Genomic DNA, 115,343 nt, shown 5'->3' on the forward strand with positions numbered 1-115,343 from the left:
ATTTGATTTTATATTCTCCGCCTTCTTCTTCTTCTTCAAAAGGTTTATTTGAAAATAAAACATCTGCTCCCCAATTTAGAAAAAATATTTACACCAAAGAAGTTATTGACTTTATTTTGGAACAGATTTCTACAGAAGAAATGACCAAAAATCAGGTCATAGAACGTTACCGAATCCCCAAAACAACCTTATACAAATGGATCAGCAAATACGGAAACTCAAAAACTTAGTAGATAAATATCTACATAAGACAAGAAAACACGTGGTTAAAGATTGGAAAAATCCACTAAAGGAATCAGATAACGATATTTTGTTTTTTAGAAAACATTGGCGGGTTCTGTTTTGGGATGAAATTGCTTTTATTTTCGAAGAGGATAAAGTTACAGATATCGTGATTACCGAATATCTATTGGGTATAGAGCTAAGGTGTATCTACTTTTATGAGCACCAATTACCAGAATACAAAGTTGTTAATTCATTTTAAATAAACTTAGTTATGAGTGGGACTTCACCCAATTACAAGCAGATTTATATCGATATTCTCGATAAAAAATTTCCTCATAAAAAAGAGGCGTGTAATAAAATCTTGTCAAAAACACGCGTTTCTACAATAGATGTTATTGTATTGAATAAAATAATCTTCGGTACAGCAAAAGAAACAAATTCCTTCAACCAAAAACACCGTTCCTATAGTAAAACCGATATTCTACACATATTGGATTATCAGAAAAAGAACCAACTAAATAATTCTCAATTAGCAAATCATTTTGGTTTAAGTAGAAATACTGTTGCGAAATGGAAAAAACTATTAGTAGTATAACCACAATATCTATATATACAGAAAATACAAATAATTTTTTTGACAGCAAAGCGCTCTTTTCATTATTACAATAATGTCCGTCTTCTAAAAAATTATTTTTTTTCATCATTTGTTGTACTGGCTCATATGAGCCAGTATTTTTTTTATAAATATCAAATCATAAAACAAAAAAATGACATTCATTGTTTTTAGTTACAACTGTTTTTTGTTATATACTCTTTTATTTTAAAGGTAGAGAAGTATCATTTTGAATTAAAACAAAAAAATATTTTCAAGAATTGTTACAGTATTAGCTTTTTTATAATGGAACTGTTTTCAGTTTGTTCTTTTCTGTAATTTTGCAAACACCATTATTTGCTTCTTTTTGAGTAAGTAAAATTGTAAAATGTCTCTTTAGGCAAAAAAGAGCTATTAATAAAGATAAAACAGTATGGCGAAGCATCTTCCTGAAAACTTAATTGAACAGATAGAAAAAGAGTATAAGAATATCACAGGAATTGTGGTGCAGAGAAATAACGAAATCACACACGAAAGCTATTTTCAGGGATATGCCCAGAACGACACAATTCATATAGCATCTGTTACTAAGAGCATTATATCTATCCTTATTGGGATTGCTATAGATAAAGGATTAATACAGAGTGTGGAGCAAAATGTTTTAGACTTCTTTCCGGAATATCAAATAAAAAGAGGAGAAAAATCAATACAGAATATAAAAATAGAACATTTGCTCACAATGACTGCTCCTTATAAATTTAAAAGTGAGCCATATACCAAAGTCTATTCGAGTGAAAACTGGACAAAAAGCGTATTGGATTTATTGGGTGGAAAATCTATCGAAACAGAATTCAAATACACAACAATAGGATTGCAGGTATTGTCTGGAATTATTGCAAAGGCAACCAGGCAATCCGTTCTTGATTTTGCTACAGAAAACCTATTTATTCCGTTGGCTATACAAAAACCTGATAGTTTACAGCTTCATAACAAAGAACAACACATAGATTTTATTAAAGGAAAAAACAAAAACAGCTGGGTAATAAGTCCTGAAGGAATAAACACAGCAGGTTGGGGCCTGACTTTAACAGCAAGAGATATGACTAAAATTGGGCAGTTATATCTAAACAAAGGTAAATGGGAAAATCAACAGATTTTATCCTCTAAATGGATTGAAGAAAGCACTAAAAAACACAGCAGTTTTGGTAGTTTATCTTATGGTTATCTCTGGTGGATAATTGATGATATGGAAAACAATTGCTTTGCCGCAATAGGCGATAGCGGAAATATAATTTATGTAAATCCAAAAGATACAATGGTAATTTCAATTAGTTCTACCTTTTTCCCAAGAGCAAAAAACAGGGTGGAATTTATACGGAATATCTTAATTCCTTCTATTGGAATAATATAAAATTCAACGAACTTTATATTGGACAGACCCCGAAATAGAAATTAAACATTTGCCCTTCATTCAAAGAACAATAGATGCCTCTGACTACAAAAGGGTATTTTATTAGTTGCCTAAGATTTGGAGCATCCTGCCGACTTCAATATCCATTCTCGAAAAGGCTTCCTAAATAATTGTGCTAATATTCACCATTTCAAATTTTGATTTATTCATTTCATCACTTAGATTCCAAACTTGGGTAATCTGTAAATTCTTTTTCCCCAGGCGTGTAAAAAGTATCTACGTCCAATTTGTTTAATGGTGAATTTTGAGCAAACCGTTCAACCAAACTATGTATTGCATATCTGAGAGCAAACAAGAGCCTCAGAAAGGCTCTAAGTATGAGGTTGCTAAAATTCGTAATACCGTAAGTTGCCAATTCTCCTGTTAATTTAGGATTGATCTCAACAGTATTTTGGATTTGACAGTAAGTTAATGGCTATTACTCCATCAAAAAAATATTCCAAATACAGTGAACAAATTCCATTCTTCTCTTTTCCATTCTTATTTCAGAACGGAATACTTTTAGTTATTTACAAGCTTCATAGCATCCGATGTATAGCGATCTCCTGTGTTCGGATAGCTGGCTATGATAGCTTCGATTTCCGCAATGTCTGTATCACTCAGCACCACATCTACTGCTGTTGCGTTCATCTCCAGATACTTGCGTTTCTTTGTTCCAGGGATAGGGATAATATTATCTCCTTTTGCCAAAATCCAAGATAGAGCCAGTTGCGATGCATTAATATTCTTTCCATGTGCAAACGCTGTCAAATCTTTCATTAACTTTTGATTATTGATCAGATGCTCCCCTTGAAAACGAGGTAGTTGAAAACGAATATCATCCTGTTTAAACGTGGATACATCAAAATCCCCTGTAAACATCCCTCTGCCAAGGGGAGAGAAAGGCACAAGAGAAATACCTAACTCGGTTACGGTAGGATAAATTTCTTTTTCAAGATCACGAGTCAGCAATGAGTATTCACTCTGTAATGCCGCTATGGGATGGACGGTATTTGCCTTTCGGATACTTGTTGCTGAGGCTTCTGACAATCCTAAATAACGAACTTTCCCTTCTTTTACCAATTCTGCCATTGCACCGACAGTTTCTTCTATCGGAATTTTTGGATCTACACGGTGAGCATAGTAGAGGTCTATGCAGTCAATATTCAATCTTTTCAGACTAAGTTCTACCGCCTGGTTCATCCATTTGGGAGAGCCATCAAATGTATCTGCGAAATTTGTCAGATGATTTCCTCCGGTGTATTTAAAACCGAACTTTGTAGCAATAAATACCTTATCCCTGTTCGGTCTTAAAACAGTAGATATAAGTTTCTCATTTTCGCCATTTCCATAAAAGTCTGCTGTGTCCCAGAAGTTAATGCCTAAATCCAAAGCTTTGTGCAGAGTAGCAATACTTTCTTCATCATTTCGTTCACCATAGACGTGAGACATACCCATACATCCCAATCCGATTGCAGACAGTTGTTCGTCAGTATTTCCTAATTTTCGATATTTCATAACTTAATTGTTTTAGATGTTGCAAAGTTAAGTTCAGATACACGAAATGAATTAAAATATTTCAAAGGTCTTTTTATAAATATCAAAGAATATTTCTTCTATATTTTTTTGGAGATATTCCTACATTCTTTTTGAAGAAACCTGTAAAGTGAGAAGGATATTCAAATAATAGGCTATAAGCTATTTCTGTTATCGTCCAGTCTGTATTTTTGAGTAGAGCTTTAGCTTCTTCTGTGATGCGAAAGGCTATGTGTTGTGAAGGGTTCTTTCCGGTAATCTCTTTTACTACACTATTCAGGTGGTTTTCGTGTACAGATAAACTTAAGGCGAAGTCTTGCACGGTCCGTAATTTTAGAGGCATATCAGTGTTTTCTATCGGATATTGGTTTTCCAGTAATTCTAAAAAACGATAGGTAATGCGATGAGCGGCATCCACCTGTTTGTTACGTAATCCTATTTCTGGATAATGTTCTAGTGCCTCATGAACAAGTATCTGGAGATAGTTTCGAAGCTTACTGTATTTATAGATGTATTCAGAGTTCATTTCCTGTACCATCTTTCGAAAAATATAAGATATATCTTCTTTGGCTTCATCATCAAGAAAAATGATAGGTTTTTCCCCCAACCGAAACATCGGATAATCTTTAACCGAAAAAGAATGTTCCCACGATTGTACGAATTCTTCCGTAAACAAGCAAAACCAACCTTGTTGATTGGCTGATGTAGGTTCCCACGAATGGGGAATCAGAGGATTAGAAAAGAATAATCCGGGACGATCTATAACAAAGTCCTCATTTGCAAAGTGTATAATACCAGTACCTTCAGTTATTAATGAAACTTTATAAAAATCACGCCGATGAAAGGATTTTGTGGGAGAATAATAACTACGAGGAAAAACATTGAAATGACCTATACCATCACTATCGGATTTGATGTCTACATCCCCTAATAACGTTTTATAAAAATCCTGAATAGTTTCAATTTTTTGCACAATACAAAATTATAAATATCAAATAATATAAAGATATTTTCACACCTCTTTTTTTACTGTATTTATTGAAATATACACCTTTTGACAATTTCAGTCAGGATTACCTATTCTCATTATTCAAATTTGAAAGCGGCAAAGACAAAAGTTCCTCTCTTTTTTTTCAAATGACTCCATCGTTTTTTTTTAATTTGATGCCAAAAATAATTTCAACATTTGAAAAAATCAAGTAGTTAAAAATTCTTTGAACAACAAAGAATGGAAATATAATTTATGTAAATCCAAAAGATACAATGGTAATATCAATTAGTTCTACCTTTTTCCCAAGAGCAAAAAACAGGGTGGAATTTATACGGAATATCTTAATTCCTTCTATTGGAACAATATAAAATTCAACGAACAGTGTCTTTTCCATAGCAAAAGAATTATCCTAGAAAATCGCTTATTTTATTAAATACGAAATCAAAATCTTCATCGATTTGATTGGATTGTAATTCTGTATTCGGAAATGGATTTTCGTGGGTATATTCTCTGTTAAAATCAATTTCCTCTACTTTTATGTTTATATTTCTATAAGCTCCGTTTAACGTATTGATAATTTCAAAAGAGGGTATAATGGTGTCTTTTTTCAACGTGATTGCATAAAAATAGCTTTCATATTTTTTTAAAAGAGCCTCTCTAAATTCTCTCTTTTTACTAAAATCCAACATTGCATAAAATACTTCTCCCTCGGTGTGCTGCTGCTTGATATAATGATTAAGAAATTTATCCTTTTTAAGGATGGTATCAAAATGCTCAACGTAATAGGAATACATGGCAACATTTGCTTCGCTGTCTAAAATAAACTTTGATGCGGGAGCATATCTGTTAAATGTTGTTCCACTGTAAAAAAGACACACTTTTGTATTAAAAAAATAGTTTTTGTAGTTTGATAATTTCAGTATCTGAGCTAAAAAACCGCCAATGGAATAACCAAAAAGGTTAAGTTCAAAATCTTTTGCTATCCACTCATTTTTTCCGGCTTTCAAATCTTCAATCAATTGAATAACGTCGTAATAAGTTTGAAGTCCAGACCATACAAATCGCTGTGGCATTGCATGAATTCTGGTGCTTATAGCAGCATTTGAAAGTGATGAATTGGCTATATTAGGGAACAGTTCCATTCTTTGAGAGCTTAATTTATACATTTCTCTGTTATTACTCCAGAACTTCGGAGCTCTTTGCATATGAAATGAAATAGGAAACAATATTACCGCACTTTGGGTTTTCTCACATATTGTTTCTGCCCATACCAAATATTTGTCCCAGTCTTTTTCATTAAATCCGTGAAAAAGTAAGGTGACTTTTTTCGTTTTTTGCGTATCTTTCGGAAAATACACCTGATATTTGAATGATTTATTTTCAGAGATATCGCTATCAGGAACATTTATTAAACTCCCAAAATTTCCGGTATTGTTATAATAATCAAACGCGACATCAAATGTTAAATCATGTTCATTGCAATGATATAAGCCTGTTCCTTGCAAAAAATAATGAGCGTTTGAAATGAAGTCAAATTCTTTTATAAAAGTTTCCCGATTGGTCTCAGTGCCAATTTCATTATAAAATTTGGCTTTTGCTAATTTAAAACGCTCACTATATTTCATTATTTTTACATTGTTAAGTTGTTAATTTTTACATAGCTAATTATTTCAAAAAATCTTTATCCTCGTAAGCAGGGTTTGGGTATTTGTAAAAACCTTCACCTGTGGACGTTCCTAATTTTCCTTTGTCGATAAACTCTTCTTTGTATTTGGCAATCAGTTTCAATTTGGTTTCGTCGGGAGCTTTTTCTGCCGACATTTTGTTGATGTTATAAGCAGTATTGATTCCCACCATATCCAAAATTCCAAAAGGTCCTTTCGTTCCGCCAATAGCCAACAACCAAGTTTTGTCAATAGTTTCGGGATCGGCAATTCCATTAATCCAAAGATTTGTCGCAGCATGTAAAAAAGGAACTAAAAGTGAATTAAGAATATAACCTGGTTGTTCTTTCAATACTGGAAGTGCAATCATTCCGATGGCTTTTGCAAATGCTACTAAATCATCAAAAACTGCTTTGTCTGTACCTGCGTGTCCCATAATTTCGGCAGTATTATGTATCCATATTTCATTGGCAAAATGCAACGCGATGAATTTGTTCGGTCGTCCTGTAACCTCTGCAAACTGACTTGGCAAAAGCGTAGAAGAGTTGGTTGCAAAAACTGTTTTTTCAGGAGCTAAAGGTGCCAACTTTTTATAAAAATCGATTTTGATTTCTGGGTTTTCAGGGACAGCTTCTATAAGCAAATCTGCATCTTTAACAGCTTCTGCTAAATCAGAATTGTAGCTCAAATTTTTAAACGTTTCGTCTAATTGTTCTTGTGTAACATTCAAATCTTTTTTGTATGATTCGCTTAGACTTTGGAATTTAGCTTTTGCTTTTTCCAATACCTCATCTGTGATGTCGTAAACGGTTACCTTAAACCCTGAAAATGCTGTTTGAAATGCAATTTGATAACCTAAAACGCCGCTTCCTGCGACAGTGATGTTCTTAAAGTTCATAATATTTAAGTTTATGTTATGTTTAATTATTCGTAAAACCAGTTGAAATAATTTGCTTGCTATTGGTTATATATTTTCTCTATTTCCTCACTATATTTTTGTAAGATTACTTTTCTTTTCATCTTCATACTTGGAGTGAGTTCGCCACTTTCAACAGTCCATTCGTTGGATAATAAAACAAACTTTTTAATTTGCTCTACGTGATTAAACTGCGGATTGTATTTGTCGATAGTTTTTTGATAAACTGCTTGTATTTCTTCAGATTTTATGGCTTCTTCTTTTCCGTTATAGCTAACGGAATGTTTTTTGCACCAATCTGCCAAGCCATTAAAATTGGGAACAATAAGTGCCGAAACAAATTTTTCGCCATCACCAACAATCATAATTTGTTCGATTAAAAAGTTTTCTTTTAGTTTATTTTCTATTGGTTGAGGCACAACATATTTACCACCCGAAGTTTTAAACATTTCCTTTTTTCGATCGGTAATTTTAAGGTATTTTCCGTCAATCATTTCGCCAATATCGCCCGTGTGAAACCATCCGTCTATGATAACTTTGCTGGTTTCTTCTGGATTTTTGTAATAACCAACCATCACATTATCACCTTGACAGCAAATTTCACCGTCTTCTAAAATCTTAATTTTCACCGACTGCAACGGAACTCCAACCGTTCCTGGTTTTATTGCTCCAACTCGGTTAAATGCAAGTACTGGTGAGGTTTCCGTAAGTCCGTAGCCTTCGATAATATTTATTTTTGCAGCACCAAATATTCGCACCAAACGCTCCTGACAAGCACCACCACCAATTACGATAGTTTGAACGTTTCCTCCAATTGCGGCTCTCCATTTTTTGTAAATCAGTGCGTCTGCTAACCACAACTGCAATTTGTAGCTAAAACTAAATTTCTTGTCATAATCAAACTGATTGGCAAGCTTTACAGCCCAAAAAAACAAGTTTCTTTTAAATCCTTTTTGAGCTTCGCCTGCCGAAATTATTTTTTCATATACTTTTTCTAACAATCTTGGAACGGCACAAAACACATACAGTTTTACCTCTTTTAAATTATTTGCTACTTGGTCTATACTTTCTGCAAACGAAATGGTGAATGCGTTATAAATATAGGTGTAAAGTATCATTTTTTCATAAATATGATTTAACGGCAAGAAACTAAGCGATTTGTTTTCTTTTAATTGCAGTTCTTCAAAAATTTCATTAGATGTTGCCTCAATATTAGACAGTATATTTTTGTGTGAAAGCATAACGCCTTTTGGCCAACCGGTTGTTCCTGATGTGTAAATAATGGTGCAAACATCGTTTGAGGCTACTTGTTCGGAATGTTTTATGATTTCCTGAGCAACATCATCTGTGCAAGGTTGAAGTAATTGTTTCCAATTGATTTGGTCTGGAGAAGCATCGTCCATCACATAAATTTCTTTAAGTTTTGGCGTTTGCTGTTGTATCGATTTTAGTTTTTCGTACAGCTCCAAACTGTCAACAAAACATATTTCCAGTTCTGTTTCGTTAAAAATGGCTGTAATTTCTGTTTCTGAAATATTTGGGTATAACGGAACCAAAACTGCTCCGGTCATTTGAGTTGCCAAATCAACAACCAACCAATCGGGTGATGAAAAACAGATTAAACCCACTTTTGCTTTTTGATCAACATCAGGATTGTTTCCGTTTATTTCTTTGTCTAACAGCGATTTTGTTAATTCGAAAATTTTTTCTTTAAATTGAATGGGCGTATAATTTTGCCACTTGTTTTCTTTCTTAAATTCTAAAAATTTTTCAGGTAATTCATTGAAATTAGCATTAAGTAAAAAGTCAAATAATCTTTTGTTTGAATATTTCATTTTATGTGTGGTTTTTTTATTTTTTAATTATTTGTATAACAAACTCTTAGTTGTTGAATGTAAAAAGTGTAAAAATTGTTCATTCTGATCTTTTAGTGCTTTTTCATCAGGTAGGAGTAATAATGATTTTATCTCAGGAAGACATAGATAGTTGTGAATAGAGCCGACTAATAAGCAATATAAATTTTCAGATTTAGCAGGATTAAATTTGTTTTCTATTTCGCCTTGCTTTATTATATTTCTTAAACCGTTAATCGTTTTTGTTTTAAACAGCATTATTTTATCCTGAAAAAGAGCACTTTTTGATTTTCCCTGTTCTTGTAAGAAGATGTGGGTTAATTGCCAGTTTTCCATACATATATGAAAAAAAGTTTGTAGGGCATAATCGATTTTTTCGGACGGATCTGTTATCTGGTCTATTTGATTTTTCATTTTGTTAAAGGACCCAATAAAATCATCAATCACATCGAGTAAGAGCATTTCTTTTGAACCAAAATAATAGGAAATCATAGAGACATTGATAGTTGCCTTTTCTGCAATATCTCTTGTCGTGACAGATTCAAATCCATACATCGCAAAAAGCAAAGTAGCTTCACTTTTTATTCGGTTTTTGGGAGAATCGGTTGCTGTTGATTTAGTTTGTCCTCGATTCATAATAACATACAATCAAACGTTTGATTACAAAATTATGATGAATTACAATATAAAAACAGAACTTAAAGTGGGTAAAAAATGTTTATAAGTAGGATTTTATTAGATGTTTAGATGTAAAATAAGTAAATAAATGTTTAATCAGGAGGTTAAATTATTTTTTTCTGAATTGAGAAGGACTTATGCGTTCGTGCCTTTTAAAAAAATGACCAAAGGTATAACTGTCACTAAATCCTAATTCAGTAGCAATTTGATAAATACTTTTATCGGTGTCGAGAAGAATGGCTTTTGCTTCTTTAAGTTGGAATTCTAAAATTATTTGACTGGCTGTTTTTCCAATAACATTTTTCACTGTTTCTGATAAATGCCTAACGGTTAAACACTGTTTGTCGGCATAGAATTTTACATTTTTTTCTTTTTTAAAATTTTCTTCAACATTTCTTAAAAAGGTTAACGAAATGAGTTCTTTTCTGGAAACTTTTTTTGAACTCTTTGCTGTTTCACCTACATAATTCGCAATAGATTGTATCAATCCAGAAAAAACAGTCTCAATTATTTCTTTACTGTTTTTATAGTTATTTGAATTATCTGAAAGACTTTTTAGTAATGGGGCAAAATTAAAGAGTTCATTAAGCTGTAGCTCATTTAAGAAAAACTGCCTTTCCAAATTCTCTTTAAAAAATGTATAAATATGTAGGCTATTTATTTTCTGACTGATACTCTCGATAAATTCTCTGGTAAATGATATTACATAACATTCAATATCATCGCTTATATGAGAAAATTGGTAAGCCGAATAGCTGTCCATAAATGCTAAAACCGGTTCATTTATTTCTATTGTATTCAATCTTTTTTCATAGACAATATGTCCTTTTTTCAAAATGAAAAATGAGGAGTTTTGAGGATAAAATGGTCTGTCGAGGATTAGTTTTTTTCTATATTCTTTACCGTTATAAACAGTTATACCAAAATTATTCATCTTTCAATTATTAAAAATTTTATAGCCTATCTCTCTATTTTGATTTATTATTGGTGACCTAGTAGGTGTTTACCTTTTTATCTACAAAAAGTATTCGGTGTAATTTCTTAATAAATTGCCTTTCGAGATAAAGCATAGACAAGTTTTTTATCTATCTGAGTTTTTTATTATTGTATGATGTTCTATTTCTGTGAAAATAGCATTTCTAATTAATCTTCATCTTGAATATTTTTGTAATATTCTTCTTTTAGATCTTCGATTTTGTCTTTCAGTTCTTTTTTTAATTTTCCTGGAAGAGTTTTAAGTTTCTTTAATTGGAAAGACAACACAATGGCACTGATACCAATAGATATAAACGATAATGCCGTTATTACTACAAGCGAAATGCCTGTAAAAATAGGATTAGCAATTAGTAAAAAAGAAAAAATAATTCCCAGAACACTTAAAATAGCAAGATTTCCCCATTTCATTATACCGTAATTTTTCAATTCGAAAGCAAAACCTAATCCTTGAAAAGAACGAAACAACAAGCTGAAACCAATAAAGAATGGTAAAGTTGTAGCGGCAACAGCGGGTTTAATAACCAAAAGTAAACCTATCAATAAACTGAAAATTCCGCTGGCAAGATACCAACCCCAACCTTCTAATTCGCTTCGGTTTTGGATAGAAAACAAAGTTTCTAAGATACCCGAAAACAAAAACGATAAACTAAAAAGGATTACCAATGAAAAGTAAGTTGCTTCGGGAACAGTAAATAAATAACCGCCCAAAACGATAAATAATACACCGATAATTGCTGGTACATACCAATGTTTTACGGTGTTGCGAATGCTTTTAAAAAATGTTGCCATAATAAAAATTTTTAGTTGTTATAAATTGTGTTGTTATTATAAATTAATAAAGCAATATCTGAGTATTGAAGTAAATTTTTACTGTGATTGATTTTGAATATTCTTTGCCAAAAACTTAAATCTCTATGAATGATAGAAAGTATTTGTGTGTTTGTGTTGTAAGCATATTCCATTAAACCAATTTCAATATTTTCTTTGTTAATTACATCAATAATTAGATTATTTTCTTTGAAATTTTCTAGCCATTTATCAACTTTTGCTTTCACCATTTCCGTTTCTTCTATTGATTTTATAATGTGTACAAAATTAATTTTGTAACCATATTGCGCTGTTTTTTCAAATAATCTTTTAATAATTGGAATTTCGGTATCATTCAACATAACGGCAACAGACAAACTATTGCTGTTTACAAAAGTTGCTTTCTCCGGAATCGCCAATATCGGGATAGAACAATTATTGATTAAATTTTCGGTATTAGAACCAAATAGTTTTTTATCAACCGTATTTGCCCCGGATGTTCCCATAATCAATAAACTAATATCGTTATCGTCAATATAGTTTAACACCACTTCCAAGAAAGGGCCGTTTTCTAGGTGAAATTCTACCGGAACGTCTTTTTGATGATATTCTTTGGCTATTTTTTCTAATTTTCCTGCTTCAGCTCTAAATTTTCCCCATTCTTCTTTTTCTAAATTATTTTTGTAAGCATTAGCCATCGCATGTACTTGCATTTCTTCTACTTCATCTTTTGCCTCCATAATAGCAGTAATATGTAGAATGTGAATTTCTGCCTTTGTTTTTTCTGCAACAGATAATGCATACACAAAAGCATTTTGAGCTACTTTTGAGAAATCGGTTAAAAAAAGTATTTTTTTCATTTATTTTCTCTTTATTTTTTTAAGACAATTTGTATCCTTTTACCGAATTTCCTCTTATTCTTTTTCGCAATAAAACCACTCTTCTAAAATTAAATTTTCCGTAAGAATGAGTGAATATATACAGTAGTATTGGCAGCAATAACCAAATTAAAGAACCCAATACTATTTTAGAAGAAGCCATTACGGCATTTAAACTTATATTTTGATATATCGCCATTCCGTTAGGAATTAATCCCACATCTAACTGATTAAACATATCGCTCAAACTTTGCCATTGTGCTTGGTAAGAAGCCCAACTGAGAATGGCACTTCCAATGGCAGCTCCTAAAAACGAACGTACTGCAATCAAGATGCCCATCATCCCAAGAAGTAAGTCCATAGATAAATTGAGAGACGCATAAAACCATACGCCTATAAAAAGTATGCCCATTCCCAAACCTTTGATAATCATTGCATATTCTAAATATTCAATATTCATATTGGGTTGAATAATTGCGTATAAAATATAAGAGTGCAACGCAAAAGCAACAAAACCAGAAGCGATATAATATTTAATTGGCCATTTGTTTTTGAAACCAAAGAATGCCATAATTCCCGAAATTATAATCCCAGGAACCATCCATAAATTAGTATGTGCATTTACCAAATTATTATACCCTAATACACCAACTGCATATTGAGTATAAACCGATGTACTTGCCATATAAACCCCTAACAACAAGAGTAAAACTGTTGCATGAATAACGTTAGGACGTTTGAATACTTTGAAATTAATCAGCTTTCGTTTTAAGAAATTTTGACGGTAAATCAACAAACCAAAAAGTACTAATCCGCCAAGTAACGAAGCGTTAATCTAAGGCGAAATAAACCAGCCTTGTTGTTTCATAAACACAAAAGCATAATTGAAACACATAAACGAAGCTGCAAACAAGACCAAGGAAAGCCAATCGATTTGATACAAAGGCATTTTAAAACAAAAGCGTTGGTTGTGCTGAAAAATTTGCGACAATGCAGCTACTACCAGCATTACAGCTGCCATCATAAAATAAGGTGATTGCCAACTTCCGTTGAAAACCAAAGTCGAGAAATAATAAGCAGAAACCTGCGATAAAACAATGGTTAGTGGATAAAAAACCGAATAAAATCTTCCGTTATCTCCCGTAGGTGCAATGATAAACATTAAGGGCAAAAGCATTTCAATCATCGGAAACATTTTAAAAAACCCGATAAAAAAACTACAAACCACCAAAATCCAAGGATTTTCTGTTGTGCCACACATATACAATAAAACTGCAATAAGAATAGCACAGGTGGTAATAATTTCTTTACTACGAAAACGCATTTTTACCCGTAACACGATAAATATGGAAGTACCCATACCAATTGCTCCAGCATTATTTGCCAAAGAAATATATTCCGTATAGGTTGCCATTGCACCCGAAACATCGGTAATCGTACTAACATACACACCCGAAACGGTCAGTGTTGCAAATATAATTACAAGTATAAGCAATAGCATCAACGGCTTGGGTACCCAACTTGCAAATGGACCTTTGTTATACATAATTTATTTTTGAGATTTTATAATCTTCTATTTCAATGTTACTTCGAGGTTCATACCGGCACGAAGTTGTTCTAAATCTTCGGGTTTATTCTCTTTTGTAAATTCAATACGAACGGGTAGTCGTTGTTGAACTTTTACAAAATTTCCAGTTGAATTATCCAACGGAACAGCCGAATATTTGGCACCTGTTGCTCCGGAAATGGCAGTGATTTTTCCTTCAAAGACTTTTCCTCCAAGGGCATCAATTTTAATTTTTGCAAGACCTCCAATCTTCACATTTTCCATTTGTTTTTCACGGTAATTTGCAGTAACCCAAATGTTTTTGCTATCTACAATGGTTGCTACTTGCTGACTTGGATTTAATAATTGTCCGATATTTATCGTTCTTCTTCCCATAATTCCATCGTGAGGAGCTGTGATTACGGTATAAGATAAATTCAGTTTTGCCATTGCCAATGCGTTTTCGGCACGTTTGATTTCTGCTTCGTTCAATCCTAATTTTGCTTGTACTTCATTCACCGACAATTCGCTTGTTGTTTTTGAATTGATAACCGATTGGTATTGCGAAATCTGTGCTTCCAATTGTGCTTTTTGTGCTTCAAAATCAGTTTTCATTTGGTCAAATTGCTGACGAGTAACCGCTTCATCTGCCAATAAATTTTTGTATCGATTAAAATTTTGCTCAGCATTCCACAGTCGTGCTTTTGCTGCATCCATGTTTGCTTTTGCTGCTTGTACGTTTGCACCCATTGTATTCACGTTGTTTGATGCCGTTTTTACCGAACTATTGGTTGCATTTAGCGAAGCCATTGCCGACATATACGCCGCTTCTGCTTGCCCAAGTTGGGTTTGAATTTCTCTATCGTCTAAGATGAGTAGCGTATCGCCTTTCTTTACAAATTGGTGTTCTGTAAAACGGATTTCTTTGATATAGGCAGAAACACGGGTATTAATCGGGTTAATAAAAGCCTCAACCTGAGCCGCATTGGTGAACTTATCATTACCCACATTAAAGTATGATTTCACAACAAAGTAAAAACCAATAGCAACCAAAATCAATACTAAAAGATTGACGATATTCAATTTCTTTTTAGGTTTTTTCTTAGTTTTATTTTGAGGTTGAACCGTTTCCGTTTGTGGAGTTTGCTCGTTATTCTCTATGTTTTCTGACGAATTGTTTTCTGTATTTTGTGACATCTTATTTCTTATTGTTTAATTTGATGATTATAGATTTCCGCTTTCTTTTAGCAATTTGTAATAGGCATAAATGATATTAATTTCTGAATTGGAATACTGTAATTCTGCATCTAATTTGGCATTACTAGCATCTAACAAATCCAGCAAAATTGCCAATTGATTGTTGTATTTGCTATTCATAATACGATAGTTTTCGTCTGCCAATTCGGTATTGGTTTTTAGCGTATTGTTTTGCGTAAGCGACTCATTGAATTTGATATAAGCTGCATTTACAGCCACATCAATCATTTGTCGGGCTTCATTGGCTTGAGCAATGGCTTTGTCTTTTTCAAACTGTGCTTGTTTTACTTTTTTTGGCGATTTGTATAACGCATCAATATTAAAATTAAGAGCCAATCCAGCACTCCAACCATTAGAATACATATCAACAACAGGCGATGTTGTGGTAATTGGTCGAGCCAATTTATTCCCTGCAAAAGCTGATAGTGAAGGCATCATTTCTGCCTTTGCTATTTTTTGTGAAGTTTCATAAATATCGATGGTTTTTTCGGTCATCAAAACCGTTGGATGATTTTCAACTAACGTTCTATAATCATCGAGTTGTAAAACCGTAGGAATTTGCTCTATAACCGATTGATCAATCAGAATTTGAGTGGTATCGGGCAAACCCAAAGCAGTGGTTAACTGTTTGTTTAAAATCTGACGGTTATTTTCAACCACCTGCAAAGCGAGCTTCAGGTTAGAAAGTTGTAATTCTCCACGAATCACATCATTTCGGGTAACCATTCCTTGATTATAAAATTTATTGCTATTTGCCAATCGCTGTTCTGCTAACTGAATATTTTGTGCATAAACCGCTTTTTGATTGTCTAATTTGTATAAATCTAAATAGTAGCCCAATACCAAAAGTTTGATGCTTTGTTCGTTAGATTGATAATTCAATTGCATCAATTCCTCTTTAAGCGATTGCGCTTTAATGCTGTTTTTTACGGTTCCTCCTTTCCAAAGTAATTGAGAAGCATCAACAGTGAAAGAGTTCCCAAAATGAGGCATCTCAACCTTTGTCGAATTAGAAAAATCTTTATCAATAACGTAAGAATCGCCTATATAATACGCCTGTAAACCTGTGTTAAGACTTGGCAACATGGCATTTTTGGCAACATCTACACCTTGCGAAGCGATAGAAATATCGGCTTTAGAAACGGCAAGATTGGGGTGATTTTCTTTGGTGAGTTCAAACAACTCCTCGATGCTAATCTTTTTTTCTGTAATTTGTTGTGCGTGAATGGTGGTGGTTGTTAAAACACCAATACATACCATCGCAATTAAGGGTTTCATTTTCATTTGTAATTTAAGTTTGCTGTAATACTGTTTGAATTCAAACTATTTAGATAAAAAAATAGAATTATCTATTCTCTTATGGTGTCAAAAACTTTTTTAAATACTACTGTTGTTCTTTCAAGTTCCTCATCGGTAACATCTGTTTGAAAGGATATATACATTTCTTTTAAAATTGGAATTAACTTTTGTTGATAAGCCTCTCCTTCCGAAGTTAAGGCCACCAAATTATTGCGTCTGTCGTTTGGATCTGGGTTACGTTGTACCAAACCTCTTGCAGTCATATTATCAATCAAAGAAGTAATGCTGGCTTTGTTTCGGTTGGTTTTATCGACAATATCTTGTTGTTTAATATTGTCTTTTTCCCAAAGAATATGCAACACTTCTAGCATTTCGATGGTAACATCAATGTGATGCTCTTTCATTTTTTTTGAAAAGTGATTGCGAACGACCTTGCGAATATCTCGTATAGTAACTATTAAAGATAAAATACTAGCAATGTCTTTTTGATCTTTTAATTTCATAGGACAAAGATATAAATAAAACAGTTTAATATCAAACTATTTTTGTTTGAAATTATGCCTTCATATACATGTGATCCACATTTATGAAAAATATACAACTTTTTAAGATAATAAATTACCAAATCAGATAGTAAAATTAAATAAACAAAGGAGCATAATAGGATAATTTTTAGTCAGGTAAAATTAATTATTGGTACCGTTAAAAATCAATATATCATCTATTAAAATTAGAATAGGTTTCATAATTAATTTAGGTTAAAAAAATGCCCCAAATGTGTCTGAATCTGATTTCTTTTTTCAACAAAATATTGTTCACTAGTTTTGATAATTGCTGCGAGCCGTTTAAAGTAGGTAGACACATTCATTGCTTAATCTGTTTCTTACTAATATTTCAGCAATTACGTTAGAGTGAGACATAGTCCCTTCAATAGTTGGAATCCTTATTGGAACTGATACTAAAATCGAATTATCAAAATATAATTTTTCCTTAAAATACATTTATACATTATTTAAATTTAAAAGACCATTATTATAAGTAAGCGTTACTCTCATATTTTAAGTTAATCTTCCAATTCAAAAACATCTGCCAAATCGTATCCAACTGTGGTTTTGCTTTTTACTGTTGCAAATGTAGGGCAGCATCATTCACTCAAAAAAATCTTTTTGGGTTTCTATAAAAATTCTTTCCGCCTTGCTCCAACAATTTTTCCAGACACTCCTAAACTCTCAGAGCAAAAAGATTTCAAGCCCGATTCAAAACTTGTAAGCAATTACGGGAATTGAATCGGGTTTTGTGTGCCTGATGCTGTCCTGTAATCATCGGCAAAGAAAAAGCCGGAACCTCAGTTATACGAATCAATTTAACAGCAGACGTTCTTTGACATCAACGAAAAAATTAACAAAAACAATAAAGACAAATAATGCTTTTCTCAAAAAGAAAAGAAAAAAAAGAAGCCGAGTGTCCTCGATACCAAATCAATTCACTCGAAAATTTCAACCAACAATCAACTAAAAAATTAACAAAATAAATCGAAAAATTATGAACACAATCGTAGGCAGAATTACAAGAAATGCAGAAATCAACACATTAGCAAATGACAAACAGGTCGTTAATTTTTCAGTAGCAACCAACGACAGCTACAAAACCAAGCAAGGCGAACGCAAAGAACAAACCACCTATTACAATTGCTCATATTGGATAAATGCCAAGATAGCAGAATATCTTACCAAGGGAACTTTAGTGGAACTATCGGGAAGAATCAGCAGTAATGCGTGGATAGGCAAAGACGGAGAAATAAAGTCGGGATTAAACTTCAATACTTCACGGATAAAATTTCACGGAAGCGGACAGAAATCACAAAATTACAATGAACCAACCGAAACCTCTAATGTTTTTACAGAAGAAACAGAGGACGATTTACCATTTTAAAATTCAGAAATATGGAAGCACAATTCAATTTTCAAGTTAAACACAGAAACACTGAAATAGATTGGGAAGATGTAGCCGTAGGTTATCAAATCTTTTGCGACAGAACCACCGCAGTACGCTATGCGAGAAGAATCTCAAAAATTTTTCAATCTGAAATCCGAATGACCGAGGGAACTAATCCTTTCAAAACAAGCGGTACTTACATTTACGAAAAAGCAGAACCTTTAAAAATCAAAAATTATGGCAAACTGGTGCAGTAATACAGTTGTTTTCGAGGGAAGTCCCGAAGCAATTGAACAAATGAAATGGTTGTTTCATGCAATGGCAACCAAAGAACAGCAGGAACAAAAAGGGCAACTTCCCGAGTGGGTAAATCAACACAATGGCGGATATTTCTTCGATTTGTATTCTGATGACAATAATACAGAAGTATTTCAGTATCAAACCAAATGGTCGCCAAATATTGAAATCGTACAAGAAATAGCAGAACATTACAAAGTAGATTTTGTGCAGGATTACGAAGAAATGGGCAATCTTGTCTACGGAAAAGCAAGGTACTACAACGGAATACTTCAAGACATCTATCTCGAAGATGAAGATTTTGAGCAGTACGAATATGACGAAGAAACCGATAATTACCACTTTGAGGGCGAGACCTATAACAGCGATGCAGAAATCTTGGAAATTCTTTTAGAACGAAAAATCAACGGTCAATTATCTAAAATTGACCATCAACCGACAACAATCAACTAAACTAATATGCAGGCCAATTTTTTCAGACAACTCGCAAAAATAAATCTTTCGGGAGATTTGCAAATCACGCTTCGCCCGACCACAGAAAACAGTTTTGTCCTTTCCGTATTGCTCAATAATGAGCAATGTGGGGATGAAGCAAGAAAGCTCATTCCGCCTTTGAATCTTCGGGGAACAGCCGAAGAACTCGACAACGGATTTTTTGAAACCATTTCCGTACCGTTACAGACCGCTTCGGGATTAATGGTGGATATGGAAACCTTTATGAAACAGCTTGAAGAAGCTAAAAAGCAATCCGCAATGGAAAAGGAAAAAGCGGACAGGGAAAAAAAGGAAAAGGAAGCCAAAGCGAAAAAATACAAGGAAGCGTTCCAAAAAGCCGAAGCACTTGAAAAAGAGGGCAAATACAAAGAAGCGTGGTCGGCACTTCCCAAAATATCGGAAAACCCCGATTTTGCCGAAGCTATTCGCAAAAAGCAGGATGAATACGAAAGTCATTTCGCCCATAATCTTTTTTCAGAAACTCCAACCGAAGTCTAATCTTAAAAATCAGAACAATGTTATTAGCAACACAATTAGAAAGGGTTTTTATCCTCAAAGACAACGGACAGGAAATTCGTTTGACAGACCCCGAACCCAAATGGAGCGTAGAAGCGGTTATGAATTTTTATGCCAATAATTACCCGATTTTAACCACCGCTAAAGTTTCCGCACCAAAAATTGAAGATGATACCGTTCAATACTTATTTGAAAGCATAATGGGAACAAAAGGATAATTTAAAACCGTAAACAATGGAATATGCAACACAATATTATATCGGGAGCAATCAGCGTTCCCGAAGAACAGCAACAACGAAGATTACACCGACAGTTGGGAGAGTTCGCAAAGTGGCTTCAAAAACCGAAAACAGCGAACGAGATACGGAAAGACAAGCAGAAATCCGTACCAATAGCAATGCTTCCAATGGTTTTCTAAAGTGCCGATTTCTACCGAAACAGGAAGAAATATCAACCATACAAGATTGTAAAATAATTGCAAGAACAGAGAGGGATTTTTATAAATCCCTTTCCAATTTTGCCCGACAATACAATATTGAACCAATGCAGACCAAAGATTTTAATTTTCCCTATAATATGGCTTTGGCAATGTGGGATATAGAAAACAAAGTGAAGTACACCAATGAAGATTGGAAAAGTTTTAAGCTCATTCGGAACAATAAGAAAATCCATTTTGCGAAAGAGGAACGATATTATACAGGAACATCTCTTTATTATGTTCCCATTGTACCGCTTTTTCAAATGCTCCACGACAAGAGTTGTAAAAAGAACGCCCAACTATTACTTTCGGTTTGCAGTTATCTGTATCACATTGTAGATGTTCCTTATTACAGAAGACAGGAAAGCTATCTGTATTGGATATACGAAATGCACGAAGATTGGATAGAACAGGGTGATGAAGCGGAAGAAGATATACAGGAGTTCAGGCGTGAATTTATAATATCGAAAACCATAGGCGACAAAATAGAGCAGAAGTTGTATAACCGGAAGAATCTGGAAATGTTTGAACAGCGTTTGAACCATTTTGAAAGTCACACCGATTTTGACCGCAATTGCTATAAAGTTGCTTCCGATGCCTTTGCTCTTTATACGGAATATCCGAAAACATCAATTTTCAGAAATCAGCCAACTCCCGATAAAAACCCATATTTTGATGATGAGAATAAATCAATCGGAATGGAAATGTATATTTCTTTTGTTGCTGATACCAAAGGTAACCTGTATAACAACATTGAAGAAAGTATTAATGCAGAGTTCAACGAATACGGAAGTGTCGAAGAACCTACTGTTTATACTCCCATTAACGAAACCGCAATTATCAAAGCTGATTTTGATTTTGAAAACCGTCTGTTTACCCTAATGGATGATTTATACAAAGTATTAGCTATTTAAAACAACAAAACAAAAATGAATGATATAATTGATACAGCCGAAGACTTCGGAACATTGTATGAACCAAAGTCCGCATTGGTTTTTTATGAATCCTTAGATAATAATGAAACAATGTATGTAGAGCATTTTGATATGGACAGAAACGGAAATCCAATCAATGCCCACCCTTTGACCGTAAACGAAGCCAGAGCATTGGCAAAGTCTTTACATTCCGATGAAGAAAAAGACAAAACTTTTCTAAAGCAAAAAGGAATTTTGCCTACCCATATTCTGAATATCAATCCGAGCCAAAACGGTTCAGTGATTTGGTACACTAATGCACAGCTAAGACAAATGTACTTTGTGAAAAATCTGGAAATTTCTAACGGAACAGCGGAAGTTCCTGCAATGCTTTGGTATGCCGATAAAGAAAACCTTTCCGTATTTGCATTGGCAAATGACAATAGACCAACCGAAAGAACACCATTGTACTACTCCCCATTTTTCAATGTGTATGAAGATGGCAAGGTATGTATGGGAACAGTAGATGTCCATATCAAAAATTCGGTTTCGGTAGAAGAATTTACAAAGGCGTGGGAAGATTATTTTTTCAATTCCTATTTCAGTCATTTATTGGACAATTATAATCCGATAAAAGGGAACTGTGTAAACCTTTGGAAGAAATTAATTGAAACAAAAGAAACCTATCCTGTCAAAACATTGAAAAAGAATAATAAAATCCTTAAAAACCTATTACGATGAATACAGAAAATGAAACATTCAGAACCAAAGTCCACTTTACGGACAACGAGTTGCTCAATCCTGCCAATCCGATTTCGGTAAACCTAATCGGAGCAGGAGGAACAGGTTCAAAAGTCTTGACCGCTTTAATGGAAATGAACCACAGCCTGATTGAATTACGACACGCAGGATTGCAGGTTCGTCTGTGGGATGATGATAGTATCACAAGCGCCAATTTAGGAAGACAACGTTTTGCGGAATGCGAAACAGGATTATATAAATCCGTTGCTCTAATCAATCGTGCCAACCGTTGGGCAGGTACAAACTGGAAAGCTGAAACCGTAAAATATGAAAAAAACAGTTTTGGCAGATTGCCAGACAATGCAAAAGCAATGATTACCATTACCTGTGTGGACAGTGTAAAAGCAAGGTTCGGTGTTGCTGAAATTCTGAAAGAAAAAGACAATTACAGGAATTACAGCAATGAACCGAGATATTGGTTAGACTTTGGCAATAGTAAAGATATAGGGCAAGTATTGTTATCTACCGTAGGAAATATTCGACAACCCAATTCTAATAAATACGAAACGGTTGGAAATCTCCCTTTTGTTACGGAAGAGTTTAGAGAACTGTTGCAACAATCCGAAACCGAAGATGATATGCCGAGTTGCTCACTTGCAGAAGCATTGGAAAAGCAGGATTTATATATCAATTCTACTTTGGCACAAATGGGATGTTCTCTTTTATGGAACTTATTCCGCAACGGACTGACCGAAAACAGGGGATTCTTTCTTAATCTGAAAGATTTCAGAACCCAACCCATAAAAGTCGCCCGATGAAAATTCGGGCGGCAAAAATGCAATTCCTCCCTGTGGTCGGAATCGCATTTTTGCTGTTTAAAGCGGATGCAACCTCTTATCAAAATATTTTTCCTGTACTTTTCCTTTGGATTTTTTTGAAAAGAAGTTGCGGGCTATTTAGTACAGTAATGAAGTTACTGTTTTTTTAGATTATCAATTTTCTGCATTAATTCTTCATAATGTATTTGTGAATGACATTCTGCACAAACAGAAATTAAATCTTCTAACTTTTCATTAAAAATATTTTTATAAGTTAAATGATGTGCGTGAAATGCCGGTCTGCTTTTACATTTGGTACAGGTATATCCATCTCTTTTGAAAACCATTTCTCTTTTTGCTCTCCATTCAGGAGATTCCAGATACTTATGATATTTTCCTTTGGGTGAACTCAAATAATTAGAATATGATACACTCTCATATATAAGTTTTTTATCAAAGTTTACCTTTTCTCTCCATTCTTCAAAATATTCAGAATCAAACTCTCCGCGAATATCAATATCAGATGTATATTTCACAGGGAAATTTCTTTTAGCTCCTCCACAATTTTTACATTGCTCATATAATCTGAAATTTGGAAAAAATTTAACGTCATTAACAACAATTTTGTTAGGGTTTCGACAACACTCGTCAGAACGTTTTATTTCTTCATACTCACAATTTTTACATCTATAAATATCGTGATATTCAGCTTCGTAGTATTTTTCAAGAATACCATTTTTACATCTGCTACAATCCATAAATTTTAATTTTACTGTGGAAAGATAATCAGCATCGATTGCTTATTGGCAGACCATCAGTTCGTTTTCAGTATGCAAAAATACAAATCCCGTTTCTGCTCAAAAAAATCTTTTTGGGTTTCTAAAAAAATTCTTTCCACAAGCTTCAACAATTTTTCCAGACACTCCTGAATCCTGCGGACAAAAAGATTTCGCAGCCTTCATTCCAATGCTTCCATTTCGGTTTTGGCTGAAACGGAATTTCTATCGTCAAAAAGCAATGAAAAACGACACACAGGTCAGACAAAAAAGCAAAGCGTTCTTTGACATTTCCGAAAATAATTAAAAAAATAGAATCATTAACAATTATAAATTTCAAAATATGAGAACTAAAAAAACAGAACAAATAGAATTTTTCAGTTTAGGAAACGGTATTTCGGTTTGCGATACCAACCGGGAAGTAAACGGAGATTATAAGAAAGTAGCTCACATATCAAAATACAGAGAAGTAAATTTTTTATGTCGGGTTTCAGATGAAGCAAAAAATAAGATACTGTACTACGCTGAAAGTGCAAATCCAAGAATTTCCATGACACAGGATGAACCTGTTTTCATCGAGAAAACATTCAGGTACAATGTTAATTTCAAAGAATTTAAAAAGGTCTGCTATGCCTATAATCTGGAACAGGCATTTACAGAAGCCGATGTATTTGCAAGAAAACATCAATTATCTTCAGACTTTACGATTGACGAAACAGAAAAGTTCGTAGAGAATCCCCCTTATTTCGGCATTAAAGAACCACTTTAAAAATGAGAAAATTAGAAATTAAAATACAGAACAAAAAAGGAAACGAGCCCAAATACAAAGCAAATTTGGGTTTTGTTTCCCCTTTAATGAATGCAGAACGTCTGTTATTGCCAAACCACAAAAAAAATAAAATAGATACTTATCAAGCGAAAACGACTTTAAGCCAAGCCGAGAAAATGGTTGAAGGGCTACCCCTTTCAGCAGAAGAGTATCTCAATATTTTGAATATTGAAGGACTCAACGAATTTCCTCCTGAAAAGTTTCAGATTGTTCTAAAAACCATTGACGATTTTTTTAAATATCATGGATATCCAAAAAATGAATATCCGCTCAGGGTATTCTATGGCTTTAAAAAACTGACGAAAAAAATAGTAAAAAAACCTTCTGTAATAATCCTTTATGAGAATGGATGCTCACGATTAAATGATAAATATGTTCATAGAGCAATGAAAGTTACTTATCAGAGATTACAGACAGATAAAGAAAAAGAGGATGCCAAATACAGTAACAGATTATTTTCAAAGTATGAATATTTTATCAATGAGAAAGTCTGGAAAGGTAATGTTGATGCAATTCTACGACATAATTTTTCTGCTGATAAAAATAATGTTCCGAAAGATGAAAGGGAGCATATAAGAGAACTTCTGAAAAAAGAAGTCTTCGATTTCTACGGAGATAAAGTTTCAAGATTTTTTCAATCATCATTTGATTTTTGAGGCTATGATTATTAGAGAATAAAAGAGAACACTATTTTATAGAAACCATTGAAACACTAAAGCAAATAAATTAAAAATTTCAATATGAAAACATTCACTCAAAAATTAGAAAATTTAAGAGAATCGGCATATCTGACCATAGTCAACCATTTAACCTTAATAGGAGAAGAAAGCTGTCACAGTCATCAGATTATTATTCCTGTCAGAAAGGAAAATTTGCAATTCAACCTCAATAATGGCAGGTGGTTAGAGGAAATCGGAAGTGTTATTATTGATAATGAAGGATACCAATACGGTTTATCCGTTCTTGATGATGAACAGCTATGCAGTATTACTGACCACATAATAGAGTTAGCAAAATAGACATTCAATAATCAGATATAAAACAACCCTAAATAATAAAAATTATGACAACAAAAAAATACAAAACAGAAACTCTTTTAAAGAGGTTGGAAAAATATGACGAAAAATACTATGAAGCAATCTGTAAACCGTCAAATATTGGTTTTGGCTATGGAATGCGGGCTTATCACGCATTAAAGGTTCAAAATCCACCAGAATGGAAAATCCGGGATAAAGCGGTATTGATCGCTGATGAACTCACAAAGCGAGGGGTAACATTCAGAACCAGTTATCTAAAGTTATCAAATTAATTACTATTAAATACCTACAAACAATATATATAATCTGATGAAATCAACACATTTAATTTTTAGCATAAGAATTAAACCTACATCAGTACAAAAACTTCCCGAGCCTTCTATAAATCATTTCTCCTGTCAGGTTCTTAAATCCCGATAGTGAATTCCTGAATTTATTGATTTTTCTCTCTTGAATATTTCTTTATTAAGTTTTGAGCAGGTAAGATACCACCGTATTTTTTGATTTTTCCATTTCTTATTCCCTTAAAAGCATTACCCCGTAGCTATTTCAGCTGACCTGTAGTTCGTTTTCAGTTTGCAAAAGTATAAATCCCATTTCTGCTCAAAAAAATCTTTTTGGGTTTCTCAAAAAATTCTTTTCACAAGCTCCAACAATTTTCCCAGACACTCCTGAATCCTGCGGACAAAAAGATTTCGCAGCCTTCACTCCAATTCTTCCATTTCGGTTTTGGCTGAAACGGAATTTCTATCGTCAGAAAGCAATGAAAAACGACACACCGGTCAGATAAAAAGCAAAGCGCTCATTGACATTTCCGAAAACAATTCAAAAAAACAAAAACAAGCGAACGGTGTCCCTCGTAGAAAACAATTATTAACAATTTAAAAATTTTAGATTATGAAAAATCCAAGTATTTCAGCAAATGAATTTTACAACGAGTTTATGGGAACCGAATCCTACTATTCCTATATGTTCGGAATAGTTCTGACAGATGGTGTGAAAACCATTGCAGACGAAGAAAAATGCTATTGGTTTCTGGATGCCATTGCATCTTATCAGTTTGAAGAAAAATTTAAAAAACAGGAATTCCAGATTTGGAAAATTGAAAGAATCGGAGGAACTAAGTTCAAACTATCCGCAACAGACGGAAATAATAAAGTCTTAGCTACCCAAGAAATTACATATTCCGATTTCTTTTTTCAGGAATTTACCATTTGGAAAGAAGATAAGGTGTTATTACTTCCAAGCGAACATTAATACCTACAAAACCTCACGATGTACAGGCTAATCGTGTTTTATTAATAACTCTTAAATAACAATGATATGAATAAGAAAGAACTTGCTGCATATAACGCAAGAAAATTAGAAAATATGAATAAAGCAAAACAGCTAATAAAGCATCCTTTCATAGAAAAAGAAGGGTTTGTTATTCAGGTAGAATGTACCGAAAAAGAACATTCTGCTTACTGTGCAAAATTAGGATTTAGCGGGATGTACTCCGATAAATCCGGAAAAGGATCCTTACTGAACTTTTATCAATACAAATAAGATTATGGGAACTTACTCAATTATTTATCTTAGAAAGCCTGAAATGGCAAAAGAAGTCAATGAGCTTCTGAAAGAAAAATACAATCTTGAATACGAGAAATATAACGGAATTGAATACGGTATTTTCTTTTCTCTGGAAATGTTTGATGAAGATTTAAGATTTATGAATGAAGACGAAGAAGGAAAAACCAATCTTCCTCATTATGAACGTCCGATTTCTAAAGAAACCTATTATTCATTATTGTTTGGAGCAGGAAATTGCTTTGGTGATATTGGAACATTTTGTGTCAAAATTTCCTGTGTTACTGAAGAAGATATAAAAACAATCAAAACTTTACAGGAATTTTCCAAAACTCCTGAATTTAAAAAGTATGTCAATTTTAGAAAATCTAAAAATCTTCGGAGATTGCTGAATACTGAATTATAACTTAGGTTAAGAAGCAATAGTAAATTATTTCCCATTGCTTTTTTATTTTTTTACAAAATCTTTCTGAAGAAGTTTTCTATCTATCGGGTGGCAAAAATGCAATTCCTCCCTTTGGTCGGAAACACATTTTTGTCTGAAATTGGAGCAATCCCATTTCTAAAACATTCCCGTACTTTTTCCTTGATATGTTTTTGAAAAGAGGTTGTGAGCTGATTTTATTGAAATTTGAATACCGATGAAACAGATAATTTATTTAATCGAATTATCTTTTAGCATCATTATGGCATTCCTCAACTCCATTGGATATTCAATGAAATACGTATGCGTTACACCTCCGGTAGTTACAACCAGCGTTCCGAAATTCAAAGCCTTTCCTAAAAAACTTTGGTGCTGGTACATTCCTTCGAGCTTGTTTAATGAGAGGTCGAAAAGTGTTTTGCCTAATATTCCTGTAGAAAATGTGAGATGGGTATCGGTAACATAAATTTTTGTGCTTCTGTTCTTCAGTAAACGGAGTAAGCCTCTGATGAAAAGATAAATAAGAAAAAGAGAAATAATACCAACTAAACCAAGCATATATTTATAACCTAACAATAAAAAAGAGATAACTCCTACAGAACCAATTATGATAAAGAAAACTGGAATTACATAGGAAATCCAATGGATTTTGGCTTCATAATTAATAGTTGGATTAAATCCCTCAGATTCAGCAAGTAAGTTTTTCATAAATTGTGTGTAAATTTTCGTCTAATTTAGTGAAAAAAGAAAACAGTAAAAAGCCAAAATGAGAAAATTAATGTGTCCCAATCCATAAAATTTTAGATGTCGGAAGAGGAATTCTGCATCGTTCCGGTAAACCTTGTCTTCTTATTTCTTACTTTCATCAAAAGTTGATTTCGGACGTTTGATGCTTTGTAAGGCGATTTTGTTCTGAGGAGCAGAATTTTGGGATTCCAATTCTGTTTGAAGAAAAGGCATTGTGTTTTTTATGGAAGACTTCCAGTTCGTTATCGGCTTGTTATAGCCATTTTTCCATTCGTTTCCGAGCCAACTCTCATATTTTTCTTTAATAAGATGGTCTAATTCGGGAACATAGCTTTCCAATGTTTTCGCATATTCTGTAAATTCGTCCAAAGAAGGAATAGTACCGGAACCCGGAATAGGTATTGCAACAGGAATTTCCGGAGGAGCATCGGGAGACAAATTTTGATTCTGTGGAGTTTCTCTTTTCTGTGGCAATTTTTCGGTAGTTTCCTTTTTTTTCGGAATTGGCTTTTGACTCCTTTTAGTCGTCGAACCTCCTTTGTCAGTTTCAGGCTTTTCAAAAGCGGATAACGTCGGTGCATATTCCCGAAGAATTTTATAATGTCCCGGAAGCCCGTTTTTAGATTGATATTGAATCATTCCCAGATTGCTAAGTTTTTGGCGTAAAGTAATAATGGTGGGTCTTGTGATTTTCAGCCGCTCGCAAATTTCGGTATCCGAAAGCTTGAAATCATTTTCCTCATTTTTTTTCCATATTTCCAACAAAAAAAGGTAGATGGAAGCTGCGACAGCTCCCAACGGTTCTTTTTCGTTATGTTGCCAAAACTGCCTGATTAATCCCGAATAATTCATTTTTTATGCAGAGCCATAAGTTGCATTGCTTTCTCTTTATCTATGATAATAAGATTTCCGTTCTGAATGATGGCATCATCCAGAATTCCGCTGGACTTTAGTTCCGCTGCTTTCGAGCGGGAACAGCCCAGCATTCTGGCTAACCCTTTAAGCCCATATTCATACTTTTTTTCAGAAACAGCGGTTCTTTGTAATTTCAGAAACTCCTCAACAGTCAACTCAAGCAGTGGTTTTTTCGGATCGATATTCATAGTATTTTTTGTTTTTATAAAAAGTATTCAGGCAATTTCTTTGAACTCTTATTTTTTGAACTCATAATTATTTTCAGAATCTTTGACAATCAATCCTTTCTCACGCATAAATTTAATATAGCTCTTTGCCGTTCGGTCTTTGACCGCCATCATATTTTGGAGCTTCTCACATAATCCGGCATAGGTATAATGCTTTTGCTGTGAAAATAGAGTCCGGGCAATATTTGCAAGTTCGATCTCTTTTCGTTTCTCTTTTTCTTCTTTGGTCTTCTCTCCGATAAAAACGTGCATTCCTTTTTCTTTATCCCACGAAAACTGTATAAGTGGAACATCCAAAGGACTTCCGTCCCTTACTTTCAGTGCCTTTACAACAGAGATTTGAGGATCATCATCTTTTTCAATGGATAAAATGGCAGCTGCTTTTCTTTGAAGCTCGCTTCCGAGATGTCCCCGAAGCTTTAATCCGTTGGGTGTGAAATGCAGTACTCCGATTATACAGGTTTTATAAATTCCAGCCATACGGTAGAGCTCATCAATTAAGGCAATGCTTTCTCCTTCATCATTCGCACAGCGTATCAAATCAGCTATTCCGTCTATTACCACCATATGAATTCCTGAAAATTGGTAATAAAATTTATCCATACTCTGCAATATTGCCTGCAACCGTTCTTTTCTTGACATACCGGCTAAACAGTAAGCTTTGAAATATCCTGGCATATTTTCTCTTCCGGAACGTTTCAGGATGCCTGAAATATTTTTGTACAGCTGGGTTTCGGACTGTTCGGTATCGTAAAGCAAGACGGCTTTTCCTTCAGTATTGGGAAGGATATTACTTCCTAAAGTATCTATATAGTCATCCTGACGTAATGTTCCGGCAATCAGGCTTCCTACATAATTACTTTTTCCTGTGCCTTCACCTCCCGTAAGTCCCATTAAATTCCCTTGTGTTCCCAATGGAACATCATTAATGGAAATCAGCGTTTGCGATTGTAAGGGAGGCTGTGTAAAGTTGATTTCGCAAGGTTTCAGTATCGCCATAGTTTCATTATATAATTGGTCTAAAAATTCAAGGAATAATTGATTAAAGTCATTTTTGGTATTTCCCATTCTGAAATAATCGGAAATATCCTTTTCCTGTTTAGCTCCCGAAAGAGGAAGTCTCAAACGGTTTACTCCGAAACCGGATAGTTGTTTCTGATGCTTGATTGAAGCCTCCAATCCTGTTTTATCCACATCATATAAAATCAGAATGTGTTTGAAACGGTAGGAAAGCTTTTTAATCAGGCTTTCAGGTATTGAGCTTGTTTCACTGTTGAAGCAAATCGCATAAAATCCTTTGGAAGCCAATGACAATACATCCTTTTCTCCTCCGGTAATAAACAGGGTGTTTCCTTTGGCGGGCAATTGTTCCAATCCAAAACAATACGATTCAGGCAGATTTCCACCGTACAGGAAACGGATTTGGGAAAATGGACGGTAAATTTTCACATATTTTTTACCGAAATACCCAAATATAGGTTCTTCTGTCGAAGATTGTATGGTAAAAGGTTTTGAATCTTTATTTTCACTCGTGAACTCTTCTAATGAAACCACTTTGTATAATTTCAGGATTTCACGGGTAATGCTATATTGTTTCCAAAACTCAATTTCTTTCAGTGTAAAGCTACGCTCAAATACGGAATAAGGTTTAGGATGATATGGTTGTTCCTTTATTATGTTTTCCTTTTTGCTCTCTGCTTTTGCTCTTGAAGAATATCTGTTTTGGGGCAAAATATATCCGTTTTCCAGTCCCAAATTCATTTCTTCATTGATCTGTTTCAGTATTTCTGTAAAATCTTTAGTACAGTCCAGGTTTTTAATTTTTCCTACAATTGAAAAACAATCTCCGGCATAATCAGGAGTCCCAAAATCCTTCATACGATACATACCACTTCGCCGGTCAAAGTAGATGTTGCAGGAAGCTTTGGTATCATCATAAAAAGGATTTTTAAAATTTCTGCCTACGCGCCAATCTCCCGGAAGGTAGTGTTTGAAAATATCCAGTCCGTCACGGGTGCAGCTGAGCACTTTGTTTTTGTCTAACATTCTTTTGGTGGTTTAGAATCAGGTCTTGTAAGCATTCTTCGCTCCGGCGGATCAGGTTTTCCTGTAACATCCTTTTAATTTCGCTGATCTTGTAATAATTTTTTCTCCTTATTCGGGAATAGTTGATTTTGTTTTCACTGCGTAATCTTTGCAGAGTGCGGTCACTAATCTTCAAAAAGGTGCATACCTCATAGCTATCTACCCAACTGTCCTCATCATCATTTGTGTTTTGCTGGGAAATAACATAATCGAAAATTGTGTCCACTTTTGACATCAAGTTTTTAAAAGCTTGTGATTCAATAGTGATTACTTCCATTAGTTTTTTTAGGTTTATACACCAAAATTAGTGGTAGTAATCGTCAAATACCAATTGAAAGAAGGTCAATAACGGACAGGAAAAAGACAATAAAAGACAATTAATTTTATCCGAATAGTATAAGTCAAAAAAATAAATTTATGCTTGTTAACTTTTTTGACATCATCAGCAAAAAAGAAAGAATGTTTCTGATAGAATTAAATTCAGGCTCATAAGGGCAGGTGCAAGGTGCAAGTATTATATAATACTTGCACCTTGCACCAGTCCCAAATGCTGATGAATAAAGGATTGGTGTTTTGAAAAATTTTGGTTAAATTTGCACTATGAGTGGTTTGCAGACAAAAAGTGGACACACAATAGGTCAAAATAGCGCAGGAAAAGCTCTAAATCGTACCCCTCGATTGAAAACACATCCGTTTAATGTTGAATATTAGCTGGTTATGTTTTATTTAGTAATTTTAATTTAAAATTCGATATATTTTTTTCATAAATAATCAAATCATTAATATTCCCAAATTCAATTCCTAAGATTTTAGCATTTGTCATTTTAGCCATAAATAAATGGGCAAGTTCGTGACCTATAATTGATAAACGAAATATAACAAAAGCAAAAATAAAGTAGTAAAATAATTTTACTATTTGAAAATATTCAGGATTAACAAAATATAATAATAAAAATGGCAAAGAAAAAAAGAATAGCTTTTTTGGGACAATGGCAAAAAATAAATTGTAAATGTTATAGCCCATAAATGTGGAATTAAGATTTTAATATATAATTCAAATTTACGTTTAATCCCACGTTTTCCAATCATCACTTGTAAACAACCATTCTGGAGTTTTAATTTTACCTTGTTGTACTTTATACCAAGGATTTATTTTTTTATCCATCGGATTATTAAGAATCTGAATTTCTTGCGCAGGCATATAACTTTGAGCAAGTAAAACAATTTTTTCGCCTTGTTCATTTTTTGCAAAATCGACTACCATAACCGCGTGGCCATAAGGATTTCCTTGTTGCAAAAGAATATCTCCAATTTTTATCTGTTCAAAATTTGCCGATTCTAATTGATTTTTCAAAGAAGCTGTATTCGCATAACTGAAAACATATTCCAAATATTTCCAATAATTTTCTGGTGAATAATCTCCATTTGCAAAATCAGTAAACTTGCGTGGTTTTCCGTCCGATAAAAAGTTGAAAGAGATTTCATCATAACGCTTTTGTTGGTAGAGAAAATCAGCTCTCAAACGCATTGTAGCATCTGCACATTGATGTAAATCTTTGTTTCCAATCGGTAAATCAATCACCGCATTATATACATTATTTACAGGTTTTTCTTTTCCATTATAATATTTTACAAGTGTTCCAAAGTCTTTCAATTTTAGATGTTGTAGAAAATAGCCGAATTCATTTTGATTATAATTTTCTCTTTGAAAACCTTTTGGTATGGAATATCGATCAATTATTTTATTTGCTTTTTCGTTGATAAAACTTTTTTTCTCAACAATTTTTTGAATTGAATCTTGATGATTTTTAGAATTCGTTGAATTTTCATCTTTACAACTGAAGATGAAAAATGGCAATATGAAGCAGATATATTTTTTCAATTTATTTAATTCTAAAAGGTGAAACAATGACAACAAATCCATCAGGATCTAAGAAAGAAATTCCGTTATCATTCCAATATGGATTTTTAGATTTTATTGGTTTGATCTGATGAAGTTCTAAACGCTCAATAATTTCGTCATATTCTTGTTGCGTCGTTGGATAAAATACCAAACAATCGTCTTCATCAAAGTGATGATCGATATTTTCGTGAGTTGTTGTAAATTCTAAATGCCAATCTAAATTAGGTTTTCCAATAAAAATACCATCATATCCATTGTGATTTTGAAACTCTCCAAGGATTTCAAAATTTAAAACTTTTATATAAAAATCCCTGATTTCATTGATTTGGTTGGTATGTCGAGCGACTCTAAATTGCATAAAATTCACTATTATTATTGATTGAAAATTAGTATATTTTATTGAATTTTATGGAAATATTTAATTATGTTTAAACAAAATCTATATACAAAACTTTTTATCTGTTCGCTCTGTGTTTTTATTATAGGAATATTCTCGACTGGATATGGCTATAATTTGGATTATAACAAAAACGATTATGGTGTATATTTTTTACTTGTTGGATTTCTTTTTATCATCATAGGATTTATAATCGGTGTGTTTAGCTTAATAAAAGGATTTGTAAAAATATATCGAAAATAAATACTTTAATTTTACTCATATAGTTTATATAATATATTGATTTAGATGAAAAAAATAGGATTCTTTTTCGTACTCGTAACATTTTCTGCGATGACTTCTTTTGCTCAGAAAAATGATAAAGTTAAAAGTGAAGAAATTAAAGCGATCAAAGCAAATTTTAGTCGAATTAATTCGATTAAAAATTGGACAAAAATAAAAGAAGTTGAAACTGATGATTCTACCGAAGGTGGTTTTATAAATTATTATTTTTTGAACGATAAATTAGAAAAAATTGTGGTACGAAAATTTGGAGAATCTGGTCAATATTTGGCTGAGTATTATTTGTTGAATAATAAATTGTCTTTCGTTTTTGAACAAGATACAACTTATAATTTTCCTTTGTATTGGAAAGAATTTAATGATAAAAAATCGAAAATTGAAGAATTTCGTTATTATTTTGAAGATAGAAAATTGATTCTTTTTATAGGGAAATCTAAAAATTATAAGACTGAAAGTGAAAATACTTTAGTTGAATTTGATGAATTAATTAAGATGAAAAATAATCCTAAATAAATTATTTATAATAGTTATATTACAATTTGATTAACTTGTTTTATGTTCAAACTATATCCGTATCATTCTTGTTCTTTAGTATTATTGTTTCTATTAATTAATACACAACATTTTTGGATTCATGAAACTGGAATTTTCTTGATTATTTTCTATTTAATAGAACTTATTTTATTCATAGGATTAATTATTTCTACAATACTAAAGTTGTATAAATATTTTGATGATGATGAAAGAAATTTCAAAAAAGGAATACCTGTCTTTATTAGTATTATTGTTTTGACTTTGGTTTTTCTATATTCATCGGGAATAATAACTGATAAAACAATATATGGAAAAGATAAATTAGTCGCTTATAGTAGAGGAACAATAGATTGTAAAACAACTTATTATTTTAAATCGAATGATGTTTATATTGAGGATTCGTTTTGCTTTTTCCCATCACGAGAAGTTGGTAAATACTATCTGAAAAATGACACAATATATTTTGATACTATTACTAATAAACAATATAAATTCGGAACAATAAATAGAAAAGATTCCATTTTAGAATTATATTATTTAGAACCTCGAACATTCAATTTTGACACATTGAAAGTAGATTCCACTATTATTAAAAGGAAAATTGAAAATTCAAAAAGTCATAGTTTTAATATCTCAGAAATAAATAATCTTGAATAAAAAAATCCGTCAATTGACGGATTTTATCTTTTTAATACACTTCTTCTTTTTTGAAGAAAACTGTGTCATTTCCTTTTCTAAATTTCAGTTCCGAATATCGAATCGTGTAATCATCAGACATTCCGTAAGTTTCTAAAATAAAATTATCTTTGAAACGATAATTTCTATTGGTTTTATGTTTTGCATTCGAGCCTAATTCTTCTTTCAAACTCAGTGTTTCTGGAGAAATTTTGAAGCGAGGATCAGTTTCTATTCGATTAATAATTGTATTGACATCGGCAGAATCCATAATCAAAACTGTTTCTTGTTTCATGTTTTTAATTCCAGAAATATCTGTCGAAACAATTTTTAAATTTCCTTTAAACCCAATTCCAGCTTGGTGTAAATCGGTTTTCAAATCATCATTAGAATACATTTGACTTCTGTAACCATATTTCACGATCGGAATCATCACAATAAAAAATATCGCAAGCGAAACTATCATTGCAGATTTGTTGTAGCCTGCCATTCGCAATCCATAATAGATAAATGGAATCAAAATCAATAATACAATTCCGAATATAATGACAGCAATTAATCCTGATTCCATTAGTCGTTAATCATATTTAAAAATTCGTCCTCGGTCAACACGACAACTGTTCCTATTTCTTCTGCTTTTTTCAGTTTACTTCCTGCTTTATCGCCAACAACCAAGAAATTTAAGTTTTTAGAAACTGCAGAAATATTTTTCCCGCCATGATCTTCCACCATTTTTTGTGCATCAGTTCGATTGAATTTAGTCAAAGTTCCTGTAAACAAAAACGTTTTGCCTAATAGAATATCGGTTTTTATAGTGTTAATAGAAGATGCATTAGATTTAGGTTTTCGAATTCTTTTTTTATTATCATTTTTTATATATTCAAATGCATTATCCCTAAATTCATTGAAAATTTGCCCACATATATAAGCATCTTCTAATGCATTGTGATAATTATTTTGATTAAATTGAAAATAACTAGCAAGAGTTGAAAGTTTATAATTTTCTAATTCTAATAGAGACTTAGAAATTTCTAAAGTACAAAATGATTTAAAATCTGGTTTGTGAATTTTATAATAATCTAAGGTTTTATTAAGAATTGTTATATCAGTAGATGCATTATGCGCAACAATATTTTTATCAATGAAAAAATGCTCTATTTCATTCCAAATTTCATCAAATTCTTTTTTGTTAAAAACATCTTCAAGAAATATTCCATTTATTCTAGAGTTTATTGGATTAAATTTTAAATCTATTGGTTTTATTAATGTATAATATTCATTAATTGGCTCTCCATTTGAAAATTCAACTATACCTAAAGAACAAGGAATATGTCCGTATGATGTTTCAAAATCAATGGCAACGAAATCATTATAAGTATCCATTATTTAATTTATTAAATTTAAAAATTCGTCTTCAGTCAATACGATAACAGTTCCTATTTCTTCTGCTTTTTTTAGTTTACTTCCGGCATTTTCACCAACTACTAGATAATTTAAATTTTTAGAAACTGCGGAAATATTTTTTCCTCCATGATCTTCCACCATTTTTTGCGCATCAGTTCGATTGAATTTGGTTAATGAGCCAGTAAATAAAAATGTTTTATTTTCAAGTATACTAGATATTGGAATTGATGAATTGTCGAGTTCAAATTTTAACCCGTAATTTTTTAATTTATGTACAATATTTAAATTATTTTCATTAGAAAAATAATTTTTGATACTTAATGCAATTTTGTTTCCAATTTCATCAATAGACTCTAATTCTTCAATACTTGAATCTATTAATTGTTCAATAGAATTGAATTTCTTAACAATTTTTTTAGCAACTGTTTCTCCAACTAATTTTATTCCTAAAGCAAATAATACCCTTTCGTAATTGACATTTTTAGAATTTTCAATTGAGTTTAAAATAATTTCTGCAGATTTTTCTTTAATACCAATTCTATTTCTATCAGCAATACTTATTATAAATTGTTCGAAATCTTTATTATTTTTATTATTCCAAACAAGTAATTCGTCAATATATTTTATAGTATCAATATCGTAAATTTTATTACTAAATAAATCAGAATTTTGATTTAAGATATTTGGAAATTTAATATCTAAAAGTAAATTTAGAGAAACATAATTCTCTAAGGAATAGTAATTTTGGTAATCAATATTAGTTAATGAATTTTTAAGTTCAGAGATGAATTTTGTAATTTTATTATTTTCTGTTTCAATATTTAATAACTCATTTAATGATTTAACATTTTTAGTTATGAATTCGCTATCTTTTATTGTTAGATTTCCCCATTTTTTTGAAAGAGCAAAAACTGCTTTAACTAAGTCTACTTGTAATTGATTTTTATACTTTAATCCAGCATAATCATTATCAATCCATTTTTCAAGACCAATAATCTCATTTTTATTTAAACTATAAAAATCTGAGATATTTGAGATTTTATTATTAGAATAAAGAATTTCTATAGTTCCACCACCTAAGCCCTCAATATCCATTGCTTTTCGAGAAACAAAATGCTCTAATTTTCCAATAATTTGAGGTTCGCAACCATTCTCATTTGGACAATAATGCTGTGCTTCGCCTTCGTTACGAATTAATTCTGTTCCGCAAGAAGGACAATTTTTAATGAATTCGATTTCTTCGGTTCCAGGTTGACGAACATCTGTATTAACACCGACAATTTTCGGAATAATTTCACCTCCTTTTTCCACATAAACCATATCACCAATGCGGATATCCAACTTTTTGATAATATCTTCGTTGTGGACAGAAGCACGTTTTACGATTGTTCCAGCCAAAGAAACAGGCGCTAGATTTGCAACAGGTGTAATTGCTCCAGTACGACCAACTTGATAATCGATACTCAATAATTCGGTTTCGGCAGCTTCAGCTTTGAATTTATAAGCCATTGCCCAACGTGGAGATTTCGCAGTATAACCTAATTCATCTTGTTGCGAAAAAGAATTCACTTTGATCACAATTCCGTCCGTTTCGTAAGGTAAATTTTTGCGTTCGATATCCCAATGATCTACAAAAGCCAAAACTTCTTCCAAAGAAGTACATAATTTTGACGTATGCGGAATCTTAAAACCTAATTCATCAGCGGCTTGTAGCATTTCCCATTGCGTAGAATAAGGCAAATTATTTCCGATAAAATAATACGGAAAGCATTGTAAACCACGTTTTGCAACTTCTGTATTATCTTGTAATTTCAACGATCCAGAAGCGGTATTTCGAGGATTAGCATATAATTCTAAACCATTATTAGCGCGTTCTTCATTAATTGAAGCAAATTTATTGAGCGGAATTGTAATTTCGCCACGCATATAAAATCGTTCAGGATAATTTCCTTTCAATTTCAATGGAACAGATTGTATCGTACGAATATTATTCGTGATTTCGTCACCTTGTGTTCCATCTCCACGCGTTACAGCTTGTGTCAATTCTCCATTTTCATACAAAATAGAAATCGAAGCGCCATCATATTTCAATTCGCAAACAAATTCTACTTTTTCACCTAACGTTTTCTCAATTCGTTTTTCCCAATCTTGCAAATCTTCAACTGAATATGAATTGTCTAACGAATACATTCTGAATTCGTGCGTAATCGTCGGAAAATTTTTTGTAACCATTCCACCAACGCGTTGTGTAGGAGAATTGACATCAAAAAAAATAGGATTTTCGTCTTCTAATCGTTTCAATTCTTTCAATTTCAAATCAAATTCGAAATCAGAAATTGTCGGATTATCTAAAACGTAATAATTATAATTATGCTGAGTAAGCTCTTCTCGAAGCGCTAAAATTTTGTCTTGTATTTCCATTCTAAAAATGTTACCGAACAAAGATAAACACTTGAATTAATACGAACAATTTTTAAAATAATTTGGAATGATTTATATTTAGGAATATTTATTGCAACGTTTACTGAAAAAAATAATCAACTATGAATAATTTATTGGAAGTTTTAGATACAAAATCAAAAGGTTTTGAAAATACAGTTTCTATCGTAACAACTGGAGCAGCAGCAGGAATTGCAATTTCGAAAGCAATTAATAAGAACGAAAAAGTTGGCGCTGTTGTGGGAGTAGGAGTAGGTTTGCTGGTTTATGCAATGTTTAGTCCTCAAAACAAATTGAAAAAAGTGAATAAAAAATTGGAAAAACAAATAGAAGAATTTGAAGCTAAATTGGAAAAATAATCTGTTTTTATATGTAAGTATTTTAACTTATTTGGTGAGTTTGATTTTACCTGTGCATTTCATTTTTGACAATCCCGAAGAATATTCAGGATATATATACGCTTATGTCGGATGGATGACTTTTCCTTATTTGGACTTTTTTTGTTGGTTAGGGAACTTTACATTATTATTATCTTGGATTTTTTATAAGAAAAAAATAGGATTAATATTAGGTATTATCGCTGTTATTCAAATGTCATTATACGGAATTAATCATTTGACAAGATTAGATATTTTACAAATACATGAATATGATTTACCACTTTTCGGTTATTGGATTTGGTTATTTTCGTCCATTTTTGTCCTAATTCATCATTACAAAAAATATAAATTAAAAAGTCAAACTTTGTAAAGTTTGACTTTTTTCGTTTATGATATTCATAATTTGTTCTCGAAGATGATTAGATAGAATTTGTTTTTATGATATTTTAAATATTTTTATCCTAATAATGATATTGTTTTTTGAGTTAATTAATAATTTAAACTCTTCGAAAACCTCTGTTTAATGCCAATTTGGACTGATTTTCTTCTTTTTTACGAATATGATAATTTATTCTCGTAGATGATTTAAGTATAAATAAAATTTGCTTATATAATTTATTGATTCTATATTGCATTATATCTATAAAATTAGTCGAGATTAGTTTTGTTTAGAAAGTTGGAATTTATACATTTGTTAAAAATAATTACTCTATAAAAACTATAGAGATTATATATGCAAAATGAATCAACTAAAAGAAATATTAGAGGAAGTAATAGCACAGTCAAGTTTAGATGAAAAATTGTTGTTCTTAAATGATAATGTAAAAGAAAAGATAGTTTTTTCGACAAGTTTTGGTTTCGAAGATCAAGTTATTTCGCATGCTATTTTGAGTCAAAAATTAGATAATATTGAGATTTTCACTTTAGATACAGGACGTGTTTTTCAGGAAACTTACAATACGTGGAACAAAACTGAATTGAAATATCAAGCGAAGATTAAACCATTTTATCCGCCAACAGAGGAGTTAGAAAAGTTTGTTGAAGAAAATGGAATTAATTCTTTTTATGATTCGGTTGATTTAAGAAAACAATGTTGCTATATCAGAAAAGTAATTCCTCTGAATCGTGCATTAAAAGAAGCATCAGTTTGGATTACAGGTTTGCGCGCAGAGCAATCGAATAATCGACATGATATGCACGAAATAGAGTTTGATGAAGAAAAACAATTATTCAAATTCAATCCATTGATTGATTTTACAACAGAGGATTGTTTTGAGTATTTGAAAGAAAATAGAGTTCCTTACAACCCACTACACGATAAGGGCTTCATAAGTATTGGTTGTGCTCCTTGCACACGTGCTATAAACGAAGGCGAAGATTTTCGTGCCGGTAGATGGTGGTGGGAAGATAATAGTAAAAAAGAATGCGGTCTACATGCAAAGTAGATTTCAGGTGTTAATTTAATTTGAATGACTCAGCCTATTTTAGGTTGAGTTTTTTGTTTACTTTTACTAGACAAGTTTCAATAATGGAAATAGAACAAATCTTAGATCAAATTTCACCACTTTCCTCGCAGTCTATTCAATTGATTGCAGATAAAATGCAACTGATTCAATTACCAAAAAACACCACGCTTATTGATGCCGATAAAGTTGAAAAAAAGCTATATTTCATCAAAAAAGGAATTGTTCGCGCGTATATAATTGATGATGGAAAAGAAATTACGTTTTGGTTTGGGAAAGAAGGCGATTTGATTTTATCGATGCGAAGTTATGTCGAAAATAAAATTAGTTACGAAACAATTGAATTGATGGAAGATTGCGAGTTATATGAAATTAAATCTTCTGATTTACAGTTATTTTATGCAACTAATTTAGAGATTGCAAATTGGGGAAGAAAACTTGCTGAAATTGAATTGATAAAAACTGAAGAGCGTTTTATTTCTAGGCAACTGGGAACGGCGATTGATCGTTATAAAAAATTGTTAGAAGAAAATCCAAGTTTGATTAATCGTGTGCAATTAGGTTATATCGCGTCGTATTTAGGGATTTCCCAAGTGACATTAAGTAGAATTCGCGCCGAAATTTAAGCGAATAATTTTTTAACATTTGTAAAAAAATACTATTTTTTTCTAATTCATCTTTGCATCAAAATATTAACAAAATGAATTGGATTTTATTGATTTTAGGAGGATTATTCGAGATCGGATTTACATCGTCTTTAGGAAAAGCCAAAGAAACAACAGGCTCAGAAATGTATATGTGGTACGGCGCTTTCGCAGTGTGTTTGGTCGTAAGTATGGCATTGTTAATCAAAGCAACACAAACTTTACCTTTGGGAACTGCTTATGCTGTTTGGACTGGAATTGGTGCTGTTGGAACAGTTTTAATCGGAATTTTTGTATTCAAAGAACCTGCTAATTTTTGGAGAATATTCTTTATTTTTACATTAATTAGTTCAATTGTAGGATTAAAATTTGTTTCGCATTAATGAACGAAGAAATTACAATAAAAAGAGTTGAAGAAAAAGATATTTTAAAACTTCAAGAAATCTCTAAAAAGACATTTGCAGATACATTTTCTTCTTCTAATTCAGAAGAGGATATGCAAAAATATTTGACCGAAAGTTTTTCAGAAGATCAATTATTAAAAGAATTAAAGAATCAAAATTCGTTGTTCTTTTTTGCAATGATTAATCAAGAAATTGTCGGTTATCTGAAATTGAATATTGGTGATGCTCAAACAGAAGTTTATGATATGAATTCTTTAGAAATTGAAAGAATTTATGTGTTAGAATCGTTTCAAGGAAAGAAAATTGGACAAATTCTCTTTAATAAAGCTGTAGAAATAACGAAGAATCTCAACCTACATACAATTTGGCTGGGAGTTTGGGAAAAGAATGTTTCTGCAATTAATTTCTATTTAAAAAATGGTTTCGAAAAATTTGATCAACATATTTTCAGACTTGGTGATGATGAACAAATTGATTATATGATGAGATTGAAATTATAAGATTTAAAATATGCCAAAATGTCTTATTAATTCTATATTTTATCAATAATGTGAAGTGGTATTGTTTTTGACATTGTAACAATAAAATAATAGATATGGACACAAATAGAGATTATACATTCGAAGAAATACCAGATAGCTCTCACAACGAGCAAGATTTTTATGCAAAATTTAGAGAGAGATTAGATGATGTACAAAAATTTCCAGCAGATTATTTGTTCAAATTCATTTATCCTTCAAGTGAAGAAACGATGAAAAAAATCAAAGAAATTTTTGCTGGAACAAATGCTGAATTTGAATATAAAGCTTCAAAAAATAGAAAATATACATCTATTTCGATTAAACTTTATGTGATTGATGCGGATACAGTAATCAATTATTACAAAGAAGTTTCAAAAATAGAAGGCGTTATAATGTTATAAGAAAAGGTTGCAATTGCAACCTTTTTTTGTATTTTTAAAAAGAGTAGGGGAGGAATCCATCTTCGATTTTAAAATAAATCTTCCCAAAATGATCTTCTTAATTATGTTAAATACATAACGTCATTATTTTTCTTCTTCGATTAAATTCCTAATTGAAATCAATTTTTCAATTTCTTAAAATTATCCAATTTCGAACGAAATTCTTAGAACTAAATTTTAGTTTATACTTCATCTTATCAAAAATTCTGATAGTTAATTTTCAAATTTTTACATTCTCAATTCATTCCACAAAATCAAACCTTATTTATAATTGAATTTTTACTTCATTAAATTTTTCTTAGAAAAACTGATCAGTAAAGTGTGATTAATCAATTTTAAATACTTGTAAATACTTACAAATATTTGTAAATGGATATAATATTGAATATAAATATATTATAATTTGTGTGAGAATTATTTTTTAAACGTTTAACCAGATAAATTTTTAGTAAAAACTATTTTAATAAGTATAATTGAGCACAAACTTTTGCATCAGATAAAGCTTCGTGATGGTTGAGTTGTAGATTAAATCGGCGAGCGCAATCGGATAATTTTGTAGGAACAATTCCTTTCTGTTTGTAAATTCTGTATGTACATTCCCACTTTTCCGCAAGGTTAAGTTGAGAATAATTAAGACTATAAAACTCCATTGTATTTTTCAAAACAGAACGATCGAATGATTCGTTATGTGCAACAACAAGCTGATTTTGCAAACGATGTTTGATTTCAAAATAGACATCTTCAAAACTTGGTGCATCAATTGTGTCTTCGGGACGAATTCCGTGAACCAAAATATTATGATAATTATATTGATTTAACGGTGGCTGAATTAACGTATAATATTCGTCCGTAATCACATTATCCGTCACAGTTACAATCCCAACCGCGCAAGCAGAATTTCGATAATTGTTTGCAGTTTCGAAATCGATGGCAACAAAATTTTCCATAATTTAGATTTTGTTCGATATAAAATTAATGATATTTTCTTGATCGAAAGGAGAAAACCAATTGACAGTTTCATCTTTTTTGAACCATGTCATTTGTCGTTTTGCAAAACGTCTTGTATTCTTTTTGATTTCTTCAATTGCAAAATCTAATGTAATTTTCTCTTCAAAAAAATCAAACAATTCTCGATAACCAACAGTTTGCAAAGCATTCAAATCTTTTAACGAAAATAAATTTTTGGCTTCATTTAATAAACCTTCGTTCATCATTATATCAACTCGACGATTGATTCGGTCGTACACTTCTTCACGAGGAAGTTCTAAACCAATTTTAATTATGTTAAATGGACGTTTGTTCAAATCTTGATTTCTGAAGTGAGAGAAAGGTAAACACGAAGCTCGGTAAATCTCTAAAGCACGTGTTACACGCTGTTTATTGAAAATATCAACTTCTTCGAAATACTTTGGATCGACTTCTTCCAATTCTTTTTGCAATTTTTCAATTCCAAATTCAGCAAGCTCATTATTCAAATCTTCTCTGATTTTAGGATCAACATCTGGAAATTCGTCAAAGCCAACTGTAATCGCTTTTTCATATAAACCAGAACCGCCAACCATAACGCAAATATCATTTGTTTCGAAATAATTATCCAAAAAAGCTAAACCATCGCGCTCAAAATCACCAACCGAATATTTTTCGTGAATAGAAATATTTTGAATAAAATGATGCTTCACTTCAGCCAACTCTTCCTCAGAAGGAACAGCAGTTCCTATCTTCATCTCTTTGAAAAATTGACGACTATCACAAGAAATAATTTCTGATTGAAAATGTTTTGCAACTTCTATTGCCAAATTTGTTTTACCAATTGCAGTCGGTCCAACAATAGAAATTAAGGTTTTAGTATTTTGAATTTTTTGCATGCTATATAAAATCGAGCGCAAGATACTTCGATATTTTATGAAAAGAAAAAGCTTCTATAAAAAATAGAAGCTTTGTAAATTATATTAATTTCTGATTAATCATTAAAGTGGTAAAGGAAAACCACATCCGCTGTATAAGCAGGTTTCGGATTATCTTTAATTTCTAAATTTGCTTCGATGACAACTTTTGCAATTCCTCTCAAATTTGTAATAGATTTCAATTTTGCAGTTAATCTTACTTCACTATCAACCAAAACAGCCTGTCCAAATCTCAAACTTTCTATTCCATAATTGATTAACATTTTGATGTTACGCACTTCCGCAATTTGATCCCATAAATGAGGAATTAAAGAAAGCGTTAAATAACCATGTGCAATCGTTTTTTTGAAAGGTCCTTCGTTAGCTGCTTTTTCAGGATCTGTATGAATCCATTGATGATCTAAAGTCGCATCAGCAAAGCGATTGATTTGTTCTTGATTTATTATATGCCAGTCAGATTTACCTATTTCTTTACCTTCGAAAGCTTTGTATTCATCGAAATTATTAATAATTACCATTATTCACGTGTTTTAGTTTTTAGTATTGTTATTGCTCAAATCTAATGAATAATTGGCAGATAATAAATTTTATTTATGAGAAAGAGCGCACTTTTTGAATAATCTAAAAACAAAAAAACCGACTGAAAATTCAATCGGATTTTTGATAGCTATTTAATTTATTGTTATTCAATAATTTTTGCATCTTCAACATTTGCATAGGCTCTTTGTGTATCTTTCCATGCAAGATATTTCAGTACTTCTTTGTTGAAATATTTCATTCCAAAAAGTAAAATCCCAAAATCATCTATCAAACCAAAAGGTCCAAATAGCGCTTCTGGAATAATATCAATAGGAGAAATAATGTATAAAGTTGCGGCAAATCCAAGAAATAAATTCATGTTGTCAGGTTTGTAACTTCCATTTTTGTAATCACCTAACATTTTGAAAAAAGCCTTTACTTTTTCAAAAAAAGATTTGTCTTTTTGAGCTGCCATTGCTGCTGCTCCAGCGACTTTAAAGAATTTTGATTTTTTCATTTCACAAAATATGTTTTAAAAACGTATTATGTATTACAAAGTACATGCCAAAACAATTAAATTGATTTTTGTGTCATGTTAAAACTTTATGTCACATTATTTTACTGCTTTTTCTTTTTCAGTTTAATGATTTTTGCATTCAAGATTCTATCAAGCTTTGGATATCTTTCGCGCATTAATTTTGTACTGTTAAAAATTTCTTCGTCTTCCATTGTTTGTCCAGCGTAACCATCATACAAACTTTCTACAACATTCATTCCGTTCACTACTTTTCCAAAACTTGGAAAACCTACAACATCATTCGAATTGATTGTATCCAAACGATGATTATCTTTCAGATTAATAAACAAATCCAAATCTCTTGTGTTTTTTCCAGCGCGCGCAAAACTCAAAGCTCCTTTACTATTTCCAGCAATAACAGGTTCATCTTCTACAATAAATTTTTTCCATTGATTAGAAACAATTGTGTCTGTATTTCCAAATTGTGCAACAAAATTCGGAACAACGCGATAAAAAGTACCATCTTCGAAAAAATTATATTTAACTAATTGATAAAAACGATCTACAGCTTTTGGTGATAATTTTCTTTCAACTTCGATATCAATATTTCCTTTTGTTGTTTCAAATCGAGCAACAAAATTTTCTGGTGCTTGTTTCGTTGTCCATTTTTGATGAAAAACCGTTTTGCTAGAAGTACAAGCTGAAAGCGTAATAAGTGTAAATAATGCTAGAGTAATTTGTTTCATGTTTTAATTTTGTGGATTAAACTTAAACAAAAAACGACACTTAGCGTAAGTGTCGTTTCATTATTTTTGCAATTCTTGTTCAATTTTAAAAAACCATTCTGTTTTCTGGTTATAAACTTCCGCTTCGGCAAGCATATAATGGGCTTCTTTAGTTTCCTCATACTTCACGCGATCCATAGTTTCTGGATTGAAAGGTGGTAAAGGTTGCACTTCTGCGCTAAAAGTTTTGGTGTGGCCTTTATATGTAAATGTTTTGGTGATAATTTCTTTTTCCATTGTCTTTTAATCTTTGGTAAAAATACAACTTTTGTAAAGGAGAATTTGCATTCGGAATAATTTAATTTTTAGACTGAATTATTTTTCGATAAATAGTAATTTTGTGGCTATATGATTGCTCAAAATAATTCTAATCAACAACAAGTTCTTGTCGTTTCTTCGTTTGATGAACTTGTACATACAGCTTTTTCTGGGAAAAATAATGCGATAAATTGGCAGCGAAATTTGGAAGGTGATTTTGAGGAAATTGTGAATCAATTGATTTTAAAAGATGATATTACTGTTATTTCCATTGATGATTTGAATGATTTAGATTTATCTAAAGAAGGAATTAAAGCGAGAAATATTTTGATTAATGATTTACAACAATTAACTGATTTCGGTGCTTCGCCAACTTTAAATTTACTAAAATGCTACGAACGCGATAGTGAATTTGATTTTATTTCAACAGATGTTTATTCATTTCACGTTGATCGTTCGCCAATTCCTACGGATACTTTTTTGTGTACATATTATGGCGCTGCCAGTGATACTGTAGCGAATGAAGATGCCCAACAAAAAATCTTGATTCCTGAAATTAGAGAAAAATTATTCGAATTATATGATGAACACATCGATGGATTTGAAGATTTTTTGAAAGAATATTTCTTTGATTTGCATTATCAAATTCGTCCAGGTGTAGAACCAATTAATTTAGGATTAGGAAATCTTTGGCGATTGGCAGTTGATCATCCAGAACAAAAAGTTTTGCCTTGTGTACATCGCGCACCGAAAGAAAATAAAGATGAATATCGATTATTGTTAATCTGTTAGGAATAAATTATCAAATAATTATTTTATCGTTTTTTTTATAAAAATTATATGATTTAGATTCAAAAGATTAGATTTTTGAATGAAGTCAAGCTTTTATTATTACAATGGTTTGACTAAATTTGCGTATATTTATTGGTGAATAATTATTGTTAATTTAATTTCTATCATTATGAACAAAGAATCAGATATACTAAAATTAGAAGAAGCAGGAGCGTTAAATCGTTTAGCTAAGTCTGCATCACAAGCTGCAATTAGAGTTTCGGAAGCATTAGATTTATCAGTTCAATATGTTCAAGGAAATCGAATCATCGAGAGAAAACCTAATGGAGAAATTAAGGTGATTAAAACAATAGATCGAATAAAAGTTCCAGCTGAATTGAAAAAAGGAGCTAAATTATGTCTAAAATAAAACGTTTACGCGTTTTTGCTGGTCCAAATGGATCAGGAAAGTCTACTTTATTTGATTCAATCTCATCAAAATTTAATGCTGGATATTTTATCAATTCAGATTTGATTGAGAAAGAAATTTCTTCAAAAGGTTTTATTGATTTGGATCGATATGAACTAAAACTTACCGAAAAAGATTTTGAAGATTTCAAAGCGGAGCCTGCTTCAATTTCATTATTCAAAAAAGCAAATAATGAAGGAAAAGCAATTGATGTGCAGTTTCGAAATAATGTTTTGGTTGATAAATCTAAGTCTACACATAGTTACGAAGCATCTTTTATTACTTCATTTATCCGAAAACACTTATTGATTAAAGGTAAATCTTATTCATTTGAGACGGTAATGAGTCATCCTTCTAAAATTGATGAAATAGTGGATGCTAAAAAGCGTGGTTTCAAAACATATATGTATTTTGTCTGCATTGAAGATCCTTTGATTAATATTTCTCGAATTGAAAATAGAGTAGAAAAAGGTGGACACGCTGTACCTGATGAAAAGGTGATTAAAAGATATCATTCTACTTTAATGAATTTATTTCCAGCTTTAAAAATTGTAGATAAAGCCTATATTTTTGATAATTCAACTCAAGAAATGAGATTATTTGCTCAAGTTAAGAGAAATGAACTTGAAATAGTTTCAGATAAAGTTCCAAATTGGTTTATAAAACAACTGCAATAAAATTTTATCTTTGTAAATATAATGGTACAAATGGACGAATTCCGATTTTACAACGCCATTTATTACAAGGATTACATCATATACTATGGATTTACAAGATCAATTAAAAAATCTTTTTCCCGATCATATACCTGAGCCAGAAGAAGTATCAAATGAAGAACAACATGAGTTATGGATTCAGAAAGAACCCTTAATTTGTAAGTTTGAGAAACGAAAAGGGAAAGTAAATACAATTATAGAAGGTTACGAAGGAGAAACAGAAGATTTCAAACTTTTAGCAAAAGAAATTAAGCAATTTTTGGGTGTTGGAGGGAGTTTTAAAGACGAACAAATCATCATTCAAGGAGATTATCGCGATAAGATTATGGCCTTTCTGAAAGATAAAGGATTTAAAGTGAAAAGAGTAGGAGGTTAACATTTTCTTTGCAATTTTTACTGATAAAAATCGTATATTGTTCTCTTATTTTTAATTTTAAATCATGAGTAAAGCAGCATCAGAATTAGTTTTAAATGCAGACGGAAGTGTTTACCATTGTAATATAAGACCAGAGCATTTAGCAGATACTATTATAACTGTTGGTGATCCGAATCGTGTCGAAAAAGTTTCAAGACATTTTGATACAATCGAGCACACAGCAAGCAAAAGAGAAATTGTAACGCATACAGGAACGTTGAATGGTAAACGTTTAACAGTTATTTCGACTGGTATGGGTACGGATAATATTGATATCGTTTTATCTGAGTTAGACGCTTTGGCTAACATCGATTTAGAAACTGGTGAGATCAAAAAAGATTTCAGAAAACTATCATTTGTTCGTATGGGAACTTCTGGAGCTTTACAGGCAGATATTCCTGTAGATAGTTTCGTTATTGGTTCTCACGGTTTAGGTTTAGATGGACTTTTACATTATTATGTTGGGAGCGAAGCGGTGATGAATAAAGAGGTAGAAGATGCTTTTATCAAACATGTAGATTGGTCGTCGAATAAAGCTCGTCCATATTTAGTAAAAGGATCTGATTTATTGTTAGATAAATTGGCTTCTGAAAAAACGATTCAAGGAGTAACGGCTACAGCTTGTGGTTTTTATGGACCTCAAGGGCGTTATTTGAGATTGCAACCAAATCCAGCTGATATTAATGAGCGTTTAACAACTTTTAATTACGAAGGTTTAAGAATCTCTAATTTCGAGATGGAAACTTCTGCAATCTATGGATTATCAGCGATGATGGGACACGAAGCGTTATCAATAAATGCAATTGTTGCGAATAGAATTTTAGGTGAATTTAGTGCCGATTCTTACAAAGCAGTTGATGCAATGATTGAATATTCGCTGGAAAAGTTAACGAAATAATTTCAGATTTATACAAAACAAAAGCTCGAGAATTTTCTCGAGCTTTTTTGATATTATATGATCTAGAATTTTAATTTTAATTCAAATTCATTAATTCTTTTGCTTGATTGATTGCTGCATCTGTTAATTCTGAACCAGAAATCATTTGAGCAATTTCTTCTAAACGTTGTTGTTGAGAAAGTTCTATCACATTTGTTTGTGTCGTTTCGTCAACAACTTCTTTGTAAACTTTTAGCTGATAATTTCCTTTTGAAGCAACTTGTGGCAAATGCGTAATTACTAAAAGTTGCATATTTTCAGCCATTGTTTGCATTACTTTTCCTGTTTCATTCGCAACTTTTCCAGAAATTCCTGTATCAATTTCATCTAAAATCAACGTTGGTAAATGTTGATGCGTTGCCAATAATTTTTTAATCGCTAACATCAATCGAGAACGTTCTCCACCAGAAACAGATTTCTCGAAAATACGCGGTTCCATTCCTTTATTTGCCGAGAATAAAAACAAAACTTCATCTTTTCCAGTTGCTGTGAAATCTGCTGTTTCGTTTAATTGAATCGTTAATTGAGAATTTTCCATTCCTAATTGTGACAACGTATTCAAGATATTTTTTCTAATAATTTCGATAGAAGAAAATCTATTTTTTCTAATCTTAATTGATTGTTTTTCAAGTTTTTCTGAAATTGAATTCAATTCTTTATTTAAGTGAATAATTAAATCACTCAAATTATCAAACCCAGAAGTTTGACTTTCTAATTCATCACGTTTTGCAATTAATTCTTCAACAGAAATCACATTATGTTTTCGTAATAATTTATGAATCAAATCGTAGCGATCTGTAATTTCTTGTAATCTTTCAGGATTAATTTCAGTCGAATCTATCAAACTACTCATTTCACCCGAAATATCTTGCAATTCTATTTTTGATGAAATCAATCGCTCGTAAATCGAATTGTATTGTGAATTATAATCCGAAATTTTATTCAATTTATTGCTTGCTTCATTCAATTGAGAAATTATTCCCATTTCAGGATGCTCCAAAAATTGGTAAGTTTCATTCAAAGTCGAAATAATTTCTTCTACGTTTGACAAAGATTTTATCTCGATTTCCAACTCTTCTAATTCCTCATTTTTTAGCGAAGCATTGTTCAGTTCTTCCCACAAATGCAATTTATATTCTAAATCTTGAGATTGATTTTCTAACGAATTTTGAGCGTCTTTTATCTTTTTCTTCGTAGAAATATAGTGGTTAAAATCCTTCTTATATTCTTTCAATAAGTCTTTATTTTCTCCGTAAATATCCAACATCGAAAGTTGAAAATCAGCTTCAAAAATTTTAGGTGTATTAAATTGAGAATGAATATCAATCAATAATTCTGATAATTCTTGCAAAATAGAGACTTTAACAGGCGTATCATTGATAAAAGCGCGCGATTTCCCAGATGGTAATAATTCTCTTCTCAGAATAGATTCGTCTTCGTAATCCAAATCATTTTCTTCGAAAAAATCATTTAATTCAAGATTTTTTATCTCAAAAACAGCTTCGATAATACATTTTTCATCAATATTTTTCAAGGCTTTTAAATCGGCACGTTCGCCTAAAACTAATTTTAAAGCACCTAACAAAATCGATTTTCCAGCACCAGTTTCACCGGTAATTGTGGTCATACCTTGATGAAAATCAATCTCCAATTGATCGATAATGGCAAAATTATTAACGCGAAGAGTTTTTAACATTTACTTTTTCAATTTATTCCAATAATTGTCGTTGTATTTTGGCGCGATTGAATTTAAAATTCCTTTTAGTTTTTCGATATTCACCGTAGAAACCTGTCCGCCTGAAAATACTTGACTAATTTCGCTATTTTTTGCTGTTAAGAAAAGTTCTAGCGGATAAAATTGAGAATAATTTCCTCTTTGGTAAAATTCTAATTGTAATAACGTATTTCCAATCGCATTTTTACCACGAACTTCGTTTTCAGACATAATGTCTAAGCCGTTTCTATGATATTGATAGATAATATTTCGAAGTGTAGAATTATCCGATTTTAAAATATTGTTAATTAAAGCTGTGCGCGATTTTATTCCATCTAATTCGCTCCAACCAGAGAAGTTATTATTTGCTTGACCGAAATCAGCAATTTTCTTCGCCATTTTGAAATACTCAGTTCCGCCTTCTTTCGCAAACGTATCTGCATCATATCCCAAAACTAAATAAATGTAATACGTTAATACATCTGTCAAATTTTTTCCACTGAATTTGCGATCATTGAAAATTAATTCTTCAGATTCTTGGTATTGAAACGTAAAATTATCGTCAGATAAATTAAGAACAGGCGTATAGTACGTTGAGTTAAAAACAGGACGACGAGATTGTACTAAAATCGTACCTTTCATTCTGTTTCCCTCTCGTTCAATTATATTAATGACGAAACTAGCTTCAATTCTTTCGTATGTTTTTAAACGATCATTTGTCCATTTTGTTGAATTAATAAATGTTTTTAATGATCTTTCTAAAGTTTGATAAACCTGTGTGTTAGATCCTTGAACTTGAGAATAATCGACTTTTACATCTGCAATAATATTTTGCGAGAAAGCCGAAATAGCTAAACACGACGAAAAGAAAATTGAGGCTAATTTCTTCATAATAAATTTTATAACTTATTTAAAATGACATTTAAAATATCTTTTGCAACATCTGTTTTTGATTTTGCATCAAATTGTTGCATTGATAAATCTTTGTCAATAATTGTAATTTTGTTTGTATTCTTCTGAAAACCAGCTTCTTTATCTTGCATCGAATTAAGAACTATAAAATCAAGATTCTTTTTGGCTAATTTTTTCTTTGCATATTCTTCTTCGTTATTCGTTTCTAACGCAAAACCAACCAATAATTGATGTGTTTTGATTTCGCCTAACGATTTTAGAATATCAGGATTTTTCACCAATTCGATAATTAAATTATCATCATTTTCTTTCTTAATTTTTTGCTCAGCCATTTCTTTTGGACGATAATCTGCAACAGCCGCCGACATTACAACAACATCAGCATCAGCAAAATTAGCGTGCATCGCTTCGTACATATCACGAGCAGAAACAACATTTATTCGATCGATAGGAAAACCGGTAACAGATTCGTGACTTGGACCACTGACCAAGGTAACTTTAGCACCCAAATTAGTAGCAGCTTTCGCAATCTCGAATCCCATTTTTCCAGAAGAATAATTACCTATAAAACGAACAGGATCTAAGTTTTCGTATGTAGGACCAGCAGAAACCACTACTTTTTTTCCGTGAAGTGGGAGAGTAGCTTCGATTGTACTTTCCAAAAACGCAATAATGTTTTCAGGTTCAGCCATTCTACCTTCTCCAACCAATCCACTTGCTAATTCACCAGCTTCAGCAGGAATACAAATATTTCCGAAAGATTCTAATTTAGCAATATTTTCTAAAGTTGAAGGATGTTTGTACATATCCAAATCCATTGCTGGAGCAAAATATACAGGACATTTAGCTGAAAGATAAGTTGCTAGAACTAAATTATCACATGTCCCATCTGCCATATGTGACAACGTATTTGCTGTGCAAGGCGCAATAATCATATAATCTGCCCAAAGAGCATATTCCACATGATTATTCCAATCCCCTTTATCACCGAAAAATTCCCATTCGACTGGATGTTTGGAAAGCGTGGAAAGTGTAAGTGGAGTAACGAAGTTTTGAGCTTCTGGCGTCATAATAACTTTGACATCAGCTCCTTTTTTGATAAGCCCTCTAACAAGAAAAGCGGCTTTGTAGGCCGCTATTCCGGCAGAAACTGCCAAAAGAATTTTTTTACTATGTAAAACAGACATTATTTATCCTCATTTGGATTTCTGTAATATACGTCATTGTCTAACCATTCCTTAACCGCAATAGAAGTCGGTTTTGGTAATCTTTCGTAGAATTTTGAAACTTCGATTTGCTCTCTGTTTTCAAAAACTTCTTCTAAAGAATCTGTATGTGCAGCAAACTCATCCAATTTCTGAATTAATTCAGTTTTCATTTCTTGGTTGATTTGTTCTGCTCTTTTACCCATAATTACAATCGATTCGTATAAGTTTCCTGTTTTCTCATCGATTTTATTACGATCATAAGTTTGTGTTGTTGGTGCTGCACCGATATCCTTGAAATTCATAATGAAAGAATTTTATATATTTTACTATTATTTATTATTTTGCTCTTTGCTTAATTCAGCTTGATCAGCTTCAAATTTCTTTTTAGCTACTTCTATATCAGCTAATTGTTTTTTAGTCTCCACCATATCTTTGTCGATTTTCTCCATCAATTTATCAGCTTCTGCTTTAAATTTTGTTTGTGGATAATATCTTGTTAACAATAGATATTGTGTTCTAGCATCTTGTAAACGTAAATCCTTGTTCTCGATACGAGAGAAATTTAATGCCAATTCTGTTTTAGAACGTAATGAATACATCATTGCTTCTTCACGAAATTTAGAATCTGGATATTCATCAACCATATTGTCAAAAGAAACTCCAGCAGCCTTGTATTTCATTGTTTTGTAATAAACTTTTGAAATTTCGAAAGACTTTAACTCTAATTTTTGTCTAAGTTCTGTAATATAATTATTCGCTTCTGCAACGTGTGCTGATTCTGGATACGAATTGATAAATCCTTGTAACTCACTGATTGCTGTATATGTACTTGTTTGATCCAAGTCATATTTTGGCGAATCTTTGTAATAAGAAAATGCAGATTTGAACAACGCTTCTTCTGCGCGGCTATCCATAGGATAAGCTCCTGCAAAGCTTTTGAATTGATGTCCTGCTAAACGGAAACTTTTTTCGTTAAAGTTACCTTGTGCCATATTATAGGCAATGTCCGCAGATTTTTCTGTTCCTACAAATGATGTAGAAATTTTTTCATACAATTCGTTTGCCAAATCATATTTACCATCTTGATACAATTGTGTAGCCAATGTAAAGATTTCGTCTTTATCCGTACTTTTCATCGCTTTGTTATAGGTCTTGTTACAAGACACTAAAGAAGCGCCAATTAAAACTACTAAGCTTAGTTTTTTAAACATTCTGCAAATTTAATAAAATTTGAGGACTAAAGTATAAAATATTTTTTTCTTATCCTCTTAATAAAATCTCAAAGTTTTGATTTATTCCGCTGTTGCGTCTACGCTTAACGTAACTACGTCACGGTCAAATAGATATAAACCTCCCTTGTCAGATCCGATCATTTCTAACTTATCTAAGATATTTCTTGCTAATTTTTCTTCCTCAATTTGCTCAGAAACATACCATTGCAAGAAATTGTGAGTTGAATAATCTCTTTCTTCTAATGTTAAGCCTACAATGTCGTTAATTGATTCAGATACAAAGCATTCGTGATTTAAAATTGCAGTAAAAACTTCTTTCAATGTTGTGAAATCTTGTTTTGGTTCTTCAATTTGTGGAACAAACGCTTTTCCGCCTCTTTCGTTAATAAATTTAATTAATTTTAACATATGCATACGTTCTTCGTCTGCATGCGAGTACAAGAAATTTGCAGTTCCTTCCAAACCTTTCACTTCTGCCCAAGAAGCCATAGCTAAATATAATTGAGAAGAATCTCCTTCTAATTTGATTTGTTTGTTTAATGCGTCTAATATTGTATCTTTTATCATAGCTTTATTTTTTTAGATGTTTGATAATAATTGGTTAATTTTTGTTGTCAAGTTAGCTGATGCTGGAACTAAAGGTAATCTTGTAAATGGTTTACAAACGCCTTTGTTATCTAAAACAGCTTTTATTCCGCAAGGATTTCCTTCCTCGAAAATAGCACGTGTAATTTCTACAACTTTGTAATGACCTTCGTAAGCAGCAACAACTTCTTTGTTGATTGCTTTACGAATCATATCTGTAAAAACAGTTGGAACACCTTGTCCGATAACAGAAATAACACCAGAACCTCCAGCTAAAGTCATTGGTACAGCGAATTCATCATCACCAGAAATAATATTGAAATCTTCGCGTGTATTTTTACGAATAATATCTGTTGATTGTAAGAAATCTGGTGAAGCTTCTTTAATTGCAACAATATTTTTGAATTCATTTGCTAAACGAATTGTTGTATCTGCTGAGATATTAGAACCCGTTCTACCAGGAACATTATACAAAATAATGTTGGCATCTGTACTTTCTGCAATCGCTTTATAATGTTGGTAAATCCCTTCTTGATTTGGTTTATTATAATAAGGAGAAACTGTAAGAACTGCGATATAATCACTTAAATCTGTTTCTTGATATTCATTAATAACTTCTGCCGTATTGTTACCTCCAATACCCAAAACCATCGGAACACGATTAGCATTCGCCTTCTTTATTGTTTCGATTACCTGTTTCTTTTCATCCTTTGTAAGTGTTGCTGCTTCTGCAGTAGTTCCTAAAATAACTAAATACTCAACACCGCCATCGATACTATAGTTTACTAAATTTTCTAATGCAGCATAATCTACGGTACCATCTTGTTGAAAAGGCGTAACCAAAGCAACTCCTGTCCCAATTAATTGTTTCATCTTCTATAAATGTTATTAAATCTAATACTAAGTTAAAATTCGGAATTATATCTTGAATAATCAAATAATAGTGTTAATCTATAATTGGTCTTAGATAAAATCCAAAATCTTTCAAAAATAACGATTAATTCAGAGGAATAAAATTAATTTATGTATAGATTATATGATTTTACTTATAAAAAAAGCCACTCAAGTGAGTGGCTTACTATATTTTTAACGTTTGATTAGTTAAATGTGTATTTAAATCCTAAAGAAAAACGACCAGCTTCGAAGTTAGAATCGTTTGTTAAGTTCCACCATGGTTTCCAATCAAAATGTAAAGCCAATGGAGCAGAAGGAATTTTGTATTCTAAACCAGCTTGCGGACGAATTGCAAAATAAGTTTTGTCCTCAAATTTACCTCCATCTACAAAAGATAATTGAGGTCCAACACCAACATACCATCCTAATCCATTTGCACCAGAAAAAGGTTGATTATACGTATAATCTGCACCTAAAACAGTAATGTTATCTCCAAACATAACTTGTACGTTACCCGCATTTTTACCATCAAAAGAGTGCTTGAATTGTGGACCTACGAGTGTCTCTCCGTCTCCTAAATCTACAACAACACCTAAAGCATTTTTATAGTTTTGAGCATTTACTTGAGAAATTCCTAATGCCATTACAGCTACTAATAATACTTTTTTCATTTTTATCAAATTTTCAGTTTTAACTTTGTTATGCCAAGAATTTTACAAAAAGCGTGCAAATGTTATCTTAATGTTAAGTTTTAACATAAGTATTGTTGTTTGGTTTCGGATATAACCCTTTATATCAGTAATATAATCGATTAATTTAAAATCATTCTAAAGTTTAAACTTTTACATCATTTTCTTAAAAAAGTTAATTTTGTAGAAACAAAATAATAATGATTAAAACTGTAATTTTCGATATGGACGGCGTAATCGTCGATACAGAACCAGTACATAAATATGCTTATTTCGAACATTATAAAGAACTAAATATTCCGGTTACGGAAGAATTATTTGCCACATTTACAGGACAATCGACAAAAAATGTTTATCAAATCTTGAAAGATAAATTCAATTTGAAAGATGAAGTGAACGATTTGGTTTTGAGAAAACGTACAATTTTTAATGAAGCTTTTGATACAAAACCAGATTTATATTTGATTGATGGTGTTGAGAGGTTGATTAGAGATTTATACAATAATGGAATTGAATTGATTTTGGCTTCATCGGCTTCAAAATCGACAATCGATCGTGTTTTTAATCGTTTTGAGTTGAATCAATATTTTACGCATAAAGTTTCTGGCGAAAACTTTCCGAAATCAAAACCAGATCCAGCCATTTTTCTGCATGCCGCTGATTTAGCAAAGTCCGAACATAGCGAATGTATTGTTATCGAAGATAGTAAAAATGGAGTAGAAGCGGCTTTACGAGCAAGTTTGTATTGTTTGGGTTACAAAAGTGTAAATTCGAAACAACAAGATATTTCAAAAGCAAATTGTATTGTTGATGATTTTAATGCGATTGATGCGAATTTTATCAAAGAATTAAATTAACAATTTAAGATTAATCAATAATTCTAAATTGTTTCATTAAGAAAATGGCATTCATCATTTTGGTTGTGCCTTTTCTTAATTTATAATCCGAATAATAATTGTTGTCCACGTTTTTTAATTCGAAACAATAATTAATAATATGATCCGGATTTTCACTTTCCATTTTCGTTAATTCCAAATCATGTGTCGCAATAAAACCAATCAATTTTGTGGGAGATTTGATTAATTTTTCTAAAAATTTCTGCGAACCAATTAATTTATCTTCCGAATTTGTTCCTTTTAAAATTTCATCTAAAATGATGATTTGTGGTTGATTATTTTCTAAACGTTCAATTAATATTTTCAATTTGTTAATCTCATTTTTGAAATAAGAATCGCCAGATGACAGATTATCAACCGTTCTGATACTTGTAAATAAATCCATTGGGTAAAATGACATTTTTTCTGCACTCACTTTTGCGCCATTCATCGCTAAAACCAAATTTGTTCCAACTGTTCTCAAAAAAGTACTTTTTCCAGCCATATTTGCACCTGTAATAATCGCAATATTGTTTGGACGATTGGTTTCCAAATCATTTTTCACAACTATTTTTTCATCTAATAAAGGATGAAAACCATTGATAATTTTTAATTCATACGGTTCTTCTACGATTTCGGGAAATGTAAATGAAGTATGTTTATCGTTGAATAGTGCAAATGAAACGAAGGCTTCTAATTTGGCTAATTCATCTAACCAAGGTTTGATTTGATGAACCGTTTTTTGAATTTCATTTTCAAATTTGATCGAATAATGTAATCGCCACAAGAAAAATGTATTCAACACAAAGCCTACAAGTGGGAAATTTGCTGCATCTAAAGTTTCTTTTGTTGAAGAAATTGTCTTGATTAAATCCGATGATTTGAAAGGATGTACAAACTTATTTTTAATTTCAGCGTTTAGTTTTGACTCAAATTTTTCCTCTTCAATATGTCGAAAAACTTCATATAAATTATCCAATTCATCTGCTTTCATTGTCGTGTACGCCGCAATTCGTCGAAGTTGTTGCTTATAAAACATGGAAATTGCATTCGGAATAATAACTGCACCCAAAATCCAATAAAAAACAATTTCTTTCGGAAAACCAATAATTGCTAAAGCGGTAAAGCACAAAATATTCAGAACAGAAATGATGATTGGAAGTAATTTTATTGAATCAGTATTAAATACACGATTTTCGAACACAAAAATTGAAGATTGATTCATGTTTAATCGCTTAGTAAACGTCAAAAATGTCACAATCCAATTTCTTTTTTCAGCCAATTCTTCAAAAGCATTTTGTCTATCAATAATTTCAGATTTGTTTAAAATCAAATTCGATAAAAAATGTTTGAGCTGTAAATTACCAATACGAGTTTGCGTTTTATTGATTCGATTGAAGATCGAATTTCCTTCCAGAATATCTAAATCTTTGTTGTAAACATTATTGAACTGAGAATTATCTTCAACAAATTGATCGATAGAATTATCAGTTTTTATTTGATTAATAATTTCTAATGCTTGGATGGAATAATTAAGTTGCGAAGAAATTTTAGAAGTTTTAACTACTAAAATGATAAAAACAATAAATAAAATAGAAGAAATAATCAAATATAAATTGTTGCTCGACGTAACATAAAGCAAGAAAAATACAACTGAAATAATAAATGCAATAAGCCTGATATTGCTAATTCTATTCTTTTTCGATTTCAATAAATCAAAATCATTTTGTAGTTTTTCTTCAATTTTTATATAGTCTTCCATTTTTAATTTTATTTCTGATTAAAGGTAGTGGTATAAACAATAAAAGAGCGAAATTTCGCTCTTTTATTATTTTTTAACTTCTTGAAATTGTTTTTCTGTAATTATTCCTTTTTCAACCATTTTAGAAAGCCAATCAATAATTTCCTGCTTTTCTTTAGATTTTAATTGTGAAAGATTAATTGTTGAATAATTTCCAATATCATTTTCTATTCCATATTTCTCAGTTATAGCATCCAAATAATCTATATAAGCTTTTTCAAAGTGATATTTTTCTGCCATTATTTTTGAATAAACCATTAAAGAATCTGTTCTACCTTCAAAATTTGAATCTTTTAAATGATAAAATAATTCTGAATAAGCTTCTTCATCACCAAGTTTCTTCACTTTTGTAGTAATCGAATCGTAATTATCAGAAATTGAATTCATTGTTGTTACATTCTCGTGAATTATAGGTGTAACAATATTGTTTTCTTTTTTACAAGAAAACAATAAAAATATAATAATAAATGAAAATATGTTTTTCATTTTTAATGATTACAACACTTTTATTTCGAATACTTTTTCATCATTCAAATAACCTTCTAAGGTATCTTTTGAATTGATTTTAGAAACTCCAGCTGGCGTTCCTGTAAAAATTAAATCGCCTTTTTTCAAGGTAAAATATTTAGAACATTCTGCAATCAACGTATTGATATGAAAAATCATATCTTTTGAATTTCCTGTTTGCACGTTTTCTCCATTTCGATCTAATTTGAACGCTAAATTCTCTAAATCAAAATTTTCTTTTGGATGAAAATCAGAAGCAAATGCAGAACCATCAAAAGCTTTCGCAATTTCCCAAGGAAAACGCTTTTCTTTCAATTCTTGTTGTACATCGCGCGCTGTAAAATCAATTCCTAAACCGATTTCTGAAAAATAACGATCTGCAAATTGAGGTTGAATCATTTTTCCAACTCGATCAATTTTAATTACAATTTCCGTTTCAAAATGAACTTCTTTCGTAAAACTTGGAATAACAAAAGGAAAACCCTTTCTTAAAATGGCCGAATCTGGTTTCATAAAAAACATAGGCGATTCTGGAATTGGATTATCTAATTCTTTTGCATGTTCGACGTAATTTCGTCCGACACAAATAATTTTCATCGCTTAAAAACCGTTTTGTAATTTGATTCGAGTAAAAACTTTCTTTGTATATAAAGGAAAATCGGCATTCTGAATCCACGCATAATAACCTGGATCTTTCGCAAAGATATCCGTCACAACTTGTCCTTTATACTTGCCAAACGAAATAATTTCTTGGTCTTTATCATTGTACTGAATAAATCCAGCTAAATCAGCCGTTTTGCGTTGAGAAGAAAATTCGCTCAAAAATTTATTGTCATTTTCAAGCTCGTCATATTTCTCGATTTGCGCCATCAAAACTTCGTAAGTCGCAATTGTATCAGCTTCCGCAGAATGTGCATCAATCAAATCTTTATCGCAATAATACTTATAAGCAGCGCTTAAATTGCGAGGTTCCATTTTATGATAAATCACTTGCACATCAATTGGACGATGTTTTGATAAATCAAAATCAAAACCATTACGTAATAATTCTTCTGCTAAAAGTGGAATATCAAAACGATTTGAATTATATCCTGCCAAATCAGAATCTTTAATCATTTCCATAATCGCAGGGGCAAGTTCTTTGAAAGAAGGCGCATCGGCAACATCTTCGTCAGAAATTCCGTGGATTAAAGTTGTTTCTGGTGGAATTGGAATTCCAGGATTAACTTTCCAAGTTTTTACTTCTTTTGAACCGTCTGTCAAAGCTTTCACGATAGAGATTTCAACAATACGGTCTTTTGAAACATTAGTTCCAGTTGTTTCTAAATCAAAGAAACAGATATTTTTAGTTAATTTCATTTTGTAATTTCTTTTCTAAAAATGATTGAGATAAGGATGTACAATAAGATGATTAGCGGAATTGCAGCAACTTGCAACCAAGCCACTAAACCTAATGTAATGATTAAGAAAATATATTTATAATAATTTTCTGCCCAACTCAATCCTTTAAATTTTAAGGCAAATAATGGTAAATCGACAATTAATAAAACACTAAATACAATAGAAACGGCAATTAATAAATACGGATCAAGAGATGGATTTATAATTTGTCCATTATTGTAATAGATAGAAAATAATGAGAAAATAAATAAGGTATTTGATGGTGTTGCCAAACCTTTGAAATACGTTGCTTGATCTTCATCTAAATTAAATTTTGCTAATCGTAACGCCGAAAAAGCAGGAACTAAAAAAGCAAATAATGAAATTGCAGCAATTTTTAAATTCTCATTTTCATAAATAAAATCAGTTGAAAAATGATTAAACATCGAAAATAACATCAATCCTGGTACAACACCAAACGAAATACAATCTGCCAAAGAATCCAATTCTTTTCCAATCGGGCTACCAATATTCATTAGTCGTGCAACCATTCCGTCCAAAAAATCAGCAACTAATGAAATCAACATCAAAACCATCACAATTGTAACTGTGGTAGTTGTGATTTGAGCATTGCTCGAAATCATGAAAATGGCTGATAATACACCACATGAAAGATTAAGTAGTGTTAGAAAATTTGGAATTGTAAATAATTTCATAAATGAATTTTTCATCGCAAAAATACAAACAAAAATTAATCTGAATCCTTTTTAAACACAATAAAACCACTATTTTTGAGTTTTTATATTCGTAATTCATCAATTTTGAAAAAGACATTCCTTATATTATCTGTTCTGGCAAGTCAATTTGCTTTTTCTCAAACCACACGCAAATATTCGAACGAGTTTTTGAATATTGGTGCAGATGCGCGCTCGTTTGCAATGGGTAATGCGGTTGTGGCGAATATTGGAAATGCAAATGCGGCTTATTGGAATCCTGCTGGATTAACGGAAATTACCTATGATTGGGAAGCTGCAGCAATGCATGCTGAATATTTTCAGTCGATTGCGAAATTTGATTATGCAGCGGTTGCAATTCCGTTGAGAGAAAGTAATTCTACGATAGCTTTTTCGTTTACGCGTTTTGGTGTTGATGATATTTTGAATACTACGGAATTAATTGATAATCAAGGAAATATTAATTACGATAAAATCTCTAAATTTTCTACAGCAGATTATGCTTTGACGATGTCTTATGCGGGAAATGTGTTCAACAATAAAGATATTCAGTTTGGCGCAAATGCTAAAATTGTTTATCGACATATTGGGAAATTTGCGCAAGGATTTGGTTTCGGAATTGATCTTGGTTTGCAATATCGTACTGATAATAAAATGTATTTTGGTTTGATGGCGCGCGATATTACAACGACTTTCAATGCGTGGAGTATTAACAAAGAAAAGTTAAAAGAAATTACAGTTGACGAGCCAAGTAACGAAGGTGAGCCAACAATTTTGAATGATTTGCCAGGAGAAAATATCGAATTAACAATGCCTAAATTACAATTTGGAGTTGGAAAACGTTTCGATTTTAATGAACGAGTTTCGCTGTTGGGAGAGATTGATATGAATATCGAATTTCAACAAACTAATGCTGCAATTTCTGGAAAAGGATTTTCGATTTCGCCACAAGTTGGTCTTGAATTAGGTTATGATGACATGGTTTTTGTACGTGGAGGATTGAATAATTTACAGAAAATTTCGCAATTTGATGGGAAAGATAAAACTCAAATTCAGCCAAATGTTGGGGTAGGTTTCAAATACAAAGGAATTTCGATTGATTATGCTTTAACAAACTTTGGAGACAGTGGCTTGGGATTATATTCTAACATTTTTTCTGTTCGTTTCGAGATGGATAAGTGGAGATAAATTTATCATTTAAAATATAATACAATCAATTCAATTTGAATTTTTTAATAAACAAAAAAGACTGCAATTTGCAGTCTTTTTTCATGTTATTTATTTTTTATAATCTTGATTTTATTGTACTATTTGCTTCATCAATTTGTCTTGATTTTTTCAGTTTTTGATTTCCAAATTTGTATGATAAACTAACTGAAAATTCTCTGTTGTATTGGTTTTGCCAAACATTATTGAAACTTCCATTTTCTTGTTTACTATTTATTGTTGTGACATTTGTATTGAATAAATCATAAGCTTCGAACATTAAAGTCCAATTATTCCATATTTTTTTGATATTTACATCAAAACTGTGTTGTTTTCCAAGTTTCCCTAGTTCGATTTCTAAAGGTGATAGATACCAATAATTAACACCTAAAAACCAATCTTTTTTCGAAGAAAGTCGTATTGTATTATCTAATTTAAAATAAATATTCGATGCTTGACGATCAACAACATAAGTCGAAATTTTTTCTTCAAAACCAGGTTTTTGAATATAGGTAGGATCACTATCGACAATCCCTCTATATGCTTGATACATATAAATAAACATATAATTCGCAGACCAAATTCCGTTATAAAAACTCTTATTCATTCCAACCGAAAGGTTTAATGATTTTTTGTTCCCATAATTCATTCTAATGTAACGCAAAAACTCTGTTGTTTCACCTGTTTCAAGATTTTTTACTGTTCCTTGCAAAGGCAATTGACTTGTCGCATCGTCAATATATTCAAATTCTGCATTGAAAAAATAAGCGCTTTTATACAAATAATTTAACTCTTGTTTATAGAATTTAGAACTCATCATAAATGGATTGTTCTGAATATAATTTGTCTGAGTAAGATAAACTCTTGATGGATTCAATTCCCAAAAAGCTGGTCTACGAACGCGACTCGAAAAAGAATAACTGACATTATGATCTTGATGAATCACATAATTTAGAGATAAATAAGGTAAAATATTGTTGTAATTATTTTTGAATGAATTATTCTTATCAAGAATATCGCCATTCGTTTTTGTAATTTCTAATCGTGTTCCAATTTTCCCTGATAACTTTTCAGAAACTTGTTTTTCAAAAGTTAAATACAATCCAGCAATGTTTTCTTTGTATAAAAAATGATTACTCAAAATTTCATCTTTGATAAAATTATCGTTCACAAAACTCTCTTGTTTAGTATCATTATCCGTTTTTGTGAATGTATAACTTCCTCCAAATAACCACGTATTTTCTTTTTTAGTTTTTAGCGTATAATCAGCATTTGCACTAAAATTATTGATAATTTGAGGTACATTTTGTCTGAAGATTTCAACATTTTCATTATCTACAGGGATTGTTGTATTTGTACTTCTCATCTCTCGTTTATAATTAAGAAAAGAAGCATTTGTAACTAATTTACTTCCCAAACTATCAGTTCTTATTTCGTGATTTAAGTTGAACGAATGATTTCTTGTTTGAGCATTTTCGAGATTAATTGTTTGATTTTTAAATTCATGATTATAAAAATTATCTAACTTAAATTTTGAATCAAAACTCTTATTGTATCTAAAATTATAGGTTAAACCAATATTCTGATTTTTAGCTAATTCATAATCAAATCCTACATTTCCGCCAACATTCTTATTTGGATCATCTACAATTCCTCTCGATTCATTGATAAAATGAGCATTTCCATTCGATAAAATATTTTTCTCTCGAGATTTGTTATTTCCAATATAAATCCCAGAATTAATTGCCAATTTATCTTTTCTATAGTTTAAACCAGCATTCAATCTTTGACTATTAAAATAAGCCTGTTGATCTACAATTCTCACATTTCCATTCAAACCGTTTGTTGTCGTCGTTTTCATCACAATATTAATGACTCCAGTATTTGCTTCAACAGAAAATTCACTTCCAGGCGTTGTAATGACTTCAATTTTCTGAATATTTTCTGATGGTGTATTTTTCAACATTTCTATCACAGCTTCATTATCCATATTAGATTTTCGTCCGTTGATGTAAATAATAACGTCAGATTTATTCAGAATTTTAAGATTTTTCCCATCTGTAGAAGAAACTAAAGGCGTTTGTTTAAGCAGATTAAACGCGTCATTTCCTTTTGCAACAGGAGAATTTGAAACATCGAAAACAAATCGATCAGCTTTTTTCTGAAAAACTTTTTTAGCAATTACAACTTCTTTCAAATCAATATTTGGCATATTAATTTTGAATGATTTTGTTAATTCAGCATTAATTTCTATTTTTTCTTTATAAATCGTATCAAAATTTACCAAAATCGCAAAATCATACTTTCCAGCTTCAACTTGTTCAAAAACAAAATTTCCTTGTTCGTCTGTAACATTTGATAGTTCAGATTTTTCATTCAATAAAACAATTTCAGCTAAAGAAATAGGATTATTATCTTTTTCATTCAATACTTTACCTGAAAATTTTGTTTGCGCCATAACGGTGCAACTCAAGCATAATGCAGATATATAAAATAGATGTTTCATAGTGTTAATTTTATTATAGACGTTAATTCTTTTAAATAGTTACATGACAAAAACTATATTTTTATCAAAATTGTAATTTTATTCATCAAATAACTTTTACAAATCTATATAAAATATACTACTATGCAAAACAAAGTACTAAAATAAATTAACATATTTAATAATCACTAATATTAATAATTATTGGAAGTCAAAATTTTTATAATTTTATAAATCAACAACCTAAATCTACTATTTTGAGTCAACCAGAACTTATAGAACAACATAGTTTTACGAAAAGTCTTATTTTTAAATTAAAATCTTCTGTTTTAATTGGTCTTCGTGGGCTGAAAAATATTCAAGATAATCCTACAAAATTTCAATTTGATTCAAAATTAATTGATCAACCGATTATTGCATTTTCTGAAAGTGAACTTTGGAATCCAAATGACACAAAAGAAAATTGGATTTTAACAGCTGGTAAAATTCAGAATCTTCGAATTGCTTCTCAAAAAATTAATGGTTTAGAAATTAAAGCCAACGAAACATTTAGCTTTTGGAAACATATTGGTAATCCAAATTATGGTCAAGGTTATGTGGTTGGTCGAGAAATAAAGGAAGGTTGCATTGTACCAACGATTGCTGGAGGTTTGTGCCAATTATCTAATGCGTTGTATGATGCGGCTTTGAACGCAAATTTCGAAATTATTGAGCGTCATAAACATACCAAAATCATACAAGGTTCGTTGGCGGAAAAGGATCGCGATGCGACTGTAAAATGGAATTATATTGATTTACGTTTTCGTTCGGCTTATGATTTTAGAATCGAAACTGAATTAACTTCTACTCATTTAATTGTTCGCTATAAAAGTCAAAATAAAGATTTAAAATTATCAGAAAATATTGATAGTAAATTGGCTTTCAATTTTTTAAATGATTGTTATTCGTGTGGAAACGATAGTTGTCATCAACATGAAGATCAATCACATAAAAATCAACATATTAAAACGACGACTTATATTTTGGATGAAAAATGGCCAGAATATGATGCATATATTTCGAAAAATATAAATGAGAATGATCGTTTTATATTTTCGATGAAAAAGAATTTTTTCGTCAAAACGAATCGCTATAATTGGAGTTTTTCTTCTCATAAAGATAGCAAGACAACTTTATTTTCTGGAATTTATAGAGCTTTGAAATTACGATTTTCCAAAAATAAAAATCCATTCGAACTATCATTACAACTAGATGAAAAAATAGCAAATTCTGCTTCAAAATTAATTCCAATCGAAAGTACTCATTTAGTTATTAGTCAAAATTTATTGCCCTTTATTTATAAAAACGGAATGTTAGGCGGAAGAACTTTTGATGTTTTGATGACAAGATTACCTATTGAAACTTTGCATGAAAGATTGGATTATTCACATTTCATTTATCCAGAAAGTAAGACTTTGAAAGATTTTAGAGCAAATAAAAATTTAATTGATTTAGAAAATAATGCGTTAAACAAAGCGCAAAAAATTATTAGTCCACATACAGATATTCAGAAAATGTTTCAAAATAAAATTGTGAAACTTGATTGGAATATTGAACAAAATTTGAATCAAAAAACTGGGAATAAAATTCTTTTTCCTGCTTCTGCAATTGGTAGAAAAGGAGCGTATGAAATGCGAAAATTAGCAAAAGAACTCAATTTAAAATTGGTAATTCTTGGACGAAATCTCGAAATGGATAATTTTTGGAATGATGTCGAAGTTGAAAAATTTAATGGAAATTATGATGAAATTGATTTAATCATTTATCCAACAATTATCGAAAATCAACCACGACAACTTATAAAAGCTGTTTCTTATGGAATTCCAATTATTACAACAACCGCTTGTGGTTTACAAGAAAGTGAAAATGTAAAAGTTGTAAAATTAAATGATTATAATTCGTTGAAAAAAGAAGTCGAAAATTATCTTTTAATCGGTAAGTTTTCGTCAGCGCCCCATTCAGACCAAGAACCATCATAAACTCTTACCTCATCAAAACCGGCAATTGTTGAAGCTAAGGCTAGGATAGAAGCTGTAATTCCAGAACCGCATGAAAAAATATTTTCTTTGGATGAATCTGTCAATTTTTCGAAAATAGATTTTAGTTCTTCTTTTGATTTATATGTTGTACCAGCTAAAACATTCTCAAAAAATAAATTCTTAGAAGTTGGAATATGTCCGCTTCGTAAACCTTGTCTTGGCTCAGGGGAAGTACCCTTGAAACGCCCTTCTGATCGAGCATCTATAATCATTTTCGACTCATCATTTATTGCATTTAACATAACTTGTGTGTCAGCAAACCAATTCGATTGAAAATCAGCAATAAAGTTACCTTTTACATTAGGTTGAAAATAAGTAGAAGTTGTGTCAAAATTATTTTCTTGCCAAAGAGTTAATCCGCCATCTAAAACATATACTTCTTTGTGTCCCATAGCTTTGAACATCCACCAAACTCTCGGACTAGAATAAACGCCCCAACGATCATAACAAACAATGATAAAATCTTGATTAATGCCCAAATGTTGAGCTTCTTTTGTAAAAGTTTCTTCATCAACAAGTGTATGAGGAAATTGCGAAGAATGATCAGAAAATTTTCCTTCCAAATCAAAGAAAAGAGAATTCGGAATTAATTCTAATTCTTCATCTTTAATCGATTTTCCAACTTTATCAATCGTACAATCTAAAATAATTAAATTTTTAAGAGGTAAATTATCTTGTAATTCTTGTGCTGATATGATTGGCGAATTGAAAGTCATTTCTGTTTTATTTTTTATAAAAGTAAAAAAACGTTATCATTAATAGATAACGTTTTCTATATATTTTTCAGTTTGATTTTAAAACTATTTTATATTAAATCCGACTTTTATCATCGGTCCAAACATATCCATATCATAAACAAAATTGGAATTATTACTTCCTTTTTCGTAGTCCATACTTATGATTTGATAGTCCGCCATTGCGTAAAATAAATTAGAGAATTGATAACCAGCCAATCCTTCTAATTGCCAAGCTAATTTTGATCCAATTCCAAATCCTCCAATTTCTCCAGAAACATTATACAAAAACTTTTTGTTTGGTAAATTTCTTGTTCTTGCAACCAACATAGGATCTACCCAGGTTTTAGAAAGATTACGATCTAAATGCATTGGTTTTAAAGAAATTGGATTGATTAGATTTACATCAAATCCAGATTTAATATTTACAAGGTTCATACTAATTCCAGCTTCTAACCAAGGAGTTATTTTTCTCAATAAACCAGCTTCAAAAGAGAATTGTTTTGATGTTAATTTGCCATCCAAAACTAAAGGATCTTTTTTAACATTTGCAGCTAAAGAAGCATAAATAATATCAGATGTAATTACCCAATCTTTATTTTCGGCTTCAAAAGTTAACATTCCGGCAAATTTCAAATGCTCAAAAAAGTCTGATGGAGATTGACTTACATGTACATTCGGAAGTCGAGAAACACTCGCTTTTCCTTTCATGTGTGGCAACATCATATTTGGTTCTACTTTGAAATGCCAAGAATTATCGGATTGAATTGAGTCTTGAGCAAAAGTTTGAGTACTTGATGCTAATAGAATTAAAAATGTGCTTTTTTGAAAAAAGTTAAACATGATTTTTTAAGTTTCGTTTTATTAATTATTTCAAATAATAGAGAGAAAAGTTAAGTTAGTTATGGTTTATTATAGGTTAAGTTTCTTGTTAAATTGTCTAGATAAATCTAGTTTCATTCCCAATGTAAAAACGCTTTGTTCTTTTTTACCAGCATAATTTTTACCAAAAGAGATGCGCTGTTCTGTATACAATTGTACATATTTCATCGGATGATATTCTAATCCGGTAATCAAATCACTTCGTCTGAATTTTTTATCAATACTAATATTTTCAACAGATTTCTTTGTTTCAGGAACATATAAATTATAACCTCCTAAAATTGAAAATTTATTTAGTTTATATTTCATAGCAGTTTCAAAACCTTTTGCATCAAAAACATAAGAAGGATTAATTGTATTTTCAGATTGATATGAAATAGGTGTAAAATCTCCATTTTGTTGTAAGATTCCAAGTAGACTAACATCAAATTGTTTACTCGTATATTTTGAACCAATTGAATAAAAAGTTGGATGTCCAGATAAACCTAGAATATGATTATCATCAATTAAGTTTTGAGCTATAAAAGCACGGTTAAATGCAGCTCCAATACTAATATTTTGATTTAATTCTAATTGAGCAGAAAAACCAAAACCATCAATAATTTTATCATCATTTCCACCTTTTGTTTGGATTTGAGCACCAAATTGAAAAGCTTTAATTTTATTTCTGTAAATTATTGATTGATCTGCTCGTCCTGTTCCTAGCAAACCTCCATCTGTTCCACCTGTAAAAGTTGCAGAAGCGCGTCCTCCAAATACATTAAAACGATCTGTATAAGCTGTAACATCTCGGTAAACACTCCATTGTTTACCAAATGTTATTTTACCATATTTAGACAAATCAATTCCTAAGTAACCCAAGCGATTACCAAAAACTTGTTGTTTTTGTTCTGAAACAATTGTCAAAAGATCACTATCTAGATTTCCATCAACATTAAACGACGAGTTTCCTTTGAACATATTTATTTGTAATTCAACACCAGCTACAAATGCAATGTTTCCTTTTTTTTAGATTAATTTCAATTCCAGCACGAGAGGCATTTTCTTGTAGCTCCATTACTTTATCATGCATAGCAAGATGACCTCTCAAACTAGTGTAAGGTCTTATCGAAATATCAATTGAATCATTCGATTGTTGAGCATTAACAATAAATCCAAATAATAGAAAGGCAGGTATAAAATGTTTGTTATTGGCAATCATATTGAATGTTGATTTAGAACAATTTGTCAAAAAATATTAATTAATTTTTCGATCTAAATTCCAACAAATGTAAATGGTTTTGCATCACTAAAAAGTTGTGAAGTTTCGCCAGCATATGTTTCATTTTTACTTACGCTTAATCGTTTTGTTTTTGCATTTTTACTAAAATCAATTTTCTTTAAATCAACCCAAAATGTATTTGGAGTTTTTGTAGTTTCAAAGTAATAAACAAGATTTTTGTGATCTGAAACTGATCTCCATCTTGTAGATGATATGTTAGGTTCTGCTTCTGAAGAAATTCCTAACGGAACCGATACATTTCTAATAACACTAAAAACACTTGCAATAGAAGTACGAGTATCAGCGGTTTGCGGAATCGCATTTATGTAATATGATGCTCTTACGTAACGATCAGCAGCTCTGTTAGTTCCTGGTAACATGATTGTTCCTGGAATTCCTTTCCAATATTGATTAATTGCTAATTGCTCATCAAAAACTGGAGAATTTGTCATTACTGTATAAGATGGATCGTGGTGTATTTTCAATTTACCATTTACATATTCGAAAATTGCATTGTCTCCATTTGCATCAGAAATTGAAAGATGTAAAGTTGTAAATTTTTGAGTACCTGGAATATAATCAGAAACAATTACAAATTTTTCTTTTCTCAAATCATCCACAGCTTCTTTTACTGTAGCATAATTATCTAAAACATATTGAGCCCAAGCTGCAATTGTAACACCTGGTTTTGTTCCTTTTGGATTAAATTGCGGATACTGGCTTTCTACTAACCACAAAACATTTGCAACAAGTCCTTTTTCGTTCATGCCATCTGTTGTCGCAATATCCCAAGCGCTTGCAATTACACTTCCGTATTTTGAAGTCCATTTTTCCGAAGCATTTCCGACATTACCAGATCGATCTAGACCTCTAGGAAAAACCCAAATATTTGCATCAATTTCATCTTTCCAATCCATAGAACGAGCTGTGATTACAGTATTTTCTGGACCTTTATAGACAACTCTTGTGCATGCATCTACTTGTGGAGATAATAAAAAAAATAGGTTGGTAGAGAATAATGTCAAAGTTAATTTACTTAAAAAAGTCTTTTTCATTATGATGTATTTAGATTGTTAAAATTATTAATTTAATTGGAGAAAATTATACTCTTTTACTAATATTGTGTAGAATATTAGAATTAATTGTATTTAATTATCCATTTATATAATGTTGTTTTTGGAATATTATAACGTTCTATAATTTCTCTCTTACTCATTTTTTCATTTTTAATCTGATCTAAAATAAAATCAATAACCTCTTTCGTATAAATATTCTTTCTGAATTTTGGCAACGAATTATCATTTGTTTTTTTATTGGTTTTATTCGTTATAACAGGACTATACAACATGAGATGTTGAGAATATAATCTAAACAAATCATATTCTAATAACTTCGACCATCGAAGAATTAAATCTGAATCTAAACTTGATTTGTTATACATTTCCTCAATTTGATCTTCTTGACATTTAAAGAAATTTAAGATTCTTCCAGTATCTATTTCTTTTACTTGAACAACATTCTTAATAAAACTACCAATATGTATTTCTCTAAAATTTTTCATAATCTTGTAATAATTACGTTCTATTACAAATCAACGAAAAATGTTGATTTATCCTTTAAAACAAATCCCTCATTAATCCCTCTTATTTATATTTTTTTCATTATCAATGATATAAATTCCTGATTTACTAAAATTACATAATAGATGTTAATCGTTAATTTCTTTAATTCTAAAAAGTAAATAATTGAAATAGAGTAAATAATAATTATAGTAAAAAAAAAAAACGCAACTAATTAAGTTGCGTTTTTTTAATTATTTTTTGTAAGATTATTTTGGATTTGTTACTTCAGAAACTGGCTCTCCAATATTTCCGTTTGGCTCTTCTATATGTAGCAAAGCTGCAACTGTAGGAGCGATGTCTGTCATATAAACACGGTTATTGTTTTTACCGTGTTTTATTCCCCAACCCATCAAAACAAATGGAATGTGAGCATCGTAAGAACCCCAAGTTCCGTGCGTTGTTCCTCCAGCATTTTGTTTTCCGCCGTACCATTGTGGTTCTAAAATATAAGTAATAGCACCGCTACGTTTACGATTATAACCATTAACCATTCGTTCTTTGATAATTGCAGGAATAGAAGCTTCTCCAATTTTATCCATATCAGCTACGAAAGAAACGCCATCAACTTTTTGCATAAATTTTACGATTTCTTCTTTGATATCTTCTTCGTCTAATTTATTTTGTTCGATTGTTTGATAATTCAAATGAACTTGATAATTTGTCAATGAACGTACAATATCAGTAGATTTGAATTTCTCTTGTAATTTAGCGTTCAATGCTTTTTTTACTTCTCCTGTTGGAAAGTATCCTGCATTACCTTTTTTATCTTGGAAATACTTTGGATTATGAGCTCCACCATGATCCGCAGTTAAGAAAACTAAATATTGTCCTTTTCCAACTTTTTGATCTAAATGATTAAATAATTGTTCCAAATCTTTATCTAAACGCAAATAAGTATCCTCAGCTTCGATTGTATTTGGCGTAAATTGATGTCCAACATAATCGGTAGAAGAGAAACTAACCGCTAAGAAATCTGTAATTCCTTTCTCGTTTTGACCTAATTTTTCGTTATCAATAATTTCGATTGCGATATCTTTTGTTAACGAATTTCCGAAAGGAGTAGAGCGAATCAAACCTAAACCATTGTCTTTTTTCAATGCTTTCAAATCATAAGGAAATTGCATTTTATCTAATCCTTTATAATTTTCGCGGTATGGATTTCCATCTTTTTCACTTTGTACATACGTATCAATCGGATAAAGTGTATTCCATTTGTCTAAATATTTTTCAGCAACTTTTTTATCATTGAATTTTTGCAGCCATTTTGGCAACTCATTCATATAAAATGTACTCGAAACCCAATTTCCTGATTCCCCTTCAAACCAAAAAGCAGCATCAGCAAAATGACCAGCAGGTAATATTCCTCCACGATCTTTTAACGAAACTCCATATACTTTTGAACGAAAATTTGTTGCTAATTTTAATTGATCAGTAACTGTTGATGTCAACAAGTTTTTTGGAGACATTTTTCCAGCTTTTGAAGAAGTACCAACCCCATTTACAGCGTCATCTTGTGTACAATACATTTCTTGTCCTGTTGCTTGAATGATAAAATCGTTCCCAGCAATTCCGTGAATAGCAGGTACAGAACCCGTATAAATAGTACTATGACCAATAGCTGTATAAGTAGGTATATAAGGAATATAGGTGTTTTCGTTGCTAAAACCTTCGTTTAACATACGATTGAAACCTCCTGTAGAATATCTATCTTGGTAACGATATAAATAATCCCATCTCATTTGATCGACAACGATACCAACTACTAATTTTGGACGGCTAACCTCTTGTTGCGCGTATAGCGAAAGACCAGCAAATAGTCCTAAAACACTTAAAAAAGTCTTATTAAATTTCATTTTAAAAATTTTACAATAGCAAATGTAACAATTAAATTTTGGGCTAAATTTAAATAATAATTAAAATTAGTAAATTAAACAAAATCATAAAAAAATAGAGTATGAGTGCAAAGCCTGTAGAAATAGTAGAAATTTTTGATGTTTCAATTGAGAAACTGTGGAATGCCTTGACGACAAAAGCTGCTTTTGATAAATGGTATTTTGATATTGAGAAGTTTGTTCCAAAAGTTGGATTTGAGTTTGAATTTTATGGCGGATCATATTTACATCATTGTAAAATAGTAGAAGTAGAGCCGACTAAATTATTAGCTTATACATGGAAATATCCAGTCTACGAAGGAAATTCTGTTGTTACATTTATTTTGGATGAATTAACAGATGAAATTGTTCCGCAAACAAAATTAACGCTAATTCATGAAGGAATTGAAACTTTTCCGCCTGATGATAAGAATTTCTCGCGCGAAAGTTTTGAAGCTGGTTGGACAGAAATTATCCGAATTAGTTTGAAAAATTATTTGGAAGGAAATTACGAAGAAGATTCGAAAGTAGAATAAATAAAAAAAGGAACTTCGTCAAGTTCCTTTTAAATTTTTTTAACAGCTTATTATTTTTTGAATAATACTGTGATTCCTTCTTGATTTGGTAAAATCGGACGAGGATCTTCTGCTGTTACTATTCCTGCTTTTTCTTTTCTTAAATTCGCAACCCAAAATGGAATCCAAGAAATAGCCATCGTTGCAAAAAAGATGATACCCCAGAATCCGCATAAAGCGATTGTTAAGAATAATAAGAAACCTAAAAATTGAATCATGATTTTATTTTTATGTGATACAAACTTAGTAAATAAAATTTATAGAAATACTAACATTAATCACTTTTCTTTCATCAAACGATTTCTTAAATTTGTGAGATAAGTAAACAATAATAAATAATAAAAAATACCAAAATGGAATACAGAATTGAGAAAGACACCATGGGGGAAGTAAAAGTTCCTGCAGATAAATATTGGGGTGCTCAAACAGAACGTTCTCGTAACAACTTTAAAATTGGTCCTGCGGCTTCTATGCCTCACGAAATTGTAGAAGGTTTCGCATACTTAAAGAAAGCTGCTGCTTATGCAAATGCTGAATTAGGTGTTTTACCTGTTGAAAAACGTGATGCTATTGCGGCTGTATGTGACGAAATTTTAGCAGGAAAATTAGATGATCAATTTCCTTTAGTAATTTGGCAAACAGGTTCAGGAACTCAATCTAATATGAATGTGAACGAAGTAGTTGCTAATCGTGCGCAAGTTTTAGCTGGATTCAAAATTGGAGAAGGTGAACCAGTTCTTAAAGCGAATGACGACGTTAACAAATCTCAATCTTCTAATGATACTTTCCCAACAGGAATGCACATTGCTGCTTATAAAGCAGTTGTTGAAGTAACAATTCCAGGTGTTGAGCAATTACGTGATACATTAGCTAAAAAAGCAGAAGAGTTTAAATCTGTTGTAAAAATTGGTCGTACACACTTAATGGATGCAACTCCATTAACATTAGGTCAAGAAATTTCTGGATACGTAGCTCAATTAAACCACGGTTTAAAAGCTTTAAGAAATACATTAGAACATTTATCTGAAGTTGCTTTAGGTGGTACTGCTGTAGGTACAGGTCTTAACACGCCAGAAGGATACGATGTTTTAGTTGCTAAATACATTGCTGAATTTACAGGACATCCATTTGTAACAGCAGAAAATAAATTCGAAGCATTAGCTGCTCACGATGCAATCGTAGAAACTCACGGAGCTTTGAAACAATTAGCTGTTTCATTAAACAAAATTGCTAATGACGTTCGTATGTTAGCTTCTGGACCTCGTTCAGGTATTGGAGAAATTATCATTCCAGAAAACGAACCAGGATCTTCTATCATGCCAGGTAAAGTAAATCCTACTCAATGTGAGGCGTTAACAATGGTTGCTGCTCAAGTTATGGGTAACGATGTTGCGATTACAATTGGTGGAACTCAAGGTCATTACGAATTGAATGTTTTCAAACCAGTTATGGCTGCAAACTTCTTGCAATCTGCACGTTTATTAGGAGATGCTTGTGTATCTTTTGATGAGCATTGTGCTCAAGGTATCGAGCCAAATTATAACCGTATCAAAGAATTAGTTGATAATTCATTAATGTTGGTTACAGCGCTTAATACAAAAATTGGTTACTACAAAGCTGCAGAAATTGCTCAAACAGCTCATAAAAATAACTCTACGTTAAAAGAAACTGCTATTGCATTAGGATATGTAACTGCGGAAGAATTTGACGAATGGGTGAAACCAGAAGATATGGTTGGTTCTTTGAAATAAGAAATTTTTAAATCATTATATCACAGAGAGGTTGCTTAGGTAACCTCTTTTTTTGTTAAATTTATTTAAATTTGAGAAAAAGTTCCTTTCTTAAGAGGAAAAATTGTAACTTTAGTAAAAGTTTAGAATTATGGCAACTGTTAAACTAAAAAAATACGAACAAATCATAAATGAAATCCCTGAAGTAAGAGATTTTACGAGTGTTTATTTTTACGTAAATCGTTATAATATTGATCAAAAATACATTCAATATCTTGATGAATTATCAACGCTAAAAGACGAAATAATCTCAAGTTGGTTAAATATCACAACGCGTACCTACAGAAATTACAAAACAAAAGATGTATCTCTTAAAGACAATACAAAAGAGCATATTGTTTTATTGATTTCTTTATACAAGCACGGTTTGGAGGTTTTCAATACAAAAGATGATTTTGAGAAATGGTTAACAACGCCTAATGTTTTGTTAGATAAAAAATCGCCAGCAGATTTTCTTGATACAGTTTCAGGTCTCAAATTTATCGATAATCGTTTAACTGCGATAGAGTACGGAGAAAACGTGTAATAATGTTAGTTTTCAATATTCGTAAAGCGAGATATTCAAAATCATTACAAGCTTCTGGAGTTGCCAACAGATGGAATAAAAATGATGAATTTGTTATTTACACAGGAAGTTCTCGTGCGCTCTCAACCTTAGAATTGGTCGTGCACCGAAGTTCTATTAGCATTGATAATTCGTACAAATTATTAGTGATAGAAATTGATTGTGAAGAAGATGAGATTTATGAAATAAAGAAGTCTAAATTACCTAAAAATTGGCAATCTGTAGAGGCTTATCCCGAGTTACAAGAAATTGGTTCTGCTTGGTATCAAGATTTTAAATATTTGGTCATGAAAGTTCCATCGTCAATTATTCCAAAAGAGTATAATTATTTAATCAATACAAAACATCCTGGTTTTGCTTCAAAGGTTAAAATCAAAGAATTAGAAGATTATAATTGGGATGATCGTTTGTTATAAAAAAAAAAAATCGACTAAATATTTAGCCGATTTTTTTATAAATATTTTAGAGATTATTAAATCTTTTTATACTTTAACAATAAACTATTTGTTACAACACTTACGCTACTCAAAGCCATTGCTGCGCCAGCAATCATAGGGTCTAACAAAAATCCGTTAATTGGATAAAGCACTCCAGCAGCGATTGGAATTCCGATTATATTGTAAATAAATGCCCAAAATAAATTTTGATGAATTGTTTTGACCGTTTGCGTAGATAAATTAATTGCATGATCTATTTTTGTCAAATCTCCTCCAATCAACGTAACTTCTGCCACATCAATCGCAATATCAGAACCATTACCCATTGCAATCGAAACATCTGCCTGAGCCAACGCTGCACTATCATTAATTCCATCACCAACCATTGCAACAACTTTTCCTTTTTGTTGCAAATCTTTGATAATATTCATTTTATCATTTGGTAAAGCATTTGCGACCACTTGATCAATTCCGACTTGTTTTGCAATTGCATTTGCCGAAAACTCGTTGTCACCAGTTACCATCCAAACTTCAATTCCTTTTTCATGAAAAGCTTTAATAGCTTCAACAGAAGTTGCTTTTATTTCATCAGAAATTCCAATTAATCCCAAAACTTTTTCATCATTTCCAAAGAAAGAAGTGGTATAATTTTTAGTCGAAAAATCTTGAATAGCTTGTTCAACCTTTTCATCAATCTGAATATTTAATTCATTTATCCAACTTGTTTTTCCAACATAATAAACTTTATCTAAAATATTAGCTTTCAAACCTTTTCCAGATACATCTTCAATTTTTAGTTCAGGTAAAATATCTTGTTTCCCAATATGTTCTGTAATCGCTTTTGCTAAAGGATGTTGTGAATTATTTTCGATTGTATAAAGCACATTTTTAGCAGAATCATCAAACCAAATCAATTCTTGTACTTTCGGTTTTCCTTCGGTAATTGTTCCTGTTTTATCTAAAATAATTGTATCAATTTTCTTCGCTAATTCTAAACTTTCGGCATTTTTGATCAAAATTCCTTGCTCAGCACCTTTTCCCATTCCAACCATAATCGCGGTAGGCGTTGCCAATCCAAGTGCACAAGGACAAGCAATAACAAGCACAGTAATCATCGATAAAAGTGCCATTGTAAAAGCATTTTCTTGACCTAAAATTAACCAAGTAATAAACGTTAAAATTGCAATAATAATCACAATCGGAACAAAAACACCTGCAATTTTGTCTACCAATTGTTGAACTGGCGCTTTACTTCCTTGTGCATTTTTTACTGATTGAATAATTTGAGACAAAAGTGTATCATTCCCTACTTTCAAGGCTTTATATTGAATAGGAGAGTTTTGATTTAAAGTTCCTGAAAAAACATTCGCATCAATTCCTTTTTCTACCGGAATTGGCTCTCCTGTCAATGAACTTTCATCGATAAAAGATTCTCCCGAAACAATAATTCCATCAACCGCAATTTTATCTCCAGGTTTTGCAACAATCAAATCGCCAATTTGTACATCTTCAATCTTCACTTCAACCTGATTTCCATCTTTCACAACCAACACAGTATTAGGTTGTAAACCGATTAATTTCTTGATCGCTTCGGAAGTATTTCCTTTCGCACGTTCTTCCATCAATTTACCAATCAAGATAAAAACGATGATTAAACCAGCAGCCTCGAAATAAGGATGCGCGTGTAAACCTTTGCTGTGCCAATATTCTGGAAATAATGTATTGAAAACGCTAAAAAGATAGGCTACACTAGTACTCAAAGCAACCAAAGTATCCATATTAGCCGATTTATTTTTCAATTGTTTCCAAGCACCGACGAAAAATTGTTGTCCAAAAATAAAAAGAATTGGCGTAGAAAGTGCCCACATAATGTAATTTCCGTAAGGCATATCCATAAAAAACATTCCGATAATAAATAAAGGAACTCCAAATATTAGCGCCCAAATCACTTTATTTTTCAGCGTTTTATATTTTTCTTCGTGAAGTTGTTCTATTTCTTCATCTTGATTTTTAGACTCATCAATCACCAAATCATAGCCAACTTCTACTAAAGCATTTTTCAAATTTTCTGGAGAAACAAGAGTAGGAATGTACTCGATTTTTCCCATTCCATTTCCGTAATTCACCTCCGCATTTACAACGCCCAACTGACGATTAAGATTCGCTTGAGAACTACTCGCACACGAAGCACACGTCATATTGAGAACGGGATATGATTTTTCGACAGAATCTATTTTGAAGTTATTTTGCTTTAAAGTTTCATAGATTTTAGGGGAAACTTTCCATAATTTTTTTGCCGAAACATTAATCGTTTTAGCGTTTAAATTCACAGTATATTCATCAAGATTTTCTGTTTCAGAAAGTAATTTATTGATTAATTCAACATCTTTTTCTGAATTCAAATTGATAATCGGTATAGTAAGTGTTTGTGCATTCATAACAGTAATTTTATAGGACAAATTTCCAAAGATTTTGGCGAGAAAGTATTATATAATTAGAGGTTAAAGTTACACTTTTTACCAATTACTTTAAGATGATATTAAAACGTTTTACGCCATCATTTTGTTGATAATACAAATAACCTTTGTGCGCTTCTATAATATTTTTGGAAAGTGTCAAACCAATTCCTGCGCCGTCTTTTCGTGTTGTATAAAAAGGTAAAAATATTTTGGAAATGATTTCTTCATCAATCAATTGTCCAGAATCTTGAATAATAATTTGCAATCGATTATCGGTTTGTTTCGATGAAATTTCAATTGATTTAATTTCTGCATTTTCTAATGAATAAATCGCATTTTTGATTAAGTTAATCAAAACTTGTTCAAACAAAATTCGATCAATTTCAACTTCAATATTTTGTGGAATTAAATTCTGAAAAACAATATTTTTTTGATGAAATTCAGCCGAAAAAGATTGTTCAATTCCTTGGACAATTTCATACAAATTCTGTGTCGATTTAACAGGATTTGGTAACATGGTCAATTGACGATATTGCTCTACAAATGTCTGCAAATGTTGACTTCTATTCATAATTGTATCCAAACTCAAACGAATATCATCATAATCATTTTTGTCTAAATTATCCGTTTCAAAATAAGTTTTTGTGGTATTCGCTAATGAATAAATCGGCGTCAAAGAATTGATAATTTCATGCGCAATAACTTTCATAATATTCATCCAAGCCTCTTTTTCAGTAGAATCAATCACACGTTGAATTGAATCGATAAAAATAATCGCATATTCATCATGTGCAATCAACGTTTTTGTGTTCTGAATTAGATAAGTTTGTCGCTCTTCATCATTAATCTGAATATCAATTGTATTTTTAAAATCATCAAATTCTTTATTTTCTAAAGTTTCACAAAACTGTGGAATCAATTTTTTTAGATAATTCCACGAACTTGATTTTGGAACGCTAAATATCTGTTGAAAATGATGATTGATAAATATAATTTTTCGATCATTTTCTTCTTTTTTAAGAATCAAAAAACCAAACGGAACGGCATTCAATAATTGATGATAAATGATTTCTTTAGACGAATTTAAAACATGTTCTTCTCTAATTTTATGATATAATTTTAATGCAGAATTGTCTTTTTTATATTGATTTTGATTAATATTTAAGCTAAAGTCATTATACAATAAAGCATCTATAATTATTTGATTTTTAGAAAGATAATTTTTAGAAAAATAAATTATTTCAGTAATCGAAGCAATCAAAATAATGCAAACAAATGTAAATGAAAACCAATAGTTTTTGATTCCAAGAAATGCCAACATAAACAAAAGAAATTCTAAAAAAAGTATTCTAAATACTAACTGAAAAATAAGAGAATTGCGTTTCATTATTTATAATTCGTAATGTTATATTTTTCTAATTTTCGATACAAAGCAGCACGAGAAACACCTAAATTTTCTGCAGTTTTACTAATATTTCCTTCAAAAAAGTGTAAACGTTCTACAATTTTATTTCGTTCTATTTCATTCAAATTATTTGAATTATCTGTTATTTTTTGAGGAATAAATGTTGTGAAACCTAAATTTTCAATCGTAATTTCATTTTCTTCAGCCAAAATAACTGCACGTTCAATTCTATTTTGCAATTCTCGAATATTTCCGTTCCAATTGTAGTTTTCTAATTGAAGCAAAATTTGTTCATTAATAAATGGTTTTTCAATCTCATATTTATCAGCATAAAGTTCTAAAAAATAATCAATCAAAGGTTTAATATCTTCTTTTCGTTCGCTAAGATTCGGCATTGTAACTGAAATTGTATTGATTCGATAATATAAATCTTCCCTAAATTGACCTTCTTTTACTGCTCTTTCAAGATTCGCATTCGTAGCAACAATTATACGAACATCAACTTTTCTTGGTGAACTTTCTCCTAAACGAATAATTTCTTTATTCTGAATCACTTGCAAAATTTTTGCTTGCAAATTATTTGGTAAATTCCCGATTTCATCTAAAAAAATTGTTCCATTATTTGCAGCTTCAAATCGACCAATTGTATCTTCTTTCGCATCAGTAAATGCTCCTTTTTTATATCCAAATAACTCACTTTCAAAGAGATTTTCGTTTAAAGAACCTAAATCAACATGAATAAATTTTTCAGTATTTCGAGTAGAATTTTCATGAATTGATTTTGCCAAAACTGATTTTCCCGTTCCATTTTCGCCTAAAATCAAGATTGTTGCATCAGTTTTTGCAATTTTATTGGTGAATTTATACACTTTTACGATACTCGGAGAATTTCCATAAAACAATTTATTTTCTTTCGGTTCTTTTATTTGTTTCGATTTTCTATGCAGTTTTATCACTTCTTTTATAAGATCAACCAATTTATCATTATCCCAAGGTTTTAAAATATAATCAATCGCACCCAATTTTAAACCTTCAACCGCAGTTTCTACGCTTCCATAGGACGTCATCAAAATTACTTTCGTTTTTGGTTGCGTATGTTGGATCTCTTTCAGCCAAAAAATTCCTTCTTTTCCATCTTCATAACCTGTTCTAAAATTCATGTCCATTAAAACAACATCAATTTCATTTTCTACCAAGATTTGTTGAATCTTTTTGGAATCAGAACAAGTGATAATTGTTTCGAATTGACGTTTCAAAAGTAGTCGACTTGCAATTAATATTTCTTCTTGATCGTCTAAAATCAGTATAGTGGCTAAAGTTTTCTTCATATTTAGTTTTGTCATGTGTCCGTTTCTGAACAAATAAGTGTTCGTTTTCGGACAGTCAATTTTTATTATAAGTTTTTAAAAGAATTGATTTCAATGCTTTAAGAAATTATAAATTTTGGGCACATTTATTACGTATTGATAATTAGTAAAATAACCATAAATAAACGGCTGTTTGGTAAATTTAATAAATAATGGATACGAAAATCAATCAAAAAAATAAAAAATATAAACGCCTCGGAATAATTGCTGTGACAACCATAATTTTAGGTGGTTCGAGTTTTTATTTGATGAATCGACCACGAGCTTTAACTGTAAGTGCAAATGAATTGATGATAAAAGACGTTTCTGAAGATTATTTTGAAGATTTTGTTGTTTTTCAGGCACAAATAGAACCAATTAATTCAATCTTTATCAATGTGATAGAAGGTGGTTCTGTTCAAGAAATATTTGTAGAAAATGGAGAAATGGTTACAAAAGGTTTGCCAATTGCACGATTATATAATCCGAATACGGAACTTAATTTTTTGACGCAAGAAACGGCAATTATCGAACAAATGAATCAATTAAATGTTGCAAAACTATCTATTCGGAATCAAGAATTGGATTTATCAAAGGATTTTGTAGGAATTGAACACGATTTTAATCAATCAAAATTAGATTATGAATTGAATCAAAAATTGTATAATAGAGAAGTGTTAGCGAAAAATGAATGGGAAAATACAAAGGAAAAAATGCGCTACCAACAAGAACGAAAAGCAATTATACAGAAAAGTTTAGTTAAGGAACGTGAATCAAATTCGATTCAATTAAAACAAATTAATGAAGCTTTAGCTATCATGCAAAAAAGTTTGGTAACACTTCGAAAAAATAAGCAAAATTTCTTGGTTTTGGCACCTGAAACTGGTCGTTTAAGCTCTTTTGAAGCGACATTAGGACAATCAATAGAAGCAGGGAAAAGTATTGGAAAAGTGGATATTCTAAGCGGATACAAATTGGTTGCAATGGTTGATGAATATTATTTGGATCGAATACAAGAGAATCAATATGGACAAATCGAAATTAAAGGAAAAATCATAAAAGTAAAAGTGACTAAGATTTCTCCAGAAATAAAAAGCGGAAAATTTAAAACAGAATTAGAATTTATTGATAAAATTCCCGAAAATTTACAAGAAGGTTTATCCGTAGGAGTAAAATTGATCTTATCCGAAAAAGAAAAGAAATTAGTTATTCCAAAAGGATCCTTTTATACAACAACACAAGGGAAATGGATTTTTGTTATCAATAACGATAAAGCAACACGTAGAAAAATTGAATTAGGTAGAGAAAATCCGAGTGTTTACGAGGTGATTTCAGGATTAAAAACAAATGAAAAAGTAATTATTTCGAATTACGAAGATTATAAAGAAGTACAAGAATTAACAATAAAAAAATAACATCATGATTAAAATAGAAAACTTATCAAAAATATTTATTACAGAAGATGTTCAAACAAAAGCTTTGAATGGGATTAATTTAACAATCAATTCTGGAGAATTTATTTCCATTATGGGACCTTCGGGTTGTGGAAAATCTACTTTATTGAATATTATTGGATTATTGGATTCTTTCAATGAAGGAAGTTATGCTTTGAATAATCTTGAAATGTATAATGCCAACGAATCGAAACGTTCTCAAGTTAGAAAAGAAAACATAGGATTTATCTTCCAAAATTTCAACTTAATTGATGAATTATCAGTTTATGATAACATTGAATTGCCTTTGATTTATTCTAAAGTTTCAAGCTCAGAACGAAAAAAACGAGTACAAGAAATTGCAGAAAAATTAAATATTGTTCATCGTTTACAACATTATCCACAGCAACTTTCTGGTGGTCAACAACAACGTGTTGCAGTTGCAAGAGCCTTGGTGATTAATCCTAAAATAATTTTGGCTGATGAACCAACAGGAAATTTGGATAGTATCAATGGAAATGAAGTGATGGAGCTATTAACCGATTTACATGCGCAAGGTTCTACAATTTTGATGGTAACGCATTCAGCTCATGACGCGGCTTATTCTGATAAAATTATTACCATGAAAGATGGTGAAATTCTTTCTGAAAAAATGAATCAGAAAAATGTAAATGTTTTTGAGAAAACTAAAATTTAAATTGATAAACCATGAAAAATTATATTCTTCTATTGTTCAATTTGACAACAATCTTATTGAATGCTCAAATTACAGAATCAAGAAATATTGAAAATTTTAACGAAATTATCTGTAAATCAGGCGTAAATATCAATTACTATAACTCAGATTCTCCAAAAGTAATTGTCGAGACAGATAAAAAAGAAAATTTAAATTACATTATTACAAGTACAAAAAATAATGTTTTAGAAGTTTATATAGATACTAAAAACCAACCAAATGTTACAATTTCAAAGATTGATATAAGTGTTTATGGTATAGCTTTAGAAAGGATTTCGATGACTTCTGGCTCAAAAATCTCGTTTGAAGATAATTTTAAATCAAATGTGTTGAGAATTAAACAAACTTCTGGAGCACAAATCGTTTTTAAATCTCTAAAAACCGATCATTTAGAGATTGATTTGTCGTCTGGTGCTCAATTGAATGGAAATATCACCTCTAAAACTATAACTTCTAAAATGAGTTCTGGATCTATTTGGGAATCAAAAATCAATTCAGAAAACACAACGATTAATATTTCAAATGGAGCAATAGTTTCTTTAAAAGGAGAAACTAAACAATTAGATATAAAGGCGACAAGTGGATCCATTTCAGACTTGAAAAAACTGAATGCAACAAGAGCAAATTTGATAGCAAATAATGCTTCTTCAATTACAAGTTGGGTTTCACAAAAACTTTTAGTAGATGCAAATACGGCTAGTAAGATTACGATAAAAGGTTTACCAACTGATATAACAATTCAACGTGATAAGCTTTCTAAAGTTTTGAATGAAAATGGTGATTCTTATTAATTCGAAAAAAATAATATAATCGATGCTAAAAAATTGGTTTAAAATATATTTAAGAAATACGATCAAGAACAAAGGGTTTACATTTCTTACAATTCTTGGTTTAGCTATCGGAATTGCTGGTGTTATTTTTTCGACTTTATATTGGAAAGATGAAACGAGTTACGATAAATGGAATCCGAATATTGATCGCGTATTTGAAACATTAACTGTATTTCAAAAAGGTGGAGAAACTTGGCCTACAAGTGTTGAACCTTTACCTCGTTACTTAAAAGAAAAATCAGATAAGATAGAAAGTTATTGTTGGTTTGAAGGTTGGTATGGACAAGAAACTTTTTACGTCGATAATAAAAAAGTTTATGTTACTGGAATTACTAGTACAGATCAGAATTTTTTTGATTTTATTCCATTCAAGTTTGTAAAAGGAAGTGTAGATAATTTTCGAAAAAATAGATATGGTGTTGCAATAGAAGAAAAAGAGGCAGCTAAAATTTTTGGCACTGAAAATCCTGTAGGAAAAACTTTGACAACTTTTGATGGCAGAAAAATGCCTATTTATGGAGTTTTTAAAACAAACAAGTATACTAGTTTTCAACCTAAAATGGTTGTTTCAAATATCTATAAACGTTTAGAAGATACAAAAGATCAATGGGGAAATTATGGTTCTGGATTATTTATCAAATTAAAAAATACTGCTGATAAAGAAGAAGTTGAAAAATTAGGAACACAACTTTTTTATGAAAATAATACTTTAAAAAATGCAAAAAACGAAGGAATACCTGTAAAAGAATTTGTAAAGATTTATGAACCAGTAACTGTAAAGTTCCAATCATTAAACGACTCAAGATTAAATGCAAAAGTTTCTCGATTGCCAGAAGGAATGGGGAATAAACTATTCTTACAAATCAATTTAGGGTTATCTTATTTAATCTTGATCTTATCGATTATCAATTATATAAATCTTTCTACTGCACAAGCAATTAGAAGAGCGAAAGAAGTAGGAATAAGAAAAGTTGTTGGTGCTACAAAAAGAAATATTGTTTTACAATTTATCATAGAAACTACAATAACCACAGTTTTGTCATTTATTGTTGCATTAGCTTTTGTTGAAGTTTTTTTGCCTACATATAATCAATTAATTGACAAAAATTTAGAATTGTATATTACTTCGTTTATTCCATATTTGATTGTAATTTTTGTTATCGTAGTTGTTATTGCTGGAATTTTCCCTGCTATTTATGTTTCAAATTTTAAAGAACTGAACGTTTTAAAAGGTAATTTTTCAAGAAGTAAAAATGGAATTTGGTTACGAAATGGAATGTTGATTTTACAATTTTCAATTGCTACATTCTTTATTGTTGCAGGAACTCTTGTTATTCAACAAATGAATTACATTTCAAAAAAAGATTTAGGTTTCTCAGGTAATCAAGTAATTAGTATTCCATTTAAAAGACAAGATTTAGCTGATAAAAAGTTTGATTTTTATAACAGTTTCAAACAAGATTTACTAAAAATAAAAGGTGTACAAGCTGTAAATGCTACTGCGTTCAAGTTTGGTTCTCTTGGAGCTATGTCTAATACAAGTTTTCGAGTAAAAGAAAAACAATTGGTGACAGATAATATGGGAATTGATTTTGGTTTTTTGGATATGATGAAAATTCAATTAAAAGAAGGAAGAGATTTAAATCCAATGATTTCGTCCGATACAATTTCGAATGTATTAATAAATGAAACCGCAAAAAAATATTTTGGAGAAACGTTGAAACTGAATGATGAATTTGAATGGAATGGACAAAAATTGAAGCTTATTGGTGTAACAAAAGATTTCAATTTAGGAGAACCGCAAAATAAAATACGACCAATGATGTTTTTCCATTTCAAAGTTGTTGATTGGTTATCGTACAATTTGCAAGATGTTTTGATTAAAATAGATACTGATAAACAGACCATAGATAATATCGAGAAGTTTTGGAAAGCCAAAGTTGATCAAGATTATCCTTTCGAATATGAATTTGTAGACAAACAGTTTGCACGTTCGTATGAAAATTATACAAAACAAGAAAAAATGTTCAAGATCTTGAATGTTATTGTGATTACAATTGCGTTGTTTGGATTATTCGCGCTTTCATCTTACACAATCGAACGTAAATACAAAGAAATAGCCATTCGAAAAGTTTTAGGTGCTGAAACGTCTTCTTTACTACGAATTTTATCAAAACAATATATCTATTTCGCATTTATAGGTTTTGCACTTGCAATTTTACCAAGTTATTTTTTGATGCAAAAATGGTTAGAAAACTTTGCTTATCGCATTGATATCTCAATCTGGATTTATGTGTTTGCTTTTGTTTTATTATTGAGTTTAACCTTAATTGTTGTTTTAATAAAAGCTTATTCTGCTACACGAATCAATAGTTTAAATTACCTGAAATACGAATAATTCTCTATTTATGAATGCTAAATATTTTTTATTAATGGTTGTGCTTTTCTCATTTTTGGGAAAAGCACAAAACCTAACGTTAGAAGATTGTTTGAATTTAGGGAGAGAAAATCAACCTGATTTTAAAATTCAGTCGATAAAAATTGATCAGAAAGTGAAAACAAAACGTTCTTTTGCTTCGCAATTTTTACCAACTATTGATGCTTCCGTTTCACATGCTTATAATTTTGGATCCTCAATTGATCCTTCAAATAATACAAGAGAACCTTCTAATATTCAGTCAGATAATTTGTCAATTAATGCTCAAATTAATTTGTTTGATTTCTCTAAATTAAATCAAACAACAATTCAAAACTATAATATCGAATTAGAAAAACTTGAATTAAAAACAATTCAAAATCAATATGATTTGTTAGTTTTAGAAAAATATATGGCGGCTTTGGGTTTGCAAGAATGGCGAATTGTTTTGAAATCTCAAATGGAAAATTCTCAGATACAATTTGTTCGAATTTCAAAGGAAGTAGAGGAAGGGAAGCGTCCGAAAAGTGATTTTTATGATATTCAAGTTATCGTACTTCAAGATCAAAATGATTTAGAAAAATCTAAACATGATGAAATTATAAGTAAAACTGAATTGATTCAATTGTTGAATATTAGAAGTATTTTACCAGAAAATATGACGTTACAACAACCTTTATTAGATGAAATAAATCAGAATGAATTCAATTTTTCAACTTATCCATCTATTGAAAAATTTGAGTTGAATACAAAGAAAATCAATGAAGAATATAAGCAGTTATTTGGGAAATATGTACCAAGTTTATTTTTGAATTATTCGTACGGAACTTTTTATGCGCAGAAAATTAAGAGTTTAGCGGATACAAATTTTCAGTTTGGGAATCAATTAAAAGACAATAAAAGTCAATACATTGGCTTGAATCTTTCTATTCCGATTTATTCGAGAGGAAATACAGCGCAACAACGTGAATTGAAAAAAATTGAATTGCAATTGAATGAAGCGCAAAAAAATAAAGAAGAAAAACGTTTAAATGATTTGGTCAATCTTGAATTAAAAAAACTGAATTTATTGGAAGATTTGACGAATTCTTTAATTGAAATTGTCAAAGCTTCTGAGCAATCTTTTGAAACCACAGAAATAAAATATAAGTTTGATAAAGTTGATGCTTCGGTTTACAAATCGTCTAAAAATCAAGTGTTGCAATCAAAATACAATGAACTCAATAATAATTTGAGTCAAGTATTTATTCAAAATCAATTAAAAATTTTAGTAGCTAATTAAATTATCATTTTATTTTGCTGCGTAGTAATATTTAAATTCAACTGCAGATAAGGTACCTGTTTCGTAAATGGCTTTAAACGTTCTCAACCATTCTAAATTCCATTACATAATTTTCTTTTGTATAATTATAATGATACAAATGTATAATTTAAATTATTTTTATAATACAAATTTAGATTAGAAATTTGCACTGTCAATAATTAAAAGATAGTAATGAATATATTTATTATAAATGGAGCACAAAAATTCGCGCATTCAAGCGGAGCTTTCAACGAAACTTTAAACAATTGGACAGTAGCTTTTTTTAAGGAAAAAGGGTTCGAATTTCGTACAACCAATATTAATGATGAGTTTGATTCTTCTGTTGAAGTTGAGAATTTTAAATGGGCAGATGTGATTATTTATCATTTTCCGATCTGGTGGTTTCAAGTCCCAAATCGCATGAAGCTTTACATTGACGAAGTTTTTACAGCAGGACATCAAAATGGGATTTATAAAAATGATGGTCGTTCACGTAAAAATCCAGAGATCAATTACGGAACTGGAGGTTTGATGCATGGCAAAAAATACATGGTCAATACCACATGGAATGCTCCCGAAACAGCTTTCACCTTAACGGGCGAGTTTTTTGATCAAAAATCAGTTGATGAAGGAGTATTATTTGGTTTTCATAAAATGAATCAGTTTGCCGCACTAGAAAGAATCAACGGATTTCATTTTCATGATTTAGAAAAAAATGCAACACAAGAGCGTGTAGACGTTTACGAAAAAGCTTACAAGACGCATTTAGAAGAGGTATTTAAAAATTTAACAAAGTAAAAAATGAACATATATATTACAGCAATTATTAAGTCAAAACCTGAATTTAAGGTAGAAGTTCAAGCAGTTTTGCAAAATATGGTTCAAGAAACAAAGAAGGAAAAAGCATGTTTATTGTATGATTTGCACCAAGGTTTAACAGAGGAAAACGAGTTTGTTTTTTATGAAATATGGGAAAACCAAGAAGGTTTGGATCTGCATAATCAACAAAGCTACATACAAGAATTTGGTAAGATTGTTTCGGAAAAATTACAAGAAACGCCACAGATTTATTTAACAAAAAAACTATAAAAATGGAATACAGAAAATTAGGAAATACAGAATTAGAATTATCAGCAATTACTTACGGAGCCTTTGCGATCGGTGGAAATATGTGGGGCGGTAACGAGCAGAAAGATAGTATTGCTTCGGTTCAAGCTTCTATTGAAAACGGCGTAACAACTTTAGATACAGCCCCTTTTTATGGATTTGGATTGAGCGAAAAAATGATTGGTGAAGCCATAAAAGGTTATGATAGAACGAAGATTCAATTGCTTACTAAATTTGGTTTAGTTTGGGATGGAAGTAACCAAGGGAAAGGTGAGTTTTTCTTTGATGCAGAAGAAAACGGAAAAGCAATTCCAGTGTACAAATATGCTTCAAAAGCCAATATCATCAAGGAAGTGGAAGAAAGTTTAAAACGCTTGCAAACGGACTACATCGATTTATTGCAAATCCATTGGCCAGATACGACAACCTCCATTTCAGAAACAATGGAAGCCTTGGAAATTTTGATTCAACAAGGTAAAATTCGTGCTGCAGGTGTGAGCAATTATTCTGTCGATCAGGTTGAAGAAGCTCGCAAAACATTAAATATTGCCAGCAATCAAGTTGGCTACAGCATGTTGAATCGCGCTATAGAGCATGATTTGGTACCATTTGCACAGCAACAAGATTTAGGAATTATTGTGTACAGCCCGATGGAAAGAGGTTTGTTGACTGGAAAATACTTTACAGACGGAAAATTAAAAGAAAACGATCATAGAAACGGGTATTTCCAACAATTTGATTTGGAAAAAGTAAAATCGTTCTTGGATACAATCAAGCCAATAGCTGATGAAAAGAATGCTACACTTTCGCAATTGGTTTTACGATGGACGAGTTTGCAACCTGCCATTACTGTAGTTTTAGCTGGCGCAAGAAATGCGGAACAAGCGATTGCCAATGCCAAAGCAATGGATATTACTATTTCTGCTGATGAAATGAATTTTATTAATACAGAGTTAGCTAAGTTGTAACCTTAAATTTCAAAGCAAAATAAAAAACGACTCAATTTATTGAGTCGTTTTGCTATTTATAATTTGTTATTTATTTGGTAATTGCGGTGGACGCATTTTGTATTGATTCTGTTTCAAACTCATCAAAAAAGCTTCTAACGCATCCATTTCCGAAGCAGTTAAATTCAATTTCTGAACTAACTCTGTTGTTTTCGGAAATAATGAATCATTTTTCTGTTTCTCATTTGGTTGAAAATGAAACATTCCGGCATTGTACATATTGATTACGCCACGAATTGTAGGGAAAAGTCCGTTGTGCATATAAGGTGCATTTTGAGGAACTTCTCGCAATGAAGGTGTTTTGAATTCGCCAACATTTTTAGCCAATTTAGTTGTATTGTATAAACCTAAATCTTCGTATTCTCGACCATAATATGTCAAACCAATATTATGAAATTTATTATCCGAAAAATACGCTGTATTGTGACAATTGATGCAACGCGCTTTTGTGCGGAAAAGATGTAAACCTTCAATTTCTTGATCAGTTAATTCATCCGATTTTCCTGCAATAAATTTATCAAATCTATTTTTCGGAGATAAAATTGTACGTTCAAAAGTTGCAATTGCTTTTGTAATACGGTCATTCGTTACTTTTTCGTCACCAAAAGCGGCTTTAAATAATTCTTTGTAACCATTAATTTCAGCAATTCGTTTTGTTGCAAAATCAATGTGATGATTCATTTCTTTTTTATCACGAATCGGAAATTCTGCTTGTTCTTCCAATGTTTTTGCACGACCATCCCAAAACATTACTTTTGAGTAAGCAACATTCATCAAACTCGGCGAATTACGCGCTCCCAACTGTCGATCTTCACCATAAGGAACACGACGACCATCGCCCCAATTCAACTCAGGATCGTGGCAATTTGCACAAGAAATTTGATTGGAATTTGATAAACGAGGATCAAAAAATAAGGATTTTCCTAACTCAGCTTTCTCTTTAGAATACGGATTATCTTTAGGAAAAGGAACTTCGCCTAATGTACCAATATCTTCAAAACCATCTTTCAAAACACTTTCGTCCACAATTGGTTTAGGCCATTTTGACTGATCTCCGCTACTATACAATGCACGTAATTCGGTAACTGTATAACCTTGATCGATTATTTTGTTACTATTAAACGCATAAAATAGAGTAGTCGCACCAAATGCAACGATTGGAAGCATTTTTTTCATCTTCATTCTAATAATTTAATTGAATTCCGAAATTCATTAAATACGTATTATCTGTATTGATTTCGGTAAAATTGCTCTTATTTGTTGCAAATATACCTTTTAACTGCGTATACAACTCGATTGTTTTATTGTTTTTTACAGGTAAAATGTAACGAATAGACGTTGAAGCATCAAAATGATTGGTTGTATTGTACGCATAATCATAAGCCGCAACATTGTTGTAAAAAGTATCTTCGTTTACTCCAGTCATTTTTGTATAATCAAAATAAGAATCTAACAATGCATAATAATTAAAAGCTAAACCGACATTTAATTTCGAATTATTATTCAACATCAAATCTTTATTTCCATAAATACCAACATCCAACGATTTAATTTTCATGTCATATATCGCTAAAGCATCGTAATATTTGTTCTGATTATAGCTTGTTTTGAATCCAAGAAAATAATTCATTTTTGTAAGATCACGATTCGCTAAATTAACATCTAAATTTAGATTTTGTAAACGATTTTGATAATTCATTCCACCGATAGAAACATCGTAATTTTCGCCATCTTTTCTCGAAAAATCTAAACGCGCATTGATTGTATTGTTATCAAATTTTGTCATAAAATTCGCATAAGCAAAATGCTCGTTGATATCCCAAACATAGATAAAGAACTTATCTTCTTTGGTTTTGCTATCATACATTCGCTGTTGATTTTCTTGGTAATTGTAACCTAAAATCAACTTTGTATTGTCTGAACTAAATTGATATCCACCACCGATTTTAGAAATGATATTTCGTGTAAAATATTCGTAAATTGTTTTTTCGTTATCTATTTTATTTCTCAATGGATTATTAATTTCGCGACCATAACCTGCCATGTAACGCAAATAGGTACTTGAATTTTCTTCTACATCTTGATTTCTTCCTTTATACTTTAAGCTATAATCCTTGTCTTTTCGACCATATGCACCTAATACAAAAATTTGATGTCCATCAAAAATTTCATAACCAACTTGAATTTCTCCAACTAATTTATTGTTTTTGATTTCTGGACGAGGATCTAATTTACGCGCCATTTTATTGACATTCAATTCGGCTTTAGCAGCTAATGTTAAGTTTCCAAAATTTTTCGAAACTCCACCACGAATCAAATATTGCTGATTATCCCAATCTGCTGCACGCGGAACGTAGAAATATTGCGGAGAAAGCACTTGTTGCTCATCAGTACGTTCATCAGAAAGATTCCATGATAGATTTTTTTCATTGAATTTCTGCAAATCTATCATTCCGAAAATTCTAAAACCATTTTCAGTTGTGTACAAACCTTCGCTCAAAAAACCATAACGATTTGTTTCTTCGGCTGTTTGTTTACGCGCAAATTGATTGTTTTGATGACTCAAATAAATCCCTGTATGTGTATAATCTTTAATCGGTAAAGAATGTGTTGCAACGGGTAATTGCCAATTCAAATCTTTTACAACTTGTTCAGCTTCGTTAGAAGTTACTTTTATCGAATCATTTTCTTGTGCAAATGATGTACTTCCGAAAAGTAAACACGCAAAAGAAACAATTTTCAATAATTTGTTATCGTATGTTGTTAAATCAATTGATTTCATGTTTTTTAATTTCTATTGCGCAAAAATCTTTGGTTCAGCTTTGATGTTTACAAAATCGTTTGTGGAATTGTTTGTATCCTTCAAAATTATACGACCATTAATTGTTTTTTGAGTTTTACGAATAATAGATGTTGATGTATAAGAACCCGCTGTTAAATAAGCATAACCAGCATCTTGTTTGTTCTGTAATTTTTTCGGAACCAATTTAGTTCCCATATCTTGTGTTGTTTCTACAGCATCTAAAATAAAATCATTCGGCAATTGTAAATATTGATATGTTGTTTTATTTGATGGATTTCTCACCTTACCAAAACCATTTATATCATTTTCATCAGCTCTAAAAAGAATATAAGCTTGACGACCTAAATTGTCTAACAATAAATCTTTATTTCCATTTGCCCACCACACAATATCTAAATCTGGAACAGCAGGATTTTGAATATCATACGAATATTGAGAACCTAAATAACTCGTCATATTTACCTCAAAATCGGCATTTGATAAGTCGACCGTTAACTCTGGTTTCAGAATTTCGATCACTTTACCATTTGCATCGGTATAATTTCCTTTATGATTTATCGCCGTTTGCGCAATTGTAATACTTTGACCTGGTTGAACTGGATAAGTCGTTCCATTTCCTGGAATACGAACCGCATTCGCAACATACACATAACCCGTATTCGCTTCAGCACCTTTTGTATTTCCTTCACCTTTGGACCAATCTAATTGTCCATTTGCTTGAGAATATGATTGAGATTCGACTGTATTAGCACCAAATAATTGCCCAAAAATTAAACCATCTGCATAAATTACTTCATTCGAATTGTTGTAAATCTCAATAAATTGATCTCTAAACAAAGCGCCTTCTTTGATATCAGAACCTCCGTAATAGATTTGTTTTAAAATTAAACCACCAATTATTTTAGCCGAATTCAACTCTATAGCAATTGAAATATTTGAAGAATTTACACTCACATTTTGCGCAGATCCATTAAACTCAATATTATCTTCCGTTCCTGCATCATATCCAAATAAAGTTTCAAACTCTGCTGGAGTCAATGAAAAACTAACATTCGCTGAATATGTTCCTGGAATTAGTTGAGGAAAAACCGCTTCACCATTACTGTTAGTAACCGCTTCATATATCATTCCTGTTTGCGTATTTTTAAGAATTGTTTTCGCATTTACAGGTAATTTTGAAGCATCAAAATCGCTATCAAAAGTAACCTTTGTTGTAAATGTAACGGGTTGAACCGCTGAATTTCCAAAATCATCATCAGAACAAGAATTAAATAATAAACTTGCTAAAATAGGAGTGAGAAGTATATATTTTTTTAACATAATAATCTTTTTTGAAATTGTTTAGAATTAGAAAGTGTATTCAATTTTACCTCCCAATGAAAATTTTGCAATATTAGAGACTCTTCTTTCTCCAGAATCGTTGATATAAGTAGGTTTTAAACCAAAAACATTTGTTGTATAAACAGATACTTTGAATCCATTCAAGAAATCTTTCGAAATGCGTAAATGGAAATTATGCAATGAATTTTGTAATTCTGCTAATGTTTTTTGTGGCGCTTTAATCAAATGTCCGTACAAATCTGTATTTCCTTGATCTTCGACAGGAATTGCATGATAAACAGAATTTTCATCCAAATATCCTATTGGATTTCTATTGTTGTATTTATCATGATTTTGAATAAAAATATGTTCTGTACGAAGAGATAAAATCAATCCAACTTTTTTCAAATGATAATTAAAATTTGTTCCAAACATTAAAGCTTCATCATTCGATTTTGGATTATAATAGACAGCATATTTTTCTTTTGCTAAAACATTTGTAGAAGCTTCATATTCATAAACAGGCTTATTATTTGTTGTTTTTGTGTACGAACCATTCACCGAAATATCTAAATTTAGAGATTTGATTCGGTTAAAATTTATAAACATTTCGATACCTTTATCCGTCGATTCTAAGTTATTTTCTAAAGTATTATAAATAATTTGATAAGCTTCTTTTCCAGTTACAGAATAGGTTGGAGTAGAAGTAGACGTGTCCACACTAATTGTAGAACCTTCTAAAGTTGTTGCATGATAAACTTTTGAAATACCATCTTTCAATTGATTATAATATCCTGTTACATTTAATGATCCGAAAGGCAAATTAACATCAAAACCTATTTCTGAATTGTAAGATCTACTTGGTTTCAAATTTAAATTATTTCCTTCCAAAAGAAACGTTTCAATCCAGCCATATTGCTTATTATTGACATAATAAATTCCGTCTCCCAACAAACGATCGTAAATTCGATCTCCCGTAAATAGTTGATTCAACGAAGGTGCTTTAGAAGCAATTCCGTATCCACCACGAATTCTAAACACTTTATTGAACGCGTAAGATGTATTTATACGCGGTTGAAATGTGTTATTTCCATATTGATTATCGAATCTAAAACCTAAATCTAACTTGAAAACATTATCATTTTCGCCAAATTTCACAATTCTATCTTCTGCATAAACAGACAATTGCCATTGCGTTTTGGTGTTTTTGAAATTATAATCACGATAACCCAAACCACCTTTTGCTCCACTTAATGTATAATAATTAGGCGTTGTATTTTCGTCCGTATATGTTCCGCGACCTTTGTTAGAGCTTGATCGAGAAGATAAACCAACAGAAAAAGTATGGTTCCAATTGTTTTTAGATTCGTAATTTTTTACACCTTCTATATTTAAGAAAGTAGACATCGGAATTCCTTCTACATTTTTGACAAATGTATATTGATTTGGTAAAAATATCGCATCCGAAATTCCATTTTCCGTAGAAGTTGTGACCGCAGCAGTTGCGACATTATTCCAACGTTCTTCTTTCGAATTTTGCTTCTCATAATTGATGTTTGCGTCAACATTTAAAGCATCAATCCAATCTTTTTTCAAGTTCCATTTCAGATTATTAGATAATCGAATCGTGAACTTATCATTCTTTATTTTAGGATCCGAAATATCATCTGGATCATATTTTATTTTATCATTATTGATTGCAAAACTTCCTTCTAAAGTATTAACCAATGTATTGATTTTGTTCGATGATTTCCACGCAGCATTTGTTGTAATACGATTATAGGATTTCAAATTATCGCGAACATCTTCATTAGAAGCCAAATAATTCCCCGACAAACTCAAGAAATTTCTATCATTAAGCTTGAAACCTTTTGATATATTATATTCTGTTGTCGCATCTAACATCGAAATAGAAGCGCGTAGGGGAGTTGAACCAACTTTAGAATTGATAATGATTAGTCCTGAAGTTAAATCACCATATTTTGCAGGAGCAATTCCTTGAATAATTTTTACTTCATCGATATTAGCCGTTGTAATTTGACGCAAATCGACACCATAGCTTGGATTGTTAAAATCATTGAAACCACCACCATTTAAAGAGGTAAACGCTTGCATATTTTCATTGTTTGAAATTGGAATATCATTGACTACAATCGACGTCCCAAACGCTTTATTCTGAAAATAATCTTTGCGATCACTATTTGTATTACTTGACAAACTTCCTGATAATCCCAAATTATTTGAAGAAATCGCAGTTCTAAAAACAACATTTTTGAATTCGTTGTTGTTAAAATCCATTGTAACTTGTCCTGGTAATTGTTGCAAAACTTCGTTTAACGAAAACGCTTGCACATTTTCTATTGCTTCTTTACCAAGCGTAATTTCTGAATATTCCTTTTTCTTTTTCGGGAAAATATCAACTTGTTCCAAACGTAAAGTTTGATTGTATAAGACAATCGAAACATTATTTTCTGAAGAGTCTACAACAATTTCTTGTGTTTCTTTTCCTTTTTGAGAAAAAGACAAATTAGTATTCTCGTTCGTTAATTCTATTGTAAAAAAACCGTCCGAATTTGTTTGTGTCCATCGTTTGGTTTGAGGATCCTGAACCTGAACATTAGATAATTTTTGACCATTTTCATCCGTCACAGTACCAGTTAAAATTCGTTGGGCATTTACAAAACTAAATGTACCCAATAGTGAGAGCGCTAATAAACCTTTTTTCATCAATAAGAAAATTGTGTTGCAAATTTATTTTAAACTAATCTAAATAGCAATAGAACAAAAATCATATTTTAATAAAACATTAAATATTAATCAAAAGAAGCAATGTTATTAGGTCATAGATTATGTTAAATAGAAAGTGATTGAATTTATCGATTTTAGAGAAAGAAGAATGTATATCTATAAAAGGGATAATCAGAATAAATGGTAAATATTTATTGATAAAGAATAATCGAAATGAATGGGAATTATCTGGAGGAAGATTATAACCAAATGAATTGCCAGAAGAAACTCTTGAACGTGAAATTTATGAAGAATTAAATATAAAGTGTAAAGTTTCAAAAATTGTTAATTCTTGGGTTTTTGAGGTTGCTCCAAATAAAACTATATTTATTGTAACCGGTACAATGAAATTATAATAAGCAAAGAACATTCAAATTTTAGATTATTTAATCTAGAATAATTAGAACATATGGATATTCCAAAAAGGATATCTAAACTCTATAAAAAATATCTGTCTAGGAGATTCTTTAATTTTCTTATTTAACATAATAAAGATTATTAACATTAATATTTCATAGAAATAATAATGTTATAATATATATTATGTTAAATTGAATAACCTTATACCACTAACTTTTATATTTAATGTTTAGTTAAACGTTTTTTATTTAAATTTATAATTAACAAATAAATAGATGTATGAAACATTTTATCTTACTTTTTATAACAGCTTTCGACTCATACATCTACGACTTTGATTTTGGATCAATCCTACGTTGATGGTTCAAACTTAACGTTTACGAAGCAAAAATAAAATCTATAAAAAAACCTCCAATAATTTGGAGGTTTTTAGTTATATATAATTGTTATTACATTTTTGGCATTCCTGGGAATCCACCTGCTGGCATATTTTTAGACATTGTTTCCATCATCTTTTTACCATTTGCAGAATTCATAAATTTCATCATTTTACCCATTTCAGAGAATTGTTTCAATAATTGATTCACTTCTTGTAAAGATGTTCCAGAACCAGCTGCAATTCTTTTCTTACGAGAATTATCGATAATATTTGGATTTTGACGCTCTTTTTTCGTCATTGAGTGAATAATCGCTTCAACACCTTTAAAAGCATTGTCGTCAATATCTACATCTTTCAACGCTTTTCCAGCACCAGGAATCATTCCAACCAAATCTTTCATATTACCCATACGTTTGATTTGCTGAATTTGTTTTAAGAAATCATCAAAATCGAAGCTATTTTTGGCAATTTTCTTTTGTAAACGTTTTGCTTCTTCTTCGTCAAATTGTTCTTGAGCACGCTCTACTAACGAAACAACGTCACCCATTCCCAAAATACGATCTGCCATACGTTCTGGATAGAAAACATCTAAAGCTTCCATTTTCTCACCAGTAGAAATAAATTTGATTGGCTTGTCAACAACCGTTCTAATCGTTAATGCAGCTCCACCACGTGTATCACCATCTAATTTTGTTAAAACAACTCCATTATAATTCAATACTTCATTGAAAGCTTTTGCAGTATTCACCGCATCTTGACCTGTCATAGAGTCTACAACAAATAAAGTTTCGGTAGGATTAACTGTTTGGTGAACGCGACGAATTTCATCCATCATTTGCTCATCAATCGCCAAACGACCAGCTGTATCGACAATAATTACATTATTTCCATTTTGTTTTGCTTGTACAATCGCTGATTGAGCAATTTCTACAGGATTTTTGTTTTCTAAATCAGCATAAACATCTACACCAATTTGCTCTCCTAAAACTTGTAACTGATTGATGGCAGCTGGACGATAAACATCACCAGCAACTAATAATACTTTTTTGTTTTTCTTAGTTTTTAGGAAATTAGCTAATTTACCAGAAAAAGTTGTTTTACCAGAACCTTGTAAACCAGCAATCAAAATAATTGTCGGATTATCGTCTACTTTCAGTTCAGTAACCTCACCTCCCATTAATTTTGCTAATTCATCATGAACAATTTTTACCATTAATTGTCCAGGATTAAGCGACGTAATTACGTTTTCACCTAAAGCCTTTTCTTTTACCGTATTTGTAAAATCTTTTGCAACTTTATAACTAACATCGGCATCAACAAGGGCTCTACGCACCTCTTTTACGGTTTCTGCAACGTTAATTTCTGTAATTTGTCCTTTTCCTTTTAAGGTATGTAATGCTTTATCTAATTTATCCTGAAGATTTTGAAACATTTTGAGTCAATTTTAGGACACAAATATAAAAAAATTATACCGAATAATATAAATTCACACAACAAGGTATACAATTGATTAATAATGTTTAAATTGCCAACTCAAATTTTGGTTGAATGAAAAAAGGTTTAGTACTATTTTTATTCTTTGTTACTGGGGTGGTTTTCAGTCAAACAAAGAATAACCAAACTTATTATTTTTTTTCCATCGCTTATGGACAAGATAATGAAGTTTATGTGACAGATGTTTATGAAGCAAACATCGATAACAAAGATATCTACGCCAAATTGGCAGATAGATATACAAAGTTTCAGAATTATTTATTGAAAAATGGAACGATTGGTTCTTTAAAAGAAATTCAAACGGGTTACGAAAAGAATTATCAGAAAAAAGAACAAGCTGAAGCTGAACAAAAATATTTTCTATCTACATTAGAAAAACAACAATTTACAGCGAAAATGGTTAATTATTCGCTTTAAAACATAAAAAATCCACTTCAAACGAAGTGGATTTTTTTATTTCTTTTTTGAACTGATTTATTGATCATTCAATAATCTTGCAGCTTCTTTTGCAAAGTAAGTTGAAATTAGGTCAGATCCTGCTCTTTTGAAACAAGTTAAAGATTCTAAAATAACTTTATCATTATCTAACCAACCTTTTTCTACAGCAGCTTTTATCATCGCATATTCACCTGAAACCTGATAAACAGAAACCGGAACTTGTAAATTATCTTTCACTAATTTCACAATATCTAAATAAGCCATTCCTGGTTTTACCATCAAAATATCTGCACCTTCTTCTACATCTGCAATTGCTTCGCGCAACGCTTCTTGCGAATTATGGTAATCCATTTGATAGGTTTTTTTATCTTTCGGAATTTCTTGAGAATCAACTGGCGCAGAATCTAAGGCTGTACGGAAAGGTCCATAAAAAGATGATGCATATTTCGCAGCATACGTCATGATTCCTACATTATGAAAACCGTTTTCCTCCAACGCAGCACGCATCGCTCCTATTCGACCATCCATCATATCAGAAGGCGCAACAAAATCTGCACCAGCTTCTGCATGAGACAACGTCATTTTTACCAAAGCGTCAACAGTTTCATCATTAATAACTTCTCCATTTTTGATGATTCCGTCGTGACCATAAATTGAATATGGATCTAAGGCAACATCAGGCATTACAATCATTTCTGGAACTGCATCTTTAATTGCTTTGATTGTATTTTGCATCAATCCGTTTGGATTCCAAGCCTCTTTACCTGTATTATCTTTTAAGTTATCACTAACTTTACAATATATGTTAACTGATTTTATACCTAAATCCCAAATTTCTTTTACTTCTTTTACAGTATTGTCAAGAGATTGGCGGTAAATACCTGGCATTGCAGCAATTTCTTCTTTCACACCTTCTCCTTCAGCCATAAAAATTGGTAAAATAAAATCGTTTGGTGACAAATGATTTTCGCGAATCATACTACGAATTGATTCATTTTTGCGTAGTCGTCTATGTCTGTTATATAAAAACATTTGATTAAAATTTTAGACAAATTTACTCGATTTCATTTGAATAAGGCTAATGAATAATATCAATTATATTTATTAATTTTAAAAGAAAATCAATCATTTGAATAATCAGTTAAAATATTTATCATTCATTATATTTTTTGGATTAATTTCTTGCAATAAAAAGAATTATAAAACGATTCAATTTAGAAGTTTCTCTATGGAAATTCCGAAAGATTGGAAAAAAGTGAAATTAGGCGGAATTGATACTGAAGTTGGAAGAATTATTACACCAAATAATGATACCTTAGATTATGATTATGGCAGACTTGCAGGCGGAGATTTTGATATTAATGCTAAAATTGCAGATAGTATTTTTACAATTATTTTAAATAATAATCCTGATTTAGAATTGGAAAAAATCTCTGAGTTATATATCAATAAACTTCACAAAACTAATATTGATTCTATCGTACAATCAGAATATCAGATTTCTTATATTGTTATTGATCATCAAAAAGCAAAACTTATACAATCAAATCATCATAAATTAATTGCAGTTTATATGGATACTATTAAAAATTCAACTTCAAAATTTAATTTTATTGGTTACAATTTAGATGAAAAGTCACAAGAAGAATTTATAAATTCTATTAAAACAATCAAATTCAAAAAATAGATTTAAACTTGCGCAAACGTAGCTAAACAAATATCTTTGCAGCATGCGAATAGATATTATCACAGTTTTACCCGAATTATTAGTTAGTCCATTTTCTGCCTCGATTATGAAACGCGCGCAAGACAAAGGTTTAGCTGAAATTCATGTTCACGATTTGAGAGATTTTGGAAAAGGACGTTATCGTCATGTAGATGATTATCCGTACGGAGGAACTTCTGGAATGGTGATTATGTGCGAGCCTTTGGACAAAATGATTTCGAAATTGAAAGATGAACGCACTTATGATGAAATTATTTATTTGACTCCAGATGGTGAAACGTTGAATCAAACAATTGCGAATGATTTGTCATTGAAAGGAAATCTTATGATGATTTGCGGACATTACAAGGGAATCGATCAACGTATTCGAGATATGTATGTTACAAGAGAAATTTCGATTGGCGATTATGTGCTTTCGGGAGGAGAATTTGGTGCAATTATTTTGGCTGATTCTATTATTAGATTGTTACCTGGTGTAATTGGTGATGAGACTTCTGCCCTTTCAGACTCGTTTCAAGATGATTTGTTGGCGCCACCAATTTATACGCGTCCAGCCGAATATAAAGGTCTTAAAGTTCCGGATGTTTTACTTTCGGGTAACTTTCCTAAAATTGAAGAATGGCTGCATGAACAAGCAATTGAACGTACAAAAGAACGTCGCCCAGATTTGTTAGAAAAAAGATCAAAATAAATAGAAAAGCTTCCAATTAGGGAGCTTTTTTTCATAAATAATATATTGTATCTTAATTCAATATATTATTTATGAAATACATCTATTTTTTTATACTTATATTATCTTTTAATTCTTGTAAAAATAATTCCGAAGCTGACAATAAACTATTAGAACAAATACAAGGTGTCTGGTCAACTAAAATGGCAGTTTTAGATCCAGTTATTTATAAATTCGATCAGGATTCAATATATAATAATAAAGGATATTATGATGGTATCTATGAAACTTATGGAATTCGAGAGCATAAAAAATTTATACCTACTAAATTTTTAGGTAATTCAATCAAATTCTATGTAAGAGATTCAACTGTTCATTATTTTGATTCTATCAATAGACCAAAACCATTTTTTAAAATTTTATCAATAAATAAAGAAGAAATGGTTATCAAATATAATAATGATTCGAGTCTTGATACACTTGGAAGAAGAGATAATAATACCAAAACTCCATTAGATTATGATCAAATTATTTATACGACAAGTGGTTGTTATGGAAGTTGTAGTATAATAAATATCGCTATTCAAAAAAATGGAACTATTATTAGCGCTAATGAAGCTTTTAATGGAAAAAAGGGCGTTTTTGAAGGTAAATTAGATAAAAAATTTCATCAATTTTTAGAGCAGAAAATTAATGACGCAGAATTACTTTCATTAAAAGATAATTATGAAGAACAAATTACAGATCAATCAGAAGATTTGTTACTTGTCATAAAGAAGGATAAAATTATAAAATCGATACGTGTTTATGCTTATCCAATGAATCCTTCTTATTCGAGTTTAGAATTAGCTCTTACTTATTCAGGTTCTTTAATGAATAATAAAAAGAAATACCATGAATCTGAATACTTCCCACTACTCAGTTTAATCAATATTAATGGAAAACAATTAAGCAAAGCACAAACTTTCTTATTTTGGACAGAATTAATGAAGCATCCTTCAAATAAAATATCAATAAAAAATCAACAAACCTATAAAATACAATTTTATTACTATTATTTTGGTGGAGAATTAGGAGAAATTAATCCTTGTAAATTACTTAGTATAAAAGGAAATGGTCAACAATTTGAATTAACTTTTGAAAATAATCAAAAACATTATTACGATTTAGGATATAATTTTATACAACAATATATAGACTAAAAAAAGCTTCCAATTAGGAAGCTTTTTTTAGTATTTTTTATTTAACTCGATGAATATATTCAATTACTTTATCGTTGAAAATTTGTGGTTGATCGACATTGACAACATGCCCACAATCATCGATAACAATCAATTCTGAATGTTTAGTATGCGCTTTTGTTAATTCCTGAATCGAAGGCAAAAACATATGATCTTCTGCTCCCATCACATATAAAGTCGGAATATTCAATTCAACTTTTCGAAACCATTTTAGCAACGGATTGACATCCGCAGTAAGTTTGAACCATTTCAAAAATTCTTTTTGATACAATTTTTTCGCTTCATTGATAAATAATAACCTTGATTCTTTGTGCGTATTTTTTGGCATGATAGCGAAAGCAAAAATTCGATACAAGATCAAATAAGGCAACATATGTTTGAACGTATTTCCAACATTAATCAAAAATTGACATTGGAAATTAATTTTCATAATAGCGCCTCCCATCACCATTGATTTGAATCGCTCCGAATAATCTTCTGCCAATTGTCGAATTACAATCGTTCCTAAAGACATCCCAACAAAATGCGTTTTATCAATATTTAAATGATCTAAAACATCAATTACATCTTTTGAAACTGATTTGAAAGTATAACGTTTTTCGAAAAGCGCTTTCAAGTTTTTCTTAGAACGTCCGTGTCCTCTCAAATCCATTAACAAAACATTAAAATGTTTGCGAAATTCACGCAATTGCTTGAACCAAATCGTAGAACTTCCTCCTGCTCCATGAACAAAAGTAACCCATTCTGTACTCGTTGGATGATTATATGTAGTGTATGCTAACAATTTTCTAAATAAGTTTTTCGCAAAATTAAACTAAAAACTATGCCAAGCATAATAATTTCTACGTTTTAAGAAATTTTTAATCTTCATCATCGTCGTCATCTATAAAAGAACCAGTCTTTTTCAAGTAAAAAACATCGTTCATTACTTCTGCTTTCACATAATTTAGCTTTTCTTGCTCTTTCATTCGATCCGTAAATAACGTTCCTGTTAAATGATCGTATTCGTGCTGAAAAATAACCGCTGTAAAACCTTCTACCGTTTCATCATGAAAATTTCCATCCAAATCATAATACTCCAATCGAAGAACCAAGCTTCTATACACTTTTCCGAAAATATCAGGAATAGATAAACAACCTTCACGACCGTGACGAACAATGTCCGAATACCAAGTAATTTTTGGATTGATAATAAACTCAAAAGGTTCGCCTTCTTTATCAAAACGTTGCACCCAAACCGCGTTGCGATTAATCCCAATTTGCGGAGCAGCAATTCCAACACCTTTACTCGCCTCATCTTGTACAGTCGCATACATACGATCGGCCAATAATTTGATTAACGGATCTTTTGGATCAATATCAATAGAAATTGATTTTAAGATTTTTGTATCTGCATCCGAAGTCGTTAATAAAACACGAAAAGGATCATAGGAATTCTTTTCTTTTATTAATGTCGTTTCTGCCTTTGTTAATGGCGTATAAACAATGTTTTTCATATTTTTTGATTGAGCAAATAATGCAGAAGAACAAATCAATAAGCTATAGGTTAATGTTTTTATCATTTTTTAAGGATCAATTTGTCTAAAGAATATTTTCCTGCGCCTGATAAAAATATAACTAAATAATTGATTAAATAGAATAATCCCAATTCTTTTTTACCAAAATCATGATCCGCATGTACGATAAATACCGCAACTAACATTGTAATGATTAGTGGAATCACTGCTAAACGAGTAAATAATCCAACTAAAACTAAAGAAGCACAAAGAATTTCTGCAAAAACCGTTAAACCCAAAGATACTTCTGGTCCAAGTCTAATTGGATCACCAAATTCAAAATTACCATTGACTAATTTTTGTAATTTTCCGAATCCGTGTGTAAACATAAATCCACCAGCAGCTAAACGTACTAATAACAATGATAAATCGATAAATGCAGGTTGATTTCCTAAAAGTTTAAATTTTGTGCTCATTTTTTTTAATTTTTTTCAAATATAAGTTCTAGTTTTTACGTTCACCTTTAAATAGATCAAGAAATCTACATTTTTGGATTAATTTTGGTTAATCTTTCTATTCAAGAATAAAAAAATACAACATATGTTAAAAAACATTGCTTTAATTACGATATTATTTTCAGGTTTTGCATTTGCTCAAAAATCTGAATTACAGCAAAATGATGTTTTAGGAAATCCAACTTTTATTGAAGAATCGATGCAAAAAGCACGTATTCGCATGAAGTTTATCGAAGGTTATGAAACCGAATATTACACAAAATCAACGTATAATAAAGATGGAAATCCAACAAAACGTGATTATTTTGATGAAGCTGGAAATAAAACTTTTGCTGAAACATTTAATTACAATGAATCAAATAAATTGATTTCGAGAGAAATGAAAAACAATGACGAAAGTTTAGTTTTCAATTTTGATTACGAATATACAACAGATGGTTATATCGTGACGAAAAGCGAAAATGATGTCAATGTTTCTAAAACGGAATATAAATTAGATCAAAATCAGAATGTAACTTACGAAAGAGAAACTAATTTATTGGAAGATTCGGATGTTTTTATCGAGAAAACGTTTCAATATCAAAATGGATTTTTAGTCAAAACATTGGTGAAATATAATCAAGGAACTTATACGTTGAATTATAAAAATGACGCAAAAGGCAATCCAATAGAGGAAACTTATGTAGACAAAGACAATAAACAAGTCAATAAATATGTTCGAAAATTTGATGAAAACAATAATATTATCGAAGAAACAGTGCTTGATGAAACAGGAAAAGTAAAGAATATTTCGACGATTAAATATCAATATGATAATCACAAAAATTGGACAAAACGCACACAATACGCCAAAGATATCGATCAACCAATTTCAAATACAACAAGAACAGTACGTTACTAAAAATACAAGAGCCAAGCTAATTTGGCTCTTTTTTATTTGATTATTTAACTAAATGTCATTAAATTTATTCAAATCAATCATTTAACTTCATCTATTATGATCAATAATGTGCAAGAATTTAATCGACTTTTTCAGTTATACCAAAAAGATAATCGTTTCAATTTGTACATAAATGATTATCCTAAAAACGAATTTTTATTTCAATTTTATTCAGATGAAATTGAAGATTTGAATATAGAATATGTTGATTCTACTTCAAATTCTATCAAGAAAATACATAATTATCGCTCAAAATTAAGTGATTTTTTTCAGCCCGAAGAGCTTCCAACATTAGAGATTAAATCAATTTCTGGTTATTTTAGTCATTTTGATTTTTATTTTATGACCAATGAAAAAACCTTTGTATTTAATTATATTCATCGCGATTTTTTATCTCAACTAATTGATATTCTTCTTGCTGAATTAGATTGTAATTTTATCAGCCGATTAAAGACTGAACTTTTAATCAATTTAGAATATGATTAATTTTTTTGTTAAACTTTTTTCAGCGACATTGTTTGACTTTTAAAAGAATTCATTTTGCTTAAAGCAAAGTAGAATGAATTTTGATCGAATTAATGAAAAGTTGAGCATCTTAGCAGATGCAGCGAAGTATGATGTTTCGTGTTCATCGAGCGGAAGTAAAAGACAAAACCAAAACAAAGGCTTAGGAAATGCATCTATGTCGGGGATTTGCCATTCGTTTACAGAAGATGGTCGATGCGTTTCTTTACTCAAAATTCTATTGACGAATCATTGTATTTATGATTGTGCTTTTTGCGTTTCTCGAAAAAGTAATGATGTAAAACGTGCTGCTTTTACAGTGCAAGAAGTGGTTGATTTAACGATTAATTTTTATCGTCGAAATTATATTGAAGGTTTATTCTTAAGTTCTGGAATTTTCAAAAATACTGATTTCACGATGGAACGCTTGCTTTTGATTGCGAAAAAGTTACGTCTTGAAGAGAATTTTAATGGATATATTCATCTCAAAACGATTCCTGGAGCGAGTGATGAATTATTGAAAGAAGCTGGTTTATATGCTGATCGAATGTCCATAAATCTCGAAATGCCAACAGAAGAAGGACTTAAATTAGTTGCACCAGAAAAATCACACGAAGATGTAAAAAAACCTTTAGGATTTATTCATCAACAACGAGTTGAGTTTAATGCTGAACGAAAATTAATCAAATCTACTCCAACCTTTGTTCCTGCTGGGCAATCTACACAAATGGTAATTGGTGCAACGCCCGAAAATGATATGCAAATTATGTATACAGCAAATCAATATTACAATGATTTCCAGTTAAAACGTGTGTATTATTCAGGTTTTATTCCAATCAATCACAATGATAATATGTTGCCGTCTATCGGAACTCAACCACCTTTGTTACGAGAGAATAGACTGTATCAAACAGATTGGTTAATGCGTTTTTATCAATTTGATGTAACGGAGATTCTTAATCAACAAAATCCTCATTTGGATACTGATATTGATCCAAAATTGAGCTATGCTTTACGAAATTTACATCTTTATCCGATTGATATTAATACAGCCGATTATCATTTAATTCTACGAATTCCGGGAATTGGTGTTCAATCTGCGAAGAAAATTGTTACCGCTCGAAAGTTTGGGAAAATCTATTCTTATCAATTAAAACGTCTTGGAATTGCTTACAATAGAGCAAAATTTTTCATGACGTGTGCAGATGATCAATTTCAACAAAAAGATTTGCTTGGTTCGCAAATTAAAAATAGAATTTTGAGTTTTAGTAAAAGTAAATATCTTAAAAATCAGCCAAATCAATTAAATCTTTTTGACTAATGGAAATTTATGTTTTTGATAATAGTTTTGAAGGTTTTTTAACGCTGATTTTTGATTATTATGTTAGAAAACCGAAGCAAATAAAAGTAGTTTCTGAAAGAGATTTTTTACCATCGATGTTTGATGAAGTTTATACTGTGATTACAGATGAAACAAAAGCAAAAAGAGTACATAAAAAACTAAAAGACAAACTAAATAAAACCAGTTACAAAGCTATACAAGCTGTTTTCTTGTCAGAAGAAGCTGAAGCCTACGAAAAGCTGTTTTATTATTGTTGTTTAATCATAAATGAAACAGCTGCAGTTCAATTAAATTATGGAAATGATTATGTTTTTTATGTCATGAAAATGTATCGATCAGTTCATCGAGAAAAGCATCATCATGAAGCATTTATCCGTTTTGAAAAGATTAATCAAGATTTATTTTTTGCGAAAACTGATCCAAAATATAATGTTTTACCTTTAATTATTAATCATTTCAGAAAAAGATATGCTGACCAGAATTGGATTATTTACGACACGATTCGAAAATATGGAATTTATTATGAAAAATCTTCTGGAAATGTTCAACAAATACAATTAAATTTTACACCAAAATCTTCAACTGCTCTAACTGAATACATTGATGTAAATGAAAATTTGTACCAAGAATTGTGGAAATCTTATTTTAATTCGACAACAATCGAAGCAAGGAAAAATTCGAAGTTACAAATCCAAATGATGCCCAAACGTTTTTGGAAACACTTGACAGAGTATAACTAAAAAAGGCTACGAAATTTGTAGCCTTTTGTGTATTTTTTATTTCTTTGGTAAGAAAACTTCCGCCATCATACAACGGGCACTTCCTCCACCTAATTTTTCAATCAAATCTATCTTAACAGGTAAAATTGGGTTATAAGCCTCAATTTTAGAAATTTGTTCTTGATTAAGCGAATTATAAGCCGTTTGCGACATCACCAAATATGATTGTCCTAAACCACCTACTTGCAACATATTTCCAGCAAATTGATGCATTTGCGCTTCTGTAATTGCAATAATTTCTTTTCCAGCTTCTAATAAGTACTCACAAACCGCTTTCTTTTCTTTTTTATCATCGATAGAATCTAAACAAATAATCGCATATTTATCTGCAATACACATCATTACATTGGTGTGATAAATCGGTTTACGTTCTCCATTTACAGTTTGATTCGCATGAAAAATAACTGGTGTATATTCTAATTCCTCACAAAATTCAATCAATAAATCTTCGTCAGTTCGTTGAGAAATACATGCATAAGCCAGTTCATGTTCACGATCAAGAATAATACTTCCTGTTCCTTCCAAGAAAATTTCGTCTTCTTCTGCCGATGTAAAGTCAATTACATCATCTATATGAAAACCTTTTTCTTCCAACAAACTCAATACATCTTCCTCACGACGCTCTTCTCTCCTGTTTTTTGCAAACATCGGATACAACACTACATTTCCGTTATCGTGAAAAGAAATCCAATTGTTCGGAAAAATAGAATCTGGCGTATGTGGCGAAGCAGTATCTTTGATCGTGATAACATTTACACCTTTTGAACGCAAAGCAGAAACCATTCCTTGAAATTCTTCTAACGCTTCTTTCTGAATATCTTCTTGAGAATCTGTTGTTTCCGTTTGGAAATAATTATTAACAGCCGTTTCTGGATTGTAATAAAAAGCTGTTGGCTCAACCATCAAAATAGTTGATGTATATTGTTTTTGTTTCATGTTATTTTCTGATTAATGGCATTGTAGAACATCTCAATAAACCTCCCATTTTAGAGACTTCTCTGTAATTAATTCGTTCCACTTTTATGTTCCATACATTTTCTAAATGATCATTTAAACGCGTAAAATTTTTCTCAGAAACAACAACTTCAGGAGAAATTGAAAACACATTAGGATTCATCCAATACATTTCTTCTTTTGTCACTTCGAATAAATTTTCTTTCCCAAAAATATCGACAATTTGCTGATATTCATGCTCAAATAAAAAGCCGTCTTTATAAATAATCGCTTTATCTTTCCCAACAGGATTAAATGTACAATCTAAATGTAAAATTCCTTCGTAAGGATCTTCATCATTCTTTTTCAATTCAAAATCCAAGACGTTTTTATTGGGAAATTTAGCTTTGATATACTCTACAAATTCAACATTTGTGCGTCCTGTTTTATAATTTTTGAAATCAGCTTGTTTGTACGTTCCAACAAAAATATAGTCGTTATACAAAATTACATCGCCACCTTCTACATAAACTTCTTCTGGTAACGCATTGATTTTATTTCCTTTGAATTGACGTTTTATTTCGCGATAGGCTTGTAATTCTTCTAAACGATCTGGAATAATATTCGCGATAAAGAATTCATCTTCAATTACAAAACCGACATCACGAGAAAAAACTTGATTACAATCTTCGATCAATGTTGGACGTAAAACTTCAACATTATATTTCTTCAAAACTTGTTCAAATTCTGACATTTCCGCAATCAAATCTTCTTCTTTTGGATAATCGTTATTCTTTACGGTTTCATAAGATTTTGCATCGAACGTCTGATCAAGTGTAGGATTAGCTCCGTTAGATTCTGCTCGACCCAAGACTACGGTTTGCAGTTGAGCCGTTTCATTCTGTACATTTAATCGCATAATTTATTGTGGTTTTTAATTTTGTGTTCCAAAAAAAATCCCGCAATTGCGAGATTTAATTTTGTATAAATATACATTTTATTTTTGAATTCCTAAAGCTTTCAAGCCATTTACTGTTGCAATATTCGAAAGTTGTTCTACATCATAAAAGTGGCAAGACTCCAGCATTACACGCAGTTCTGTTAACAAATGACCATCAGAAAAAGGTTTGTAAATATCATTAATATTATCTGTTCCGAAGGCAACATTAATTCCTCTTGGAATCATTTCATCAACTGGCGTTACTGAATTGTGCGAAGGTGCCAAACGCTCTGTTCGATTATGATCAATCCATGCAGTTGGACAAGAAACAATGTGCATATCTGCTTTTTTGATTAAATCATATAATTCGTAACGATATTTTCTTGGATGAGCCGCTACAGAAATTGAGTGAACCGCAGAAACTTTTCCTTGCATACCGTGTTCAATCGTTTTCAAAGCTAATTGCTCAGTTTCTTTTTCTTCGTCTGTATTGAATTGATCAACATGAACGTGAACCAATTTATTTTTTGCTTTTGCAGTTGATAATAAAATATCTAAATGCTCGTCTTCTCTACCGAAATCTTTTGCAGGTAAACCACCGATAATATCCACAAAATCAGAAGACATATCAAACCATTCGCGCGCTTTAGGATCAATAACCCCTTTCAACACTTGGTTTGCAAAACGCATTTCGATGTCTTTTCCGTAATTATCTTTTAAGCGTTGAGCTGCTTGTATACTACGATCTTCAATTACTTCATCTGCATCAATAAACGAACCAATTGCTTGACAACCTTGCTCTAACATGAAATTAATTGCTTTTTCCATTCGGAAATAAATATCATCAACAGATGAATTGCGTTTCATATCATCAACTAAATGCCATTTTTCTTTTAGGTAAGAATTAGATAATGCGAAAGTGTCCGAAGTCAATGAATAAGCTCTGTCTAAGTGTGAATGCGTATTAACCCAACCTCCTTTTTCGTTGATTTTTTCAAGTACTTCTTCAATTGGATTATAGTTTTGTTTGTTCATCGTGAGTTTGTTTGTTTTCGGGATGTAAAATTAATAAGATTATTCAAGAGAAATGAAGCGATATTATCAAAAAGATTTGTGTAACTTTGTGCCTTTGTTAGTAACATCAGCGAATAATAAAGTCCAACTAAATGTTGGACTTTTTCTATTTATGATTCTTTTTGTTTTTTCAGAATAATTTCAATCTTGCCATTAGGATATTGTTTTTTATCTGTTTTATTTACAGTAATATATTTTATATCATCTGGATTCATTTTAGTGAAAACACTTTTATCTACTCTTTCTCCATCCACAAAAACTGCTGGATCATTTGATTCTTTAATAACCGAACTATCAAAAATTCCTTTACGTGGAGATTCATTTACATCTTGTGCAAAACTCAACATTGGAAGGAATGCAAAAGCTAATAATAATTTTTTCATAAATCGTTAATTTATATGAAGTTAATCAAATATTTTATAAAAACTAATTTTTATATGTTCGTTTTACAGACTGAATTCCTTCAATATTCTTCAATTCCATCATAATTTTTTCTAATTCGGCTTTATTTTTAACAGAAACCGTAATCTTTCCATCAAAAATACCTGCATCTTCAGACAAATTAATACTATGCATGTTCAATGAATTATTTTTCGAAATAACTAACGTAATATCACTCACCATTCCAGCGCGATCCAATCCTTGTAACTCAATTAACGCTTTGAACTCTTGTTGAGAAGAATCAATCCATTTCGCTTTTATAATTCTGTACGCATAATTTGCTTGCAACGAAACTGAATTTGGACAATCTACCTTATGTACTTTTATTCCTTTTGAAACTGTGATAAAACCATATACTTTGTCACCTGGAATTGGATTACAACAACTCGCTAATTCGTAATCTAAACGCTCTTCATCATTCCCAAAAACAAGACTATCTAATTTCGTTTTGTCTACAGGAATATCATCTTTTTTAGTCGTATTAAATGTTGATTTTCTGAAACGGTTAATTAATCCAGTAAAGCCTGTATTTCGTTCCGCAAATTTGCGCAAATCGTTGTTGTCAATAATTCCCATTGCAACATTATAGAACACATCTTGACTCGAACTTAACTTAAAGTATTGCTGTAACTGATTAATCGTATTTTCACTAAAATCAACCTTTAAGTGTCTTAATTTTCGTTGAATAATTTCTTTTCCATCTTCTGCAACTTTACGTTTATCTGAGTTTAAAGAAGCTTTAATTTTACTTCTCGCTTTACTCGTTACAACATATTCTAACCATTCTAATTTTGGTTTTTGTTGCGTTGAAGTA

Annotated in this window: 127 protein-coding genes (2 of these 127 only partly in view); 56 read left to right on the plus strand and 71 right to left on the minus strand. The window is 31.1% G+C overall.

What is annotated here, in order from left to right:
• The 3 genes from HXZ74_RS01485 to HXZ74_RS01495 form a co-directional block, all read left to right on the plus strand.
• Positions 1–230, plus strand: the 3' portion of a protein-coding gene (locus HXZ74_RS01485; RefSeq protein ID WP_353655978.1) for a hypothetical protein. Its footprint begins 118 nt before the window's first position; only the last 230 of its 348 coding nucleotides appear in the window; its start codon lies off the left edge, out of view; its stop codon occupies positions 228–230.
• 266 nt (positions 231–496) lie between these two features.
• Positions 497–820 (plus strand): helix-turn-helix domain-containing protein, encoded by a 324-nt coding sequence (locus tag HXZ74_RS01490; protein WP_286473518.1) that lies wholly within the window; start codon positions 497–499, stop codon positions 818–820.
• A 430-nt stretch (positions 821–1,250) separates the two neighbouring features.
• Positions 1,251–2,228: a serine hydrolase domain-containing protein gene (locus tag HXZ74_RS01495; RefSeq protein WP_286473521.1), complete on the plus strand. Its 978-nt coding sequence runs from the start codon at positions 1,251–1,253 to the stop codon at positions 2,226–2,228.
• 561 nt (positions 2,229–2,789) lie between these two features.
• Here HXZ74_RS01495 and HXZ74_RS01500 read toward each other — a convergent pair.
• The 14 genes from HXZ74_RS01500 to HXZ74_RS01565 form a co-directional block, all read right to left on the minus strand.
• Entirely contained in the window at positions 2,790–3,785 is a 996-nt protein-coding gene (locus HXZ74_RS01500; protein ID WP_286473523.1) for an aldo/keto reductase, read from the minus strand.
• A gap of 82 nt (positions 3,786–3,867) precedes the next feature.
• On the minus strand, positions 3,868–4,776 hold the full coding sequence (locus tag HXZ74_RS01505; RefSeq protein WP_286473524.1) for a helix-turn-helix domain-containing protein: 909 nt from the start codon (positions 4,774–4,776) through the stop codon (positions 3,868–3,870).
• Positions 4,777–5,198: 422 nt separating this feature from the next.
• Positions 5,199–6,419, minus strand: coding sequence for a DUF6051 family protein (locus tag HXZ74_RS01510; protein ID WP_286473525.1), 1,221 nt, complete (start codon positions 6,417–6,419; stop codon positions 5,199–5,201).
• Positions 6,420–6,459: 40 nt separating this feature from the next.
• Positions 6,460–7,356, minus strand: a complete 897-nt coding sequence (locus tag HXZ74_RS01515) for a 3-hydroxyacyl-CoA dehydrogenase (protein ID WP_286473527.1) — start codon at positions 7,354–7,356, stop codon at positions 6,460–6,462.
• A gap of 59 nt (positions 7,357–7,415) precedes the next feature.
• The gene (locus HXZ74_RS01520) at positions 7,416–9,209 is read right to left on the minus strand and encodes an AMP-dependent synthetase/ligase (protein ID WP_286473529.1); all 1,794 of its coding nucleotides are present in this window, start codon (positions 9,207–9,209) and stop codon (positions 7,416–7,418) included.
• Between the two features lie 27 nt (positions 9,210–9,236).
• Positions 9,237–9,863 (minus strand): TetR/AcrR family transcriptional regulator, encoded by a 627-nt coding sequence (locus HXZ74_RS01525; protein WP_219034784.1) that lies wholly within the window; start codon positions 9,861–9,863, stop codon positions 9,237–9,239.
• Between the two features lie 151 nt (positions 9,864–10,014).
• Complete coding sequence (locus tag HXZ74_RS01530) at positions 10,015–10,839, minus strand: helix-turn-helix domain-containing protein (protein ID WP_219034785.1); 825 nt, start codon at positions 10,837–10,839, stop codon at positions 10,015–10,017.
• A gap of 209 nt (positions 10,840–11,048) precedes the next feature.
• Positions 11,049–11,690 (minus strand): HdeD family acid-resistance protein, encoded by a 642-nt coding sequence (locus HXZ74_RS01535; protein WP_219034786.1) that lies wholly within the window; start codon positions 11,688–11,690, stop codon positions 11,049–11,051.
• 11 nt (positions 11,691–11,701) lie between these two features.
• Positions 11,702–12,568, minus strand: coding sequence for a universal stress protein (locus HXZ74_RS01540; protein ID WP_286473530.1), 867 nt, complete (start codon positions 12,566–12,568; stop codon positions 11,702–11,704).
• 19 nt (positions 12,569–12,587) lie between these two features.
• The gene (locus HXZ74_RS01545; RefSeq protein WP_286473532.1) at positions 12,588–13,382 is read right to left on the minus strand and encodes an MFS transporter; all 795 of its coding nucleotides are present in this window, start codon (positions 13,380–13,382) and stop codon (positions 12,588–12,590) included.
• 39 nt (positions 13,383–13,421) lie between these two features.
• A complete protein-coding gene (locus HXZ74_RS01550) occupies positions 13,422–14,087 on the minus strand; it encodes an MFS transporter (protein WP_286473534.1) in 666 nt (221 codons plus the stop codon).
• 72 nt (positions 14,088–14,159) lie between these two features.
• A complete protein-coding gene (locus HXZ74_RS01555) occupies positions 14,160–15,329 on the minus strand; it encodes an HlyD family secretion protein (protein WP_286473537.1) in 1,170 nt (389 codons plus the stop codon).
• A gap of 27 nt (positions 15,330–15,356) precedes the next feature.
• Entirely contained in the window at positions 15,357–16,673 is a 1,317-nt protein-coding gene (locus HXZ74_RS01560) for a TolC family protein (protein WP_257468187.1), read from the minus strand.
• 65 nt (positions 16,674–16,738) lie between these two features.
• Positions 16,739–17,191 (minus strand): MarR family winged helix-turn-helix transcriptional regulator, encoded by a 453-nt coding sequence (locus HXZ74_RS01565; RefSeq protein ID WP_286473539.1) that lies wholly within the window; start codon positions 17,189–17,191, stop codon positions 16,739–16,741.
• Positions 17,192–18,230: 1,039 nt separating this feature from the next.
• Here HXZ74_RS01565 and HXZ74_RS01570 point away from each other — a divergent pair.
• Genes HXZ74_RS01570 through HXZ74_RS01605 form a run of 8 tightly spaced genes read left to right on the plus strand, consistent with a single transcriptional unit; the run spans position 18,231 to position 22,882 of the window.
• Positions 18,231–18,620, plus strand: a complete 390-nt coding sequence (locus HXZ74_RS01570; protein ID WP_219034791.1) for a single-stranded DNA-binding protein — start codon at positions 18,231–18,233, stop codon at positions 18,618–18,620.
• Between the two features lie 11 nt (positions 18,621–18,631).
• Positions 18,632–18,880 (plus strand): addiction module toxin RelE, encoded by a 249-nt coding sequence (locus tag HXZ74_RS01575; protein ID WP_219034792.1) that lies wholly within the window; start codon positions 18,632–18,634, stop codon positions 18,878–18,880.
• Entirely contained in the window at positions 18,861–19,373 is a 513-nt protein-coding gene (locus tag HXZ74_RS01580; RefSeq protein WP_219034793.1) for a DUF1281 family ferredoxin-like fold protein, read from the plus strand. Before HXZ74_RS01575 ends, HXZ74_RS01580 begins: the two co-directional genes overlap by 20 nt.
• 6 nt (positions 19,374–19,379) lie before the next feature.
• Positions 19,380–19,913, plus strand: a complete 534-nt coding sequence (locus tag HXZ74_RS01585) for a prtrc system protein e (protein ID WP_219034794.1) — start codon at positions 19,380–19,382, stop codon at positions 19,911–19,913.
• Between the two features lie 17 nt (positions 19,914–19,930).
• Positions 19,931–20,149 (plus strand): PRTRC system protein C, encoded by a 219-nt coding sequence (locus HXZ74_RS01590; RefSeq protein WP_219034795.1) that lies wholly within the window; start codon positions 19,931–19,933, stop codon positions 20,147–20,149.
• A gap of 16 nt (positions 20,150–20,165) precedes the next feature.
• Positions 20,166–21,323 carry a hypothetical protein gene (locus tag HXZ74_RS01595; protein WP_219034796.1) on the plus strand — a complete coding sequence of 386 codons (1,158 nt, stop codon included), beginning with the start codon at positions 20,166–20,168 and terminating at the stop codon, positions 21,321–21,323.
• Positions 21,324–21,338: 15 nt separating this feature from the next.
• The gene (locus tag HXZ74_RS01600) at positions 21,339–22,064 is read left to right on the plus strand and encodes a prokaryotic E2 ligase family D protein (RefSeq protein WP_219034797.1); all 726 of its coding nucleotides are present in this window, start codon (positions 21,339–21,341) and stop codon (positions 22,062–22,064) included.
• Positions 22,061–22,882, plus strand: coding sequence for a PRTRC system ThiF family protein (locus HXZ74_RS01605; protein ID WP_219034798.1), 822 nt, complete (start codon positions 22,061–22,063; stop codon positions 22,880–22,882). Before HXZ74_RS01600 ends, HXZ74_RS01605 begins: the two co-directional genes overlap by 4 nt.
• Positions 22,883–23,037: 155 nt before the next feature.
• Here the strand turns inward: HXZ74_RS01605 and HXZ74_RS01610 are convergent, their stop codons facing one another.
• The gene (locus HXZ74_RS01610) at positions 23,038–23,640 is read right to left on the minus strand and encodes an HNH endonuclease (protein ID WP_219034799.1); all 603 of its coding nucleotides are present in this window, start codon (positions 23,638–23,640) and stop codon (positions 23,038–23,040) included.
• Positions 23,641–24,001: 361 nt separating this feature from the next.
• Here HXZ74_RS01610 and HXZ74_RS01615 point away from each other — a divergent pair, with 361 nt between their 5' ends.
• The 7 genes from HXZ74_RS01615 to HXZ74_RS01645 all read left to right on the plus strand — a co-directional run bounded on the left by HXZ74_RS01615 (position 24,002) and on the right by HXZ74_RS01645 (position 27,499).
• Positions 24,002–24,427, plus strand: a complete 426-nt coding sequence (locus HXZ74_RS01615; RefSeq protein WP_219034800.1) for a hypothetical protein — start codon at positions 24,002–24,004, stop codon at positions 24,425–24,427.
• A gap of 2 nt (positions 24,428–24,429) precedes the next feature.
• Positions 24,430–25,143: a hypothetical protein gene (locus tag HXZ74_RS01620; protein ID WP_286473542.1), complete on the plus strand. Its 714-nt coding sequence runs from the start codon at positions 24,430–24,432 to the stop codon at positions 25,141–25,143.
• Positions 25,144–25,227: 84 nt separating this feature from the next.
• The gene (locus HXZ74_RS01625; protein ID WP_219034802.1) at positions 25,228–25,506 is read left to right on the plus strand and encodes a hypothetical protein; all 279 of its coding nucleotides are present in this window, start codon (positions 25,228–25,230) and stop codon (positions 25,504–25,506) included.
• Positions 25,507–25,550: 44 nt separating this feature from the next.
• The gene (locus HXZ74_RS01630; protein ID WP_219034803.1) at positions 25,551–25,796 is read left to right on the plus strand and encodes a hypothetical protein; all 246 of its coding nucleotides are present in this window, start codon (positions 25,551–25,553) and stop codon (positions 25,794–25,796) included.
• Positions 25,797–26,421: 625 nt separating this feature from the next.
• Positions 26,422–26,781, plus strand: coding sequence for a DUF6876 family protein (locus tag HXZ74_RS01635; protein ID WP_219034804.1), 360 nt, complete (start codon positions 26,422–26,424; stop codon positions 26,779–26,781).
• Positions 26,782–26,847: 66 nt separating this feature from the next.
• Positions 26,848–27,072: a hypothetical protein gene (locus HXZ74_RS01640; protein WP_219034805.1), complete on the plus strand. Its 225-nt coding sequence runs from the start codon at positions 26,848–26,850 to the stop codon at positions 27,070–27,072.
• A gap of 4 nt (positions 27,073–27,076) precedes the next feature.
• Positions 27,077–27,499 carry a hypothetical protein gene (locus tag HXZ74_RS01645; protein WP_219034806.1) on the plus strand — a complete coding sequence of 141 codons (423 nt, stop codon included), beginning with the start codon at positions 27,077–27,079 and terminating at the stop codon, positions 27,497–27,499.
• A gap of 249 nt (positions 27,500–27,748) precedes the next feature.
• On the opposite strand, the gene HXZ74_RS01650 is transcribed toward HXZ74_RS01645, so the two are convergent.
• The 8 genes from HXZ74_RS01650 to HXZ74_RS01685 form a co-directional block, all read right to left on the minus strand.
• Positions 27,749–28,225, minus strand: coding sequence for a PH domain-containing protein (locus HXZ74_RS01650; protein ID WP_219034807.1), 477 nt, complete (start codon positions 28,223–28,225; stop codon positions 27,749–27,751).
• 141 nt (positions 28,226–28,366) lie between these two features.
• Positions 28,367–29,116, minus strand: coding sequence for a hypothetical protein (locus HXZ74_RS01655; protein WP_219034808.1), 750 nt, complete (start codon positions 29,114–29,116; stop codon positions 28,367–28,369).
• Entirely contained in the window at positions 29,113–29,367 is a 255-nt protein-coding gene (locus HXZ74_RS01660; RefSeq protein WP_219034809.1) for a DUF3853 family protein, read from the minus strand. The genes HXZ74_RS01655 and HXZ74_RS01660 overlap by 4 nt, the downstream gene beginning before the upstream one ends.
• Before the next feature lie 48 nt (positions 29,368–29,415).
• Positions 29,416–31,452 carry a toprim domain-containing protein gene (locus HXZ74_RS01665; protein ID WP_286473544.1) on the minus strand — a complete coding sequence of 679 codons (2,037 nt, stop codon included), beginning with the start codon at positions 31,450–31,452 and terminating at the stop codon, positions 29,416–29,418.
• Positions 31,415–31,768, minus strand: coding sequence for a helix-turn-helix domain-containing protein (locus HXZ74_RS01670; protein WP_286473545.1), 354 nt, complete (start codon positions 31,766–31,768; stop codon positions 31,415–31,417). Before HXZ74_RS01670 ends, HXZ74_RS01665 begins: the two co-directional genes overlap by 38 nt.
• Positions 31,769–32,206: 438 nt before the next feature.
• Positions 32,207–32,515: a hypothetical protein gene (locus HXZ74_RS01675; protein WP_286473548.1), complete on the minus strand. Its 309-nt coding sequence runs from the start codon at positions 32,513–32,515 to the stop codon at positions 32,207–32,209.
• Positions 32,516–32,557: 42 nt separating this feature from the next.
• The gene (locus HXZ74_RS01680) at positions 32,558–33,373 is read right to left on the minus strand and encodes a DUF4846 domain-containing protein (RefSeq protein ID WP_286473550.1); all 816 of its coding nucleotides are present in this window, start codon (positions 33,371–33,373) and stop codon (positions 32,558–32,560) included.
• Position 33,374: 1 nt separating this feature from the next.
• Positions 33,375–33,752, minus strand: coding sequence for a VOC family protein (locus tag HXZ74_RS01685; RefSeq protein WP_286473552.1), 378 nt, complete (start codon positions 33,750–33,752; stop codon positions 33,375–33,377).
• Between the two features lie 327 nt (positions 33,753–34,079).
• Here HXZ74_RS01685 and HXZ74_RS01690 point away from each other — a divergent pair, with 327 nt between their 5' ends.
• Together HXZ74_RS01690 and HXZ74_RS01695 are read left to right on the plus strand one after the other, a co-directional pair.
• The gene (locus tag HXZ74_RS01690) at positions 34,080–34,586 is read left to right on the plus strand and encodes a hypothetical protein (protein WP_286473557.1); all 507 of its coding nucleotides are present in this window, start codon (positions 34,080–34,082) and stop codon (positions 34,584–34,586) included.
• Positions 34,587–34,628: 42 nt separating this feature from the next.
• Entirely contained in the window at positions 34,629–35,264 is a 636-nt protein-coding gene (locus tag HXZ74_RS01695; RefSeq protein ID WP_286473560.1) for a hypothetical protein, read from the plus strand.
• Positions 35,265–35,295: 31 nt separating this feature from the next.
• Here the strand turns inward: HXZ74_RS01695 and HXZ74_RS01700 are convergent, their stop codons facing one another.
• The 3 genes from HXZ74_RS01700 to ligA are packed head-to-tail and all read right to left on the minus strand — an operon-like array spanning position 35,296 to position 39,107.
• The gene (locus HXZ74_RS01700; RefSeq protein ID WP_038334375.1) at positions 35,296–35,853 is read right to left on the minus strand and encodes a hypothetical protein; all 558 of its coding nucleotides are present in this window, start codon (positions 35,851–35,853) and stop codon (positions 35,296–35,298) included.
• Positions 35,853–36,665: an exonuclease domain-containing protein gene (locus tag HXZ74_RS17225; RefSeq protein ID WP_407933286.1), complete on the minus strand. Its 813-nt coding sequence runs from the start codon at positions 36,663–36,665 to the stop codon at positions 35,853–35,855. Before HXZ74_RS17225 ends, HXZ74_RS01700 begins: the two co-directional genes overlap by 1 nt.
• A 3-nt stretch (positions 36,666–36,668) precedes the next feature.
• Complete coding sequence (gene ligA, locus HXZ74_RS01715) at positions 36,669–39,107, minus strand: NAD-dependent DNA ligase LigA (protein ID WP_280035648.1); 2,439 nt, start codon at positions 39,105–39,107, stop codon at positions 36,669–36,671.
• 122 nt (positions 39,108–39,229) lie between these two features.
• Here ligA and HXZ74_RS01720 point away from each other — a divergent pair, with 122 nt between their 5' ends.
• The 7 genes from HXZ74_RS01720 (at position 39,230) to HXZ74_RS01750 (ending at position 42,938) form a co-directional block, all read left to right on the plus strand.
• Positions 39,230–39,484, plus strand: coding sequence for a hypothetical protein (locus HXZ74_RS01720; protein ID WP_115000598.1), 255 nt, complete (start codon positions 39,230–39,232; stop codon positions 39,482–39,484).
• Positions 39,462–39,875: a hypothetical protein gene (locus HXZ74_RS01725; RefSeq protein ID WP_280061417.1), complete on the plus strand. Its 414-nt coding sequence runs from the start codon at positions 39,462–39,464 to the stop codon at positions 39,873–39,875. The genes HXZ74_RS01720 and HXZ74_RS01725 overlap by 23 nt, the downstream gene beginning before the upstream one ends.
• A gap of 370 nt (positions 39,876–40,245) precedes the next feature.
• A complete protein-coding gene (locus HXZ74_RS01730) occupies positions 40,246–40,950 on the plus strand; it encodes a phosphoadenylyl-sulfate reductase (RefSeq protein ID WP_286473562.1) in 705 nt (234 codons plus the stop codon).
• Between the two features lie 83 nt (positions 40,951–41,033).
• Positions 41,034–41,594 carry a Crp/Fnr family transcriptional regulator gene (locus tag HXZ74_RS01735; RefSeq protein WP_038334366.1) on the plus strand — a complete coding sequence of 187 codons (561 nt, stop codon included), beginning with the start codon at positions 41,034–41,036 and terminating at the stop codon, positions 41,592–41,594.
• Positions 41,595–41,668: 74 nt separating this feature from the next.
• The gene (locus HXZ74_RS01740) at positions 41,669–41,995 is read left to right on the plus strand and encodes a DMT family transporter (RefSeq protein WP_115000591.1); all 327 of its coding nucleotides are present in this window, start codon (positions 41,669–41,671) and stop codon (positions 41,993–41,995) included.
• Positions 41,995–42,516, plus strand: coding sequence for a GNAT family N-acetyltransferase (locus HXZ74_RS01745; protein ID WP_286473564.1), 522 nt, complete (start codon positions 41,995–41,997; stop codon positions 42,514–42,516). Before HXZ74_RS01740 ends, HXZ74_RS01745 begins: the two co-directional genes overlap by 1 nt.
• Positions 42,517–42,611: 95 nt before the next feature.
• Complete coding sequence (locus HXZ74_RS01750; RefSeq protein ID WP_280061420.1) at positions 42,612–42,938, plus strand: DUF493 family protein; 327 nt, start codon at positions 42,612–42,614, stop codon at positions 42,936–42,938.
• A 494-nt stretch (positions 42,939–43,432) separates the two neighbouring features.
• Here HXZ74_RS01750 and HXZ74_RS01755 read toward each other — a convergent pair whose 3' ends face one another.
• The 6 genes from HXZ74_RS01755 to HXZ74_RS01780 all read right to left on the minus strand — a co-directional run bounded on the left by HXZ74_RS01755 (position 43,433) and on the right by HXZ74_RS01780 (position 46,939).
• On the minus strand, positions 43,433–43,924 hold the full coding sequence (locus HXZ74_RS01755; RefSeq protein WP_286473566.1) for a 3'-5' exonuclease: 492 nt from the start codon (positions 43,922–43,924) through the stop codon (positions 43,433–43,435).
• 3 nt (positions 43,925–43,927) lie between these two features.
• Positions 43,928–44,842, minus strand: coding sequence for a tRNA (adenosine(37)-N6)-dimethylallyltransferase MiaA (miaA, locus tag HXZ74_RS01760; RefSeq protein ID WP_286473568.1), 915 nt, complete (start codon positions 44,840–44,842; stop codon positions 43,928–43,930).
• A 95-nt stretch (positions 44,843–44,937) separates the two neighbouring features.
• Positions 44,938–45,399 carry a MaoC family dehydratase gene (locus tag HXZ74_RS01765; protein WP_280035653.1) on the minus strand — a complete coding sequence of 154 codons (462 nt, stop codon included), beginning with the start codon at positions 45,397–45,399 and terminating at the stop codon, positions 44,938–44,940.
• 164 nt (positions 45,400–45,563) lie between these two features.
• Complete coding sequence (locus HXZ74_RS01770) at positions 45,564–45,917, minus strand: YkvA family protein (protein ID WP_286473570.1); 354 nt, start codon at positions 45,915–45,917, stop codon at positions 45,564–45,566.
• A gap of 101 nt (positions 45,918–46,018) precedes the next feature.
• Positions 46,019–46,663 carry a peptidylprolyl isomerase gene (locus HXZ74_RS01775; protein WP_286473572.1) on the minus strand — a complete coding sequence of 215 codons (645 nt, stop codon included), beginning with the start codon at positions 46,661–46,663 and terminating at the stop codon, positions 46,019–46,021.
• A 60-nt stretch (positions 46,664–46,723) separates the two neighbouring features.
• Positions 46,724–46,939, minus strand: a complete 216-nt coding sequence (locus HXZ74_RS01780) for a hypothetical protein (protein WP_038334324.1) — start codon at positions 46,937–46,939, stop codon at positions 46,724–46,726.
• Positions 46,940–47,050: 111 nt separating this feature from the next.
• Between HXZ74_RS01780 and HXZ74_RS01785 the strand changes: the two genes are divergently transcribed.
• The 5 genes from HXZ74_RS01785 (at position 47,051) to HXZ74_RS01805 (ending at position 50,229) form a co-directional block, all read left to right on the plus strand.
• Positions 47,051–47,752 (plus strand): DUF1826 domain-containing protein, encoded by a 702-nt coding sequence (locus HXZ74_RS01785; RefSeq protein WP_286473574.1) that lies wholly within the window; start codon positions 47,051–47,053, stop codon positions 47,750–47,752.
• Between the two features lie 169 nt (positions 47,753–47,921).
• Positions 47,922–48,161 carry a hypothetical protein gene (locus HXZ74_RS01790; RefSeq protein WP_038334320.1) on the plus strand — a complete coding sequence of 80 codons (240 nt, stop codon included), beginning with the start codon at positions 47,922–47,924 and terminating at the stop codon, positions 48,159–48,161.
• Positions 48,149–48,877, plus strand: coding sequence for an ATPase (locus HXZ74_RS01795; protein ID WP_286473576.1), 729 nt, complete (start codon positions 48,149–48,151; stop codon positions 48,875–48,877). The genes HXZ74_RS01790 and HXZ74_RS01795 overlap by 13 nt, the downstream gene beginning before the upstream one ends.
• A gap of 85 nt (positions 48,878–48,962) precedes the next feature.
• Positions 48,963–49,292, plus strand: coding sequence for a translation initiation factor (locus tag HXZ74_RS01800; protein WP_038334267.1), 330 nt, complete (start codon positions 48,963–48,965; stop codon positions 49,290–49,292).
• A 64-nt stretch (positions 49,293–49,356) separates the two neighbouring features.
• Positions 49,357–50,229: a nucleoside phosphorylase gene (locus HXZ74_RS01805; RefSeq protein WP_180904406.1), complete on the plus strand. Its 873-nt coding sequence runs from the start codon at positions 49,357–49,359 to the stop codon at positions 50,227–50,229.
• Between the two features lie 76 nt (positions 50,230–50,305).
• Here HXZ74_RS01805 and recN read toward each other — a convergent pair whose 3' ends face one another.
• The 8 genes from recN to HXZ74_RS01845 form a co-directional block, all read right to left on the minus strand.
• On the minus strand, positions 50,306–51,964 hold the full coding sequence (gene recN / locus HXZ74_RS01810; RefSeq protein WP_286473578.1) for a DNA repair protein RecN: 1,659 nt from the start codon (positions 51,962–51,964) through the stop codon (positions 50,306–50,308).
• The gene (porD, locus tag HXZ74_RS01815; protein ID WP_038334260.1) at positions 51,965–52,873 is read right to left on the minus strand and encodes a type IX secretion system protein PorD; all 909 of its coding nucleotides are present in this window, start codon (positions 52,871–52,873) and stop codon (positions 51,965–51,967) included.
• An 8-nt stretch (positions 52,874–52,881) separates the two neighbouring features.
• On the minus strand, positions 52,882–54,081 hold the full coding sequence (gene coaBC / locus HXZ74_RS01820; RefSeq protein ID WP_280061428.1) for a bifunctional phosphopantothenoylcysteine decarboxylase/phosphopantothenate--cysteine ligase CoaBC: 1,200 nt from the start codon (positions 54,079–54,081) through the stop codon (positions 52,882–52,884).
• Entirely contained in the window at positions 54,081–54,404 is a 324-nt protein-coding gene (locus HXZ74_RS01825; RefSeq protein WP_019973784.1) for a DNA-directed RNA polymerase subunit omega, read from the minus strand. The genes coaBC and HXZ74_RS01825 overlap by 1 nt, the downstream gene beginning before the upstream one ends.
• Positions 54,405–54,431: 27 nt before the next feature.
• Positions 54,432–55,313 (minus strand): outer membrane protein assembly factor BamD, encoded by an 882-nt coding sequence (locus HXZ74_RS01830; protein ID WP_038334250.1) that lies wholly within the window; start codon positions 55,311–55,313, stop codon positions 54,432–54,434.
• Positions 55,314–55,394: 81 nt separating this feature from the next.
• Positions 55,395–55,901 carry a ferritin gene (locus HXZ74_RS01835; protein WP_125349386.1) on the minus strand — a complete coding sequence of 169 codons (507 nt, stop codon included), beginning with the start codon at positions 55,899–55,901 and terminating at the stop codon, positions 55,395–55,397.
• A 12-nt stretch (positions 55,902–55,913) separates the two neighbouring features.
• A complete protein-coding gene (dapA, locus tag HXZ74_RS01840; RefSeq protein WP_280048867.1) occupies positions 55,914–56,792 on the minus strand; it encodes a 4-hydroxy-tetrahydrodipicolinate synthase in 879 nt (292 codons plus the stop codon).
• A gap of 224 nt (positions 56,793–57,016) precedes the next feature.
• Positions 57,017–57,484 (minus strand): hypothetical protein, encoded by a 468-nt coding sequence (locus HXZ74_RS01845; RefSeq protein WP_280048866.1) that lies wholly within the window; start codon positions 57,482–57,484, stop codon positions 57,017–57,019.
• Between the two features lie 218 nt (positions 57,485–57,702).
• On the opposite strand from HXZ74_RS01845, the gene HXZ74_RS01850 reads away from it, so the two are divergent.
• Positions 57,703–58,359, plus strand: a complete 657-nt coding sequence (locus tag HXZ74_RS01850) for an HAD family hydrolase (protein WP_280035666.1) — start codon at positions 57,703–57,705, stop codon at positions 58,357–58,359.
• Between the two features lie 10 nt (positions 58,360–58,369).
• Here HXZ74_RS01850 and HXZ74_RS01855 read toward each other — a convergent pair whose 3' ends face one another.
• The 5 genes from HXZ74_RS01855 to HXZ74_RS01875 all read right to left on the minus strand — a co-directional run bounded on the left by HXZ74_RS01855 (position 58,370) and on the right by HXZ74_RS01875 (position 62,781).
• Positions 58,370–60,139, minus strand: coding sequence for a MutS-related protein (locus HXZ74_RS01855; protein ID WP_038334227.1), 1,770 nt, complete (start codon positions 60,137–60,139; stop codon positions 58,370–58,372).
• A 66-nt stretch (positions 60,140–60,205) separates the two neighbouring features.
• On the minus strand, positions 60,206–60,664 hold the full coding sequence (locus HXZ74_RS01860; protein ID WP_152606127.1) for a hypothetical protein: 459 nt from the start codon (positions 60,662–60,664) through the stop codon (positions 60,206–60,208).
• 9 nt (positions 60,665–60,673) lie between these two features.
• Complete coding sequence (locus tag HXZ74_RS01865; protein WP_286473580.1) at positions 60,674–61,282, minus strand: fumarylacetoacetate hydrolase family protein; 609 nt, start codon at positions 61,280–61,282, stop codon at positions 60,674–60,676.
• Between the two features lie 3 nt (positions 61,283–61,285).
• A complete protein-coding gene (locus HXZ74_RS01870; RefSeq protein WP_038334216.1) occupies positions 61,286–62,044 on the minus strand; it encodes a 3'-5' exonuclease in 759 nt (252 codons plus the stop codon).
• Positions 62,041–62,781 carry a CDP-alcohol phosphatidyltransferase family protein gene (locus HXZ74_RS01875; RefSeq protein WP_286473582.1) on the minus strand — a complete coding sequence of 247 codons (741 nt, stop codon included), beginning with the start codon at positions 62,779–62,781 and terminating at the stop codon, positions 62,041–62,043. The genes HXZ74_RS01870 and HXZ74_RS01875 overlap by 4 nt, the downstream gene beginning before the upstream one ends.
• A 105-nt stretch (positions 62,782–62,886) precedes the next feature.
• On the opposite strand from HXZ74_RS01875, the gene HXZ74_RS01880 reads away from it, so the two are divergent.
• The gene (locus HXZ74_RS01880) at positions 62,887–63,987 is read left to right on the plus strand and encodes a putative type IX sorting system protein PorV2 (protein WP_260392450.1); all 1,101 of its coding nucleotides are present in this window, start codon (positions 62,887–62,889) and stop codon (positions 63,985–63,987) included.
• Between the two features lie 97 nt (positions 63,988–64,084).
• Here the strand turns inward: HXZ74_RS01880 and HXZ74_RS01885 are convergent, their stop codons facing one another.
• Positions 64,085–66,511 carry an outer membrane beta-barrel family protein gene (locus HXZ74_RS01885; protein ID WP_260392449.1) on the minus strand — a complete coding sequence of 809 codons (2,427 nt, stop codon included), beginning with the start codon at positions 66,509–66,511 and terminating at the stop codon, positions 64,085–64,087.
• A gap of 236 nt (positions 66,512–66,747) precedes the next feature.
• On the opposite strand from HXZ74_RS01885, the gene HXZ74_RS01890 reads away from it, so the two are divergent.
• Positions 66,748–68,508 (plus strand): VanW family protein, encoded by a 1,761-nt coding sequence (locus HXZ74_RS01890; RefSeq protein ID WP_286473585.1) that lies wholly within the window; start codon positions 66,748–66,750, stop codon positions 68,506–68,508.
• Here HXZ74_RS01890 and HXZ74_RS01895 read toward each other — a convergent pair.
• The 7 genes from HXZ74_RS01895 to pafA all read right to left on the minus strand — a co-directional run bounded on the left by HXZ74_RS01895 (position 68,451) and on the right by pafA (position 74,920).
• Positions 68,451–69,284 carry a sulfurtransferase gene (locus HXZ74_RS01895; protein ID WP_280061435.1) on the minus strand — a complete coding sequence of 278 codons (834 nt, stop codon included), beginning with the start codon at positions 69,282–69,284 and terminating at the stop codon, positions 68,451–68,453. The genes HXZ74_RS01890 and HXZ74_RS01895 overlap by 58 nt on opposite strands.
• A gap of 84 nt (positions 69,285–69,368) precedes the next feature.
• Entirely contained in the window at positions 69,369–70,145 is a 777-nt protein-coding gene (locus HXZ74_RS01900; protein ID WP_038334203.1) for a hypothetical protein, read from the minus strand.
• Positions 70,146–70,214: 69 nt separating this feature from the next.
• A complete protein-coding gene (locus HXZ74_RS01905) occupies positions 70,215–71,144 on the minus strand; it encodes a porin (protein WP_286473586.1) in 930 nt (309 codons plus the stop codon).
• A gap of 13 nt (positions 71,145–71,157) precedes the next feature.
• Complete coding sequence (locus HXZ74_RS01910) at positions 71,158–71,385, minus strand: hypothetical protein (protein ID WP_286473588.1); 228 nt, start codon at positions 71,383–71,385, stop codon at positions 71,158–71,160.
• Between the two features lie 53 nt (positions 71,386–71,438).
• Positions 71,439–72,500 (minus strand): linear amide C-N hydrolase, encoded by a 1,062-nt coding sequence (locus HXZ74_RS01915; RefSeq protein WP_280061437.1) that lies wholly within the window; start codon positions 72,498–72,500, stop codon positions 71,439–71,441.
• An 83-nt stretch (positions 72,501–72,583) separates the two neighbouring features.
• Positions 72,584–73,006, minus strand: coding sequence for a transposase (locus HXZ74_RS01920; protein ID WP_286473589.1), 423 nt, complete (start codon positions 73,004–73,006; stop codon positions 72,584–72,586).
• A gap of 267 nt (positions 73,007–73,273) precedes the next feature.
• Positions 73,274–74,920 carry an alkaline phosphatase PafA gene (gene pafA / locus HXZ74_RS01925; RefSeq protein ID WP_286473591.1) on the minus strand — a complete coding sequence of 549 codons (1,647 nt, stop codon included), beginning with the start codon at positions 74,918–74,920 and terminating at the stop codon, positions 73,274–73,276.
• Between the two features lie 101 nt (positions 74,921–75,021).
• Here pafA and HXZ74_RS01930 point away from each other — a divergent pair, with 101 nt between their 5' ends.
• Positions 75,022–75,474 (plus strand): SRPBCC family protein, encoded by a 453-nt coding sequence (locus tag HXZ74_RS01930; protein ID WP_280050370.1) that lies wholly within the window; start codon positions 75,022–75,024, stop codon positions 75,472–75,474.
• A 50-nt stretch (positions 75,475–75,524) separates the two neighbouring features.
• Here the strand turns inward: HXZ74_RS01930 and HXZ74_RS01935 are convergent, their stop codons facing one another.
• Positions 75,525–75,731, minus strand: coding sequence for a hypothetical protein (locus tag HXZ74_RS01935; RefSeq protein WP_038334195.1), 207 nt, complete (start codon positions 75,729–75,731; stop codon positions 75,525–75,527).
• Positions 75,732–75,866: 135 nt separating this feature from the next.
• Between HXZ74_RS01935 and fumC the strand changes: the two genes are divergently transcribed.
• From fumC to HXZ74_RS01950, 3 genes are all read left to right on the plus strand, one after another.
• The gene (gene fumC, locus HXZ74_RS01940) at positions 75,867–77,264 is read left to right on the plus strand and encodes a class II fumarate hydratase (RefSeq protein WP_038334188.1); all 1,398 of its coding nucleotides are present in this window, start codon (positions 75,867–75,869) and stop codon (positions 77,262–77,264) included.
• 130 nt (positions 77,265–77,394) lie between these two features.
• A complete protein-coding gene (locus tag HXZ74_RS01945) occupies positions 77,395–77,829 on the plus strand; it encodes an Xre family toxin-antitoxin system antitoxin (RefSeq protein ID WP_038334185.1) in 435 nt (144 codons plus the stop codon).
• A gap of 2 nt (positions 77,830–77,831) precedes the next feature.
• Positions 77,832–78,284 carry an RES family NAD+ phosphorylase gene (locus HXZ74_RS01950; RefSeq protein WP_280037933.1) on the plus strand — a complete coding sequence of 151 codons (453 nt, stop codon included), beginning with the start codon at positions 77,832–77,834 and terminating at the stop codon, positions 78,282–78,284.
• 56 nt (positions 78,285–78,340) lie between these two features.
• Here the strand turns inward: HXZ74_RS01950 and HXZ74_RS01955 are convergent, their stop codons facing one another.
• From HXZ74_RS01955 to HXZ74_RS01965, 3 genes are all read right to left on the minus strand, one after another.
• Positions 78,341–80,743 (minus strand): heavy metal translocating P-type ATPase, encoded by a 2,403-nt coding sequence (locus tag HXZ74_RS01955; protein ID WP_286473594.1) that lies wholly within the window; start codon positions 80,741–80,743, stop codon positions 78,341–78,343.
• An 85-nt stretch (positions 80,744–80,828) separates the two neighbouring features.
• Complete coding sequence (locus HXZ74_RS01960) at positions 80,829–82,085, minus strand: sensor histidine kinase (protein WP_181816310.1); 1,257 nt, start codon at positions 82,083–82,085, stop codon at positions 80,829–80,831.
• A gap of 65 nt (positions 82,086–82,150) precedes the next feature.
• Positions 82,151–83,497, minus strand: coding sequence for a sigma-54-dependent transcriptional regulator (locus tag HXZ74_RS01965; RefSeq protein WP_286473679.1), 1,347 nt, complete (start codon positions 83,495–83,497; stop codon positions 82,151–82,153).
• Between the two features lie 191 nt (positions 83,498–83,688).
• Between HXZ74_RS01965 and HXZ74_RS01970 the strand changes: the two genes are divergently transcribed.
• The 8 genes from HXZ74_RS01970 to HXZ74_RS02005 all read left to right on the plus strand — a co-directional run bounded on the left by HXZ74_RS01970 (position 83,689) and on the right by HXZ74_RS02005 (position 92,308).
• Positions 83,689–84,930 carry an efflux RND transporter periplasmic adaptor subunit gene (locus tag HXZ74_RS01970; protein WP_280061442.1) on the plus strand — a complete coding sequence of 414 codons (1,242 nt, stop codon included), beginning with the start codon at positions 83,689–83,691 and terminating at the stop codon, positions 84,928–84,930.
• A gap of 4 nt (positions 84,931–84,934) precedes the next feature.
• Positions 84,935–85,645: an ABC transporter ATP-binding protein gene (locus HXZ74_RS01975; RefSeq protein ID WP_286473595.1), complete on the plus strand. Its 711-nt coding sequence runs from the start codon at positions 84,935–84,937 to the stop codon at positions 85,643–85,645.
• Between the two features lie 11 nt (positions 85,646–85,656).
• Positions 85,657–86,475, plus strand: coding sequence for a GIN domain-containing protein (locus HXZ74_RS01980; protein WP_286473597.1), 819 nt, complete (start codon positions 85,657–85,659; stop codon positions 86,473–86,475).
• Positions 86,476–86,497: 22 nt separating this feature from the next.
• A complete protein-coding gene (locus HXZ74_RS01985; RefSeq protein WP_280061445.1) occupies positions 86,498–88,912 on the plus strand; it encodes an ABC transporter permease in 2,415 nt (804 codons plus the stop codon).
• Positions 88,913–88,922: 10 nt separating this feature from the next.
• The gene (locus tag HXZ74_RS01990) at positions 88,923–90,212 is read left to right on the plus strand and encodes a TolC family protein (protein ID WP_286473599.1); all 1,290 of its coding nucleotides are present in this window, start codon (positions 88,923–88,925) and stop codon (positions 90,210–90,212) included.
• 213 nt (positions 90,213–90,425) lie between these two features.
• Positions 90,426–91,031 carry an NAD(P)H-dependent oxidoreductase gene (locus HXZ74_RS01995; protein WP_038334157.1) on the plus strand — a complete coding sequence of 202 codons (606 nt, stop codon included), beginning with the start codon at positions 90,426–90,428 and terminating at the stop codon, positions 91,029–91,031.
• Between the two features lie 3 nt (positions 91,032–91,034).
• Positions 91,035–91,322: a putative quinol monooxygenase gene (locus HXZ74_RS02000; RefSeq protein WP_038334154.1), complete on the plus strand. Its 288-nt coding sequence runs from the start codon at positions 91,035–91,037 to the stop codon at positions 91,320–91,322.
• Between the two features lie 2 nt (positions 91,323–91,324).
• The gene (locus HXZ74_RS02005) at positions 91,325–92,308 is read left to right on the plus strand and encodes an aldo/keto reductase (RefSeq protein WP_038334152.1); all 984 of its coding nucleotides are present in this window, start codon (positions 91,325–91,327) and stop codon (positions 92,306–92,308) included.
• A 66-nt stretch (positions 92,309–92,374) separates the two neighbouring features.
• On the opposite strand, the gene HXZ74_RS02010 is transcribed toward HXZ74_RS02005, so the two are convergent.
• From HXZ74_RS02010 to HXZ74_RS02025, 4 genes are read right to left on the minus strand one after another with little or no spacing between them, the layout of a single operon-like run.
• Positions 92,375–93,523, minus strand: coding sequence for a cytochrome-c peroxidase (locus tag HXZ74_RS02010; RefSeq protein WP_038334456.1), 1,149 nt, complete (start codon positions 93,521–93,523; stop codon positions 92,375–92,377).
• Between the two features lie 7 nt (positions 93,524–93,530).
• Complete coding sequence (locus HXZ74_RS02015; protein WP_115000543.1) at positions 93,531–95,129, minus strand: DUF6850 family outer membrane beta-barrel protein; 1,599 nt, start codon at positions 95,127–95,129, stop codon at positions 93,531–93,533.
• 12 nt (positions 95,130–95,141) lie between these two features.
• Positions 95,142–96,470: a DUF4876 domain-containing protein gene (locus tag HXZ74_RS02020; RefSeq protein ID WP_115000542.1), complete on the minus strand. Its 1,329-nt coding sequence runs from the start codon at positions 96,468–96,470 to the stop codon at positions 95,142–95,144.
• Positions 96,471–96,497: 27 nt separating this feature from the next.
• Positions 96,498–99,197: a TonB-dependent receptor gene (locus tag HXZ74_RS02025; RefSeq protein ID WP_280061447.1), complete on the minus strand. Its 2,700-nt coding sequence runs from the start codon at positions 99,195–99,197 to the stop codon at positions 96,498–96,500.
• Between the two features lie 275 nt (positions 99,198–99,472).
• On the opposite strand from HXZ74_RS02025, the gene HXZ74_RS02030 reads away from it, so the two are divergent.
• Entirely contained in the window at positions 99,473–99,613 is a 141-nt protein-coding gene (locus HXZ74_RS02030; protein ID WP_181816309.1) for an NUDIX hydrolase, read from the plus strand.
• Positions 99,614–100,066: 453 nt separating this feature from the next.
• Here the strand turns inward: HXZ74_RS02030 and ffh are convergent, their stop codons facing one another.
• On the minus strand, positions 100,067–101,428 hold the full coding sequence (gene ffh / locus HXZ74_RS02035) for a signal recognition particle protein (protein ID WP_115000224.1): 1,362 nt from the start codon (positions 101,426–101,428) through the stop codon (positions 100,067–100,069).
• 116 nt (positions 101,429–101,544) lie between these two features.
• Between ffh and HXZ74_RS02040 the strand changes: the two genes are divergently transcribed.
• Positions 101,545–101,907, plus strand: coding sequence for a hypothetical protein (locus HXZ74_RS02040; protein WP_115000226.1), 363 nt, complete (start codon positions 101,545–101,547; stop codon positions 101,905–101,907).
• Between the two features lie 57 nt (positions 101,908–101,964).
• Here the strand turns inward: HXZ74_RS02040 and hemB are convergent, their stop codons facing one another.
• The gene (gene hemB, locus HXZ74_RS02045; protein WP_280035685.1) at positions 101,965–102,960 is read right to left on the minus strand and encodes a porphobilinogen synthase; all 996 of its coding nucleotides are present in this window, start codon (positions 102,958–102,960) and stop codon (positions 101,965–101,967) included.
• A gap of 97 nt (positions 102,961–103,057) precedes the next feature.
• Between hemB and HXZ74_RS02050 the strand changes: the two genes are divergently transcribed.
• The 3 genes from HXZ74_RS02050 to HXZ74_RS02060 all read left to right on the plus strand — a co-directional run bounded on the left by HXZ74_RS02050 (position 103,058) and on the right by HXZ74_RS02060 (position 105,526).
• A complete protein-coding gene (locus HXZ74_RS02050) occupies positions 103,058–103,615 on the plus strand; it encodes a hypothetical protein (RefSeq protein ID WP_147279981.1) in 558 nt (185 codons plus the stop codon).
• 43 nt (positions 103,616–103,658) lie between these two features.
• Positions 103,659–104,345 carry a tRNA (guanosine(37)-N1)-methyltransferase TrmD gene (gene trmD / locus HXZ74_RS02055; RefSeq protein ID WP_115000229.1) on the plus strand — a complete coding sequence of 229 codons (687 nt, stop codon included), beginning with the start codon at positions 103,659–103,661 and terminating at the stop codon, positions 104,343–104,345.
• Between the two features lie 71 nt (positions 104,346–104,416).
• On the plus strand, positions 104,417–105,526 hold the full coding sequence (locus HXZ74_RS02060) for a DUF6438 domain-containing protein (protein WP_181816299.1): 1,110 nt from the start codon (positions 104,417–104,419) through the stop codon (positions 105,524–105,526).
• 37 nt (positions 105,527–105,563) lie between these two features.
• Here the strand turns inward: HXZ74_RS02060 and HXZ74_RS02065 are convergent, their stop codons facing one another.
• The 3 genes from HXZ74_RS02065 to HXZ74_RS02075 form a co-directional block, all read right to left on the minus strand.
• Positions 105,564–106,349 (minus strand): alpha/beta fold hydrolase, encoded by a 786-nt coding sequence (locus tag HXZ74_RS02065; protein WP_280061448.1) that lies wholly within the window; start codon positions 106,347–106,349, stop codon positions 105,564–105,566.
• A 76-nt stretch (positions 106,350–106,425) separates the two neighbouring features.
• Positions 106,426–107,127 carry a peptide deformylase gene (gene def, locus HXZ74_RS02070; RefSeq protein WP_280045609.1) on the minus strand — a complete coding sequence of 234 codons (702 nt, stop codon included), beginning with the start codon at positions 107,125–107,127 and terminating at the stop codon, positions 106,426–106,428.
• The gene (locus HXZ74_RS02075) at positions 107,124–107,537 is read right to left on the minus strand and encodes a DoxX family protein (protein ID WP_125349377.1); all 414 of its coding nucleotides are present in this window, start codon (positions 107,535–107,537) and stop codon (positions 107,124–107,126) included. The genes def and HXZ74_RS02075 overlap by 4 nt, the downstream gene beginning before the upstream one ends.
• A gap of 124 nt (positions 107,538–107,661) precedes the next feature.
• Between HXZ74_RS02075 and HXZ74_RS02080 the strand changes: the two genes are divergently transcribed.
• The 4 genes from HXZ74_RS02080 (at position 107,662) to HXZ74_RS02095 (ending at position 111,102) form a co-directional block, all read left to right on the plus strand.
• Positions 107,662–108,477 carry a hypothetical protein gene (locus tag HXZ74_RS02080; RefSeq protein ID WP_125349378.1) on the plus strand — a complete coding sequence of 272 codons (816 nt, stop codon included), beginning with the start codon at positions 107,662–107,664 and terminating at the stop codon, positions 108,475–108,477.
• 96 nt (positions 108,478–108,573) lie between these two features.
• On the plus strand, positions 108,574–109,002 hold the full coding sequence (locus tag HXZ74_RS02085; RefSeq protein WP_115000237.1) for a hypothetical protein: 429 nt from the start codon (positions 108,574–108,576) through the stop codon (positions 109,000–109,002).
• A 73-nt stretch (positions 109,003–109,075) separates the two neighbouring features.
• Positions 109,076–110,341, plus strand: a complete 1,266-nt coding sequence (locus HXZ74_RS02090; RefSeq protein ID WP_038335798.1) for a putative DNA modification/repair radical SAM protein — start codon at positions 109,076–109,078, stop codon at positions 110,339–110,341.
• A complete protein-coding gene (locus HXZ74_RS02095; protein WP_038335797.1) occupies positions 110,341–111,102 on the plus strand; it encodes a TIGR03915 family putative DNA repair protein in 762 nt (253 codons plus the stop codon). Before HXZ74_RS02090 ends, HXZ74_RS02095 begins: the two co-directional genes overlap by 1 nt.
• A 36-nt stretch (positions 111,103–111,138) precedes the next feature.
• Here HXZ74_RS02095 and ctlX read toward each other — a convergent pair whose 3' ends face one another.
• The 5 genes from ctlX to HXZ74_RS02120 form a co-directional block, all read right to left on the minus strand.
• Positions 111,139–112,077 (minus strand): citrulline utilization hydrolase CtlX, encoded by a 939-nt coding sequence (gene ctlX / locus HXZ74_RS02100; protein ID WP_038335795.1) that lies wholly within the window; start codon positions 112,075–112,077, stop codon positions 111,139–111,141.
• A gap of 1 nt (position 112,078) precedes the next feature.
• Entirely contained in the window at positions 112,079–112,993 is a 915-nt protein-coding gene (locus HXZ74_RS02105) for a dimethylarginine dimethylaminohydrolase family protein (RefSeq protein WP_115000239.1), read from the minus strand.
• A 78-nt stretch (positions 112,994–113,071) separates the two neighbouring features.
• Positions 113,072–114,049, minus strand: coding sequence for an amidohydrolase family protein (locus tag HXZ74_RS02110; RefSeq protein ID WP_125349365.1), 978 nt, complete (start codon positions 114,047–114,049; stop codon positions 113,072–113,074).
• Positions 114,050–114,198: 149 nt separating this feature from the next.
• Positions 114,199–114,471 carry a hypothetical protein gene (locus HXZ74_RS02115; protein ID WP_115000242.1) on the minus strand — a complete coding sequence of 91 codons (273 nt, stop codon included), beginning with the start codon at positions 114,469–114,471 and terminating at the stop codon, positions 114,199–114,201.
• Between the two features lie 43 nt (positions 114,472–114,514).
• Positions 114,515–115,343: the final stretch of a RelA/SpoT family protein gene (locus tag HXZ74_RS02120; RefSeq protein ID WP_280061450.1), read on the minus strand. Its footprint extends 1,406 nt past the window's final position; only the last 829 of its 2,235 coding nucleotides appear in the window; its start codon lies beyond the right edge, outside the window; its stop codon occupies positions 114,515–114,517.

Origin of the sequence: Empedobacter sp. R750 (assembly GCF_030324345.1) — a bacterium.
Taxonomy (GTDB): domain Bacteria; phylum Bacteroidota; class Bacteroidia; order Flavobacteriales; family Weeksellaceae; genus Empedobacter; species Empedobacter falsenii_C.

Excerpts from the sequence above, each read along its gene's own strand:
- HXZ74_RS01490 (WP_286473518.1), top strand. The coding sequence starts at position 497 with ATGAGTGGGACTTCACCCAATTACAAGCAGATTTATATCGATATTCTC.
- HXZ74_RS01495 (WP_286473521.1), top strand. The coding sequence starts at position 1,251 with ATGGCGAAGCATCTTCCTGAAAACTTAATTGAACAGATAGAAAAAGAG.
- HXZ74_RS01500 (WP_286473523.1), bottom strand. The coding sequence starts at position 3,785 with ATGAAATATCGAAAATTAGGAAATACTGACGAACAACTGTCTGCAATC.
- HXZ74_RS01510 (WP_286473525.1), bottom strand. The coding sequence starts at position 6,419 with ATGAAATATAGTGAGCGTTTTAAATTAGCAAAAGCCAAATTTTATAAT.
- HXZ74_RS01515 (WP_286473527.1), bottom strand. The coding sequence starts at position 7,356 with ATGAACTTTAAGAACATCACTGTCGCAGGAAGCGGCGTTTTAGGTTAT.
- HXZ74_RS01520 (WP_286473529.1), bottom strand. The coding sequence starts at position 9,209 with ATGAAATATTCAAACAAAAGATTATTTGACTTTTTACTTAATGCTAAT.
- HXZ74_RS01525 (WP_219034784.1), bottom strand. The coding sequence starts at position 9,863 with ATGAATCGAGGACAAACTAAATCAACAGCAACCGATTCTCCCAAAAAC.
- HXZ74_RS01530 (WP_219034785.1), bottom strand. The coding sequence starts at position 10,839 with ATGAATAATTTTGGTATAACTGTTTATAACGGTAAAGAATATAGAAAA.
- HXZ74_RS01535 (WP_219034786.1), bottom strand. The coding sequence starts at position 11,690 with ATGGCAACATTTTTTAAAAGCATTCGCAACACCGTAAAACATTGGTAT.
- HXZ74_RS01540 (WP_286473530.1), bottom strand. The coding sequence starts at position 12,568 with ATGAAAAAAATACTTTTTTTAACCGATTTCTCAAAAGTAGCTCAAAAT.
- HXZ74_RS01550 (WP_286473534.1), bottom strand. The coding sequence starts at position 14,087 with ATGCTATTGCTTATACTTGTAATTATATTTGCAACACTGACCGTTTCG.
- HXZ74_RS01555 (WP_286473537.1), bottom strand. The coding sequence starts at position 15,329 with ATGTCACAAAATACAGAAAACAATTCGTCAGAAAACATAGAGAATAAC.
- HXZ74_RS01560 (WP_257468187.1), bottom strand. The coding sequence starts at position 16,673 with ATGAAAATGAAACCCTTAATTGCGATGGTATGTATTGGTGTTTTAACA.
- HXZ74_RS01565 (WP_286473539.1), bottom strand. The coding sequence starts at position 17,191 with ATGAAATTAAAAGATCAAAAAGACATTGCTAGTATTTTATCTTTAATA.
- HXZ74_RS01570 (WP_219034791.1), top strand. The coding sequence starts at position 18,231 with ATGAACACAATCGTAGGCAGAATTACAAGAAATGCAGAAATCAACACA.
- HXZ74_RS01575 (WP_219034792.1), top strand. The coding sequence starts at position 18,632 with ATGGAAGCACAATTCAATTTTCAAGTTAAACACAGAAACACTGAAATA.
- HXZ74_RS01580 (WP_219034793.1), top strand. The coding sequence starts at position 18,861 with ATGGCAAACTGGTGCAGTAATACAGTTGTTTTCGAGGGAAGTCCCGAA.
- HXZ74_RS01585 (WP_219034794.1), top strand. The coding sequence starts at position 19,380 with ATGCAGGCCAATTTTTTCAGACAACTCGCAAAAATAAATCTTTCGGGA.
- HXZ74_RS01590 (WP_219034795.1), top strand. The coding sequence starts at position 19,931 with ATGTTATTAGCAACACAATTAGAAAGGGTTTTTATCCTCAAAGACAAC.
- HXZ74_RS01595 (WP_219034796.1), top strand. The coding sequence starts at position 20,166 with ATGGAATATGCAACACAATATTATATCGGGAGCAATCAGCGTTCCCGA.
- HXZ74_RS01600 (WP_219034797.1), top strand. The coding sequence starts at position 21,339 with ATGAATGATATAATTGATACAGCCGAAGACTTCGGAACATTGTATGAA.
- HXZ74_RS01605 (WP_219034798.1), top strand. The coding sequence starts at position 22,061 with ATGAATACAGAAAATGAAACATTCAGAACCAAAGTCCACTTTACGGAC.
- HXZ74_RS01610 (WP_219034799.1), bottom strand. The coding sequence starts at position 23,640 with ATGGATTGTAGCAGATGTAAAAATGGTATTCTTGAAAAATACTACGAA.
- HXZ74_RS01615 (WP_219034800.1), top strand. The coding sequence starts at position 24,002 with ATGAGAACTAAAAAAACAGAACAAATAGAATTTTTCAGTTTAGGAAAC.
- HXZ74_RS01620 (WP_286473542.1), top strand. The coding sequence starts at position 24,430 with ATGAGAAAATTAGAAATTAAAATACAGAACAAAAAAGGAAACGAGCCC.
- HXZ74_RS01625 (WP_219034802.1), top strand. The coding sequence starts at position 25,228 with ATGAAAACATTCACTCAAAAATTAGAAAATTTAAGAGAATCGGCATAT.
- HXZ74_RS01630 (WP_219034803.1), top strand. The coding sequence starts at position 25,551 with ATGACAACAAAAAAATACAAAACAGAAACTCTTTTAAAGAGGTTGGAA.
- HXZ74_RS01635 (WP_219034804.1), top strand. The coding sequence starts at position 26,422 with ATGAAAAATCCAAGTATTTCAGCAAATGAATTTTACAACGAGTTTATG.
- HXZ74_RS01640 (WP_219034805.1), top strand. The coding sequence starts at position 26,848 with ATGAATAAGAAAGAACTTGCTGCATATAACGCAAGAAAATTAGAAAAT.
- HXZ74_RS01645 (WP_219034806.1), top strand. The coding sequence starts at position 27,077 with ATGGGAACTTACTCAATTATTTATCTTAGAAAGCCTGAAATGGCAAAA.
- HXZ74_RS01650 (WP_219034807.1), bottom strand. The coding sequence starts at position 28,225 with ATGAAAAACTTACTTGCTGAATCTGAGGGATTTAATCCAACTATTAAT.
- HXZ74_RS01655 (WP_219034808.1), bottom strand. The coding sequence starts at position 29,116 with ATGAATTATTCGGGATTAATCAGGCAGTTTTGGCAACATAACGAAAAA.
- HXZ74_RS01660 (WP_219034809.1), bottom strand. The coding sequence starts at position 29,367 with ATGAATATCGATCCGAAAAAACCACTGCTTGAGTTGACTGTTGAGGAG.
- HXZ74_RS01665 (WP_286473544.1), bottom strand. The coding sequence starts at position 31,452 with ATGTTAGACAAAAACAAAGTGCTCAGCTGCACCCGTGACGGACTGGAT.
- HXZ74_RS01670 (WP_286473545.1), bottom strand. The coding sequence starts at position 31,768 with ATGGAAGTAATCACTATTGAATCACAAGCTTTTAAAAACTTGATGTCA.
- HXZ74_RS01675 (WP_286473548.1), bottom strand. The coding sequence starts at position 32,515 with ATGGGCTATAACATTTACAATTTATTTTTTGCCATTGTCCCAAAAAAG.
- HXZ74_RS01685 (WP_286473552.1), bottom strand. The coding sequence starts at position 33,752 with ATGCAATTTAGAGTCGCTCGACATACCAACCAAATCAATGAAATCAGG.
- HXZ74_RS01690 (WP_286473557.1), top strand. The coding sequence starts at position 34,080 with ATGAAAAAAATAGGATTCTTTTTCGTACTCGTAACATTTTCTGCGATG.
- HXZ74_RS01695 (WP_286473560.1), top strand. The coding sequence starts at position 34,629 with ATGTTCAAACTATATCCGTATCATTCTTGTTCTTTAGTATTATTGTTT.
- HXZ74_RS01700 (WP_038334375.1), bottom strand. The coding sequence starts at position 35,853 with ATGGAATCAGGATTAATTGCTGTCATTATATTCGGAATTGTATTATTG.
- HXZ74_RS17225 (WP_407933286.1), bottom strand. The coding sequence starts at position 36,665 with ATGGATACTTATAATGATTTCGTTGCCATTGATTTTGAAACATCATAC.
- ligA (WP_280035648.1), bottom strand. The coding sequence starts at position 39,107 with ATGGAAATACAAGACAAAATTTTAGCGCTTCGAGAAGAGCTTACTCAG.
- HXZ74_RS01720 (WP_115000598.1), top strand. The coding sequence starts at position 39,230 with ATGAATAATTTATTGGAAGTTTTAGATACAAAATCAAAAGGTTTTGAA.
- HXZ74_RS01730 (WP_286473562.1), top strand. The coding sequence starts at position 40,246 with ATGAATCAACTAAAAGAAATATTAGAGGAAGTAATAGCACAGTCAAGT.
- HXZ74_RS01735 (WP_038334366.1), top strand. The coding sequence starts at position 41,034 with ATGGAAATAGAACAAATCTTAGATCAAATTTCACCACTTTCCTCGCAG.
- HXZ74_RS01740 (WP_115000591.1), top strand. The coding sequence starts at position 41,669 with ATGAATTGGATTTTATTGATTTTAGGAGGATTATTCGAGATCGGATTT.
- HXZ74_RS01745 (WP_286473564.1), top strand. The coding sequence starts at position 41,995 with ATGAACGAAGAAATTACAATAAAAAGAGTTGAAGAAAAAGATATTTTA.
- HXZ74_RS01750 (WP_280061420.1), top strand. The coding sequence starts at position 42,612 with ATGGACACAAATAGAGATTATACATTCGAAGAAATACCAGATAGCTCT.
- HXZ74_RS01755 (WP_286473566.1), bottom strand. The coding sequence starts at position 43,924 with ATGGAAAATTTTGTTGCCATCGATTTCGAAACTGCAAACAATTATCGA.
- miaA (WP_286473568.1), bottom strand. The coding sequence starts at position 44,842 with ATGCAAAAAATTCAAAATACTAAAACCTTAATTTCTATTGTTGGACCG.
- HXZ74_RS01765 (WP_280035653.1), bottom strand. The coding sequence starts at position 45,399 with ATGGTAATTATTAATAATTTCGATGAATACAAAGCTTTCGAAGGTAAA.
- HXZ74_RS01770 (WP_286473570.1), bottom strand. The coding sequence starts at position 45,917 with ATGAAAAAATCAAAATTCTTTAAAGTCGCTGGAGCAGCAGCAATGGCA.
- HXZ74_RS01775 (WP_286473572.1), bottom strand. The coding sequence starts at position 46,663 with ATGAAACAAATTACTCTAGCATTATTTACACTTATTACGCTTTCAGCT.
- HXZ74_RS01780 (WP_038334324.1), bottom strand. The coding sequence starts at position 46,939 with ATGGAAAAAGAAATTATCACCAAAACATTTACATATAAAGGCCACACC.
- HXZ74_RS01785 (WP_286473574.1), top strand. The coding sequence starts at position 47,051 with ATGATTGCTCAAAATAATTCTAATCAACAACAAGTTCTTGTCGTTTCT.
- HXZ74_RS01790 (WP_038334320.1), top strand. The coding sequence starts at position 47,922 with ATGAACAAAGAATCAGATATACTAAAATTAGAAGAAGCAGGAGCGTTA.
- HXZ74_RS01795 (WP_286473576.1), top strand. The coding sequence starts at position 48,149 with ATGTCTAAAATAAAACGTTTACGCGTTTTTGCTGGTCCAAATGGATCA.
- HXZ74_RS01800 (WP_038334267.1), top strand. The coding sequence starts at position 48,963 with ATGGATTTACAAGATCAATTAAAAAATCTTTTTCCCGATCATATACCT.
- HXZ74_RS01805 (WP_180904406.1), top strand. The coding sequence starts at position 49,357 with ATGAGTAAAGCAGCATCAGAATTAGTTTTAAATGCAGACGGAAGTGTT.
- recN (WP_286473578.1), bottom strand. The coding sequence starts at position 51,964 with ATGTTAAAAACTCTTCGCGTTAATAATTTTGCCATTATCGATCAATTG.
- porD (WP_038334260.1), bottom strand. The coding sequence starts at position 52,873 with ATGAAGAAATTAGCCTCAATTTTCTTTTCGTCGTGTTTAGCTATTTCG.
- coaBC (WP_280061428.1), bottom strand. The coding sequence starts at position 54,081 with ATGTCTGTTTTACATAGTAAAAAAATTCTTTTGGCAGTTTCTGCCGGA.
- HXZ74_RS01825 (WP_019973784.1), bottom strand. The coding sequence starts at position 54,404 with ATGAATTTCAAGGATATCGGTGCAGCACCAACAACACAAACTTATGAT.
- HXZ74_RS01830 (WP_038334250.1), bottom strand. The coding sequence starts at position 55,313 with ATGTTTAAAAAACTAAGCTTAGTAGTTTTAATTGGCGCTTCTTTAGTG.
- HXZ74_RS01835 (WP_125349386.1), bottom strand. The coding sequence starts at position 55,901 with ATGATAAAAGATACAATATTAGACGCATTAAACAAACAAATCAAATTA.
- dapA (WP_280048867.1), bottom strand. The coding sequence starts at position 56,792 with ATGAAACAATTAATTGGGACAGGAGTTGCTTTGGTTACGCCTTTTCAA.
- HXZ74_RS01845 (WP_280048866.1), bottom strand. The coding sequence starts at position 57,484 with ATGAAAAAAGTATTATTAGTAGCTGTAATGGCATTAGGAATTTCTCAA.
- HXZ74_RS01850 (WP_280035666.1), top strand. The coding sequence starts at position 57,703 with ATGATTAAAACTGTAATTTTCGATATGGACGGCGTAATCGTCGATACA.
- HXZ74_RS01855 (WP_038334227.1), bottom strand. The coding sequence starts at position 60,139 with ATGGAAGACTATATAAAAATTGAAGAAAAACTACAAAATGATTTTGAT.
- HXZ74_RS01860 (WP_152606127.1), bottom strand. The coding sequence starts at position 60,664 with ATGAAAAACATATTTTCATTTATTATTATATTTTTATTGTTTTCTTGT.
- HXZ74_RS01865 (WP_286473580.1), bottom strand. The coding sequence starts at position 61,282 with ATGAAAATTATTTGTGTCGGACGAAATTACGTCGAACATGCAAAAGAA.
- HXZ74_RS01870 (WP_038334216.1), bottom strand. The coding sequence starts at position 62,044 with ATGAAATTAACTAAAAATATCTGTTTCTTTGATTTAGAAACAACTGGA.
- HXZ74_RS01875 (WP_286473582.1), bottom strand. The coding sequence starts at position 62,781 with ATGAAATTATTTACAATTCCAAATTTTCTAACACTACTTAATCTTTCA.
- HXZ74_RS01885 (WP_260392449.1), bottom strand. The coding sequence starts at position 66,511 with ATGAAACATCTATTTTATATATCTGCATTATGCTTGAGTTGCACCGTT.
- HXZ74_RS01895 (WP_280061435.1), bottom strand. The coding sequence starts at position 69,284 with ATGACTTTCAATTCGCCAATCATATCAGCACAAGAATTACAAGATAAT.
- HXZ74_RS01900 (WP_038334203.1), bottom strand. The coding sequence starts at position 70,145 with ATGTTTAACTTTTTTCAAAAAAGCACATTTTTAATTCTATTAGCATCA.
- HXZ74_RS01905 (WP_286473586.1), bottom strand. The coding sequence starts at position 71,144 with ATGTTCAAAGGAAACTCGTCGTTTAATGTTGATGGAAATCTAGATAGT.
- HXZ74_RS01910 (WP_286473588.1), bottom strand. The coding sequence starts at position 71,385 with ATGATTGCCAATAACAAACATTTTATACCTGCCTTTCTATTATTTGGA.
- HXZ74_RS01915 (WP_280061437.1), bottom strand. The coding sequence starts at position 72,500 with ATGAAAAAGACTTTTTTAAGTAAATTAACTTTGACATTATTCTCTACC.
- HXZ74_RS01920 (WP_286473589.1), bottom strand. The coding sequence starts at position 73,006 with ATGAAAAATTTTAGAGAAATACATATTGGTAGTTTTATTAAGAATGTT.
- pafA (WP_286473591.1), bottom strand. The coding sequence starts at position 74,920 with ATGAAATTTAATAAGACTTTTTTAAGTGTTTTAGGACTATTTGCTGGT.
- HXZ74_RS01930 (WP_280050370.1), top strand. The coding sequence starts at position 75,022 with ATGAGTGCAAAGCCTGTAGAAATAGTAGAAATTTTTGATGTTTCAATT.
- HXZ74_RS01935 (WP_038334195.1), bottom strand. The coding sequence starts at position 75,731 with ATGATTCAATTTTTAGGTTTCTTATTATTCTTAACAATCGCTTTATGC.
- fumC (WP_038334188.1), top strand. The coding sequence starts at position 75,867 with ATGGAATACAGAATTGAGAAAGACACCATGGGGGAAGTAAAAGTTCCT.
- HXZ74_RS01945 (WP_038334185.1), top strand. The coding sequence starts at position 77,395 with ATGGCAACTGTTAAACTAAAAAAATACGAACAAATCATAAATGAAATC.
- HXZ74_RS01950 (WP_280037933.1), top strand. The coding sequence starts at position 77,832 with ATGTTAGTTTTCAATATTCGTAAAGCGAGATATTCAAAATCATTACAA.
- HXZ74_RS01955 (WP_286473594.1), bottom strand. The coding sequence starts at position 80,743 with ATGAATGCACAAACACTTACTATACCGATTATCAATTTGAATTCAGAA.
- HXZ74_RS01960 (WP_181816310.1), bottom strand. The coding sequence starts at position 82,085 with ATGTTGGCATTTCTTGGAATCAAAAACTATTGGTTTTCATTTACATTT.
- HXZ74_RS01965 (WP_286473679.1), bottom strand. The coding sequence starts at position 83,497 with ATGAAGAAAACTTTAGCCACTATACTGATTTTAGACGATCAAGAAGAA.
- HXZ74_RS01970 (WP_280061442.1), top strand. The coding sequence starts at position 83,689 with ATGGATACGAAAATCAATCAAAAAAATAAAAAATATAAACGCCTCGGA.
- HXZ74_RS01975 (WP_286473595.1), top strand. The coding sequence starts at position 84,935 with ATGATTAAAATAGAAAACTTATCAAAAATATTTATTACAGAAGATGTT.
- HXZ74_RS01980 (WP_286473597.1), top strand. The coding sequence starts at position 85,657 with ATGAAAAATTATATTCTTCTATTGTTCAATTTGACAACAATCTTATTG.
- HXZ74_RS01985 (WP_280061445.1), top strand. The coding sequence starts at position 86,498 with ATGCTAAAAAATTGGTTTAAAATATATTTAAGAAATACGATCAAGAAC.
- HXZ74_RS01990 (WP_286473599.1), top strand. The coding sequence starts at position 88,923 with ATGAATGCTAAATATTTTTTATTAATGGTTGTGCTTTTCTCATTTTTG.
- HXZ74_RS01995 (WP_038334157.1), top strand. The coding sequence starts at position 90,426 with ATGAATATATTTATTATAAATGGAGCACAAAAATTCGCGCATTCAAGC.
- HXZ74_RS02000 (WP_038334154.1), top strand. The coding sequence starts at position 91,035 with ATGAACATATATATTACAGCAATTATTAAGTCAAAACCTGAATTTAAG.
- HXZ74_RS02005 (WP_038334152.1), top strand. The coding sequence starts at position 91,325 with ATGGAATACAGAAAATTAGGAAATACAGAATTAGAATTATCAGCAATT.
- HXZ74_RS02010 (WP_038334456.1), bottom strand. The coding sequence starts at position 93,523 with ATGAAAAAAATGCTTCCAATCGTTGCATTTGGTGCGACTACTCTATTT.
- HXZ74_RS02015 (WP_115000543.1), bottom strand. The coding sequence starts at position 95,129 with ATGAAATCAATTGATTTAACAACATACGATAACAAATTATTGAAAATT.
- HXZ74_RS02020 (WP_115000542.1), bottom strand. The coding sequence starts at position 96,470 with ATGTTAAAAAAATATATACTTCTCACTCCTATTTTAGCAAGTTTATTA.
- HXZ74_RS02025 (WP_280061447.1), bottom strand. The coding sequence starts at position 99,197 with ATGAAAAAAGGTTTATTAGCGCTCTCACTATTGGGTACATTTAGTTTT.
- ffh (WP_115000224.1), bottom strand. The coding sequence starts at position 101,428 with ATGTTTCAAAATCTTCAGGATAAATTAGATAAAGCATTACATACCTTA.
- HXZ74_RS02040 (WP_115000226.1), top strand. The coding sequence starts at position 101,545 with ATGAAAAAAGGTTTAGTACTATTTTTATTCTTTGTTACTGGGGTGGTT.
- hemB (WP_280035685.1), bottom strand. The coding sequence starts at position 102,960 with ATGTTTTTATATAACAGACATAGACGACTACGCAAAAATGAATCAATT.
- trmD (WP_115000229.1), top strand. The coding sequence starts at position 103,659 with ATGCGAATAGATATTATCACAGTTTTACCCGAATTATTAGTTAGTCCA.
- HXZ74_RS02060 (WP_181816299.1), top strand. The coding sequence starts at position 104,417 with ATGAAATACATCTATTTTTTTATACTTATATTATCTTTTAATTCTTGT.
- def (WP_280045609.1), bottom strand. The coding sequence starts at position 107,127 with ATGATAAAAACATTAACCTATAGCTTATTGATTTGTTCTTCTGCATTA.
- HXZ74_RS02075 (WP_125349377.1), bottom strand. The coding sequence starts at position 107,537 with ATGAGCACAAAATTTAAACTTTTAGGAAATCAACCTGCATTTATCGAT.
- HXZ74_RS02080 (WP_125349378.1), top strand. The coding sequence starts at position 107,662 with ATGTTAAAAAACATTGCTTTAATTACGATATTATTTTCAGGTTTTGCA.
- HXZ74_RS02085 (WP_115000237.1), top strand. The coding sequence starts at position 108,574 with ATGATCAATAATGTGCAAGAATTTAATCGACTTTTTCAGTTATACCAA.
- HXZ74_RS02090 (WP_038335798.1), top strand. The coding sequence starts at position 109,076 with ATGAATTTTGATCGAATTAATGAAAAGTTGAGCATCTTAGCAGATGCA.
- HXZ74_RS02095 (WP_038335797.1), top strand. The coding sequence starts at position 110,341 with ATGGAAATTTATGTTTTTGATAATAGTTTTGAAGGTTTTTTAACGCTG.
- ctlX (WP_038335795.1), bottom strand. The coding sequence starts at position 112,077 with ATGAAACAAAAACAATATACATCAACTATTTTGATGGTTGAGCCAACA.
- HXZ74_RS02105 (WP_115000239.1), bottom strand. The coding sequence starts at position 112,993 with ATGCGATTAAATGTACAGAATGAAACGGCTCAACTGCAAACCGTAGTC.
- HXZ74_RS02110 (WP_125349365.1), bottom strand. The coding sequence starts at position 114,049 with ATGAACAAACAAAACTATAATCCAATTGAAGAAGTACTTGAAAAAATC.
- HXZ74_RS02115 (WP_115000242.1), bottom strand. The coding sequence starts at position 114,471 with ATGAAAAAATTATTATTAGCTTTTGCATTCCTTCCAATGTTGAGTTTT.